Source organism: Acinetobacter gandensis (assembly GCF_001678755.1).
Classification (GTDB): Bacteria; Pseudomonadota; Gammaproteobacteria; order Pseudomonadales; family Moraxellaceae; genus Acinetobacter; species Acinetobacter gandensis.
The window spans coordinates 1-115,343 of the sequence record NZ_LZDS01000027.1 but is presented as its reverse complement, the minus strand read 5'-3'; the positions used below and the strand labels follow the sequence as shown (position 1 = coordinate 115,343).

The following is a 115,343-nucleotide window of genomic DNA, read 5'->3' as shown; positions in this document are numbered from 1 at the left end:
AGTCGCAGGCGTGATCACGATTTTAGGATGAATCACTTTATTTGTTAAATCGGCACTGTGTTTTAAGTGATCCGCTTTTTCACTTTCTAGTTCTGGGCTTAATACTTTTTCGATGACATCATCGGCATCTGTTACAGCGGTATTTGAGATGATGACAGGAATTTCAGTTGTATCATCATGAACGACTTCGGCTGTAACTGTAGATGTATCTTCCGGTGGTTCTTCATCATCTTCATCACCAGCAAACTCAAGTCCAAATGGATCATTGAGCAACCAGTCTAATTCAGCTTTTTTTTTAGGGGCTTCAGCTACAGTAGATGGGGCTTGCTTGAGTGCTTCTAAAGTTTTGTCGGCACCAAGATTGGCCAATTGATCGGCCATTTCATTGCCAGGATGTCCCGCATGACCTTTGATCCAGTTCCACTCAATATCACGACCCTGACATGTAGCATCAAGGAGTTTCCAAAGGTCAGGATTTTTAACATCTTTCCAATTTTTCTTTTTCCAACCATGAATCCATTCAGTGATGCCTTGTTTCACATAGTTGGAGTCAGTCCAAATAATTAACTTATCATCGGCTGAACAATGCTTAATGCCTTCTATGGCAGCAGTCAGTTCCATGCGGTTATTGGTGGTATTTTCTTCACCACCACAGATTTTCTCTTCGCCGGATTCACGGATGATATAAGCTCCCCAGCCACCCAAACCAGGGTTGCCGCGACATGCACCATCAACATAAAGCGTGATTGTTTGAGACATAAATCAAATCCGGACAAAAATTATCAATCTGAGTTGTATATTGTATATCGCAAATGCGGCTGATAAAGCCATATCGCGCGTTTTTTTTAATTTCTTGTAACATTTATACTGAAATAGCGTTAAATTAACGCCTTGTGTCTGAAGCCTGCTTCACTACAATGGCATATCTAAAAAATAAATTTTATACGAGTTGTCTGGATTTTTTTATGTATAAATCAACTGCGACTGAATGGCAGCCTACTTTACCTCAACTATTTAAATTTACAGTGTTAGGTTCGGCACTTGCAGCACTGGGTCTCACGGGCTGTGCATCGTCGCAAACAACAACTCAAAAAGCGGGCTCGAAGCAGGCGGGTTCTAATTTTCTTGATGCCAACAGTTTAGACTCGCTAGAAGATTTACTGTCTGCAACAGATATGCGTGCAGTAGAAGGCGATCGTTTATTGGTTCTAAAACATGGTGATGTTTGGAAGCGTATGACGGTTGGTTTTAAGATGGATTTAAACCATTGGGATAGCCGTATTGAAGCGCAACGAGGTTGGTTTATTTCGCGTCAACCTTATATCGATCGTTTAAGTGCACGTGCATCGCGTTATTTATATCACACCGTAAAAGAAGCAGAGCGTCGTGGTTTGCCGACAGAATTGGCTTTGCTCCCTGTGATTGAAAGTTCTTATGATCCAGCAGCAACCAGTAGTGCAGCAGCAGCAGGTTTATGGCAGTTCATCCCTAGTACAGGTCGTATCTACGGTTTAAAACAAACTTCTTTATATGACGGTCGTCGTGATGTAGTTGAATCAACACGTGCTGCTTATGAGTTTTTGGGTGCATTACATAACCAATTTGGTTCTTGGGAATTGGCATTGGCTTCTTATAACGCAGGGCCTGGTCGGATTCAACAAGCCATTAACCGCAACCGCGCAGCAGGCCTACCAACCGATTATTGGTCGTTAAAATTACCGCAAGAAACCATGAATTATGTGCCACGTTTCTTAGCTGTTGCGCAAATAATTAAAAACCCGGGTGCATATGGTGTAAGTTTACCGCCAATTGCAAACCGTCCGCATTTCCGTGAAGTTGCAGTTGGTCCTGCCAATCTAAATGAAATTGCATCAATTACAGGTTTGAGTCGTGCTGAATTGTATTCATTAAACCCCGGTCATCGCGGTGATGTGATTGATAGCAGCAGTCCAATGCGTATTTTGATTCCAGCAGATGTGAGTCCTTCTGTTGATGTGCGTTTGAAAAAATTACAGGCAGGTGGATCTTCAGGTTATTGGGCAAGTAATTCAAACTTACCGAAAAATAATGTTGAAATTACGCCTTCACGTGTGACTCCGCCTGAGTTAAATACCAAAACGATTCAACCTACGAAAGTCACGCCGCCACCTTTAAAAAATCAGCCATCAGTTGCAGCTGTCGTAACACCACCAGCTAAAACAGTTACTACACCTGCGACAACGACAGTTACATCTACAGCAAGTCAAGTAAAAGTGAAAACGCCTGTGGGTTCTTCTGCATTGGCTGCTTTCGCTTCAAATACGGATATTCCTAGTGCGCCGCGTATTCCTGTTGCAGTTTCACCAAGTACACAAGTGAAACCTGTTTCTGTCGAGCCGCCATTATCTGCTAATGAACGTGAACAAATCATGGCAGCGATTAAGGCGGATGGTGAAAATAAAACAGTTGATGAAGTCTTAAAACCGGTTGCAACCAAAGCAGAACAAGAAGAAGTTGTAGAAGAAATTAAAGCCCTTGCACCTAAAGGTACTGAAATTGTCGATCCATACGATGGCAAGATTAAGCTGACTGCAATTCAGACCAGCCAGTCTGTTGCAGAGCAGCAAGGTAAAGAGTTAACAAAAGGCTTTTCTTATCCGAAAAGTGTCGCTGAAAATACCAGCTTAGATTCTGAAGAGGCTAAACGTAACCAAGGCAAAAATGTGATCCGTACGGATTCAGAAATCGTGGTGGTACCACCGAAAGGTAAACGTAGTACTTATACGGTTTTGTCGGGTGATACGTTGGCATTGATTGCGATGAAAAATGGTGTCAACTGGCGTGATATTGCACAGTGGAACCAAATTTCCCCAGATTCAACTTTATATGTAGGGACAACAATTTATTTGTACGATGCTAAGCCGATTGTACAAAATAATGAAGAATCGAAAGCGAAAACAACGCCAGATCAATATGTGGTTAAAGCCAATGACAGTCTAACCGCAGTTGCGAGCCAGTTTGGATTAACAACTAAGCAACTTGCTGACTACAATGGTTTAACTACAACAAGTGGTCTATTTGTCGGTCAAAAACTTTCATTGAAAGAAACGGCTGCATCCAAAGCAAAACTTGAGGCTGATAAAAAAGCGATAGCGAGCCAGACGGCTGAAAAAGTGCAAAAAATTCAGACCAAGTCTTATGTGGTAAAACGTGGTGAATATCTAAAAGTCATTGCAGACCGTTATGCACTGTCAAATCAGGAGTTAGCCGACTTAACACCGGGTCTAACTTCAAATAGTAGCTTGATGGCGGGTCAAAAAATCAATGTGCCTGTAAATACTGTTGAGACTGATAAAAAAGTTGAAAAGTTAGACAGTAAAGTCGTTAGCCGTATTGAAAATGTCAAAGTTGATCCTGCTTATAAAGTTGAAACTTATAAAGTTCAACGCGGTGACACGCTTTACAGTATTGCATCACAATCAAAAATTAGTCTGTCTGAATTAGCAAATCTGAATAATCTAAATAGCAATAGTGGATTGCAAGTTGGACAAAGTTTGAAAGTGCCAGCAGGAAATTCAGTACCTGATACCTATGTTGTTCAGTCAGGTGATACCCTAACAGGTATTGCAAGCCGTTATAATTTGGGCATGGATTATGTTGCTAATATCAATGGTATTGAACGCAGTTCTGGGCTTCGCGTTGGACAAAAGTTAAAACTCACCGGTGATGAGTCAACAAAAGTTGAATCTAAAAATGAGTCTAAGGCTGTGAGTCGTGTATCAAATGAAATGAGCGACACACATGTAGTTAAATCCGGTGAAAGCTTAGGTCAAATCGCGAATAAATATAAACTTCAATTAAGTTATTTGGTAGCCTTGAATGGACTCAGTACCAATAGTGCTATACGAGTTGGTCAAAAACTTAAAATTGATGGTGAGATCCCATCTGACCTTAGCAATAAAACTTTAGACACTAAAAAGTCAGCAGTTAAAACTTCGACAAATTCAGTTAAATCGAATAATACGGAAAGCTACAGTGTGAAATCTGGTGAATCCCTAAATTCGATTGCGAATCGTGTAGGCGTTAGCGTTTCTGATTTGGCGGAATTGAATAATTTGAGCCCTCGCGCAGGTTTACGAGTTGGGCAGAGCATACAAGTTCCTAAAACAATTTTGGAATATCGTATTAAACGTGGTGATACTTTAATTGGTTTAGCCAGTCGTTACGGTATGGAGAGCTCGGCTTTAGCTGAAATGAATGACCTGAAACCATCGGCTCAACTAAGAATTGGTGATGTAATTAAGGTGCCGAACTGAGTCGTACTAAACAGGAGTTAAGTTGAATGTCATATGCTTCAACTTCAATCTGGTTAGCAGTATCTAGTTTAACTTTAGTAACACAAGGGGCGTGGGCTGCATTGCAGACCACGCCTTTTCTTGCGATACATAGTCAGCCTAAATATAGCCAACTATCAGCAATGCCTTATGCCAATGTTTATGCTGCAAAAGGAGGTTATTTAACTACATCAGTTATAGGTGGTTTTGATAATTTAAATAGCATGAATGGCAAAGGAAGCTCAGTCGAAGGTGTGAATTATTTATTTGATACCCTGATGAGTTCATCTTTAGATGAACCCGGCGTGTTATATCCATTAATTGCTGAAAAAATTACTTTTGACCCTGAGCATACTAACTTTGCAGTTTTTCATCTTAATCCTAAGGCACGTTTTAGTGATGGCTCGGAACTGACTGCTGAAGATGTGAAATTTAGTTTTGACACTTATCAAACGAAATCTAATCCTGGACTACAAATGTATCTAGCAGATTTGGATAAAACTGAAGTGTTGTCAAAATATCAGGTCAAAATGACATTTAAATCAGGCAATAATTCTGATATGCCACTGATATTGGCACAGATGCCAATTTATTCAAAAATGGATTGGGCAAAAAAGGATTTTACTCAAATAACCATGCAACCTATTTTGGGTTCTGGCCCTTATTTGATTCATCAGATTAATTCTGGACGCAGTATTAGTTATAAACGAAACTTGAAGTATTGGGCAAAAGAGCTTCCGGTGAATAGAGGCCGATATAATTTTGATATTCTCAAGTTTACTTATTATCGAAGCGCAGATATTGCTTTTGAAGGATTTAAAGCTGGGCAATCAAGTTTATATGAAGAAAAAATAGCACGAAAATGGGTAAGTGATTACCAATTTCCAGCCGTTAAAGCGGGTTTGGTGGTACAAAAACGTATCGCACATGAGCGACCAATACCCACAAAAAGCATGGTATTTAATACGCGCCGAATGCCATTTCAGGATATTCGCTTTCGTCAAGCATTAACCTATGCCTACGATTTTGAGTGGCAAAATAAAGCCTTGTTTTATGGACAATATCAGCGCTTACAGAGTTATTTTTCAAATAGCGTATTGGAAGCCAAAGGTTTGCCAACGACTGCAGAAATGGAAGTTTTAAAACCATTATTAAATGAAATGAGTCCTTTAGAGCGTAAAGGCGTATTGGCCAATTGGAAATATCCTGTGTCAGATGCGAGTGGTTTTAATCGTAGCAATCTACTGACTGCACGTCAGCTATTATTAAACTCAGGTTATCGGTATCACAATGGTGTGCTTGTTGATCAAAATTTACGACCAGTACATTTTGAGTTTTTAATTCACCAAAGTGAAATGCAAAGGATAATCTTACCCTATATTCGAAATTTGAAACGATTGGGAATTACGGTCACTATCCGTAAAGTAGATGATGCGCAATATACAGAAAGATTACGTCACTCTGATTTCGATATGATTATTGATGAAATGCCACAATCCTTGATTCCATCTAGTGAACAAGCACAATTTTGGGGGAGTGAAGCCGCTGATCAGGTTGGAAATTATAATTATGCAGGCATTAAAAGTGCTGTGATTGATAACGTGATTCAACAAGTGATTGATGCGCCGAATCGTGATCAACTTATTGTTCGTACTCGGGTACTAGATCGGCTTTTACGGGCAGGTTATTACCAAATTCCAACTTATGGAAAAGGGGAAAATTGGTTTGCCTATTGGAACATGTATCAACAACCAAATATAAAACCAAAGTTATCCACGGGTATTGATTACTGGTGGAGCAATGCAGTTGAAGCAAAAAAAGTTACGCAATATTTGCGTCAACAATAACGACAACTGAATTACAAGGAAAGTCATCTTAAACATGGGCACATATATATTAAAGCGTTTGCTCCTGATTATTCCGACGTTGTTTTTCATTTTATTGATTAACTTTGTGGTAATTCAGATTGCTCCGGGTGGGCCAGTTGAGCAAGCAATTCAGCAAGCCGAAGCTTTTCAGGGTATTGGGACAACGAGCGGTGGCGAAACAGCAACGTCTAGCATCAAATATCAAGGTGCCAAAGGCTTAAGTGAAGAAATGGTCGCAAAAATTGAAGCGCAATATGGTTTTGATAAACCGCTGTTGGAGCGTTTTTGGTTAATGTTGAAAGGTTATTTAACCCTCGATTTTGGTACCAGTTATTTTAAAGATAAGGCGGTGACACAATTGCTTTGGGAAAAATTGCCGGTGTCCTTGTCTTTGGGGTTGTGGAGTACATTGCTGATTTATTTGGTTTCCATACCATTAGGGATTAAAAAAGCTCGTCAACATGGCATGTTGTTTGATAAAAGCACCTCTATTTTATTGGCGATTGGTTATGCCATTCCGGCGTTTGCTTTTGCGATTTTGCTCATTGTATTTTTTGCCGGTGGTTCTTATTTTCAATGGTTCCCGTTACAAGGCTTAGTTTCTGAAAACTTTGCCGAACTGAGTGTGTTGGGCAAAATTGTGGATTATTTTTGGCATATGGCGTTGCCTTTATTTGCCATGGTGATTGGTAGTTTTGCGAGTTTAACCTATCTGACCAAATATTCTTTTATGGACGAATTGAATAAACAATATGTCTTGGCGGCGCGATCTAAAGGCTTAACCGAATCAAGAGTGTTGTATGGGCATGTATTTCGCAATGCCATGTTGATTGTGATTGCTGGCTTACCTGAAGCGCTGATTGGCATTTTCTTTGTTGGTAACCTGTTTATTGAGATTATTTTTAACTTAGATGGTTTGGGTTTATTGGGCTTTGAAGCAATTGTACAACGTGATTATCCTGTTATTTTTGGCACATTATTCATCTTTACGTTAATGGGGCTGATCCTGCGTTTAATCAGTGATGTGATGTATCAAATTATTGATCCGCGTATTAACTTTGATTCACAGGGGGCAAAATAATGTCTCCAATTATGCAAGCACGTTTACAACGATTTAAAGAAAATAAACTTGGGTTTGGCTGCTTTATTGTTTTTGCCCTGATTTTTGTTTTGTCCTTGGCAGCAGAATTGATTGCTAATGATAAGCCTTTGTTAGTCAAGTACGATCAATCCCTCTATATGCCGGTTCTCAAGACCTATCCAGAAACCACGTTTGGTGGAGTGTTTGAAACCGAAGCAGATTATAAAGATCCAGTCGTTCAACAGCTGATTAACGATAAAGGTTGGGCGGTCTGGCCGCTGATTAAATTTTCCTACCAAACCCCAAATTTAGAATTGGCAGTACCTGTGCCATCTGCACCGACTGCACAAAACTGGTTGGGTACGGATGACCAAGGACGCGATGTGTTGGCGCGTATTCTTTATGGTTTACGGGTGTCTTTATTATTTGGTTTTGCGTTGACGATTGCCTCTGCGATATTGGGCATCATGGTCGGTGCTGTGCAAGGCTATTACGGCGGTTGGGTGGATCTGATTGGACAGCGCATATTGGAAGTCTGGGGCGGTTTGCCGATGTTGTTCATGGTGATGATTTTGGTCAGCATGTTTACTCCAAGCGTATATTGGCTTTTTGTGATTATGCTGCTTTTTGGCTGGCCAACCTTGGTGGGATTGGTGCGTGCGGAATTTTTGCGTGCGCGAAATTTTGATTATGTCCGTGCAGCCCGCAGTTTGGGGGTGACCGATCGCACTATCATGTTCAGGCATATTTTACCAAATGCTGTGAGTTCCAGTTTGTCGCAATTCCCCTTCATGTTAACTGCAAATATTACTGCACTGACTGCTTTGGATTTCTTGGGATATGGCTTACCGCCAGATGCGGCATCTTTAGGTGAATTATTACTTCAAGGTAAAAATAACTTGAGCGCGCCTTGGCTAGCTTTATCGGGTTTCTTTACTTTAACCATCGTGCTGTCTTTATTGATTTATGTTGGGGAGGCGACTCGAGATGCATTCGATCCAAGACGCCAATAATAAGAATGATGCATATCAAGAAGTACTCTGTGTTGAGCATTTAAACATTGCACATCAGCAGCAGGTTTTGGTGCAAGATCTGAACTTTCGTTTGCATGCCGGTGAAACGCTAGCGATTGTCGGGGAAAGTGGTTCCGGGAAATCCATCAGCAGCCTCGCTATTTTAGGCTTGCTGCCGCGCAATTTACGTATTCAAGGCAATGTGCAATTTGAGGGGCAGGCATTGCTTGGTTTGAGTAGTGCACAGCATCGCAAGATTCGGGGGCAAAAGATTGCTATGATTTTTCAGGAGCCGATGACCGCGCTGAATCCCTTGCATCGAGTGGAAAAAATCATTGGTGAAACTTTGCTGTTGCAAGGGTGGTCTAAAGCCAAAACGCGACAACGAGTCATCGAATTATTAACAGATGTCGGTATTCCTGAACCTGAAGAAAAATTGCGTCGATATCCACACGAACTTTCAGGTGGGCAGCGTCAACGGGTGATGATTGCGATGGCATTGGCACTTGATCCTGAGATATTAATTGCTGATGAACCGACCACCGCTTTGGATGTGACTTTGCAGGCGCAAATTTTAAACCTGCTTAAATCCTTACAGCAGCAGCGCAACATGGCGATAATTCTGATTAGCCACGATCTAAACTTAGTCAAACGCTATGCCGATCAGGTGATTGTCATGAATCAAGGCATTGTCGAAGAACAGGGTTCAGTACAGGATATTTTTCAGCAACCGAAACAAGCGTATACGCGTAGTTTATTGGACCATGATTTTGGTGAAGTGATTCAGACGCATTCAGAACAGACCGTTTTACAGTTGAAACAAGTTGGGGTGAAATTCCCGATTAAACAGGGCTTGCTCAATCGAATAAAAAATTATGTGGTTGCTGTTGAACCTTTAGATTTGAGTGTGGCTGAAGGGGAATCCATTGGTATTGTCGGGGAGAGTGGTTCGGGTAAAAGCGCTTTAGCCCTTGCCATTGCCCGTTTAATTGAAAGTGATGGTGATATCTTCCTTCAAGGCCAATCCATAAATCATTTGTCTGAAAAACAATTGCGACCTTTACGGAGTAAATTTCAAATTGTCTTCCAAGATCCATTTAGTAGTCTGAATCCACGTTTAAATGTTGAACAAACCATTGGTGAGGGTCTGGCGTTAAAGCAGTTATCGGCAGTTGAAATTGGTCAATGTATTGATGAAGCTTTAGAAAAAGTGGAGCTGCCAATTTCATTTAAACAGCGTTATCCGCATGAACTTTCAGGTGGGCAACGGCAACGTATTGCCTTAGCGCGCGCATTGGTGCTACGACCTAAGCTGCTGATTTTAGATGAACCGACTTCGGCGTTGGATCGAACTACACAGCGTTCGATTGTTAAACTGCTGCGACGTTTACAGCAAGAATTTAACATCAGCTATTTATTTATCAGTCATGATTTGCAAGTGGTCAGAGCGCTCTGCCAAAAAGTCTTGGTCTTACGTCATGCTCAAGTGCTGGAGTTTCAAAATACTACAGATCTGTTTGCGCATCCGCAAACCGATTACACACGTAAGTTAATTGAAGCCAGCCAATACTAAAATCAAACTTATGGATATTTTGACAAGTGTCATTGTCAAAATATCCTTGACCTTTAGAAAATAATAATTAGAGTAAATATTCAGGACTTATTATTTCATTTTGGACATTGCCATGAGCCATTTAGCTGAAAGCTTTAAAATTCGTAATACCACATTTAAAAATCGCATCATCAAAGGTGCAATGAGTGAAGCATTGGCCAATACCGCAGGCCAACCCAATCACTTACATTTTGGGTTATATGAAGCTTGGGCGAAGGGTGGTTTAGGCTGTGCCATTACGGGTAATGTCATGGTGGATTTTCGTGCTAAAAATGAGCCTGGGGTTGTTGTCGCTGAAACTGAGCGAGATTTAGCACAGTTAACACAGTGGGCTGAGCTAGGCAAGAAGCACGGCATGGTGCAATTGGTTCAACTGTCGCATCCAGGTCGTCAATGTCCGAAAGGATTAAATCGAGAAACTGTAGCACCATCAGCGGTACCATTTAGTCCGATGCTAGCAACCACTTTTGGTACACCACGTGAATTACGTGAGGATGAAATTTTCGATATTATCCAACGTTTTGCAACAGCAGCAAAGCTATGTGAAAAGGCCGGATTTGAAGGTGTTCAACTCCATGGTGCACATGGTTATTTGATTAGTCAGTTCCTCTCACCTTTAACCAATAAGCGTCAAGACCAATGGGGCGGTTCGAATGAAAACCGAATGCGTTTTTTGCTTGAAGTTTATAAAGCTGTGCGCACAGCAACTTCAGGCGATTTTATTATCTCAGTTAAATTAAATTCTGCTGACTTTCAGCGTGGTGGTATTTCAGAACAAGATGTGATTGATGTCTTTAAGGCTGTTGATGCTGCTGGTATTGATATGATTGAGGTATCGGGGGGGACTTATGAAGCTCCTGCCATGGCCGGTGCGAAAGAAGATAAGCGTAAAGCCAGTACCATTGCACGTGAAGCTTATTTCCTCGACTTCGCTGCTAATATTCGTCAAGAAGTGAAGTGTGCCTTGATGGTGACGGGTGGCTTTAGAACGGTTACAGGCATGAATGCAGCATTAGACAGTGGCGCATGTGACTTTGTCGGGATTGCACGCCCATTTGCAGTGGAGGTAGACTTAGCTGATCGTCTATTGGCGGGGCAGGATGTCCGCTATGGCGTAGACAAAATTAAAACGGGCATTCCTATGATTGATAAAATGGCCATCATGGAAATTATTTGGTATGCGGCTCAGTTTAAATCGATTGGTGAAGGTAAACAGCCAAATCCTAAACTATCTCCGCTTAAAGTATTCTTTAAATATCTTAAAGGTAATTTAACAGCGGTCATTAAAGGGCAGGTAAATTCACGTAAGTCAGCTTAGCTGGTTTAATCATTTTAAGATTTGCCTACAGATGTTAATTTAGGAATGATCACAACTTGAGTTGGGGTGATCATTCCATTTTAAGCCATGATGATAAAAACAGAATGCCAATCAGATTTTTTCTATTATTTGTCCTTTCCACGTTTAGTTCGCTTTTATTTGCACATCCTCAGTTTCAAACTGGGGATATTATTTTTCATATTTCTAAATCGCAGCAAAGTTTAGTCATTCAGCAAGCGACTCATTCACCCTATAGTCATATGGGGATGATTGTGAATAAAGATGGAAAAACTTGGGCCTTGGAGGCGATACAACCTGTGCAATATACACCACTAAATAAATGGATTGCGCGTGGTGTAAAAGGGCATTATGTGGTGAAAAGAATGAAATCTTCTTTAAACACTCAGCAAAAACAAAAGTTAGTGAAGAATGCTGAGCAGTATCTGGGGCGACCGTATGATATTTATTTTGAATGGTCAAACCGAGCCATCTATTGTTCTGAAATTATTTGGAAAGCGTATGATGATGCTTTGGGAATACAACTTGCACCGCTACAACATTTAAAACAATTTGATTTAAAACAAGCTTCAGTACAAAAACTGATGCAGCAGCGTTATGGACAACAAGTTCCATTGAATGAAACAGTGATTGCGCCCAAAGCCATTTATGAGTCGAAATATTTACAGCAAGTTTTTAGCAATTAAAGCCATAAAAAAGCCCAAGTCTTAAATGCTTGGGCTTTTTTATCAGATGTTGCCATCTTAAATATGGCGTCCCTACGGGGATTCGAACCCCGGTTACCGCCGTGAAAGGGCGATGTCCTAGGCCTCTAGACGATAGGGACAGTACAGAAAATAAATTTTAAACCGTTACTTTAAGTTTGAAGTAATGGCGTCCCTACGGGGATTCGAACCCCGGTTACCGCCGTGAAAGGGCGATGTCCTAGGCCTCTAGACGATAGGGACTTAAAAAATCTACTTCTGAAAATTGGCGTCCCTACGGGGATTCGAACCCCGGTTACCGCCGTGAAAGGGCGATGTCCTAGGCCTCTAGACGATAGGGACGTTTCAGAGGTGGGCGTATATTAGGTTGAAAATCAGGGGGTGTCAAACGCTTTTCCACAAATAATTTAGCTTTTCCGTGTTGAGTGCATAAATTTAAAACAATTTGATAAATTTGTTTGAAAAATACAGATTTTATGCTGAATTTTTAATCGTATCTAAGAGTGCTTGGATCACTTCAGGATGTTGTAAATAATTTTGAATATCATGTGGATGATGAATATCTGTCCGAATTTGATGGTTGATAATTGCGGGTTTAAAATCAAAAGTTGGTTTTATGAGTGGGAAGCTGCTGAGAAAATCATCATGTGAATAAAAATTTATCCAATCGCCTAAAATTGCATCAGGATGTTGAAGCGGCTGTGGAAAATACGTTTGGATCACGCGAAAAGCTAAAGGTGAGCCTAAACTTATAAAACGTTGAATTTTAAGTTCAGGATGAAGCAGTAAAAAATGATATGCAATGACCGAACCTAGGGAATGAGCCACAATCACTGATGTTTTATGATTGTGTAATTGCTCATGGATACGTGTATGCACCGCATGAATAAAATGTGGGTTGGATAAATATAAATATGTTTCAACTAAAAATTTGTGCAGTAAGCTCGCATGAAGTTTGGGAAAGTAATTCAGCACAAATGAAAAATCATGCAGTACTAAGTCTTTGCTTTGGGCTGAGAAAGTTTTTAAGGTCGGGCTAAATTTTAAAGCATCAAAGATTTTTGAGTAGAAAATGCTCTTTTTAATATTTTCATTATTGTTAATTATCTTGGTTTGTTTTAGTGGGTGCGTAGGATGGAAAAAGGGCAAATGAGACCAGACCTGAGGCATAAGCGTACTTGCATTTAATGTGTTTTCTAAATGATAGCGCGTGAGTAAGTCTCCATAAAAAGGCATGTGAGCATTTTTTTGAAGTATGGAAATGCTGCCTGCTGATGCGCTTGAATTAAACCTTGTTCTAAAATGTCTAGCCAATGTTGTTGTAACGATGCGGCTGTCTGCTGTTGCTGATTCATGCCATGGATAAAGATAACATTCATAGTGCACCTCATGGGATGCTTAATGTATTGATGTTTCCCTTGCAGTATAGTGATAAAAAAAGAGCAACCGAAGTTGCTCTTTGTAAAACTCAAATCAAATTAAGATTTGTTGTGGTAGAAAGTATAGTAACTGGCATAACACACAGCAATAAATGCCAAACAACCAAAGAAGCTAATACGCATACTTGGATCAAATACCATACTGATACAGGTAATGAAACAGAACACGAAGCCAAGGATTGGAACAATTGGGAAGAGTGGTGCGGCAAAGCCTAGATCTTTGGCAGTTTTGCCTTCCTTATACCATTGGCGACGGAAGTTAAACTGACTTAAGCAAATACTCATCCAAACCACAACCATGGTAAATGCAGCAATTCCTAAAAGATTAGTGAAAATCGTTTCAGGGGCAAATTGCTCAGACAATAATCCTGGTAAGCCACCAATCATTGTTACAATCACTGCAACATACGGAATACCACGTGCATTTACACGAGAGAACACGGCTGGTAATTGCTTCTTATAAGACAAAGACCACATCATGCGTGATGCTGCAAATAGTCCTGAGTTCGCAGCAGATAAAAGCGCAGTAATAATGACAAAGCGGATTACATCTTCAGCATAAGGAATACCGATATGTTGGAATACCGCAACAAATGGTGAGCTACTGACGCCATCACCACCAAGACCTGCTTCTTGATGTGGTAATAAGCAAGTAACGACCACAATGGTACCCACAAAGAAAATCAACAAGCGGAAAATTGCTGTGTTAATCGCTTTCGGTACATTTTTAGCAGGGTCTTTGGTTTCACCGGCAGCAACACCAATGAGTTCAGTACCTGAGAAAGCAAAGTTAACAATTAACATGGTCGTGAAAATTGGGAACAAGCCTTCAGGGAACCAACCTTGTGCGGTAAGATTACTAAAGAGCGGTGCTGTTTCTTGACCTTGATAGCCAATAAAACCAAAGATAGCCATTAAGCCGAGCACGATAAAAGCAACTACGGTGATTACTTTAATCAAAGCTAACCAGAATTCAGATTCAGCAAACCATTTGGTTGAAATCATATTTAAGCTAAATACAAAAGCACCAAAGATTAAAGTCCACATCCACATGGAACTGTCTGGGAACCATTCCTGCATGAGCAGTGCTGCAGCAGTAAATTCAGTTCCTAGGGTAACTGACCATGTCAGCCAATATAACCAAGTGATGGTATAACCTGTGCCTGGACCAATATAGCGTTTAGCATAAGCGCCAAATGAGCCAGATTCAGGCATATGCACAGCGAGCTCACCTAAGCAAAGCATCACCATGTAGGCGATTACACCGCCTAAAAAATACGAAAGAATGGCACCTACAGGCCCCGTTTGTGCAATGACTTCACCCGAACCTAAAAATAGACCAGTACCGATTGCGCCGCCAAGCGAAATCATTACCAGATGTCGAGTACTCATAGCGCGTTTTAACGGCGCAGAATTGCCCTGATGCGAAGCATCATTCGGAGAATGAGATGACTGCATAGAGTAAAAGGAAAAATCAAGAAATGAAGCGAGTAATTGTAGTGAACAATGTTACTGTTCTGCAATCAATTAATATAATTTATAGATAAATAAACTGATTGTTTGTCAGAGCTGACAGAAGAATTGGCGTCCCTACGGGGATTCGAACCCCGGTTACCGCCGTGAAAGGGCGATGTCCTAGGCCTCTAGACGATAGGGACGTTTTGAGGTGCTTGTATGTTATGGATAAATAGAGACTGAGTCAAAGGAAATTTTGAAAAATACGATTTATTCGTTTGTTATTCATACACATAAACTGAATTTTTAATCCTTAAAAGGTCTAAGTTAGATGTATCAATAAATAATTTTAGCTTTCTCATAAAATGAGAAATATGCAGCGATCATGTAGTGAATTAAAAAAATAGTACAAACAGAGGATTTGCCATTTAAAAAGTGAACCTGAGATTGGTCAGATTCACTGAATAAAAGCTTAGATAAGATTAATTTTTATTATGGTATAACCAGTAATAACCTGCATAGCATGCTGCCATGAACAGCAAGCAGCCGATGAAACCAGAGAGCATTTCAGGGTCTGCCGCCATACTTAAGCCAGTTGCAGTACAACAAACAAAACCTAAAATAGGTACCAATGGGAACCAAGGTGTACGGAATTTAAGTTCAGATACACGATGACCTTGTTTGAGCCATTGGCGACGGAAGTTGAACTGACTCCAACAAATACTCATCCAAACGATGACCATGGTGAATGCCGCGACACCCATTAAGTTTTTAAAGATCACATCTGCGCCAAATTGCTCTGAAAGCAAGCCTGGTAGGCCACCGATCATGGTAACTAATACAGCAACGTAAGGCACACCCGATTTGCTCAATTTACCAAATACGCGTGGCAATTGTTTTTGCGCAGACAGTGCCCACATCATGCGTGAAGCAGCATAAAGGCCTGAGTTCGCAGTAGAAAGTAAGGCTGTAATAATGACGAATCGAATAAAGTCTTCCGCGTATGGAATCCCCATCAGGTTGAAAACTGATACAAAAGGACTGCTACTTAAACCACCATGACCACCTACATTTAAGCCAGCATCGGTGTAGGTTAATAACGAGCTGATCACAATGATTGTGCCGACAAAGAAAATGATGAGACGCCAAACGGCTGCATGAATGGCTTTCGGTACATTCTTTTCAGGATTTTCAGTTTCGCCAGCAGCAATACCGATCATTTCTGTACCATTAAAGGCAAAGTTCACAATCAGCAAAGTTGCAAACAGGGGAAATAAACCATTTGGGAGCCAACCGTGTTCAGTTAAATTATGGAACATCGGTGCAGATTCATAACCTTGGAAAGGTACAAAACCGAAGATGCAAGCAAAACCAAGAATAATGAATAGCAGCACAGTTGCGACTTTCACCATCGACAACCAAAACTCTGATTCAGCAAAAGTACGTGTAGAGCTTAAATTTGAGAACAATACCCCTGAAGCAAAGATTAGTGTCCATAACCAAATTGAAGTTTGTGGAAACCACTCCTGCATAAGAATCGCGGCTGCGGTGAATTCTGTTCCAAGCGTCGCAGACCAGCCAAGCCAATACATCCACGAGACCATATAACCTGTACCTGGGCCAATATAGTTCGTTGCAAATGCACCAAAGGAGCCTGAAACAGGTAAATGTACAGCCAATTCACCTAAACAGAGCATAACCATATAGGCAATTAAGCCGCCAATAATATAGGCAAGGACTGCACCGAGTGGGCCGGCTTGTGAAATTACTTCACCTGAACCCATGAATAAGCCAGTACCAATGGCACCGCCAAGAGAAAGCATAACGAGGTGACGAGTCGTCATCGCTCTTTTTAGCGATGGACTATGTCCCTCTGCAGATGAAGACTGCGAAGGTTCTGGGGGAGATTGCATAGTGAAAATAAGTGTTTAGAAAGATGTATTTTATGATTGATTGGAATGAAATATGAGATAAATCGTATTTTTCTTATAATGTGAGAATATTAATCTAAAATCTTGATATTTAAAGCCGATCACTACTTAGTGATCGGGTGTCTGAAACTGTGATTCAGAAGCGGCTTTCGGTTCAGCATGTTCCGTAGCTGGAGCAGGGGTATTATCACTACTTAGTGATCGGGTGTCTGAAACTGTGATTCAGAAGCGGCTTTCGGTTCAGCATGTTCCGTAGCTGGAGCAGGGGTATTATCACGACTGACAATATAAATATACAGTGCAGATGGAAATAAAATGGCTAAAACCAAGAGCAACTTTTTAAGCATGAGGTTAACTAACATTGAAAAACGTATTGCTTCATTATAAACAAAACGAGTCAGACTGAAAGTAATTAAAGTTTTAGGTTTTCCTGTTCAAGTTTTGAAAGTATGAGTTGGTAAATATCAGGATACTGTTATTTAAATTTATATAGAGCTTATTTCATAAATAAAAATAGCACCTTAGAGCTCTTTGATTACTTTAGAATTTGAACGTTACATCAGCAATGAATTGTCGCCCAATTTCAGTCATAACTCGAGGCGTACTTGAAGTACTTGTTGCTCCAGTTACATAGGTATTAATGCGATTCGTTACATTATTAATAGTGAGACCAAAAATTGCTTTTAAATCTTTACCTAAATTTATGTCATAAGTTGTTCGCATATCCCAAGTAAACTTAGGTTTAATTTCAGAAGCAATATAAGAGTCGATTTTTGAACCGTTATAGTCAATCTTTCCATTTGAAATCATGTCGTCATAACTATCTTTGTAACTAAAATAGTTTGATAGTTTTATTGGGGCTGAATCAAAAGCAATGTCCCAGTTAATGCGAGCAGTCCAAGGTTGATTAAAATTTTGCGCAGGACGGTCGGCCCATTGAATTATTTTACCATCATAAGAAATTAAGCGGTCTTGTTCGGCATCTTTATATTCAGATGTATAGTCAATATAGCTACGGAATATTTCACTATAGTCAAAACCTAATGCAAATAAATGCTGCGTACCTGCAATATTGAATGGCTCTCGGTTTTTTAGTGTCAAAGAATAGATGTCTGCTTCACCATGTCCATCATTGGCATATTCGTAAGAAAAATTGAACCCATCTTGAGGAATGTCTGTACGGTTGCGGGATATTTCATCTTGATACTTACGATTAACCCATTTTAGATCTAAATCCCAATTTTTAATCTGGCTATTAATCCCAAAAACTGTTTCATCACTAAATGGTGTCTTAAGTTCTGAGCGGCGTGTAGAAGTTGAAGAACTAGACATAGATTCAACCCAATCAGTTTCAGGGTTTGGACGTGTTGCCTTATACAATAACTCTCCCATTGCATCATTAAGTTCTGTACCTAAAGTTTGCTGTCCATAGTATCGGTTCCATCCAGCTAAAATGTGCAGTCTGTCATCTTGAAAAGGTTTGTAAGACATTGAACTACGCGGGGCAATGTTAAAATTAGAGCTTAAAGAATCATAGTCTGCCCGAATACCGAAACGTGTTGAAAAGTGATCTGACCACTGAATATTGTCTTCAATAAATGCATTGAAACGGTCTTGTTGCGCCGAAAATTGACCAGCTTTATAAATTGATGCTAATGCAAAATATTGTCCTGTCCAACCTTGTATAGTTGTATTGGTGTCACATAATAAGTCATCTGGTAGGCAAGTATAATTACCTAAATTTTTAAGATTTGTTGAATTACTATTAGTGATTAATACATCTGAAGCACGCCTCCAATCAACTTCTGCATGGCTGTAACCAACGCCAGCGAGGATATTGTGTTGTGTTTGTCCTATTTTAAATAAATCGAAAGCAGCTTGGGCATCATAACTTAAGGCCGTCTGATTTTGCTCTAATTGTCCTAGCATAGTCCCCTCTGAAACAGTTTTTGAGTCTGTCCAATCTTTACTGCCTTCGGCAAAATGCCAGATCAAGCCGTAATTTTTATCCGATTGGCGGTTACTATCAGAGTTCTGGAAATTGAGTTTATGAGTGAGTGTTGCTGGGCCAAACCGGTGTTCGAGTTCAGAAAATAAGGTTACGGTCTCGGTTTCAAGTGTACTTTCTGAATTTCGGCGACTATCTGCATAATTGAGACTATCTAAGATCCCATAATCGAAGCCAAATTTAGCTTTAGTTGTTTCTGAAGGTGAGTAGAACAAAGTTGTTCCAAGATTAATGTTTTTTCGTTCCTGATCAATTTTTTTAGGGCTATCGAAACCACTTAAAACAGGTATAACTGAGGTTCTTTTTGATGCATAACTATTAAAGCCCCATTGTTCTGAAAGCTTTCCGTAGATATTTGTGCTTAGGCCTTGTTTTGTATATTCTTTTTGATTGGCTTCACTCGGTTCTTCAAATAAATCTTGTTCTTTTTGGCTAATAATATTATATCTAGCCCAATCACTTTCAGTATAGTCATATGTAATCGAACCATGAATTTTACCAATTTCAGTGTTAGGTGCACATGTTTTTGCATTAATTACACCACCTGTAAACTGACCATAAGCAGCAGAAACATTGCTATCTAAGACTTCAAGCGAACATAGTAGATCTGTGTTGACAGCCATAGCTTGTGAGCCAGTACCAAAGCTGTGCATTGTATTGGATTCAGAATCTGTCGGATTAATCAATAAGTTATTAGAAACACCATTGACTATAAAATTGTTTTGAAAGGTCTGTGCACCATTAATTGAAATTTCTGCTGGTTTAAGTTCTGCTTGAGATCCAGAAGCATTTTGGCTTTGGCTAAACTGTACATTCGGATTAACTTTTAAAAAGTCAGTGATGTTTTTAGAGCTATTCGGCGTTTTTTCTAAATCTTCTTTGCTATAAACAGTTTTACCAACTTCTTGTTTGGCTTTAACTTCAACCTCAATAGGTGTCATCGACACCGTATTGGTTTTGATTTCTTCGGTGATCTGGCTTTCATTTGCATACGTTTGAGATGCTAAAGCAGTCAAAATTGCGATATTAAGGGGAGAATAGGCAAAGCGCATGGCTGTCAACAATTATGCAGATAAAAACGATAGCGATTATCATTAACTTTACAAGAATAATCAATAGAAATGAGAATTATTTGCAATAAATGTTTTTTTAATACACAGAAATTCAATCAATGAGAATTAAGATAGAAATAGAGGTAATTTAAGAATATTCATTCGTTATGAATATTAGAAAAAAGAAAGAGCTTGATAAGAAGTATTGGCGTCCCTACGGGGATTCGAACCCCGGTTACCGCCGTGAAAGGGCGATGTCCTAGGCCTCTAGACGATAGGGACGTTTAGAAGATGGCGGTATCTTATTGATCCGCCACCAGAGTGTCAAGTAGGTGAGGGCCGAGTTTGTTCAAAATATAGCAGAACAGTTCAGCAGTCTTTTGAGTGTCGTACAAGGCAGAGTGAGCCTCTTTACCATCAAACTCAATTCCAGCTTGAATACACGATTTAGCAAGTACAGTTTGACCAAACATCACCGCACTTAAAGTTACGGTATCAAATACGGAAAAACTGTGAAAAGGGTTTTGATTTTTTGTACCGGTACGGGCAATTGCTGCTTGTACAAAACCTAAGTCAAAATGCGCGTTATGACCGACTAATACCGCATGTGTGCAGTTTTGTTGACGACGTACTTCATTTACAGATTTAAAAATACGCTTTAACGCAGATTTCTCATCCTCTGCCATCGCCATACGCATTGGGTTAAATGGATCAACACCAATAAAATCTAAAGATCTACGGTCAAGATTCGCACCTTCAAACGGATTAATATGCGCATGGTGAGCTTCACCTGGCACAAATTTCCCTTCTGCATCATACACAATTGGAATGGCTGCAATTTCCAGTAAGGCATCGGTCTGTGAGTTAAAACCTGCTGTCTCGACATCGACAACAACAGGTAAAAAACCACGGAAACGTTGACCAACTACTGGTCGAGTTTCATCTGTCACACTTTTCTCCATTGAATGGTCTTACCCGCATATAACGGAATAATTTTTTCGCCATCCAAATAGTCTAAACTTTCAGGGATCACTTGATCTTCTTTTACCAAGGTAATGGTATTGGTATTACGAGGGAGTCCGTAGAAGTCTGCGCCAAAGTGACTTGCAAAACCTTCTAAGCGGTCGATTTTACCGACTTGATCAAATGCTTGAGCGTAGAGCTCAATTGCTGTAGGTGCACTATAACATCCTGCACAGCCACATGCATTTTCTTTAGCATCTTTTGAGTGCGGCGCGCTATCTGTACCTAAGAAAAACTTAGGATTTGCACTGGTTGCTACTTCAAGTAAGGTTTGCTGATGTGTTTGACGCTTTAAAATTGGTAAGCAGTAGAAATGCGGCTTGATGCCACCGACTAACATATCATTACGGTTAAACAATAAATGTTGCGGGGTAATAGTGGCAGCAACGTTACGGTCTTGTTCTAGAACAAAATGCGCAGCTTCACTTGTGGTGATGTGTTCAAGCACCAATTTTAATTTTGGAAATTGTTTAAGCAGTGGAGATAACACTTCATCTAAGAAGCGTTTTTCACGGTCAAAAATATCCACATGATTATGTGTCACTTCACCATGAAGAAGCAGAGGAACTTGATGTTCTTCTAGTTGCTCAATCACAGCATAGACCTTACTGATGTCGCTGACACCACTGTCTGAGTTTGTGGTTGCACCCGCAGGGTAAAGTTTAATGGCATTGACGTGTGCAGATTCTTTAATTTTTTTCACTTCACTTGGAGATGTATTGTCAGTGAAATACAACACCATGCGTGGGTCAAAGTGTACGCCTTCAGGTACATGAGCCATGATACGTTCACGATAGGCATTCGCTTCTTCCACTGTTTTAACCGGTGGAACAGTATTTGGCATGCAGATCGCACGAGAGAATTGTTTTGCTAAATCGGGAACTGTGCGCTCAAGTGCTAAACCATCACGTAAATGTGCATGCCAATCATCTGGCTGAAGAAGAGTAATCGTATTCACAGCGATCCCGGAACTTTGAAATAATACAAATGATAATGCATATAATGTGAAAATGGTAACGAGAATTCAGGACAAATGGTATTGTGGGTATAAATAAATTTTGAAAACTGTGGTATTTTTAAATCACTAAAAGAATTAGATAAATGCTTGGAAATGGAATACAAGTATAACCTTGCAAAGTTGCAATACGATAAGGAAAAAATAGAAGAACTGATTACACGGCAAACGCGTCGTGTCGGTGAAATTTTTCCGAAAAAACTCGAGCAACAATTTTGGTCGCTCAATTTACAACGCGCCCGTCATAACATCAGCCAATACTTTTGGATGGGTGTACTAACTTATTTTGTTCTCACTGTCCTGATTATTCCTGGGGATTACTGGATTATTCAAAAAGAACATTTTAGCCATGACTTTATTAAATGTTTATTGGGTTTGGTTAATGGCGCACTGTGCTTGCTGACGCTTTATGCCTTCTCGCGTTATAACATTCTCAAAGCTTATTTTGCCCATGCCAGTATGTTCATTGTATTTTGGGCTGTGCTATCGATGACATGGTTGACCATGACTGTATACACCGAAGCCTTAAAGCATCAAGCGATGATGATCATCTGCATGATTTATATTTTGGGATATATTTTGACAGGGGTTAAACCTATACACATGCTAATGGTTGGCATGTTGGCAGCAGTGATTACAATGCTGATGCTGTTTTCAATGTATGTACAATTTGATGCAATGGTTATGGGTCGTGTATTGATGGGTAGCTGTGTGATGGGCTTTGCTGTTAGTAAAATGCTCTGCGCACGTGAACGCATGATTTATTTAAATATGTTACGTGCAGATATCAGTGAGAAAATACATCGTATCCATACCACTGAGCTATTGCATCTTAGTCAGCATGACGAACTAACTAAAATATCCAATCGCCGCACATTAGATGAAATGCTTGATACTTTTTATGAGCAATCTAAACAAAACAATACAGCACTTGCTGTGCTGTTCATCGATGTTGACCACTTTAAAAATTATAATGATTTCTATGGGCATCAGAAGGGTGATGAGGTCATTTCAACGATTGCCAAAACGATTAAAAATGCCATTCGACATATGGATTTTGTCGCACGTTATGGTGGTGAAGAGTTTGTGGTTTTACTGCCTGAAACCGATGCGCATGGTGCTTATGCGGTAGCGTCAAATATTTATAAAGCAATCGATCGTTTAGAAATTCCACATGCCAAATCACAGGTTTCAAATCACGTCACTATTAGTTTGGGTATTACGGTATATCGTGCTGAAAATATGACGAAGGATGAACTGTTAAATATTGCCGATCAGGCGTTGTATCGTGCGAAACAATTAGGCCGGAATCAAATTTATTACCAATCGATACGTGCAATCAATGTCGCTTAAAGGTAGGTTTAAGTGATGCTTTTATAAAGCTTGGATATAAAAAACCGCGCAAATTGCGCGGTTTTTTTTGACTCAACAAATCTTATTTGTTTTTGTCTTTTAATTGAGGCACTGCAGAACCTGTACCCACTGCAAGCAAGCCAGCACCAGTGTAGATGCCAAGTTTTGCACGTGTATCAGTGATGTCAAGGTTACGCATAGTCAATTGGCCAATACGGTCAGCAGGACTAAACATAGAATCACCTTTCTCCATGGTTAAACGCTCAGCTTCATAAGTGAGGTTAGGAGATTCAGTGTTCATGATGGTGTAGTCATTACCGCGACGAAGTTCAATAGTAACTGTACCTGTAATCGCTTTAGCAACCCAACGCTGTGCAGTTTCACGAAGCATTAAAGATTGAGAATCGAACCAACGACCTTGGTAAAGAAGACGACCTAAACGAAGACCGTTAATGCGGTATTGTTCGATGGTGTCTTCGTTGTGAATACCAGTCACAAGACGCTCGTAAGCGATGTGAAGAAGAGCCATACCCGGAGCTTCGTAGATACCACGAGATTTTGCTTCAATGATACGGTTTTCGATTTGGTCAGACATACCTAGACCATGACGACCACCGATACGGTTGGCTTCAAGAATGAACTCAACTGGGTTTTCGATGCGTTTGCCATTTAATGCAACAGGGAAGCCTTCTTCGAAAGTTACAGAAACTTCTTCAGCTTTTACTTCTACGTCATCTTTCCAGAACGCAACGCCCATGATTGGGTCTACGATTTTGATACCCGCATTCAGGTATTCAAGATCTTTTGCTTCGTGAGTCGCACCTAACATGTTTGAATCAGTTGAGTATGCTTTCTCTTTTGACATTTTGTAGTCAAAACCGTTGTCGATTAGGAACTGTGACATTTCTGCACGGCCACCTAATTCGTCAATAAAGGTTTGGTCTAACCACGGTTTGTAAATTTTTAGCGATGGGTTAGTCAATAGACCATAGCGGTAGAAACGTTCAATGTCGTTACCTTTATAAGTCGAACCGTCACCCCAGATGTTTACGTCATCTTCTTTCATTGCTGTTACAAGCATTGTACCTGTAACTGCACGACCAAGAGGAGTCGTGTTGAAGTAAGGCATACCACCAGTTGAAATGTGGAAAGCGCCACATTGAATAGCCGCAATACCTTCTAATGCAAGTTGTAAACGACAATCAACTAAGCGAGCTTTAACTGCGCCATACGCTTCCGCTTTTTTTGGAATCGCATCGTAGTCGTCTTCATCAGGTTGACCTAAGTTTGCTGTGTAAGCATAAGGTTCTGCACCTTTTTGTTTCATCCACAAAAGCGCAGCTGAAGTATCTAGACCACCAGAGAAGGCAATACCAACTTTTTTGCCAACTGGGACATTCTGCAAGATAGTTGCATTATCAGTCATTGTTAATCCTAACGATATAAATATAGGCACCGAGAATGGGTGGCCTGAAAGAATACATATATGTGCGCGATTGTAGCACTTTTCTGCACGGTTTTTCTAAAAAATCATGAGATACAAGCGATGAGGTGGAAAAAAATGATCGTTGAAATCTATTGGTGAATACTTCATCCAGTTTTTGCGGGCGGAAAATGCGTTTTCTGAATGGAATAGGATGCAAATATAAATAAATCTATTTGATTTAAATAAATGGTCATACCAATATTGAGTTGATTTGGTTTTTATCCTTTTCGTTGAAATGAGACTGAAGTCAAACAAAGCTTGGTTATTAGACTAAAGTATATTTTATAAAGTTTATTCATAAATAATAAATATAAAACATATATTTAAAAAAGGATTGTTAAAAATTTAAACTGGAAAATAATGTTTTTGCATTGAATATTGGTCATACCAAAAATAAGAAAAGCTTGAATGGTTGAGTTGAAATAATTAAAAATTGCGGAGTATTTCAGCAATAGTATGAGTTTTTATGTCTTTAATATTTATATTGGTAATACCAATATGAAAAGACCACATGCTGATATTGCTCAATAATTAAATCTTAGTAAGCATTTCAAGGAGATGACAATGCTTCAATGGCAGCAAATATATGACCCAATGGGGAATATATGGATATCAAGTTTAATTGCGCTCATTCCGATTATCTTTTTTTTCTTGGCGCTTGCTGTATTTCGTTTAAAAGGCAGTGTGGCAGGTACGATCACCGTTGTACTGGCACTTTTGGTGTCTTTATTTGCCTATGACATGCCTGCGCTCATGGCATTGGCTTCGATGGTCTACGGTTTCTTCTACGGTTTATGGCCGATTGCATGGATCATTATTGGTGCGGTGTTCCTGTATAAAATTTCTGTCAAAACAGGGCAGTTTGACATTATCCGTTCTTCGATTCTTTCCATTACTGAAGATCAACGATTACAGATGCTGTTAGTTGGCTTTGCTTTCGGTACTTTCCTAGAAGGTGCGGCGGGCTTTGGTGCCCCTGTGGCGATTACTGCAGCACTATTGGTAGGTTTAGGCTTTAAGCCTTTATATGCGGCAGGTCTTTGTCTGATCGTAAATACAGCGCCAGTAGCTTTCGGTGCGATGGGTATTCCAATTATCGTTGCTGGACAAGTGTCTGGTGTTGATACGATGGAAATCAGTCAGATGGTTGGTCGACAGCTGCCATTTATGGTGCCGATTGTACTGTTTTGGATTATGGCGATTATGGATGGCTGGCGCGGTGTGAAGGAAACTTGGCCTGCGGTTGTAGTTGGGGCGAGTAGCTTTGCGATTGCACAGTACCTAACCTCGAACTTTGTCGGTCCTGAATTACCAGATATTACCGCGGCGATTGCCTCTTTAGTGTCATTAACGATTTTATTTAAATATTGGCAGCCTAAACATATTTTCCGCTTTGCAGATCAAGATGCGACGATGAGTGAAGATGTTGCTGCACAAAAACAGCAAAAATATAGCTTGGGTCAAATTGCAAAAGCGTGGTCGCCATTTGCGATCTTAACGGTGATGGTCACGATCTGGAGTATTAAACCGTTTAAAGATTTATTTACTAAAGACGGTGCCTTACATGATTTAGTTATTTCGATCAAAGTGCCATTTTTACATCAATTGGTTCAAAAGATGCCGCCAGTCGTACCTGAAATGAAGGACTACGATGCTATCTATAAATTTGATTGGTTTTCGGCAACAGGTACAGCAATTGTTATCGCTGCGATCATTACCATTATTTTCTTAAAAATGAAGCCGAAAGACGCGATTGTGACCTTTGGTGAAACCATTAATGAATTAAAAATTCCAATTTATTCAATTGGGATGGTCTTGGCTTTTGCATTTATCGCCAATTATTCAGGGATGTCAGCAACATTGGCATTAGCACTTGCACATACAGGTCAAGCCTTTACCTTCTTCTCACCATTTTTAGGATGGCTTGGTGTCTTCCTTACGGGTTCAGATACGTCAGCCAATGCGCTATTTGCTGCATTACAGGCAACCACTGCACAGCAAATCGGTGTACCAGAAGTATTACTCGTTGCTGCCAATACCAGTGGTGGTGTGACAGGAAAAATGATTTCACCCCAGTCCATTGCAATTGCATGTGCGGCAGTTGGCTTGGTAGGTAAAGAGTCTGATTTATTCCGTTTTACCGTAAAACACAGTATAACGTTCACAATCATGATGGGGATTTTAATCACCCTACAAGCTTATGTGTTCCCTTGGATGATTCCATAACACGCATTGTGTAACAACGTTAAGGAAAGCAGATGAAAGTCTCTGATAAAACTGTTCAAAGTCTTCGCGTATTGATTGAAGAAAGCAATATGCAAGTTGGAGATCGTCTGCCTGCAGAACGGAAACTGTGTGAACAACTTGGCGTCTCACGCACTTCTTTACGCGAAGCGATTTCTCAATTGACCAGCATGGGCGTGTTGGTCAGTAAAGTCGGTGCGGGGACTTTTTTAAAGCAATTACCAGCGACTTGGTCGAGTTATCAAATTGTGCAGCCCATCAGCAGTTTGATTAGTGAAGACCCTGCCTACCGGTTTGATGTGCAAGAGGCGCGCATTATTTTGGAAGGTGGTACTGCATGGTATGCGGCACAACGTGCTACAGCAGAGGACTTGGCACATATCCGACATTATTATGATCAGATCAATCATTTTCAGGCTTTAGGCAATGACGATGAAGCAGCGCGTGCAGATGCCAAATTTCATTTGGCGATTGCTGAAGCATCACATAATTTAGTGTTGATTCAGATGATGCGTGGTCTATTTGATCTGTTGCAATTTAATGTCGTTTTAGGTCGTCGAAAAGTTTATAGCGAAGCACACCGATTTGATCAATTGCATGATCAGCATTTTCAAGTCATGAATGCAATTGAACGTCGTGATCCTGAAGCTGCACGTAGAGCAGTCTGTGGACACATTGAGTTTGTAGTACAACAGGTGCGTATGATTGATGAAGAAGAAGCTCGTCGTCAGCGTGCCAGTCGATTAAACAGGATATAAGCATGATTATTTCTTCTGCCAATGACTACCGTGAAGCGGCACGACGTCGTTTACCGCCATTTTTATTCCATTACATCGATGGTGGTGCGTATGCAGAATATACCCTGAAGCGTAATGTAGAAGATCTATCAAAAATTGCTTTGCGCCAGCGTGTACTGAACGACATGTCACAGTTAAGTTTAGAGACCAAACTGTTTGATGAGACTTTGTCGATGCCAGTTGCATTATCGCCTGTGGGTTTAACAGGCATGTATGCACGTCGCGGTGAAGTTCAGGCTGCGGTCGCTGCAGATAAAAAGGGGATTCCGTTTACGCTTTCTACCGTTTCAGTATGTCCAATTGAGGAAGTGGCGCCTGCGATTCAGCGTCCAATGTGGTTCCAGCTCTATGTGCTGCGTGACCGTGGTTTCATGAAAAATGCTTTGGAACGTGCTAAAGCGGCAGGCTGTTCAACCTTGGTATTTACTGTGGATATGCCTGTACCGGGTGCGCGTTACCGTGATGCTCACTCGGGTATGAGTGGCCCAAATGCAGCAATGCGCCGTTATATGCAGTCATGTTTCCACCCACATTGGGCGTGGAATGTCGGCATGATGGGACGTCCGCATGACTTGGGCAATATTTCCAAATACTTAGGTAAGCCTACAGGTCTAGAAGATTATATTGGTTGGTTAGGTTCTAACTTCGATCCGTCTATTTCGTGGAAAGACCTTGAGTGGATTCGTGAGTTTTGGGATGGGCCAATGGTCATTAAAGGAATTCTGGACCCTGAAGACGCCAAAGATGCAGTGCGTTTCGGTGCAGATGGGATTGTGGTTTCAAACCATGGTGGTCGTCAGTTGGATGGTGTTTTATCTTCTGCACGTGCGCTTCCACCAATTGCAGATGCAGTCAAGGGTGATATTAAAATCCTTGCAGATTCGGGTATTCGTAATGGTCTAGATGTTGTACGTATGCTGGCGTTGGGTGCGGACACGTGTATGCTCGGTCGTGCTTTTGTTTACGCATTAGGTGCTGCGGGTGGAGCGGGCGTTTCAAATCTTTTAGAACTGATTGATAAAGAAATGCGTGTGGCAATGACTTTAACAGGTGCAAAAACCATTGCTGATATTACTTCAGATTGTTTGGTACGTTTAGAGCGAGAGTTGGCTTAGCCGTTAACTTTTAAATGTCAAATTCGAGTTGTTTCTTAACTTTGATACGCGTAAATGTCATCTGCAATTGTTCGAGGCAGGCTTACATATTTAAAGTGATGTTTCTGCGAAGATAATATTTATCAGAAAGTATTTGACGAGTTTTGCGGATGACAATGGTTTTGCCTACTTTTCCCAAAAGGAAAGTAGGTCGAACCGAAGGTTAATTCCTAAATATAAACAAAACTGAAATTACTCCGCCGTTATGAATCCTTTAAAGCCTGAACTGTATAAGCATTCATCCATAGGATAACCAATATGCAACCCCATTCAGATTCACAGCAAACCATTCAAAAACTCATCGAGATTGTTGGTAAACAACACGTTTTAACTGACGATAAAGACACACGTTTATACCGCCAAGGTCGTCGTTACGGTGCAGGGAAAGTACTGGCTGTTGTTGCACCAGGGTCATTACTGGAACAGTGGCAAGTACTACAAGCGGCTGTTGATGCAGATTGTATTGTGATTATGCAAGCAGCCAATACAGGTTTGACCGGTGGTTCAACGCCTTTTGGCGATGACTATGACCGTCCTGTGGTTCTGATCAGCACGCGTCGTTTGATTGGCATTCAGGTCATTAATGACGGTCAACAAGTGATTTGTCTACCTGGTGCAACACTAGATCGACTTGAAAAAGAATTGGTGCCATTTAATCGGGAGCCACACTCGGTGATTGGTTCATCGTGTATTGGAGCTTCAGTTTTAGGTGGCGTCTGTAATAACTCAGGCGGTGCTTTGGTGCGCCGTGGTCCTGCTTATACTGAGCTGGCATTGTATGCTCGTGTCAATGATGATGGTCAGTTAGAGTTGGTGAATCATTTAGGGGTAAATCTCGGAGAAACACCTGAAGAAATTCTAAGCAAGCTTGAAACGAAAAATTATCAAATCGGCGACATTATTAATAACTCAGGCTGCTGCGCATCGGACCATCGTTATGGACATGATGTTAAACAAGTTGATGAAAATACGCCTGCACGTTTTAATGCCGATCCGTCTCGTTTATATGAAGCATCGGGTTCGGCAGGTAAAGTGTGTGTTTTTGCCGTACGTTTGGATACCTTTGAAAAAATTCCAAGTCAGGTATTTTACGTCGGTACAAATTCACATGATGATTTGACTGAAATCCGCCGTTTTTTACTAAAAGATTTGCCGCGATTGCCGATTGCAGGGGAATATATCCACCGCGTGGCTTATGATATTGGGGCAGAGTACGGTAAAGACACCTTCATGTTCATTGAAAAACTCGGCACAGCCAAAGTACCTGCTGCATTTGCAATGAAAGATAAGGTCGATGCGTACTTAGAAAAATTTGGTATGAAAGGACTGTCAGATAAAGTTTTACAGTTGGTGACCAAATTCATGCCCAATCATTTACCGAAACGGATGAATGCCTTCCGTGATCTGTATGAACACCATTTGGTTATTCGGATTGAAAATCAAGATGTCGAGCAAGTTGAAAGCTTTTTAAAACGGTACTTCCAAGATAAAGCCTCAGGTGATTTTTTCCACTGTAGCGAGGAAGAAGGACGTAAAGCATTTTTACATCGTTTTGCCGTTGCAGGTGCAGCAATTCGTTATCGGGATACGCACCGTTCAGAAGTTGAAGATATTGTAGCTCTGGATATCGCATTGCGTCGTAATGATCGCGAGTGGGTGGAAACCTTACCCAAAGAGATGGATGATCTGATTGTTCATAAACTCTATTATGGTCACTTTTTATGTCATGTGTTTCATCAGGACTATATTGTGAAAAAGGGCGTGGATCCTTTGGCGATGGAACACCAAATGTGGCATTTACTGGATGCGCGTGGGGCGGAATACCCAGCTGAGCATAATGTCGGACATTTATATGTGGCGAAGCCTGCATTAAAAAATCATTATCAAAAGCTGGATCCAACCAATAGCTTTAATGTCGGGATTGGACAAACCAGTAAGCTGAAACATTGGAAATAATGCTTTTAAAAACGACACGCCGTGATGTGATATATCACGGCTTTTTTATGAGTGAATAATTTATGCGTTACACGGTATTGACCATAAAAGCGAAGAATATTTTCTAAATTGTCATCCCAAAATATAAAAAAACCGCTAAAGTGTTATGCAACAAGTTGCAAAGCCAAAATAAGGATTCAGCATGACAACGACTAGCTATGCAAATATTTTAAAACCGCTGCATTTAGGTTTTACCACCATTAAAAACCGTGTGGTCATGGGTTCCATGCATAGTGGTTTAGAAGATCGTTTTTATAATTATCCAAAACTTGCTGCATATTTTGGCGAGCGCGCAAAAGGTGGTGTTGGCCTCATCATTACAGGCGGTATTTCGCCGAACCGTCAAGGCTGGTTGTTACCAGCCGGGGGAACAATGAATACCTTAGGCGATGTGGCGCCACATCGTTTAGTTACACACGCCGTGCATAAGCATGGTGCTAAAATTTTAATGCAAATTCTGCATGCGGGTCGTTATGGCTATCAACCATTTGTGGTGTCATCGAGTCCGATTAAATCACCGATTTCACCTTTTAAACCACGTCAGCTGAGTGATAAACAAATTTTATCGACCATAGATGACTATGTGAAATCCGCAAGCCTTGCACACAAAGCTGGCTATGATGGCGTAGAAATCATGGGTTCTGAAGGCTATTTGCTGAATCAATTCCTAAGTCGCCATGTGAACCAACGTACAGACCGTTGGGGGGGTGACATTGAAAATCGTATGCGCCTCGCAGTGGAAATTGTTAAAAAGATTCGTGCTGAAGTGGGTGAAAAATTTATTATTTGCTTCCGTTTGTCCTTATTAGATTTGGTGCATGACGGCAACACGATGGCAGAAGTCATTGCTGTTGCGAAAGCATTAGAACAAGCGGGTGTTACATTATTGAATACAGGGATTGGTTGGCATGAAGCGCGAATTCCCACCATTGTGACTTCTGTACCACGTGCCGCATTTGTCGATTACACAGCAGAAGTGAAAAAGCATGTATCAATACCAGTCATTGCATCCAATCGTATTAATATGCCAAATACCGCTGAAGAAATTTTAGCAAGTGGTAAAGCTGATATGGTGCAAATGGCACGTCCTTTATTGGCAGATGCTTTTTGGGTAAATAAAACGGCAACTAACCGTGTCGATGAAATTAATACCTGCATTGCATGTAACCAAGCATGTTTAGACCATACTTTTAAAAATCAACGCGTGAGTTGCTTGGTGAACCCACGTGCGGCACATGAAACTGAGCTGGTTTATTTAAAGGCCAAAAAACCAAAACGAATTGCTGTTGTGGGTGGTGGTGTGGCAGGTATGTCAGCTGCCACTGTTGCTGCGAGTCGTGGGCATGATGTCACTTTATTTGAAGCCAATGATGAGGTTGGTGGTCAATTTAACTTGGCAAAAGTTGTACCTGGTAAAGAGGAATTTCATGAAACCATTCGCTACTTTAAAGTTCAAATTGAAAAAACTGGTGTTGAACTGCGTTTAAATACGCGCGTTAACCGCGAACAACTTGAACGTGAAGGTTTTGAAGAGGTGATCATTGCTACAGGTGTTGTACCACGTCATTTGAAGATTGCTGGCAGTGATGCGCCAAATGTACTGTCTTATGCTGAGGTGCTAAAAGGTGCAGCAGTAGGTGATAAAGTTGCAGTGATTGGTGCTGGGGGGATTGGTTTTGATGTCTCTGAATTTTTATTAAAGCCACCACATCAGCCGCAGCCTCAACCATTGGTAGATTGGCAGCGTGAATGGGGCATTGACCCAAATCCGAACTATATCACCGAAGGTGGAATGCAAGCATCAGAAATTGAAATGCCTGTGCGTGAAATTTACCTGTTACAACGTAAAACGACACCGTTAGGTGCTGGTTTAGGAAAAACCTCTGGTTGGGTGCATCGTGCACAATTAAAGAAAAATGGTGTACGGATGTTACGTGGTGTGCAATACAAAGCCATTACTGTAGAAGGTTTGTGGGTAGAAACAGCGGGGCATGATCAATTACTTCGAGTAGATACAATTGTCGTTTGCGCGGGTCAGGAATCAGTTAAGCATTTGATGCCAGAACCAGGTGAGAAAACGCTCGCAAATTACCATATTATTGGCGGCGCTAAACTGGCAGCAGAACTTGATGCTAAACGTGCAATCCGTGAAGGGGCTGAACTAGCGGCAAAACTTTAATGCAGTGGTGAAACAATATTCATTTGAAAGGTTTAGTTGTATTTTTTACTTGTCAGATGGATAAAACCTCCGTATTATGGCGCACATGGAAGCGTGGCAGAGCGGTTTAATGCACCGGTCTTGAAAACCGACGAGGGCGCGAGTCCTCCGTGAGTTCGAATCTCACCGCTTCCGCCAAACAATACTGTCCAACATTGCTTAACGCAATATAAGCGATTGATTATATTGGTTAAAGTTGGAATATAACGATACGACGCACGTTGACACTTGACGTAAATCGACAGTTATAAAGTAGTAAGAAATGTAGTAAGTTAAAGCTTACTACATTTTTTTTTGCGTGGTTTTTATAATGGCACGTACTCAAAATAAGCTCACAGCATTACAAATTAAAAAACTTAAGGCTGATCCGCAAAAGAGTATAAAAATAGGGGATGGCGGAAATCTATACTTTCGTGTTGATTCGAATGGGAGTCGGTATTGGATATTTAATTACACTCGCCCATATACGAGCAAGCGTAATGAAATGTCACTTGGTACGTACCCTGAGATGTCTTTGGAAGAAGCTCGTAAAGTTCGAGATGAATACAAAGTGCTTATTCAAAGGGGGATCGATCCTGCTGCACAACGTTTACAACATAAACATCAACGTAAGCATGAGTTAGATCATACTTTCCAAGTGATCGCAGGAAAGTGGCTTGAGAAAAGAGCGATAGAAAAGAAAGAAGATAGTGAAACGATTCGTCGTTTAAATCATGATGTCCTACCATACATAGCAAACTTAACCTTTGATCAATTAACTTTGGAGGTGCTAGAAGATCGAGTATTTCAGCCTATTCTCGAGAGGAAAGCATACGCTGTTGCAAAAAGGTTAAAGTCAGACTTAAATCAAATCTTTAAATTTGCTCGAAAAAGAAAACTCATAACTTACAACCCGATTGAAGATATTGAATTACCTACACCACCGAAAAAAAACCATCCAGCCGTAACTGAGGCGAAAGACTTAAGTGCATTAGTCAAAGCGATATGGATTTACCCTGAGCAGTTCCCTAGAAGCATGATTACGACGCAAGTGGCACTCAAGATCTCTTTGTTGATCTTTCAACGCCCTGGAGAGATTAGAAGCCTTAAGAAAGCATATTATTATAAAGATGAACGATGCTTAAAATTTGTAAGCAGTAAAACTAAGCAAGATCATATCGTACCACTGTCAATACAAGCTATTGAATTGCTTGAATCCATCATTGACTTATATCCCGATAGTGAATACTTCTTTATTGGACGGGATGGAAAGAACTATATTTCTGAAAATACCATGAATAAAGCACTTGAAAGATTAGGCTTTGCAGGAAAGCATACAGCCCATGGATCTAGAGCATCAGCAAGAACAATCCTTGATGAAGTCTTAAAGAAGCGTATCGATTATATTGAGCATCAACTGGCACATCGAGTTAAAGATCCAAATGGACTTGCTTATAACCGAGCAAAATATTTAGAAGAGCGAAGAGATATGATGCAGGATTGGGCGGATCACTTATATGAGCTTATGGGTAAACCGAGACTCAGACCTAAATATAATTTATATATATTTAAGCCTGTCTAGTGACAGGCTTTAAGAGAAATAAAATAGTCGCTATGCAGCTCTATTTTTACTTGCTAACCATTCATTGATTTGATTCTCAGACCATGTTGGCATACTTGCAGTAATATAAGTGGGGGCAGGGAAATCCCCACGCTTTACAAGCTTCCAAAGCATGGACTCTGAAATGTTCAGTAATCCAGTGGTTGCATCACGATGGGAGAGTGTTCGTGTTCGACCAGAACGGTCTACATAGACCTTACCAGTACGTGCTGGATAGTTTACGAGATCTTTTACTCGATAAAGTTTTGCAATAGACATTGTCTGTCTACTCCTTATTTTTATAGTTAAGCAAGATTGCTTAATGAGAAGCTTAGCAAAAGAAAAAAATAGACAAGTCTAAAAGTGTAAAATTGATGAAAAAATAGATAAAAATTTATATAAAGGTTTCTACTAGAATTAATATGTAAATTTTTTTAATTTCTTCATATAGGATTTTTTTAACAAAAGAAGATGGTAATACTCCCACAATTTTTTTATTGAAAGTTAAAATTAAACTCTGATTTTATTGAAAATTATTGTAAAATATGGATATTAATGAAAATCTTTAAGTTTAAAAATGAATAAAATTAGAATTGTATTTACTGCTACTATGAGTGCAGGCAAAACTACATGTATTAATGCGCTTTTAGGCACTGAATTATTACATTCAGCGAATGAAGCAACTACTGCTACGATAACAGAGATACAAGCTAGTGATGTAGAGTTGATTAGAGCTTTTGATAGCAATAAAGCAATAGTGAAAGAAGTAGATGCGTTAACTGCTGATACTTTAAAAGTATTAAATCAAAGCCAACAGGTACAGGAAATCTTAGTTAAAGGGAAATTTAATTTCTCTGAGAATTTGGTGCTTATTGATACTCCTGGTCCAAACAATAGTCGAGATGAAAGTCACAAAAACTTAGCGTATGAATTCATTGAGGAAGAAAATTTTGATTACTTGGTGTATGTGATAAACGCTACCCAACCATTCATTAATGATGATGTCAGTTTTTTAAAATTCATAAAACGAACTATAGATTCGGATAAAATAATTTTCTTGGTTAATAAAATTGATGATTTTGATTTAGATAAAGAATCTATTGAGAGTTTCATAAATAACTTAAAAAATTATTTGAATGATCTCGGTTTTGTAAAGCCGATAATTTTTAGTATAAGTGCTTATAGGGCATTGCTAATTAATAAATTTATTAGACAAGAGAAACTTTCTAAAAAAGAAAAAAGAGAATTATTTAGTTTTTTAGAAAATGAACATGAAATTATTAACCTTGCTTATACTCCTTTTTCACCTGAACAAATTGCACATATTAAAGCACAGAAACGATTTGAATGCCTCGGTGATGAATTTGAGGATTATGAGTATTTGAATCATATATACTGTAATACAGGTTTTCCATACTTTGAATTTTCTATTAAAAACCAAATATTTTTATTAAATAAGTAGGGGCGGTTAAGTGAATTATATTGAAATTAAACATAATCCATTTTCAATTGAAACACAGTTTTTTGTGAATGGTCAGGAAGTTTTAGGAAATAATATTTTATCTCATCTCAAACAACGTAGATTACAGTTGTGGGTAGATCAGCTTCCTAAGCTTCTATATGATTTTTTTAATCAAGATAGCAATATAGAAATCAGTTTTATAGGATTAGAATCGGATTATATTGATCTTAAAGAAGAAATTGAAAAAGCAAATTTAGAGCATAGAACTAATTTTAAATTAACTCCTTACTTTCCTGTAGAAAGTGTCGATATTCGACTTGAAAAAATAAAAGGAATGATTGAATTCGCAAAGAAAAATCCAAAATTTTTTAGTTATTTACAGAATAATTCGAAAGTTTCAGATGCTTTGAATGAAGCATTTAATAATGATTTTGATGCTTATGTAGTTGCTACAATGTCATCAGGGAAGTCAACATTCATTAATGCAATGTTAGGCACAGATTTATTACCTGCTCGTAATGAGGCGACTACAGCAACTATTGCAAAAATTTATGATACAAAATCAGATACTTACTATGGTAATCGTTATAATTCTGATGGTGAGATTCTAGAAGAAAATATAATTTTAAATAGTGAGGTTTTGAATTCTTGGAATGATCAAAAAGATACACATACAATCAATATTACTGGTCCAATTTATGGAATGAAAAAAAGAGACAATGTAAGACTAGTACTTACTGACACACCTGGGCCAAATAACAGTCGTGATGAATCTCATGCTCGTTTGACAATGTCTTTCATTCAAGATTCGCAACGTAGTCCTTTAATTTTATATATTTTAAATGCCACACAATTAGGCATTAATGATGATAAAAACTTATTAGAGCTAGTTGCTAAGGAGATCAAGAAAGGTGGCAAGCAAGCTAAAGATCGTTTTATTTTTATCGTAAATAAATGCGATGAATTTGATCTAGAGAAAGAATCTTTGGAAAAAGCTTTAGATAATGTAAGAGCCTACTTAATAGAAAATGGTATTCAAGATCCTTTGGTATATCCTATTTCAGCATTTGCAACCCGACTGATGCGCAATGATGAACAACAGTTAACAAGACGTGAACGTAGCAAAAAGAATGATTATATTGATCAATTTTTGGAAGATGAATATAACTTTATTAAGTATATGCCTTTAACGTCAAAGGTTGCACATAAGGTTGAAAATTTAAAGCTCATTGATGATGATGAGTTAAATACCGCATTAAAAAATAGCGGCATACCAGCTGTAGAAATGATGATAGATGAATATATTGAAAAATATAATCTTCCACACCGACTAAATCGGGCAAAAGAAGCATTAGATACCGCAATAGGGTTAGCATTAAATGAAGAGCAAATGAATGCCGCATTAGAACAAGATGAGAAAGAGTTAGAGAATATTTTAGCATCCATTAAGCATCTAGAAGCTAAGCGGGCTAAAGGTTTTGAAACAGCCTCATATAAGGCAAAACTTAAAGAACGTAAAAATCATGTCCCTGAGACTATTCAGTCTAAGATCAAATCACTAAGACGTGGAATAGAAGACAAATGGAGTTCGATTACTAATACCATGCAAGGTGATGTGAGTATTGATCAAGCGAATGACAAATTAGAAAAGTTAGAAGATGATTTGAAATTTAAATTTAATGAAGTCATTAATGAGTTGGATAATGCATATTTGGCTATGCAAAAAAATATTCATAAGGAATTAAATACAGAATATCAAAAGTATATTTCAGATATTTTTGAAGATGTGAAAGACTTGAAAATTCCTGTGTTGAGTGGATTAGAAAGTAAATTTAAAAATTTCGATATCGCAGTGACTAAAACTACGCGAAATGAAATCAAATCTCGCACTGTTGTAGTGGGGCAAAGAGAGGTTAAAACTTCAAAATGGTATAACCCATTTTCTTGGGGTAACAAGAAAATTGTAGATGTTACTGAGGAAAGAGAGTTCATTTCCTTAAAAACTGCTTGGGATAAACGTGGAGCAGAAATAAGAACGCAATTTAATAATCTTATTCAACAGGGTACAACGCATATCACTGAAGGTGGAAATAAAATTATTGATATGTATACAGAATTTTTGACTCAAGAGTTTGACAAAAAATTTGAGCAAATCATAAAAGAGATCAAAGGGAAAATTCAGGATAAAGATTTACGTATAAAAGCTATCGATCAGGCAAAATCTGAATTAGTTTGGATTGAGAAAATGCGTCAAGATTTAGATGATATTTTAAAGATTTAAGGAGAAATACCTAGTGTTTAAGTTAAAAGAAGAGATCATTGAAACTCTTGAAAATTGTAATCAAAAAACAGAAATAAAAAAATTAATTGAGATTGATTCGGATTTCGCTGAATTGGATCTTGATTATGGCGAATTAATTTCTACACATACTTTATATAATGAAAATGATTTTTATGGATCATTAGATCTATTAAAGAGAAATTTTAGTAAGGAGAGGCTTGATAGTGTAATTGGCATAAAACTTTGGTTAATTGATCATGAAATTCAAGGTTTTGTAGATGTTGTCCAAAATGAAACTATTGATATTGAAGAAAATTTCATTAACACTAACGCTAATTTAGAGGAAAGTGTAGATCAATTGAATCTTAAACAGAAAGAAAATAAATTTTCAAATAATTTATTTGATCATGCTTTTTCATCAAAAGATCTAGATAAGATTAAAGCTATTCTTTTAAATCTAATTATTGATCGAGAAGTTAGCACTTTAAAGTTGACAGAATATGGAAAAGTTCTTCATGAGAAAATTCCCGAAATATTTGAAGTTTATAAGGAAGATATTTTTAATGAAAAAATGAAGATCGATCAGGATAAATGGGATTCACAATATTTACAGGATCAGCATTTATCTTTACAGACAAATTTTTCCTTAGATCGTTATAACCACGTACTTGAAGTTAGAAAATTTCTAGGTATAAATAATGATGGCTTTTTGAATAATCCAAATCCAAATCCAAATGTGGAATCAGATAATGTGACTGATGATAAGAATCCTAATAGAGATGATTCTGGTAAAAGTATTATTGAAGAACTTCTTGATAAAATTGTTGATGGTTTGAATAAATTAAAAGATGTTGGTTGTAATTTAATTGAAAAAATTAAAGCTAAGTTTAAGTAATTTAAATAATAGGGGGGAGGATATGAATAATCAATTTAACCAAAAATTGGTAAGAGAGGAAAGAACAGAAAATTTAGAAAGATCATTATATTCAGCTGAATATATGATCAAGAAAAGTTATCTAACTGACTTACCAAACATGTCTATTCTCCCTACTTTTAATATTGAGCAGATTAATTTTAGTGCAGAAGTTCGTTTATTTAGATTAGAGCGTTTAGTACAAAATAATAAGCAATCAGTATTAGAAAGTTTAGTTGCTATTTACACTGCGCTTGGTAAAGCAGGTCATAGTATTTTCTTTATTTTTGAGAGTAATGGTGATACTACCCAAATTTATATTGGTGTAAAAAGTAAATCGGGAGATTTTGAAGGGCAGAATGCTGGTGAGTTGCTAAAGTCAACATTTGATGGGCAATTCTCCGGTAGTAAATTAACAGGAGTATTAAATACTGAATTAAAGGAAATTTTTCAAACTACCGTAAATCATGAAAAAAATGATTGTAGTGGTGTTACGGCTGTGACTTTGATTCCATCATTATCAGTAGATAATCGAGAAAACTTTATCCAAGGTATGGAGCGATTTATTGATGCTGCTGAAGGAAAGATCTATCAAGCAATTTTTTTAGCAGAAGCGGTCGAGGAAGCTGTTTTACATACTATTCGCCGAGGTTACGAACAAATATATACTCAAATATCACCTTATTCGAAGAATACATTTAGTTATTCAACACAAGAGTCAGAAAATATTGCTCATGTACTTGGTTCAAGCGTAACAGAGACTCTAGGTAAAAGCATTGCTTTAACTGAAACTAAAGGAACTAGTATTTCAAATGGGGTAAATGAAAGTTCACAACAAGGTTCATCTTCTTCCCGAAATAAAGGGGGAGCTGTAGCTAGTGCTGGGGCTGGTATTGGTATGGGAGTTGGTACAGCTATAGCTGGCCCTGCTGGAGTGCTTATAGGTGGGGCAGTGGGTGGAGTAGTTGGAGGCCTTGCAGGAAGTCTATTAGGATCTGACAGTGAAAGTTCATCTCAAACAAAAGGAACTAGCTATACAGAGTCTGAGAATCTTTCAGAAGGAAAAACTAGTACAAATACAAGTTCAACAGCTAATACATCAACGAAAAGTACAAGCAAGGGTACGACATACGGCACAAATCGACAGAGTACTATAGAATTTCAAAATAAATCTGTACAACAAATTCTCAATAAAATCGACCAAAATTTAGCAAGACTCGATGATGTCGAATCTTATGGCGGGTGGAATTTCGCTGCTTACTTTATAGGTGAAACACCTACCGTTTCTCATACTTTAGGTAGTATTTATTATGGTTTAATGAAAGGTGATGATTCGAATTCGGAAGCATCTACTATAACTACTTGGACTAGTGAGGATAAATCATTAATCTTAAAATACTTAAAAAATTTACAACATCCACAATTAAAAGTATCCACGCAATTAAATGTACAAATACCATTTTTAAGCCCGACGAGTTTATTGTCTACCAAGGAAATAGCGTTAACATTAAACCTACCTCATCACTCTACATCTAGTGTAAGTGTTGTTGAAACAGTACCTTTTGGACGATCAATTCAGTATCTAAGTGATATTAAAGCGTTTAATGAAAATGCGATTGATTTAGGAGTATTGCGTCATTTGTGGAAAGATTCTAATCAACCTGTGTTCTTAGAAAATAAGCAATTAACGCAACATACATTGGTATGTGGATCAACAGGATCAGGTAAAAGTAATACTTTATATACAATTTTAAAAAACTTACGCCAGCGGCAGATTCCTTTTTTAGTGATTGAACCTGTAAAAGGAGAATATAAACATGTGTTTGGTAATTATTCAGATGTTTCTGTCTATGGGACTAATCCGAAACATACTGATTTATTGAAATTAAATCCATTTAGTTTTCCAGAGGATATTCATGTCTTAGAACATGTAGATTATTTAGTTGAAATTTTTAATGTATGTTGGCCAATGTATGCCGCGATGCCAATTGTTTTGAAAAAAGCAATTTTATTGGCTTATCAACGGGTAGGTTGGAATTTAGATTTATCAGAGAATATACATAGACAGCAAATCTTTCCGACCTTCACTGATGTGTCATTGACACTGAAAGAGATTATTGAAGATTCTGCTTATTCTGAAGAAGTAAAAGGTAATTATATTGGTTCGCTAGAAACTCGTATTATGTCTTTGACGGATGGATTAAGTGCACAATTATTCACATCAAATGAGATAGATAATTCCATTTTATTTGATCAGAATGTCATCGTTGACTTAAGTCGTGTAGCTTCAGCAGAAACAAAATCGCTTATCATGGGTATATTAGTGATGAAGTTGAATGAATATCGTACGAGCCAAAATTTAGAAATGAATTCAGATTTAAGGCACATTACGATATTAGAAGAAGCCCATCACTTGTTAAAGCGTACAAGTATTGGCCAATCTACAGAATCCAATAGTTTAGTTGGAAAGTCAGTTGAAATGCTCAGTGATTCTATTGCTGAAATGCGAACTTACGGTCAGGGTTTTATCTTAGTTGACCAATCACCGAATGCATTAGATATTTCTGCAATTAAGAATACAAATACTAAAATTATTTTGAGGCTTCCTGAAGAGCAAGATCGCCAAGTGGTAGGAAGTTCTATTTCTCTAAAAGATGAACAATTAGCTGAGATTTCTAAATTACCTCAAGGCGTTGCCATTGTTCATCAAAGTCATTGGTTAGAACCAATATTATGTAAAATTAATTATTTTAACTCGGATCATTCTAAATTTTATTTTGAAAGGTCATTTGAAAATATTTTAACTAAAAAGCAAATTGAACAAGAGATATTGCTCTTTTTATTATTTATCGGTGAACGCTTGCCTTCAGATTACCGACAACCTAATCTAGATTTCCTTCTAGAAAATCTAGTCATTATTTCAGATACGGTAATGAGAATTGAGCTTGGACAGCTTTTACAAGGATGTAAAGATGCTAATTTACAATTGAGTATTAAGAACTTTGCTAAAATTAGTGAATATATTGTAAGAATATTAAATTTAGAGAATAAACTAGAAACATTATTAAAAATATCAGTGGATATAAAAGATTTTGACGAAAAATTAAATGAATTGATCTTTAATGAAGATTTTATTATTAAAAATCAAATCAAGCAGGCCTGTTTGAAATATCTAACTTGTATTGATAGTGGTTATTTAAAAGCTTATCAGACATGGGTAGAACATGTAAATAAACAAAATGTTTCTTGATAAAAGAGAAAATTATGGAATTAATTTCAGTATTGGCTTCTACTCTAGAGAAAATAAGTGAAAGTAGTGCATTGGAGAACACCTGGTATAAAGATTCAGCTATGGACCAGAAAGTTTTCTATGATATAGGACAGTTAGATCGACCATCTTATCTACAAAATAAGATGCATCTGACTGAATTATCGGATGAAGGCAAAGAGAATCTAAGAAATGAAGGATACGGTGAGAAAACATTAGAAGCTATTCGCTCTGAAGAGGAGGCGGATATTTATAATGAGGCTGGGCTAGAATCAAAAGAAATTAATGGTAGGGAATGCTTAGTTCGCTCTGATATAGATTATGAGCAAATTGATGATCGTGGCAGAACAAACCTAGAACGTATGGAAAAGGGATTGTCACCTTTAGATAAAGATGGTCAACCCTTTGAGTTGCATCATATTGGTCAAAAAATGGATGCTCCTTTAGCTGAATTGACTAAGAAAGAACATATTGCAGATGGTAATTACAACATATTACACGAATCAAAAGAGTCTGAAATTAGTCGTCCCGATTTTAATAAGGAGCGTGCAGATCATTGGAAAGCACGTGCAGCAGAAATAAAACAGGAAAGAGCAATCACATGAATATTTTAAAAGATTTTATTAAGTCAAATGCTATTGATGTTATTTCAGTTAGTGAAGAGCAAATTCTTCAAGCACAGCAGATTTTAAAACTTGATTTTGACACAGATTATTTATCTTATTTACAAATTTGTGGGCAATTAGAATTTGAATATTTGGAATTTTATGGATTAGGAGTTAATCCGAATTCACACTTGAATGTCATTAAAATCTATAGTCTATTAAAGGAAAATGATACTTATCCGAAAAAAGCATTGCCTCTTCTAGACCTTGGTGATGGTCACTATTCTATATATGACATAGAAACAGGATCTGTTTTGGAATGGACAAAAGATGGATTAGTGGGTCAATTAAGTCAAGATTTGGAACAGTATTTATTAAATACTTTAAATCAAGTGAAAGCATGAAAAAATTGGTAACTGTCATAAAAGATGTGAGTTAGTACAATTTAAATGATCTAAATATTCAAACTGAATTGATTGTCCCTTATAGACAGTAGTAAAAGTAGCATTATCCTTAAGCAAGCCTACCTGTAGCTACAAAAATCTATCCAAGGGATAGATTTTTGGTACGCAACAGGGCTTGTCAGGGGCGACCCCCTGAACCCCAAACATCATAGTTAAAATAAGTAGGGGCTTAAAATCTGTTTAGTGAATGTTTAACTTTTTAAAAAAGAAAGTGTTTATACCAACTTTAAAAAAAAGATTTATCGTTTCATTAATTTATTGAATAATTCAATAGAGTATTCTTTAATATCTAAATCATTACTTAATTTAGAAGAATCAATATTATCATCAATCCATTTTTTTAAATTATTTTCAAAAGCATATGGATTACTAAAAGATTTTAATTTTCTATTTATAGTATTAATTTCTTCCTGTAAGCCATAGTCGCTATAAAAAAAATCTAATAATAGAGTGTGTATTTCTTCATAGATTTCATCTTTTAGAATTTTAATCTCTTTTGATTTTTCTAGACTTTTATGGAAGTCTCTCAAATTCAACCTAGTATCCTTCAAAATGTCTCTAGGAGTCATATTAAGGGGTAAGTTTTCAACTTGAGGCTTATTGTAATTTTCATGTGTTTTCATGGTATTTATCCTTGAATGGATGATTTTATCTAAAAGATAGCTTTACTCATGTTTAGGACTATGAAAGAATTACTAGGTAAACGCCAATTTACAATAATTCCTACATATACGTTTAGATTTCTATCGTGTTGTTAGGAGAAAAAAGAGTTTTTTAAAAACTCTTTTTTTTATTTCGAAAAATTTCATTTCATAAAAAATCTTTCTTAATAAAAATATAGGCGCCTTCATATTATCTTGACAAATTTCTAGTGTTACATCGTGTAAAAATTTAACAAGGATCCGGATACATAAAGTATACAAAACAAGAAAATAAGGCAGTTTTCATTACAAATAATTACATTTGTTTTTTTACAACTTTAGTTGTTAGGTATTACAAGTTTTTTATTGGATTAAAAATTTTCTGTATATATAGAGGCTCAGATTCGCTAAATTAAATTTTCCTGCTATTTTTCCATTAATTCCACTTTTACGGTTCTAAAAAAAATTAATTTGCTAAAGTTTCTTTCAGTACTCAGTAATCTTGTTTGTAGCCATTCTTTAAAAAAGTAATGAGGTCTGTAGCTACAACCTAAATTAAGACATTACTGACACCATAATAAAAATAACAACAGGTGCAAGAATGAAACAAGGCAATCGAAATATTGTCAAAAGACTGAGATTTTTAGATCTACAGGCGGAGCAGCTTGAACAGTTGCTCGAGTGGAAAGGCATCAATTTTACTGACCTAGTCCATATGCTCATTGCACATGAATATGCAATGAGTCAGCCCTATGTCCCACGTGAAATTGAATCTCAAAACAGCGTTGTCCGTGCAAAGAATGTAGCTACAAAAGTCAGTCGTGTAGCCCCATCCTATTGCAAACTTGATCCAGCATTTCTGAGAGAGCTAGGTCGGATCGGGAATAATATTAATCAAATCGCTAAATCCCTGAATATCCTTTGTCTCAGCCAACAAAAACAGAAGATGGATTTTTCATATATCCAATGCTTGGCTGTCTTAGAAAATATTCAACAGCAACTCCGTCAGCATCTCGATCCTTTACCCATCCTCACACGTTCTGAATATCAGGTTGAACGTCGTAAAGAACAGGCTTTACGTTATGTGACAACCCAAAGGGAAGAGGCATGATTATTAAGTTTCTACCCCATGGCAAAGGTGATCCATTTCGTGCTGCTGCCTATGTGATGGATGATAAGGATCATTTGAATTTACCACGTACAGGTGTAGAAGTACTTCGTGGTGATCCGATGACCTTTGCCTCCATTGCACAAAGCTCACCGCATAAGTATCGCTATACCTCAGTGGTGATTGCATGGGCAGCAGAAGATGAAGTGGGTCTTGATGAAATTAACGAAGTACTCGATGCTTTTGAACAACATGCCTTTGCTGGTTTAAAGCCCCATCAGTATCACATGACGGCTGTGATGCATGAAGAGGAGAATCGATCGAGGCATATTCATGTCTTGATTCCGCGTCTTGAGCTCACCACTGAGAAATCTCTCAATATTGCACCGCCTGGACATCGGCATTACTTCGATCCACTCCGAGATTACTTCAATCATAAATATGAATGGGCAAGACCTGATGATCCTGCAAGGGCGAGAAGCTTACAACTCCAAGACCATGCATTGAAGCAGAATGCGGCTGCATTAAGAGCCAATCTGATTGAACAGCCCAAGGCAACACGGATTGAACTGATTAATCAATTTGTTGAACACCGTATGTTGCAAGGCATGGTGTATGACCGTCCTACCGTTCTACAAGCACTGTCAGAAATCGGCACGATTACTCGAATAGGACAAAACTATATTTCACTTCGTACCGAGGCAGGTACAGACAGATTAAAGGCTGCATATTATGACGAACAGTTTTACCTCTCAGATTACCTTGAAAATCAAAGAAGAACAGAAGCTCTTGGATCAACATCAATTGAAGATTCAAGAAAGCTTGCAGAACGGAATCGAGCATTGCGAGAAGCTGAGCAACGTATTCAAGAAGTACGAGCAAAACGCCAGCAGTACAATGAACGAACATATCGAGACCCTGAGCCAGTATCAGCATCAATTAGTCATGATCAACGAAGCACATGCCCAGTTGAGCCAACAATTGAAGAAGCTACAACGATACAAGACCAATCTCGAGGGGGAGACCGAACAGCAAAACAATCAGATGAACGAAATTCTCTTACAGATGCAAAGTCATCAACAATCACATTTGGAGATCTTAGAGGCGATAGAGAAAATCAAAAAATTGGTTTTGAATTCCTCGATGTCGAGCGACACACGATTCAAAGAGATCAGCCAACAACTCAGGATGAAACCCGATCTGAATACTATAGAAGAGATTCAGCAGGGCATCGCCAAAACACCTATCTTTATTTTAGTGCTATTGCTGATACTGACCTTCAGCAACAGTCTCATTTTAATCTACACCAATATAAGAGGTATCTAAATGCCCGAGTTCCATACCGAGTTACAACACCTAACTCAACAGCAATTTCAGTTGTTACAACAAGAAAATCAAGCTTTGAGCAGTTACTTGCAAGTGATGAAGGACGAGATCAAAGACGTAACCAATACAATCGAATTGCAGCAAACCTACCAAGACAAATTGCAACAATTGATCGAACAATTGAACAGCGAGTTACAGCACAAGGATCAGCAGATCCAACAGTATCAGAATTATTTATCCAGCAACATCGACGTGCCAGATCAAACAAACTTATCCAATATCTTGGTTCCGTTATTCAAAGAGTCTCTGGTTATCTATCTCCAATCAGAACAGTTTCAAATGCAGTGTCAGAGTTATATCGAGGCAAGACTCAGCAGTTACTCGAGCTGTTTAGAGACACTACATTCGATCAATTGGGCAAGTTTGCAATATCCCGAGAAAAGCATCGAAAAAGAGTTAGACAGTGTGCTGAACGAAGTCATGAATATGAGCAACGATTTAAGCAAGCTCATCAATTTATATCAACAGCGTTAAATTGGTCGATACAACGTATTTTTCCGAAAGATAATTTAAGCCACTTTATAAATAACATCGTGCAACAGCATCCTGATCAGGACTTCACTATGATGAGGGTCTATGCTGAAAGGGTGGATAATCAAATCACAGATCATATCCGTTTCTTAATGGATGAAAACAAAAAGGGGAATCGATATCCAACAGAGGAAAAACTAAAATTCACTCGAGAGTTTAGGTTATGTACGGAAAAACTCATTCAAAATATCCATCTATTTAAAACAGATGATCCAAATATCTTGGGTTTTTTAAACACAATGGATCATTATATGCAGATGATTGATCTCAATCATCCTCGACCACACTTGAAAGAAGAAAATTCACCTTTGATCAATGCGAATGATGCTTCAAGGCTTGATATCAAAGACTGTGTGAATGAACTTCGGTCTTACTTAGAACCTTATGGTCGCAAGAGATCTGCTGAAGAAAATGAGCGTAAACAAGACGTGCAAATCGTGCCTAAAACACCAGAACCCAAGAAAAATAACTTACGAGATTTAGAATTCTAAAAGAGGGAATGTTTTGACGCTAGGTCAAAACATTCCTTACCTATTAATACATTAATTTTTGAAAGTCGTCTGTTTAGGGCGTAGTTTTGTACGTTTCGACCACATTTCAGGATACTGAGCAGCTAGATGTGTATGTCCAGTTGCGTGGGAAGAACGACCATCATTCTGTTGAATACGATCTTCTAAGCGATCAATGAGAATATAAAGATCTGTAAGACGTTGCAGATCCTCGGTAGGGATTTTTTTAGCAACATTTTGGATAAGCTGTTTGACGATGAGCTTTGCTGAAATTTGATTTTGCATAATGATGCACTCCTAGATCGGGATATACACCACCACAACTAATTTCCACATAGATGAGGTGGCAACAGACAGGGGTGGAAATACTGAATCTAGGATCAGCCAACACGAAGTTGCCCTGTCATGCTGCCATAAAGACTGCATAAAACAGTAAGCAAAAAAATAGCCGCAAGTGCGACATTTCATGCACCTAGATCGTATCAGGTTTCCACGCCTGAACACAGATTTTGCTGTGTAATAAATAAGCTATCAGTGGTTAAAAAATGAGTCAACAGGCTTTTACGTCAGGTCAGGTGAGAAGAGTCGGAGAAAAAGTCATTCTTTATGTTTAATTTTTAAATAATTCAATATCTTATAATACATATTTATTTTATCTTTGCTCTTAAACACGATTAATAAGCCGATAAACGGTAGAAGTTATGTCCTAAAATTCAGGATAAATGTAACAAAAATTATGTAGTAAGGATTGTAGTAAGAAAAAACTATAATTTAGGATATATAATATAAAACATATAGATAGTGGTTTAGTTTGACGGACACCGCTTCCGCCAAATTTGAAAAGCCCTGACAATGTCAGGGCTTTTTTTATGTCTGAAATTATTTTTTAAGCTACACTATCCATTAATTGCTTCGCTCAATTATCTTTAATAATTGTTTGATTCATAATCTTTATTTTAGAATTAGACTGAAAAAAAATGATCTTTTTTTATCTACTTAGATGACGTATCGTCTCCAACAACTATTCTTAAATTATTGCTTTTTAATCCGTCAAAAGTAAAAGCATCAATAAAATAATTAATCTAAAAAATAGATTGTAAAAATTAAAATTAACAGTTTTACCGATTTAATTCTGATCTGTATATTTCTTCAACATAAAGAGCTTTTAGAGCAGCAAATTCGCTGCAATCTCCCGAAATGAGGAATGTGATCATGATGAAATTAGTTGTGGCTGTAATGACTGTTGGTTTATTAAGTGCATGTGCAACTTTTGATCCTGTACATTATGAAAAACAGCGTCAAATTGAAAATGCACAGCACTTACGTACTATGGGGTAATTTCAACATTTAACGGCTTAAAATAATCTGTTTGATGTGTATATATACGAAGATATAAAAAAGCCCTCAATATTGAGGGCTTTTTTATTGAAATAACACTTATTTGACTTCAGGTAAGTCAAACCAAATCACTTGCGCATCATCTAAAGCTTCAATTTTGCTAGCTTCTAGAAAGGCGATTGCGCCACCAGCTTCAACGGTATGTTGAGCAATTTTCACTGAGCCTGAAATGACATGCACATAGTTAATGTGTTGTGTTGCTTCAATGTCTAAAGATTGACCTTTAGAAATGACTGCTGTTTTCACTTCAGCTTGTTGGCGAATATGCATCGGTGCATTGTCATTCGGTCCAACAATTAAATGCCATTGATCTGGTTGATCACGTGGATCGCATTTAATTTGCTGATATGTCGGCTCTGCATCACGTTCGTTTGGAATGATCCAAATTTGCAATAAATGAACATCTTCATCACCTTGGTTCATTTCACTGTGACGAACACCAGTTCCCGCGCTCATCAGCTGCCATTCACCAGCAGAAATCCCACCATGATTACCCATACTGTCTTTATGGGTAATTGTACCTTTTAGCACGCAGGTTAAGATTTCCATATTGTCGTGCGGATGTTGACCAAAACCTTCATGCGCAGCAATTAAATCATCATTGATTACACGAAGAGCACTGATGCCCATATATTTAGGGTCATACCAGTTACCGAATGAGAAGCTGTGTTTAGATTCAAGCCAACCCATTTTTACGTGGCCGCGATTTTCGCTTGGATGTAAAAAAGCATTCATGGCATTTATCCTTATCTTAATTATTTAACATGAACACATTTTAGGATTTAGCCCAAAGTAGATATATAGCTTTTTAGCGACAATTCATCCTATATTTGCAACGATAAAGGGTGAATATGCCAGATTGTAGATATAAAAAAGCCTGCATGAAGCAGGCTTTTTTGAACAAACTTAATTATTCAAGGAACTTAACAGTTACGCCAGATTTTACTTTTTTACCTAAATCATTTGCGTCCCAGTTAGTCAAACGGATACAACCGTGAGACGCAGTTTTAGAAATTGCAGAAGGGTTAGGTGTACCGTGAATACCGAATGATTTTTTGCTTAAGCCAATCCAAATATTACCCACTGGGCCGTTAGGGCCTGGTGGTAAAGACAATGGTTTTTTATTGTTGCCTTGAACAAAGTTAGAAGGTGAGTAGCTGTACCAAGGGTTTGGTGCTACACCTGTAACTTTGTATGTCCCTGTAGGCGATGGAGTATCTGAACTACCAATCGTTGCAGGGAATGAGCCGATCATTTGGTTACGGCTGTTGAATAAATAAAGCTGTTTCGCACCTTTATGCGCAACGATTAAGTGAATATCTTCTGGAACTTCGTTACGAATGTTCGCTACAAGAATTTTTTCACCCGCTTTTTTAAATGTTGCTTTTGGATTTAATTTCTTTAAGAAATCTTCATCCATATGGAATTTTTCACCCAACATTTCAGTTACACGTGTGTAGTACAAGCCTTTCATTTTTGCTTGTAATGCATAATCGTGAGGAATGGAAGCTGCATATGGGCCTTTTAAGTCTGCCTCTGTCAGCGTGTATTCGATGAAAGCAGGCTTAGAACCTTGTTTAGCAATTAATGCATCCCAAGTTTCTTGAGTTAAAGTACCCGTTGGTTTTAATGCATTCATTTGTTGGAATGATGCAATTGCTTTTAATGTGTTTTTACCACTTGTACCGTCAATTGCACCCGGTGAAGCATGTGCATTGTTTAACATGACATGTGCACGTGCATAAACAGGGAATTGACCTTTACCAATATTGTCATACCACTGTGCATTGTTGAGATCATTTAAACCCCAAGCGGCTTTGGCAGCAGGTGTACTTGTTGTAGCTGGCGTAGATGTTACAGGTGCAGCACCGATATCAGCTTTCACATCTTCAGATTGTTGTAGGCTATCTAACGTTTGAGAAGCCTGATTCAAATCTTCTTGTTCTTGAGCGCTGATTTGATTTGCAGCTGAAGAAGCTTCAGTCGCGAGTGGATCAATTGGATCCTGCACGGCAACATTGCTTACTTTTTTTGGCGTTAATGGTTGTTCAGCAGTAGATGCGGCAATAGCTGTACCAGCAAATATGCAACTTAGGCTCAAAGCGAGCATTGTGCGAACGAACATGTAATTCAACCTTAAGAATTATTCATTTACTGTGTATAAAAAATCTAGCTAAGTATTACAGAAAAAAAGTGGAGATGCAGTATTTGTTTTGTGTAAATATCATTTTTGGCACTAAAGGTGATCGGTTTTTAAATGCATGAGAAGTTATTAAATTTACGACCTTTTTGTTATGATGATTGCAATGTCAAATATAGTTGGGAAAGTGAATGACGACCTTAAAGAATGATCGTTTCTTGCGTGCCTTATTACGTGAACCGGTAGATGCAACTCCGGTGTGGATGATGCGTCAGGCAGGCCGTTATTTACCTGAGTATCGCGAAACACGTAGCCAAGCTGGTGATTTCCTATCTCTTTGTAAAAATACAGAATTAGCTTGTGAAGTGACTTTACAGCCTTTGCGTCGTTATGATTTAGACGCAGCAATTTTGTTTTCAGATATTTTAACCGTGCCTGATGCACTTGGTTTGGGATTATATTTTGAAGCGGGTGAAGGCCCTAAATTCCATAAAACCGTTCGCACCGAGCAAGATGTTGCTAACTTACCAAAATTCAATGCTAAGTCTGATTTAGACTATGTGATGAATGCAGTATCTACGATTCGTTCTGCATTGGGTGGTCAAGTTCCACTGATTGGTTTCTCGGGTAGTCCTTGGACATTGGCAACTTATATGGTTGAAGGTGGTTCAAGTAAAGACTTCCGTTTCACCAAACAAATGATGTATGCACAGCCTGAAGTTTTACATGCATTATTAGATCGATTAGCGGATGCAGTCATTGAATATCTAAATGCGCAAATTGATGCTGGTGCACAAGCTGTTCAAATTTTTGATAGTTGGGGTGGGGCATTAGCACACCGTGAATACATTGAATTTTCACTGAACTATATGCAAAAGATTGTTGCAGGTTTACAACGTGAAAAAGATGGTCGTAAAGTCCCTGTGATTTTATTCACCAAAGGTGGTGGTCAATGGCTTGAGCCAATGGTCGCAACAGGTGCAGATGCATTTGGTCTCGATTGGACAACACCACTGCATGTGGCACGTCAAACAGTGAATGGTCGTGCAGCCTTGCAAGGTAATTTAGATCCTGCAACGCTTTATGGTTCACCTGATGCGATTGCTAAAGCGACACGTGCCATGTTGGATGATGCTTATGCCAATGGTGAAAAAACTGGTTATGTTGCAAACCTAGGTCATGGTATTACCCAATGGGTAGATCCTGCAAATCCGAAAGCGTTCGTTGATACTGTCCACGAATACAGTGCGAAGTACCTTTAAGTAACAGTCCACACGCTTAGGAATTAGGGTTTAGGATTCAACCGTGATCAGCATTTTAAAATCATGTTTTGAGTTCTCATATAAGGCAGCTTCGGCTGCCTTATTTGGGATATTACTACTCATAGCATTTGCGTTGACAGCCTCAATGGGTAGTCAAGAATATTTTGGCTTTTTCCGCTACGATTATTTATTGTTTTATGCGCTGCTTATTCAGGCGTGTTTGCTTTATCTCAAATTGGAATCTTGGGCTGAAGCAAAAGTAATTGCGCTGTTTCATATTCTGGCTATGGGCATGGAAATTTTTCTAACCCATCCCCAAATTGCTTCATGGCAATATCCACAGCCAGCAGTGTTTAAAATTTTAACTGTGCCTTTGTTTGCTGGATTTATGTATTCAGCTGTGGGAAGTTTTTTCGCACGTTCTTTGCGTTTATATCAGGTTTCATTTATTGCCTTACCACGATTTAGCAATATGTTGGCTTTGGCAGTGTTGTCATATTTGAATTTTATGACCAAATTTTTTGTGCCAGATATTCGTTTACTCCTTTTTGTTTGGAGTGGTGTGATTTTTTGGAAGACTAAGTTACGTTTTCAATTACAACATCATCAAATACAACTTCCGATGTTACCGGTTTTATTGTTATTGGCATTTATTATTTGGATTGCAGAAAACATCAGTACTTTTTATAAAATTTGGCTCTACCCAAGTCAGGTTGACGCATGGCACATTGTGGGCTGGGGCAAATTAGGTTCTTGGTATTTATTGCTACTTTTAAGCCTGGTTTTGGTGCTAAAAATCCTTGGAAATCGTGATGAAAAAGGTGTTTGGAAGTTAAAAAAATAGTTAAATCAGGGTCTTATTGTTAATATGATGTTTTAGATAAAAAGTTTTGCGTTATCTGAAATATCACGCTAATCTAAACTCGTGTAATAAAAATTACACATGTTTTAATAATTAAAAACAATGGAATATAATTCCCTGGAGAAGTGCTATGTTAAAAAAATTAGCTTTAGCTGCCGTTGTAGCGGCAGGTTCTACAGCAGCATTTGCTGACCGTGACGTAGGTTGTGGTGTTGGTTCTCAAGTATGGGCTGGTCAATCAGGTAAAATTCCTAAAATTTTAGCTGCAACGACAAACGGCATTTTTACTAACCAGCTACTAGGTATTACTTTTGGTACCTTAGGTTGTAGCGGTACAGGTACAGTGACTGCTCAAGCAGTAACATTTACCAATGAAAACGCTGAATCACTAGCGCGTGATATGGCGGTTGGCCAAGGTGAGAGCCTAAACGTTCTAGCTGAACTTCTAAATATTCAATCTACCGATAAAGCACGTTTCTTTGCTGTATCTAAAGCAAATTTTGCTGAAATTTACTCAGCAGAAAACCAGTCTTCTCTACAAGTGCTTGCATCATTACAAAGTGTAATGGCGAAAGACGATGTACTTAAAGCATACGTTTAATTGATGCTTATAAAACCCTGTCTTATGGCAGGGTTTTTTATTACCCAAAATATATAAAAATGGATTTGAATATAACTGAATGAAATCAATTGCTTTATTTTGTACCTTTATTATTCCGAGCATGATTTATGCACAGCAGATCGATAATTTAAATCCTGCTGAGATACAGCATTATCTTCAAATTGCTCAATTTAAAAAATTGTCAGAGCACATCAGTTGGCAAAGACTGCTATATACCGATAATAAAGGACAAAGTGAAGTTACCTATTCAGGCTATTTTCTTGCTGAAAATGGCCGTAATGATGCTCATGCTGAATTAAATGCGGATATTCAAGCTTTGTTTCAAAGTGCAGAACCGAATCAATCGATTCGTTGTAAATTTCCTGCACGAAGCCAGTGGTTAATGCAGCAACTGAATATTTCAAATGATCAATTGCCACCAGTGACATGCCCTGAATTTGATGAATGGTTCGGTAAAATTAGGCCTTATAAAGCCACTTTAATCTATGCTACGGACTTTATGGGTAATCCAACCTCAATGTTTGGTCATACATTATTGCGCCTTGATCCCAAAGATCAAAAAGAATTAAATTTGGTTTCTTACGCAATTAACTATGCGGCTACTGTTGCTGGAGAAGATAACTGGTCATATGCATGGAAAGGATTAACGGGCCAGTATCCTGGTGAATATTCACTCATGCCTTATTATCGAAAAGTAAAAGAATATGGTGATTTTGAAAGTCGTGATTTGTGGGAGTATGAACTGGCTCTAACGGAGCAAGAAACCAGTTTCTTGGTAAAACATATATGGGAAATGCAGCAGGTGAGTTTTCCATATTATTTTGCTAGTGATAATTGTGCTTATCGACTTTTGGGTTTAATTGATTTGGTTCGACCAAGTTCAAATTTAAAAGAACAATTCAAGGTTGCCTCAATCCCAGTCGAAACGATTAAAGAAGTTGATAAACAAGGTTTAATTAAAGCTGCAATTTACCGTCCAGCCTTAGAAACGCAATTATTATCTCAGGCACAGCAACATGGTTATCACTTAGCGCGAGAAGCACAGCGACTCTCACTCGTTGAACCAGCTAAGATGCAAAATGTAATTGGTACTTATAGTAAGCAACAACAAGCTAAAATTTTAGAAATGGCTTATGACCATTTATATTTACAATTGATTGGTCGTAAAGTTGATGCAGAATTTGCGCAACCAAGACTTCGTCAAATATTGGCATTACGTAGTCAATCAGATATTGAAAAACAACGGATTGAGCCTGCTATTCCGAGCCTAGATCCAGTAAAAGGTCATCACGCGCGTACTTTCGATGTAGCGCTTGGTGAAGTACAAGGTGAACAGTTCCTTGAGTTGAGTCATCGTGAGGCCTATCACGACTTGATTGATCCGCAAGGTGGTTTTCGTATAGGGACACAACTGATGTTTTGGAACGGTTCTATTGAGTACCGTGAAGACATGTTAAAGCTCAGTCGTTTTGATTTTCTGTCAGTTAATTCATATAACCCGATTACACCGTTTAAAACGCCATTGAGTTGGGGTTTTAATTTGGGTTGGCAGCAAGCTTCCGTTGATCAAGGTCAATTCAGTGAAACTGAGCAACATGGAGTGGCTGAGCTAAAAGCACAGTCAGGCTACAGTTGGGCAGATCAGGCAAGGACTCATTTATGCTATGTGCAAACCCAAACGCAATTTCAAGTTGGCAAAGCACTGGATAAAGGTTGGCGTGCTGGTATTGGTCCAACATTGGGTTGTCAAAATATCTGGTCAGAGCGAGTCAATACCTTGCTACAAGCAGAATTACCTTATTGGGAAGATTTGCATCAGTGGAATTTAAAAATTAATGCTCAAGTTCAATACCTGCTTAATCAGCAAAATGCGTTAAGGCTGGGTTATGAATATCAACAACAAGACACGAAGGATTGGGACAAATTTAAATTGAGTTATACCTTCTTCTATTAATTTTTAAGATAGATAAAACTTGATGATTCATTTAAATATGTTTTTTTATGTAAGTAAAGCACGGTATCATCTCTAGCTTTTATGCCGCTGTGGTCTATCTCCCATGAATCAAGAATGTATTACAGGTCTGTGTCAGACTTGGAAGAATATTTGTGAGCAATATACTGCTAAAGAACATCAAGCGGCTTTCAAATTTATTGAAGAACATGTTGAATATTTGGTAACGGTTTTTTATCAACAAATGGTGAAAGAGCCTGAATCTGCCGAATTTTTTAAAGACGATATTATTCAAAAAAGACTAATAGATACACTTCGTAAATGGTTGCTTGAAACCTTTCAGGTTGCAATGAATACCCACTATGAACAGTCTGTAAAACGCCAGCAAAAAGTCGGTGTTGTACATGCACGTGTGGGTATTCCATCATGGTTAATCATGCGAGGAGTGCGTGAAATTGAACGTAATGTTTTTGAAATATTAGAGCAGAAATCAGAACAACAAAATCTGCATATGTGTAGCTACATTGTGCAGATCATGGGCTTCAGTACTGAAATTATGTGTCGTTCTTATGAAGCGAACACAGAAAAAAGTCAGGAAATAAAGCACAACTATCGCTTATTTTCAGCGATGCAAGATGTTGCTGTACATAAAGATAAACAACGTGGTTCATTACTCGATTGGGAAAATGAACTGATGTTTAAAATATTCTCTGGAAGCTTAGGTTTTTATCACCCGTTGTTCTCAAAATCTGAATTTGGCTTATGGTTTATTCATAAAGCATCTTATGCATTTTCAGGGTCTGAACAAGTGCAGTTGATTATTGATCGAATTTATCAAGTGGATGAGCTAACGCAGCAAGCCATGCAAATGATGGACAGGGATCAGCTACAACAGGTGATCCAAAATATACGTGAATTAAACCGTGAAATTCAGCATTTGGTTGATCAATTGTTCCAAGTGGCAGAGTACATTGAGTCAGGCAATGATTCATTGACGCAACTTCTCAATCGGCGTTATTTAAATACCATCGTCTCTCGTGAAATTAGTTTTGCACGTCAAAACCATACACCTTTGTCATTGTTGGCTTTTGATGCAGATTATTTTAAAAGTATTAATGATAAATTTGGCCATGCAGCAGGGGATATGGCACTGAAATTTATTGCCGAAGCATTACAGCGATTTAGTCAAGGCAGTGATTATGCTTTCCGTATTGGGGGGGAAGAATTTTTATTATTGTTGGTGGATACTGAAATTGATCGTGCAATGAGTATTGCAGAAAATGTAAGACGCTATATTGAACAGGGTTTAATTCGCACGGCTCAAGGACAACAATTTAATTTTACAGTGAGTGTGGGCTGTGTGCTGTACGATGGTCATCCAGATTATCAACGTTTTCTTGATGCTGCAGACCATGCCTTATATGCGGCGAAAAACAATGGTCGAAACTGTATTTACGTTGCTAAAACTGATCCGCAAGCAACATGCTCTGCATCTTAAATGGATACTCACTTAATTTTGCTTTGTATAAAATCTAAAAATTTTGCTTTTTGCTCTATATACATGGGATGAATTTTAGCTTCATCCCATTTTTGTTTAAATACTCGTGCAGTAGCAGCTTTTACGGGATCCTCTTTTTGTCTTGGAAGTTCTTCGCGTCCATGTGCACCACTTAAACCCTTTTTATCATCAGGGACTGGACCCTCATATTTTTTACCACCTTTATGGTTAGCATAGCGACGTGCACGTGTAAAACCCATCTGTAAAAATTTACGTGCCATATCTGCACCGACAAAATCTTCAGCGCCCAAATACTCTTCAAAGAGCTGCCAAATTTTGGTACTGCTTTCGATGGCTTTTTCTTCATTAGCAAATCGCCAATAGGGCAAAATTTCAGATTTATAAGGCTCTACGAGTAATACACCTTGTTCACCACGTCCAATTCTATAAAGTTCAGGGTGTTCGCGAAAATTTATTTTTTTAAAATCTAGACTATAATCAAAACTATTGGAATGAACGCGAGATACACGCTTAGGTGTGGGGATGGATTTCTTATTCATATTCACTCCATTACAACCTTACTCTATTTCAACCTTAAGCTAAAAAAGTAGCCCCATTTGGGGGCTACTTTTTATTTTGTCTTTTTGCTGGTAGATTTGGCTTTGGTTGTCTTGGGTTTTTCTCCCTTAGACTTGCTTGCCTTAGCATCCGTTTTCTTTTCTGTTGAAGATTTTTTGGTTGTTTTCTTCTCAGCTTTTGGCTTTTCCTCTTTAACCTTAGTGCTTGTCTTTGATGTGGTGGCTTTTTTAGGGGCCTCTTTTTTGTTGGCTTTAGATTTCGGCGAACTTTTAGTTGACGCAGATTTTTTAGCTTTTACTTTTTCATCTTTAGTTGCAGCTTCTTTTTTAGAAGTGCTGTCCTTAGATTTTTTTCAGCAGTTTTCTTTGTTACTTTGTTTGAATCTTTACTCGATGCTTTAGCTGATTTTTTTGCTTTATCCTCATTTTTTTTTACAGTTTTTGCCGTAGTTTTCGCTGTCTTTTTCTCATCTTTTTCAGTTGTCTTTTTTGCGGCTACCATAGTGATCACCTTTAGTTAGTAAAAAAGAAAGTAGCAATGAATCTAAAGGATTCATCTTGCTTTCAATGTACAGATTAATCTTAAATAGGGGGGGGAAAATCATGTTATGAAATGTTTAATTTACGAACAGAAATACATTAAGTAATTGATATTAATTTTATGCGGTAGTTTTGAGTTACAAGTCTTACAGCAAGGTTACAAACAACATTTTTAAAAGATATTTTTGAAAAAAAAATATCTTGGGCGATCAAACTTCAACGACTACAAAGTATTTTTTTACAGTTTCTACTACTTCGAAAGTGCCGATAAAACCGGGTGGAATTACGCCTGCATTTCCAGCTTTCACTTCTATATATGTGCCTTCTTGGTCGTGTATACGAACTACGCCTTCAATAACTTGAAAGAATTCTTGTTTGTTGTTGGCAAAATGAATATTCCATGCCCCGACTTCACATTGCCATATACCACAGTCCATATTGGTATGAGCATATAAGCTTTGGGTTTCTCGTTTAGGATTACCATGTATCAAACGATCAGGCCGAGGGTAGTCGATGCTTGAGTCAGCTTGGGTTAAACCTTGACCTGCTAAATATAATTGCGTCATTGTTTGTCCTAAATTGAGTCATCTAAGTATAAAAAATTACAGCATATTTAATCACACACAAAAAAGCCTCAATAGATTGAGGCCTTTTTATATCGCAGAATTAATAGCTTTCTGGAACTGCACTTAAAAATTCACGACGTTCTTCTTTATTGGTTTTAAAGTCACCGACAAAAGAAACAGTACGTGTCGTAGACTCTTGTTTACCAACACCGCGCATCATCATACACATGTGAGCTGAATCAATCACAACCGCAACACCGCGCGCACCAGTGACTTCAGACACCGCTTCAGCAATCTGCTGAGTGAGGTTTTCCTGAATTTGTAAGCGACGTGCAAACATTTCCGTGATGCGTGCAAATTTAGACAAGCCTAAAACATTACCTTCTGGAAGATAAGCAATATGGACACGACCATAGAATGGGAGAAGATGGTGCTCACATAAAGAATAGAATTCGATATTTTTAACTAAGACCATTTCACGGTTATCGGATGGGAAAACCGCATTGTTAGTCACTTCTTCAAGCGTTTGTGTATAGCCTGAAGTTAGATACGAAAAAGCTTTAGCAGCACGCATAGGCGTATCTTTAAGACCTGGGCGATTTAGATCCTCACCAACGGCAGTTAGGATATTTGCGTAGGATTGCTGCATAGACATAAGACGTGTTCACTTACACTGAGAGATTGAACAAGGTCGGCATTGTAGCAGAAAACTATTACAATGCCTTCTTTTGGGGTAAATTCCGATTACTGTTTGAACTGTGGGTTCTTTTCTGCACGTTTGAGCAGAACTAGAACAGCTCCTGTGCCACCTTGTTTTTCAGGTGCACTGACAAAAGCTAAAACATCACGGTGTTGACGAAGCCAACTATTCACATAGGTTTTTAGAATTGCTTCAGGGCCTTTACCATGCACAATTTTAATCACATTTTGATTTTCTTCTTTGGCCATTTGAATAATTTGCAGCACGGCAGAACGGGCTTCTTCCACTGTACAACCATGTAGGTCGACCGCTTCAAACCAACGTAGATTACCAGCTTTCAAATCTTCAAAAACTTTGTGCTGCAAAGTTGCAATGCGATAGCTTAAAGCCGCTTGGCTCGCCACAGGGTTGAGCATTGCTTGGGTATCTGACAACAAAGCATCATCAGTTTCCATTGGACCTATAGCCGCAGCTCGTTTAGCCAACGTTTGCGCATCGGGTTTCTTACGGCCAACTTTATCTATTTTTGCAATATTGCCTGCATCCATTTTTTGGACACCTTGCATTTGCTTTTGAAATAATGCTAAGTCATCTTCCTGCTCTTGCTCAACAGTTTTGGCTTTTGGCTCAACATGCTTCGCTAGGGCAGTAGAATGTGGATTCGTGATTTGCTTTTTAAAGGCTTTCAATAAATTGAATTGATCTTTAGAGAGCGAAGAATCGTGTTTGCTCATATTTAAACAATAAAAAAAACGGCAAAAATGTAGATAAATTATAGCTTGAAATAGCCATAATTTGAACTGAAATGGATTCAATGCATTTTATAAATAGCGAATAAATAAAATTGAATTTGTATAAGTGAACAGTTGGTTATTAGATCTGTTAAAAAATGTGGGTTAATTAGTCTCGATACGGTGTATGGCAGTCTCTAAATCGTAAAAATGTTGAATTTGTTCGTCAGCGATAAAGCAATTTTGTTGGTTATTTGAATTGAAAAAGATCGTGCGCATTCCTACATTTTTTGTACCGGCAATATCTGCAATTGGATTGTCTCCAATAAAAATACAATCTGATGGATTACAATCAAACTGTGTGCAGACGTAGAGAAAAATTTCAGGTTGAGGCTTTCTCATCTGTAGAGCTTCAGATACAAAAATCCCAGAAAAATATTCACTTAGTCCTAAAGCGTAAAAATTATGCTCTTGAAAGGGTGTTCGACCATTGGATATCAATCCTAATTTATATCCATTTTGGTATAAGTGTTTAATAGTGATTTCTGCATGCTCGAAAGCAACAGAAAATTTATTAAAATCACTAATATAAATGGTGAGTAGTTCATTTACAGTATATTTTGTAAAGTTGAATTCAATACTTAATTGATGATAAACCTGATCTTTCCAAACTCGTCCGTGATCATCAAGTTCAATAAATCGCTGTATAAATTTTTGTTTAGAACTCTGTGGAATCAGTTGCAAGAAATTAATCTGCCAATTCAAAATCTATATAGTGATTCATCGCGATTTAAAATGGTTTGGTCTAAATCAAAAAGTAGAATTTTTTTCATGCCATGGTTTATAACGAATAGTAAACGAGCATCAAGTATTTATGATTTTGACTTTTGATATTGTAATTAGATGTTGATGAATATTTTGAATTTAGGCTGAATAAAAGTTCAGGGAGAAACATCACCCTGAACTTAATCGAAGATTAAACAGTCTTTGGTGTACCAAACAACCCTTTAAATGCCTGATCAGGGCGAGGTTGTTTCATAAAGCTTTCACCTACCAAGAAGGCATGAATGTCATGTTCCTGCATCATTGCGACATCAGTAGGTGTTGCAATACCGCTTTCTGTTACAAGTAGGCGAGAAGGCTCAAGTAACTTTTTCAAACGTAAAGATGTATTTAAATCCACATCAAATGTTTTTAAATTACGGTTATTCACACCCAACAAGCAACGATCTGAAAGTTTTAAAGCACGTTCCAGCTCATCTTCATCATGCACTTCAACCAATACATCTAAGTTATGCTCAAAAGCTGTTTTAGACATTTCTTCCAATTGCTGATCTGACAAACAAGCCACAATTAAAAGAATACAGTCAGCATGTAATGCACGTGCTTCAATCACACCATAAGGGTCAATCAAAAAGTCTTTGCGCAGGGCTGGCAAGTCACAGTGCGAACGTGCGATCTGAATGTTTTCATCAGCACCTTGGAAAAAATCGACATCAGTTAATACAGATAAACATGCCGCACCTGCGTCTTGATATTGCTGTGCAATTTCAGCAGGGTTGAAGTTTTCACGAATAATGCCTTTAGACGGAGATGCCTTTTTAATCTCAGCAATGACACCAGGACGTTTTGAACGGAGGCTTTCAGCAAAGCCACGTAGAGGTGTTGCTGCTTGAGCAAGTTCTTCAACATCTTTATAACTGCGTTGCTTAAGACGGGCAGCAAATTCTTCTTGTTTACGGTCTACAATTTTACCCAAAATTGTATTTGCGATATCTACCATGATCTGTGTCCTAATCTTAAGCTTCGTATTCTTTTAAAGTTTTAGTAAATTCAGACAAAATGCCCATTTTTTCTAAGGCTTGACCGCCATAGATAATGTCATGTGCTAATGCAACACCTTGTTTATAGCTTTTGGTTAAACCTGAAACATAAATGCCTGCGCCTGCATTCAGCGCAATCATATTTGCCGCTTTTTCACCGAGTGCTGATTTTTTCTTGCCTAGAGCATCTTTAATTAGTGTCAAACTTTCTGCTGAGCTATCGACAGACAAACCGGTTAAAGTTTGCGATTCAATATCAACATTTTCAGGTTGAATTTCCCATTCTGTGATTTCACCATCTTTAAGTTCAGCCACATAAGTTGCTGAGGCAAGGCTAATTTCGTCTAAACCATCACGCGAATGAACCACCATGACATGTTCAGCACCGAGTTGTTTCAACACTTCAGCCATAGGGCGACATAACTCATTTGAAAACACACCAATGACAAAGCGTTTTACTCCAGCCGGATTCGTAAGCGGGCCAAGTAAGTTGAAAATGCTACGGAAACCGAGTTCCTTACGTGGGCCAGCAGCATATTTCATTGCTTTATGATGATTTGGCGCAAACAAGAAACCGACCCCCATTTCACGGATGCAGCGTTCTGTTTGTTCCATGCTTAGGTCGAGATTAATGCCGGCTTGTTCAAGCAGATCAGAGGAACCTGATTTTGAAGACACGCCACGGCCACCATGTTTAGCAATGGTTGCACCCGCAGCAGCAACGACAAAACTTGACGCAGTTGAAACGTTAAATAAGTTTTGGCCATCGCCACCTGTACCGACAATATCCACCAAATGTGGCAGATCACTGACATCAATTTTAATCGCAAACTCACGCATCACACGTGCAGCGGCCGTAATTTCGTCAATACTTTCGCCTTTTAAACGTAAGCCCATCATTAATGCGCCAATTTGTGCAGGGCTTGCTTCACCTTGCATAATCGTGCGCATCACCTCTTCCATTTGTGGTTGAGTAAGCTCAATATTTTTAGTGATGTTATTTAAAGCTTGTTGAATATTCATAATTGTTTCGCACCGAATTACGCGTAAATTTCTAAGAAGTTTTTAAAGATTTGATGACCATGCTGACTCAAAATGGATTCAGGGTGAAACTGCACGCCTTCAACAGGCAATGTCTTATGTTTTACACCCATGATTTCTTCTATAGAGCCGTCATCTTCATTGGTCCAGCAAGTGACTTCTAAGCATTCTGGCAGAGTTGCTTGATCTATCACTAAAGAATGATAGCGTGTTGCTGCGAATGGAGAAGGGAGGTTGCTGAAAATACCTTTATCGCTGTGATACATGTCTGATAAACGACCATGCATCACTTTTTTAGCGCGAATAATCTCACCACCAAATGCTTGCCCAATGGCTTGATGTCCAAGACAAACACCAAGTAAAGGAATTTTGCCAGCGAAATGCTGAATTGCAGGAATAGAAATGCCTGCCTCAGAAGGTGAGCAAGGGCCAGGGCCAATGACTAAATACTTCGGTTGCCATCGTTCGATATCTTCCAATGTCACGGCATCATTACGTACTACTTTTACTTCCTGATTTAACTCGCCAAAATATTGAACGATGTTGTAGGTAAAAGAGTCATAGTTGTCGATCATCAAAAGCATGAGCGTTTTAACCTTTGAAATTTATGCACTTAACTGTGCTTTAGTAAGTCCGAATAGCTTCTAAATTTTTTACATCAACCTAAATGATGCTGTTATTTAGGCATGCTAAATAGCTAAAAATTTAGAAGTTCTGCAATCATAGCAAAAAATATACATTTTCTGCTGAACAATTTCTCAGAGCTGCTTTGAACATTGTGTTTGTGTCTTATTGTGAATGCAAAGGATAGGAAAATTAGCTGGCTGAATTAAAGTGAAAATAGAGTACAAGTGTGAATTTTAAACATATAGAAATAAAATATAAAAAATAAAGTAAGTAACTAACTAAAAGAATGTCTAATACTTATGATAAAAGATGTGTTGTTTTGAAGCAAAATCACCAAAATGGAGCATATTTTTTAACTGAACTTAATGAATGAAGATGCGATAAATAGGGCTATTGGGGGTTTTAAATAAGCATTTATTCCATATATTTTTGCTCAATTAGGATCTTTTATAGTCGCTTAAATTGATTAATTACATGTGATAAATCTATTAAGTAACTAGTTTATATAAGAATTAGCATTTATTGAGAATAAGTATCAAAAAATAAAGTGTTTTACTTTACAAATTTGTATTTTCACTCAAAACAAACAAGCATCAAAATGGTGCGCACCATTTTGATACATCGGCATATTCTTTTTAAACAAATGCGATGAAGAGTGGTTGAATATGGTGCATTTACTGTTACACACAGTATAATAGCCTCAAAGTGAGGGGTGTAAATCTTCTATTCTGATAAGGAATTCAATATTTTAACTTTGCTTTTTAAAGTTGGTACGGTAATTGCTTAATAACTACCAACTACTAACACGCACTTGAGTGTGCACAAAAAAATCATCGGAGCAAAATGAGCATGGCGAACAAGGTCCTTCAACTCATCCAAGAAAGTGGCGCAAAATGGGTCGATTTTCGTTTCACGGACACTAAGGGTAAAGAGCAGCACGTAACTTACCCAGCAGATACAATTGACGAAGATACGTTTGAAGACGGCAAAATGTTTGACGGTTCGTCAATCGCTGGTTGGAAAGGTATCGAAGCGTCTGACATGATCCTTCGCCCAGATGCTGAAACTTGCTTCCTTGATCCGTTCTTTGCTGAACCGACTGTAGTGGTAACGTGTGACGTAATCGAACCATCTACTGGCCAAGGTTATGAACGTGACCCTCGCTCGATCGCTCGCCGTGCAGAAGAGTATCTAAAATCAACTGGTATCGGTGATACTGCATTCTTCGGTCCAGAACCAGAGTTCTTCGTATTTGACGAAGTGAAATGGGACATCGACATGTCTGGCGCTCGCCACACATTGATCGCTGAAGAAGCTGCTTGGTCTACAGGTAAAGATTACGAAGCTGGTAACTCAGGTCACCGTCCACGTGTTAAAGGCGGTTACTTCCCAGTACCACCTGTTGATTCTTCACAAGATATGCGTGCAGAAATGTGTGCAAAAATTGAAGACATCATGGGCCCAGGCCGTGTAGAAGTACATCACCACGAAGTTGCATCTTGCCAGCTTGAAATTGGTGTTAGCTTCAATACGATGGTTCGTAAAGCGGATGAAGTTCAACAGTTTAAATATGCTGTTTGGAACGTTGCGCACCAATATGCTAAAACTGCGACTTTCATGCCTAAACCAATGGTTGGTGATAACGGTTCTGGTATGCACGTTCATATGTCTATCTCTAAAGATGGCAAGAACTTGTTCGCTGGTGATGAATATGCAGGCCTTTCAGAAATGGCATTGTACTTCATCGGTGGTGTGATCAAACATGCTCGTTCATTGAACGCGATCACTAACCCATCGACTAACTCGTACAAGCGTTTAGTACCACACTTTGAAGCGCCGATTATGCTTGCTTACTCAGCACGTAACCGTTCAGCTTCTATCCGTATCCCTTACGTTTCTAGCCCTAAAGGCAAACGTATTGAAGCACGTTTCCCAGATCCAATGATGAACCCGTACTTAGGTTTCGCTGCATTGTTGATGGCTGGTCTTGACGGTATCCAAAACAAAATTCACCCAGGTGAAGCTGCTGATAAGAACTTGTACGATCTTCCTCCTGAAGAAGAAGCAAAAATCCCTACAGTGGCGCATAGCCTAGACATGGCGCTTGAAGCTCTTGCAGCTGATCATGACTACCTACTTAAAGGTGGTGTGTTCACTAAAGAAATGCTTGAAGCGTATATCGAGCTTAAAACAGAAGAAGTACGTCGTCTTAACACGACTACTCACCCAGTTGAATTCGACATGTATTACAGCTTGTAATTCAACTCTGAATTTCACTGTAAAAAAACCCGCCTTGTGCGGGTTTTTTTGTATTATCAATATATTGTTTTTCTAAAAAGTAGCGATGTATGGCACAACGTAAAAAGCACACTGGTTTTTTCCCGTGGATTGATCCGCAAGACCATACTAAAGGCTTTAAATTAAACTTCTCTGAAGTGACCTACATTGAAGTAGGGCGCACGCTAGAAGGGTATAAGCAAGCGGAATTTGTAGCATTGAAAAATCCAGAACTTGCTCTCGATTTCAATTATCCAAAATGCTTTTATATCAGTGCTGAGGGATTGGTTTTGATAAAAACGCCTCAAGGTAAATATGAAGTGATTGCCAAGACGGATAATGCCTAAAGCAGAACTTGAAGACCTAATCTAATTGGTATTGTTTTAAATTTTCGATTTCATAAGGCGCATCTTCAGCAGGGTAGCGTAATTCCTTTCCTTGAGTTTTAGCAAGCGACCAAATTACACTTTCACCAGCTGGGATGTTAAGACTTTGCAATGAATAAATTGGCTCACCAAATGCTTGTTCAGTAGGGATAAATGTCCAACCATGCTGTTTAAATGCCGTGACAACATCCGATAAAAAGGCTGCATTAATTTGATTTACGTGTAGCAGTAAGACATGTTTTGGTGAGCGTTGTAGGGTTTGGACTGCGAGCTGATCATAATATTCTGCACGGTTTAATAAATGCCAAATATAAGCTTGTTTTAAGCGCAGTAATTTTTCTGTGTCGGCTAGTGTGGCATATTGCAAATATTTACGATTATAAAACCAATCGCTAGCATCAATGCTGACACCGCCCAATGCGTATTGGTTGTTTTTAAGCCATTGATATACTGCGTCACGTTTTTCGACGGTTTCGCCTTCTTTTAAGAAAGGATAGCGATAAATACGTTTGTATCGAGGTAGTGTATTAAGTATAAGGTCAGCATCCTGAATGCTTTGAATATACGCTTGCGTGGTGGTATCAGGTTTATTTAGGTTTTGATGTAATGCGCTATGATTACCAATCAGATGTCCCGCTTTCCCCCAATTCGCAACCAGTTGTTTGCCTTGATAGTCACCAAATTTAACGAGGCTTGGAAATACAATTGATTTAATTTGATGTTCTGCAAGTTGATCTAAAATCTGTTGATTAATTTGGACTGCTTTAGAGTTTTGCTGTGGATTAACTCCATCATCAAAACTAAGTGCGAGCTCTTTGGCTTGGGTCATTGTGCATAAGGTAAATAAGCTCACTAGACTGAGTAAATTTTTTAGAGATTGTTTAAGTGTTGTCTGATTCTTTGTCATTATTAAAATATTTGTGTTGTCATGAATAAGGTTGATGATTTTAGTTTAGGATTTTTGAATTTAACTAAGTGGTTCTCTTACATTAACATAAATGGCTGTAAATCTGCCCGTCAAAAGGCAAGGGCCTGTGTATAATCAACTTGATGCATAAATGCATTGATAATGTTGGTTTTATAAAGGCGAGGGTTATGCAGACCGCAGCGAAACTTCAATTACAACAACAGATACCAGAAGCTTTAAAACTTTGGCTCTATGCTTCGGGGTCTTTGACACAGCAATTGACAGATTTAGCAGGTGGAACATTTCAAGTTGAGCCTTTAAAAGAACATTATCAGCGTTTAAATCGACGTGATGCGCAGTGGATGAAAATGCCTATTCAGCATACCTCATGGGTTCGTGAAAGTTATCTTTATGGCAATCAAAAACAGCCTTGGGTAAAAGCAAAATCCATATTTCCTATTTTAAGTTTAAATCAGCGCGCGCGAATTTTTAAACATATTGGTACGAAGCCGATTGGCTGGTTTTTATTTCAGCGTACAAATCCTGCATGTGAGCGACGAGTACTGTGGCTTGACGATGGTTGGACACGTCAGAGCTGTTATACTTGGCATGGCTGTAAATTCATTGTTCAAGAGACATTTTTACCTGCGTTTGAACAATACATTCAGCAGCCTAAATAAGATTGGATAAGGACAGGCATGGCAACGGTACAGCAAATTACTTGGCGTGAACGCTTAGAAGCATATTATTATTTGTGTCGTTTTGATAAGCCAATTGGCACAGAGTTGGTTTTTTGGCCCACCATGTGGGCACTTTGGATTGCCAATCAAGGAATGCCATCTCTCGCGATTCTAATACCAATGATTATCGGTACAATTTGTATGCGGGCAGCAGGTTGTGCAATTAACGATTTTGCAGATCGTAAAGTTGATGGCGCAGTTGAACGAACCAAAACTCGTCCTCTAGCGACAGGCGTAATTAGCGCTAAAGAAGCTATTTATGTTTTCCTTATTTTAGTACTTGCAAGTGCATGCACGTTATTTTTCTTGCCGATTGAAACCTTCTATTGGTCGTTTGGTGCCTTGTTTTTAGCGTTTATCTATCCGTTTATGAAGCGCTATACGCATTTACCACAAGTATTTTTGGGGGCTGCATTTTCATGGTCAATCCCTATGGCCTATACCGCAGTAGGGCAAACACCAGACTTAACGTGTTGGTTGCTCTACTTTGGTAATTTGGCCTGGACGGTGGCATATGACACTCAATATGCGATCACAGATCGTGAATATGATCTAAAAATTGGAGTGAAATCGACTGCTATATTATTTGGTCGTTTTGATATTGAAATCATTTCATTACTTCAAGTTGTCAGTCTGTTATTAATTGGCTCTGCCTTATATATTGAAAACTTATTTTTCCCATTCGGTTTAATTGCATTGCTTGCTGTAGCTGTTGACTTTATTTACCAATGGACACAAACCAAAGATAGAGTTCCAATGCGCTGCTTTAAAACCTTTTTACATAACCGTTGGGTGGGTGTAATGATTTTTGTGGGAATCGTGGCTGCACAGAATTTATAGTGTTGTTAATCCGATAATTATAAATTGAAACAAAGCGCTCTATCCGAGCGCTTTTTTTTATGCTTAATTGGATTGTATCTCGGTCGAGATTAATGGAATAAGAATAAAGGAATTAAATCATGCAAAAAAAATCTTAAGAAAAGTTTATTAGCGGTTTTATGTTCATCTGTCTTATTGCTATCAGCCTGTGGCGGAAATGATGATCATTCCGAGTTTAGTTTTAATCAATATTACCTTTCAGATAAGGCTTATCAGCAAGATACAATAGACTATGTTAGCCAAGTTCGTGTTATGAGCTATAACATGCAAAATGTGTTAAATAAACGTGCTAAAGCGACTGCGATGGTATTTTATCCAAGTACTCCAATGCCAGCAGATGGATGGCGGGTAGTAGTTTGGGAGCATGGCACAGTTGGAAGTGGAGATAGTTGTGCGCCAAGCTTAAATGCATTGAACCCACGTTTTAAAGCCATGGCAGAGAGTTTGTTAAAAGAAGGTTATGTAGTATTGGCTCCTGACTATGAAGGATTGGGCACGCAGGGGATTCATCCTTATCTAAACTTAGAAAGTGCTGCAAAGTCTGCTCAATATGCAGTGAAAGCATTACAGCAACATTTAGGTAATAAGATGCAAGGAGATTGGATGTCTGTAGGCCAGTCTCAGGGTGGACATGCATCTTTAGGTACAGCTGAGTTTGAAAATGGAAACAGCCGTTATAAAGGTGCTGTTGCAGGTGCTCCTGCATCAAGTTTGGGCTACATTATTTCGGAAATTGCACCTACAGCGATTGCAAGGTTAGCCGCTGCTGAAAATATTCAAGGTAGTGGTGTTGCTAAAGGTACAGCAGCAAAAGTTTATTCTGAACTTCTTGCTTATGCAGCTTATGTGGCGGTCGGCATTAAGGCTTATGAACCACGTTTTGACTACAATTCGATTTTTGAGCAGCGCTCACAACCATGGGTTGCCAAAGCTGAAGGAACTACAGGTGAAAATGGTCTATGTCTTGATCCATTAATGAAAGAATTTGAAAATGACATTAATAATTATGTTGCAAATAATGCAGGTAAAACAGCTGCTGACTATCCAGGTCTAACAGAAGATTTCTTAAGCAATTCGACGATTGCTAAGTTTTTAACCGTGAATCAGCCAGCAACACGTTATATTGATAAACCTGTTTTAATTATTCAAGGCGAGTTGGATACTGCTGTGCCGTATCAGGTAACACAAGCACTGGCGGATAATTTAAAAACTAATTTGAAGACGGATGTAACTTTTGAATTGGTGCCGGGAGCAACTCATACACAGGCAATTGTACAACGTAATGCTATGTTGGTCGCATTTATTAAAGAACATATGCCAGCATCAAAATAGCAATGAATATCGACGCTCGAATAAGCGAAAATGACAAAATAAAAGCCTGAGCAACTGCTTGGGCTTTTCTTTATGAATTTTGTAGAGCGTAATAACTGGTGCAAGACTTGAGAGAATTTCAATCTTTGCTATATTGTGTGCGAAATTTAAGTTGATCGAATTGAATACTATGTCTGAAGTGAAGCCAAAACCTAACACTAAAAAGATGATAATCCTGATGGCATTGGGGTTGCTCATTCCAATATTTTTGGTCAGCATGGCTTTTCTAGCGGTAAATAGTGATGCAAAAAATCAGGAAAAATATAAGCAACAACAAGCTGAAATGATTGAGAGAATCAAAGCGCGTGAAGCTGAAGATGCGGCCTTGGCAGCCGAAGCTGATCAAGCAGTGTCAGAAGTATTGGCATCTCAAGCGGCTGATGCTCAATAATTTCAATGTAAATTAATGAATACACCAAAATAAAAAAACCAGTAATGTTTTACTGGTTTCTTTATTTATAGCTTGAGGGTACTTTATTTGATGTCTTGTCTTAGTGTATGGGCACTTGGAATACTGGTATAGCGCAGGACTCGATAACCGGCTTCCTCAAGCATTTCATCGCGGTCAGCATCTTCTTTTTCTTTACCAATATGGCTGGGATCATCGAGTTCAATAATGACAAGTACATTATAGGTTTTATCTAAAATGACAAAGTCGGTTACTTTGCGGTTAAAGCGGTTGCGAATTTTATAATTTTGATTGGTAATGAGGGCACTAAAAGCCACTTGTGCTAACACATAATATTCAGGAAATGCTTCATTTAAGCGATGAAACATTTTACTTTCAAATGGTGTGATGACACGCTTGGCAAAGAATTTTTGCTTGCGTAAAAATAATTTGGGAAATATTAAGCAGCCGAGGGCAAGAGTTGCCATGCAGCCAATCACGAAAAAAATAAACTGACTTAAATCTAACACGCAATGTTACTTCACATAAGAAAAAAGCCCACGTCATAATGCGTGGGCTTTTTAGTATTTGGCTCTCCAACCTGGGCTCGAACCAGGGACCTGCGGATTAACAGTCCGTCGCTCTACCGACTGAGCTATTGGAGAATCTGCACGCATTCTATGAGCCAAATGCAGTCAGGTCAAGCAACAATTGTAAAAAATGCCACTTTTAATGTTGACTGCGCTAAAAATAAACATGTTTCAAAGAATTGTATATTCAGTAACAGATTTAGAGAGCAATTCAGGTAATTCATTGAGGTGAGTTTTAAATCAAGCAGGATGGAATCATCAGATTGGCCGTTTCTAATAGGGAAGGGTTAGGTAATTTTTAAAGTAAATACTGGAAGTTGGAACAAAAAAAAGCCCACGTCATAATGCGTGGGCTTTTTAGTATTTGGCTCTCCAACCTGGGCTCGAACCAGGGACCTGCGGATTAACAGTCCGTCGCTCTACCGACTGAGCTATTGGAGAATCTGAGACGCATTTTAGAGAGCAATTGTAGAAGGGTCAAGGATGTTTCTAGAAATAATTGAAAAAGTTAAATTAAATGGCTTAAAAATAGGCTGAATATTGAAAATGTGCTGTGTAATCTAGTCTGGTTGACTTTTATTTGAGGAATTTAAACTCTTTTTATTAAACTTAAATATAGTGAATGACCTATATAAATAGCGAAAGTGAAAGCAATAAAAAACCCACTTCATAATGAGTGGGTTTTTAGAATCTGGCTCTTCCACCTGGGCTCGAACCAGGGACCTGCGGATTAACAGTCCGTCGCTCTACCGACTGAGCTATGGAAGAATAGATGGCTCTCCAACCTGGGCTCGAACCAGGGACCTGCGGATTAACAGTCCGTCGCTCTACCGACTGAGCTATTGGAGAATCTGATGCGCATTCTAGGGATGAATATAAATGTGGTCAAGCATATTTATAAGAAAATTACGTTAAATGTTTCAATATTAGTCAAACTCTAAATATTTGTTTATATATTGATTATTCTTTGATTTTGAGCGCTGAATTATTCGGCAGAATCAAAAGAACATATTTTTTCGGATGTGATCATTAAGTAAGAAATGACTGAGGCAAGCGTATAAAAATTAAAAACAGTATTTTGTTTGTTTTCTGCATGCATAAAAAATCACCCAGAAAGGGTGATTTTTCAGACTTTCAAATAAGTTTTAAAACTTATTTTTCAACGCCAGCAGCTTGACCTGCATATTTAGCGTTAGCATAGTCCCAGTTCACTAGGCTTTCTAAGAAAGTAGAGATGTATTTAGGACGAGCGTTACGGAAGTCGATGTAGTAAGCGTGTTCCCAAACATCGATAGTCAACACAGCAACTTTACCGTGAGCAAGTGGAGTGTCGGCGTTAGAAGTTTTAAGGATAGAAAGGTTACCGTTTACTTCGTCAGCAACTAACCAAGCCCAACCTGAACCGAATTGAGTTGTTGCAGCTGCAGCAAATTCTTCAGCGAATTTTTCATAAGAACCGAAAGCTTCGTCGATTTTAGCAGCTAAAGCACCAGTTGCTTTACCGCCGCCGTTTTTAGCCATACAGTTCCAGTAGAAAGTGTGGTTCCAAACTTGAGCCGCGTTGTTGAATACGCCCGCTTTAGAAGCATCGCCAGCAACAGCAGTGATGATTTCTTCTAAAGTTTTACCTTCAAGGTCAGTGCCTTTAATTAGGTTGTTCAGGTTAACCACATAAGTGTTGTGGTGTTTGTCATGATGGTATTCTAAAGTTTCTTTGCTGATGTGCGGAGCAAGATCTTCGTAACCGTAAGGTAACGCTGGTAAAGTAATCGTTGTCATGTTTTCAATTCCTTGCATTTTGCTGGGTTTTGACATTAAGTGCCGTTATTGTAATAGATTCTTGCATTAAAATGCGCATTGCTTATAAATAACAATACAGAATAAAGCCTGAAAATATACGTATAAGGGCAGAGTCAAAGACCAAGACGATTTAAATTAAATCGGGTTGTTTAATTCGAAATAACTATACTCAATATTGAACTGTTCTGAAATAGCTTTTGCGAGTCGTTGCACGCCATATCTTTCTGTTGCGTGGTGTCCACATGCATAATAATGCACATTTAATTCTTCAGCTTCGTAAAAAGTACGCTCACTCACTTCACCTGAGATATAGGCATCGCAGTCAAGAGCAGCTGCTTTAGCAATATAGTCTTGAGCGCCACCGGTACAGAAGCCCACTTTTTGAATCGTATTTTTCTGTGCAGGTAAATGGAGCGCATCAAAGCCTAAACGTTCTGACACATACGCTTTAAATGCTTCAGGTGTCATAGCATTTTTTAAATAGCCAATATTACCAATTGGATTACGCTCAGTTGGATCTAGTGCTTCAATTTTTTCAAGTTCAAGTATATCTGCAATTGCTGCATTATTACCGAGTGTCGGATGGCTATCTAATGGCAAATGATAACCCACTAACGAAATATCATTTTGGATGAGGCTTTTAATCCGTCTACCACGCATGCCTGTAATTGGATACGCTTCGCCTTTCCAAAAATAGCCATGGTGGACCAATAATAGATCTGCACCAGCGGAAATGGCAGCTTCAATAGCACTTTGTGAGGCTGTTACAGCGCATAAAATTTTTTTCACTTCATGGCGACCTTCAATTTGTAAGCCATTGGGTGCATAATCTTTAAATTCATGTGCTTTTAAAGTGGTATCACACCACTGAATAATTTCACTTAACTGAGCCATATTTTTCTCAAAATCTAAAATACAATAGGTCAAAATTAAACATTATTTAAATTGTAACTAAAGAATCACAAATCTCTGTGTTTATTTTTAAGTTTGTCGAAAATATTACATTACAATACTGTATAAATTATTTAGTCATCAATGAATTATAAAACTTTTAGAGGATAAAGAAGTGCGCCGGACCTTTACATGGTTACCTTGGGTGTTATTGATACTGGTGATAATTGGTTTTTTGACTTGGCAACAGATTCAAAAGCCTAAAGCACCTGTCGCACCAGATGGGGTAAAAATGCCTGCTGAAAAGGTTGAACCCTTAATCAATACTACGCGTACAGGTGGAGTTGTGTCATATAGTGCGGCAGTAAAAGTTGCAGCACCAGCAGTGGTTAATATTTTTACGACGCAAAAAGTAAAACAGCTTGATCATCCATTGTTAAATGATCCTGTCTATCGCGAATTTTTTGGCAATCAAATCCCTGATCAAAGTAATCAAAATGAAAATAGTCTTGGTTCAGGTGTCATTGTACGCCCTGATGGTTATATCTTGACTAATAATCATGTGATTGCACAGGCAGAACAGATTGTTGTTGCGTTACATGATGGTCGTAGAGCAGAAGCTAGAGTCGTTGGGACAGACCCAGATACTGATTTGGCTGTGATTAAAATTGAGATGGATCAATTACCTGTCTTGCCATTTAAGCTTAGTGGTAATGAAGTGGGTGATGTAGTACTAGCTATTGGTAATCCATTTGGTGTAGGTCAGACGGTTACACAAGGGATTATTTCAGCAACAGGTCGTTCTGATTTGGGTATTAATACCTATGAGGACTTCATCCAAACTGATGCCGCGATTAACCCTGGTAATTCAGGTGGCGCATTGATTGATGTTGCGGGGAATTTAATTGGTGTAAATACCGCAATTTTCTCACAATCAGGTGGTTCACTTGGAATTGGTTTCGCCATTCCAGCCAAAGTGTGTCAGCAAGTACTTAACTCTATTCTCAAAGATGGACGTGTGGTACGTGGTTGGTTGGGAATTAGTTTGCTGCCAATCCAGCAAGAAAATATTTTAGATCCGCGTGTAAATGGTGTAGTTGTTGCTGATGTAATTCGTGATGGGCCTGCGGCTAAAGCTGGTTTAAAACGTGGCGATAAAATCATAAAAGTGAATAATGAGTTGATTACATCAACATCGCATTTGATTAACTACGTCGCTCAGCAAGCACCATTAAGCACAATGCAAATTGACCTTGAACGTGATGGGAAAGCAATGACATTGCCTGTGCAGGTTGGCGAGAGAAAGTTACAAAATCAAAATAGTGATTCGCAATATATTCCATTGCCTCGATAAAGAAAAAATCCCTCACCATGAGGGATTTTTTTTGGTCATAAAATAATTGGTCCGGAATTCAATTTACAAAAAATGCAATGTATTGTCTTGATGAATTGGCTTACTTTAAGTTTAACAAGAATGACATAAGCGTATAAGAAGATGAGTTTTTTACCTGCAGAACATGCCAAAGTACTCTCGAGCCAAGCCAATTTGGATATTTCTTTATACAAGGCGAGATTAGCTTTGTTGATTGAAGATAATGCTAAGCAAGGCAATACAGCAGTATTTACGGTGTTACCAAAGCATCTACCTTTAGAAGAAATCCGGAGTTTATCAGCAGAATTAACTGAATTGGGTTATCAAGTTCGCTTTGAAGTGAACGAGTTTTTTTATAATTTTAATGTGTATTGGCCTTAAGGGATTACAGGTTATCAACCAGTTATATATTTAAAGCATATATTTTAACGGCATATTTTTTGCTGAATGGCATAAATAATTTAGTACATTCAAGATACATGATGTCCTATCAGCTTTATTCATGCCAGTCTGACTCTCAAGCGGCATATGTGGTGCTTTCATCGGGTATAGGTGGGCATGGAGCATTTTGGCAACCGCAAATTACGGTTCTACAATAGTACTTTCATGTGCTGACTGAATAAAAATGGGTTAAAAAGGAATAAAAAACCGCATAAACTGCGGTTTTTTATTTGAAATACTCAGTGAACATTTATTCAATTTTCTGATAGTCATTAATAACTTCAAGTGCGGCGCGAAATGCTTCTTGAGTAGCTGGTGCACCACAGTAGGGGAGACTATGCAACAAAACTTCCTGAATTTCTTCTACACTTGCACCGTTATTCAATGCGCCTCGGACATGGCCTTTCAGTTCAGTTGGACTCTTTTGCGCTACGAGAAAAGCAATTGTAATTAAAGAACGGTATTTGCGTGGTAAAACCCCTTCACGTTGCCATGTTGAACCCCATGCATGTTCATTGATCCAATCTTGTAGTGGCTGTGTGAATGGTACCGTATTGTCTTGTGCACGTTTTACAAAGTGTTCGCCCATGACTTCGGTGCGAACTTTTAAACCATTTTCATAGTCTTGTTGTGACATTTTTAAAGACCCTCAAAGTGTTGTTTTATAATCAAGCCTAAGGGTACGCCTGCTTGATAGATATACTATTGGTCAAAGGTCTAAATGGTGTCCTGTTCAATTGCATTTAAATAAAGATGAAGCGCTGCCTGAGCAGCGCTTTTCAAGATGAATTTAATTGCGACAAAAATGAAGACTTTAATAAATTAAAACCTTAAAAATGCTTCAGGTTCTTGTTTGTTGTCCTGATCGTTTGGATTAGTTTCACTATGCATTTCTTGGTCTTGCTCAGATTGATTTTGCTTTAAGTGTGGATTATGTAAAGGCAAGACTTGATCAAGCTTCATATCGAACACATCCGTTAGCATGCTGTCAAAACGTTTGGCGTTATAGCAAGTCAATTGTTCTGCTTCCTGTGTATTGATAAAACCTTGTAGTAGGGCATCTTGAATATGTTCTTCAAAACTCAAGCCAGAAAACGTTCCTTTGGATTCGGCTTTTTTAAAACGATCCCATAATGGCTCAATCTCAAGTAGCATCAAGAATGTGGATTCCATACGACCTGTTACATCATCAGGCAGAGTTGAGTAATACACATGCTTTTTCAGTTCCTGACGGAAAGCGTTGTCCTCCATCATACTGTCTGCAACTTGTCTTTTAAGTTTGTCTTTAGGCGCATCTAATGGACGTCCAAATGGGAAGCATATAACTTTGATCACACCTGCTGCCATACGCATCGGGAAGTTGGCAAATAAGCCATAAAAAGCTTCTTGTGCATTAAATAACGCTTTTTCTACGGCTAAACGTGCATGTAATTCTTCTGCAGACGTTTTTTTACTGTGTTCAAAGTATTTTAAAATGGCGGTCGCAATAAACAGATGGGCGTGAATATCAGCAAGGCGGCCAGAAAGCATTTCTTTACGTTTAATATCACCGGCCAAAAGTCCTAAGCACATGTCTGCAGTTAAGGCAAAATTTGCACTTAAACGGTTGATGATTTTGTAATAGGGCAAGCTAAATTCCGTTGCACTTTTCGGAGCATCGCTAGAGCCTCCAGTAAACCCATAGGCAAATGAGCGAGCGGTTCGGTTAAAGGTATAGCCCAAATGTTTAAACAGCATGTCATTAAAGGTTTTTAGCGCTGTGTCTTTATCTTCGGATTGTAGGAGTTGTAGTTCTTCAAATAAATACGGATGACAACGCATCGAACCTTGTCCAAATATCATTAAAGATCGACTTAGAATATTGGCACCTTCAACAGTAATCGATACTGGAATGGCTTGATAGTTCAGTGCTAAGAAATTACGTGGCCCCATTTGAATTGCACGACCACCCACAACATCCATCCCGTGATTGACCACTTTACGCATGGTTTCTGTGGCGTAATATTTTGCCATCGCCGTCATAACCGCAGGTTTACCACCTTGATTTAGTCCACACGTGACCAAATAGCGGAATGCTTCAAGCATATAAGCATCACTAGCAATATCACTGGTGGCTTCTTGAACGCCTTCGAACTTACCGACAGAAATTTTAAACTGCTGACGCACGCGAGAAAATGCACCGACATTTAAATACGCCATCTCACCTGCGGCTGTAGATAAGGCGGGAAGTGAAATACCACGGCCCACAGCAAGGCATTCCATCAGCATACGCCAGCCTTTGCCGGCATTTTTTACACCACCGATAATCCAGTCCAATGGAATAAAGACATTTTCGCCATCGACAGTACCATTCATAAAAGGGGAGCCTGGATTATGTCGTGCGCCAACTTTTACACCCGTGTGTGATGCAGGTAAAAGTGCACAAGTAATACCGTATTCTTTTTTGTTGGTATCACCAAGTAAACCATCTGGATCGTACATTTTAAAAGCCAGACCAACCACAGTGGCAATGGGGGCGAGAGTGATCCAACGTTTAGAGAAATTCATGTTGAGGCCAAGCACTTGCTGTCCCTCAAAGTGTCCGTAACACACCACACCGGTATCTGGAATAGCGCCCGCATCAGAGCCTGCTTCAGGACTAGTTAGGCCAAAGCAGGGGATTTCTTCACCTCTAGCAAGACCGGGTAGGTAGCGGTCTTTCTGTGCGTCCGTTCCGTAGTGTAATAATAATTCACCAGGACCGAGTGAGTTAGGCACCATACAGCTCACGGCTGTTGTCAGTGAGCGTGAGGCAATTTTACTCATAATGCGACTTTGCGCGAAGGAGCTAAATTCACGACCACCATACTCTTTGGGAATAATTAAGCCCAAGAAGCCATTAGATTTGATGAATTGCCAAACATGTTCTGGTAGCTCTTTATGTTGATGGTAAATTTCCCATTCATTTAACATGCTACATAGCTGTTCAACTTCATTATCTAAGAACGCTTGCTCTTCATTTGAGAGTTTTGGATAAGGGTAGTTATTAAAGGTTTCCCAATTGGGTGCACCCATAAATAACTCTTTTTCCCACCAACTTGTACCAGAGTCGAGTGCTTCACGTTCGGTACTACTCATGCTCGGCATGGCATTAGCGAGTACTTTATAGGTGGGTTTAGAAATGAATGCCATACGTAAAGGCTCAATCAGCACAACAAGACTGATGAGGATGAGCGGAAGACCGAGCAGTAATGACCACGGGCTGAGTAAGGCAATTAAAACTGATATAACAATGAGTGAAATTGCACCTGTAGTACGAGACAGGCTAAAAAAGAAAACAGCCCAAAGGCTCAAAATCAGAATGAATAGACTGATGATGAAATACATCGCTTACCCTCCAGTTGTCTGTATATACGTAACTTGGATGAGCATTAAATAATTCTATATCAATGCAGTTTCCGCATGCTGTAATACAGTTTCAAAGGCTGGGCTATGTATAGGGAACTGGGTGAAAATTTATAGCAAGTTGGTGACACAGCACCCAACACAGCTTCATCCTTATATGTATTTTTTGTTCAATGTTTTTAAAGTGAAGTACAAGGTTTTTAATGTTCTAAACCTCATGATAAAAATGAACAATCGGCATAGTATTGATAATTCAATATATTTAAAAATAGAGTGAAATTTAATCAATGTAAATTGTGGACTGTGGGATAAATGTAAGGCGAGTGTAATTTTGCAATAAACACAGCAATGAAATGAGCATAAAAAAATCCCTCAAAGGTGAGGGATTTTTTTTATGCTTTAAACGAATTAAGCTTCAATCGTTTGAACAGCAATTTTTTTAGCAGGATCTGTTTTACGACGTACCGCCGGTACAGGTTCACCGTAGTATTGACGGTCTGCAAAGTAACTTGAACGTACCATTGGTGCAGCCCAAATATTACGGAAACCAAGTTTTTGACCATGAGCGGTATAGCGGTCAAACTCTTCAGGCGTTACGAAACGATCGATCGGTGCATGTTCTTTAGAAGGCTGTAAATATTGACCAATAGTCACATAATCCACGCCATGTGCATGTAAATCATCAAGGAGCGCAATAACTTCTTCTTCAGTTTCACCGATACCAACCATCAAACCACACTTGGTTGGAACATCTGGGCAGTATTCTTTAAACATTTTTAATAAATTTAAAGAATGTTGGTAATCTGAACCCGGACGCATTGCTTTATACAAACGCGGCACAGTCTCAATATTGTGGTTAAACACGTCAGGAGGGCATTCCGTCATAATACGTAATGCAACATCCATACGACCACGGAAGTCAGGAACTAAGATTTCCAATAAGGTTTTTGGACTTAAATCGCGTGCTTCTTTAATACAGTCTACGAAGTGCTGTGCACCGCCATCAATCAGGTCATCACGGTCTACAGAGGTGATCACTGCATATTTAAGACCTAAATTGGCAATGGTTTCTGCCATATGACGTGGTTCATCAGGATCAAGTGCATTTGGGCGACCATGTGCAACATCGCAGAATGGGCAGCGACGTGTACAGATGTCACCCATAATCATAAAGGTTGCAGTACCGCCACCAAAGCATTCTGGTAAGTTCGGGCAAGCCGCTTCTTCACACACGGTATGTAATTTTTGTGCGCGTAAAGTTGTTTTGATGCGTTGAACTTCATCAGGAGCTGCCATTTTGACCCGAATCCAGTCAGGTTTGCGAGGCGTTTCAACCGTTGGAATGACCTTCACGGGTATGCGAGCGACTTTTTCTGCGCCACGAAGTTTAACACCCTGTTCAGGTTTACGGTTCTCAGACATATTCAACTTTTCCACTGTTTTTGACGAGGAGATATTCAAAAAAATAGCTGAGTTATTATAGCGGACTTATGCCTAAATAGGGGGAAAACGATATTCATATAATAAATGTTGTTATCACATAATATATGTGAGCTAAATATCCAAAAAAGTTAGGATATACGTCATAATAGAGCCTAGATTAAAGATATATTTGCTTAAGGAGCGTTGAATGCCACGTAAGAAAGAGGTCGTTAGTGGAACATTCGTGAAATACGATGCGGTTGTTCTCGGTTCTGGCCCTGCTGGTGAAGGCGCTGCAATGAAACTTGCTAAATCTGGTAAGCGAGTTGCCATTGTAGATATGCGTGAACAGCTTGGTGGTAACTGTACCCATGTTGGTACTATCCCAAGTAAGGCGCTGCGTCAGACAGTTTCAAGCATTTTACGTTACCAACGTGATCCTATGTTCCAAAAAGTCGGTGACTGGAAACAGTTTACGATGAAGCAGGTTTTACGTAATGCTCATAAAGTGATTCAACAACAAGTTGAAACTCACTCGCGTTTTTACGATCGTAATAAGATTGATATCTATCATGGTCGTGCGTATGTTCAAGATCAAAATACGGTGCTTATTTTTAGCCCAGAAGGCGTTACAGAAACTTTAGTTTTCCAACAATTAGTGATTGCGACAGGTTCTCGTCCTTACCGTCCTGCTGCGCTTGATTTCAATCACCCACGTGTATTTGATTCAGACAAAATTTTGGATCTGGATTATTCAATCCAAAAAATTATTATTTATGGTGCAGGTGTAATTGGTTGTGAATACGCATCAATTTTCATTGGTCTAGACCATAAAGTAGATCTGATTAATACCCAACACAAATTATTAAGCTACTTGGATGACGAAATTTCTGATGCCTTGTCATATCGCTTACGTGAACAGGGTGTGTTGATTCGTCATAATGAGCAAATTGATCATTTGGAAACTCATGATGATCACGTAGTTCTACACTTGCAAAGTGGTAAGAAAATTAAAGCCGATGCCATTTTATGGTGTAACGGCCGTTCTGGTAATACAGATGGTTTAGGGCTTGAAAATGTTGGCATTAAGCCAAATAGCCGTGGTCAACTAACAGTAAACGATCAGTATCAAACAGAAGTAGAAAATATCTACGCTGCGGGTGACGTTATTGGTTGGCCATCACTTGCTTCTGCTGCCTATGACCAAGGTCGTTGTGCAGGTTCAAATATGAGCGGTGAAGAAGGTATCGCACCAGTTACCGATATCCCAACGGGTATTTATACGATTCCTGAAATTTCTTCGATTGGTAAAACTGAGCAACAGTTAACTGAAGAAAAAATTCCGTATGAAGTGGGGCAAGCATCTTTCCGTCATTTGGCACGTGCACAAATTACTGGTGACACCGTGGGTGAGCTTAAAATCTTATTCCATCGTGATACTTTAGAAATTTTAGGCGTACATTGTTTCGGTAATAATGCTTCAGAAATTATCCATATTGGCCAAGCTGTAATGAACAGTCCAAAAAATACCATTAAGTATTTTGTGGAAACGACATTCAACTATCCAACGATGGCTGAAGCGTATCGCGTTGCAACCTTAAATGGTATGAACCGTTTGTTCTAAAATTTTTTGCTAATTAGCATCGAACCCGTAAGTTTAGGCTTGCGGGTTTTTTTGTTGCATCTACTTATAAAAAATCAAGTCCGACATAGCCAGTCAATAAACATTGATGCTTCGTCAGACAAATTCTTTCTGGGGTCGATAATTGCATAATATTGAAAAAGGGGCTCTGCTGTAATGTCGAACAGCTGAACCAGCGTACCCTGATTAATTTGTTTCATGACCAGAGACTCTCTTGCTAATGCCACGCCCCAGCTGTTTTGGGCTGCATGATAAAGTAATGATAAATCTTCAAAACGATGTCCTTGAGTCGGCTCTTTCCAATCCAGATGGGCTTGAATAAACCAAGACGACCAAGGTTCCAGATAACTTCTAAGAAAATCACAGTTTTCTAAATCTCTAGGCTGGCGAATATTTTTGCTTTTGACATAGTAAGGAGAAGCGACTGGAAAGATAGTATCTCTGCTGATCTGGCGGCTTTGCATGCCTGGGTATACACCACTACCATATCGGATATCGAAATCAACTTTGCTAATTTCATAGTCCAATTGTGATTTTGCGATTTCAATTGCAATCTCAATATTCGGATATTGATCTAGAAAATCTTTTAATCGAGGCAGCAAATAAATATTCGCAAAGGTAGGAGGTGAAGAAATGGTAATGGTTTTTTTATATAGGTTATGCGAATTAATTTTATTTAAATTATCTAAAGAAACTAGAGCTTCCTTAACTGCCAAGTAATAGGAAGCACCTGCAGCATTTAAATTCAGCTTGCGTGTGGTGCGTTCAAATAAAATGGTATTGAGGAGTTTTTCCAGAGTTTGAATTCTATGTGAAATAGTGCTTCGAGTAACATTCAGCTCATCGGCAGCTTTGGAAAAAGAGGAATGCCTGACTACAGCTTCAAAAGCATAAATAAGATGCAGAGGAGGGATTCTTGCAGACATGGATTGTCCAATCTGATTCAACAATGTGTGTAGTAAATATCACAGATTGTCAAAAATAAAAAGACTATGATGAAAATCAATCAGGCATTTGATGTTTGATCACGCCAGCGAAAGGCATGGAATTTATGTCAAACAGTCAGCATTTAGAAAGGAAGCACGCAATGACGAATCTATCTCATATTCTTCAATTACATCCTAATGATAATATTGCAATTGCAAAAACCCATTTAGCCCCACAGACCATAGTTTCCGAACAAATGGTTACTCTGGAAGAAATTCCCGCTGCCCATAAAGTTGCGCTGGAAAATATTTTTCAGGGTGATGCCATTTTGCGTTATGGACAGATTATTGGCTTTGCTACCCGCGACATTAAAGCGGGCGAACATGTGCATGTACACAATCTGGCCATGGCCGATTTTGACCGTGATTATGCCTTTGGAGAAAATGTAATTCCGGTGACCGCTGCACCGCAGTCGCGTACTTTTTTAGGCATAAAACGTGCGGATGGCCGTGTGGCGACACGAAATTATGTTGGCGTGATCAGTACTGTGAATTGTTCAGCTACGGTGGTTAAAAAAGTCGCTCAATATTTTGACCGTCCTGAAATGATGGACAAATATCCAAATGTGGATGGCGTAGTGGCACTGTCGCATAGTTTTGGTTGCTGTATTGACCATCATGGAGAGGGACTCAAACAATTACGTCGTACCATTGCAGGTTATATGGAACATCCTAATTTTGCTGCCGTCGTTATCGTCGGGCTGGGATGTGAAGCTAACCAGTTGAAACCGCTGCTCCAATCTAAAAACCCTGAATATGCCAGCAAAATTAAACCATTGGTGATGCAGGATGAAGGCGGTACACAAAAAACGATTGATAAGGCTATTGCACTGGTAGAAGAAATTTTGCCTGAAGCCAACCAGATTGCTCGCGAGCCATTGCCATTGTCGCATTTATGTGTGGCTTTACAGTGTGGTGGTTCTGACGGCTATTCAGGTATTACCGCAAACCCTGCCTTGGGTGTAGCAGTAGATCATTTAGTCGCTCAGGGTGGTACCGCAATTTTGTCTGAAACACCCGAGATTTACGGAGCAGAACATTTGCTGACTCGTCGCGCAGTCAATACTGAAGTTGGACATAAACTTGTAGATTTGATTCATTCCTGGGAAGCTTATGCCGACCGTGAAAAGGGCAGTATTGATAACAATCCGACGCCCGGTAATAAGGCAGGTGGATTAACCACGATTCTGGAGAAATCTTTAGGTGCTGTAGCCAAAAGTGGTTCAACGCCATTAAAAGGCGTATACCGTTATGCAGAAACGATTGATACTCACGGTCTGGTGTTTATGGATGCACCGGGTTATGACCCGATGGGTGCTACTGGTCAGATTGCAGGGGGTGCAAATCTGGTGGCGTTTACTACAGGACGTGGTTCATGTTTCGGGGCTAAACCCTCACCTTCGATCAAGATCGCGACCAATACTGCCATGTATGACCGAATGCTAGACGATATGGATATTAACTGTGGAAATATCATGGAAGGCACTTCCAGCGTAGCGGAAAAAGGGCTGGAAATATTCGAAATGCTTATTCGTGTGGCTTCGGGTGAAAAAAGTAAGAGTGAAGCACTGGGGATTGGCGGTGAAGAATTTGTACCATGGATGATTGGTGCGCAGATGTAAAACGAAAAATGATCAATAAGAATTATGGTTTTGATCTGCACCACAGTCATATTTATCTATCTGTTTAAAAGCAAATACAGATAATGAAGACTGTCTGAAATATATTCGGATGATTATTTCTGGATGAAAGCCATAACTCTTCAGAATGGAAATTTGAGGGAGTTTTAAGAAATGGAAATAAAAAAATTTATAGATAAAGTTCCAGGTGGAATGATGTTGATTCCACTTTTATTAGGCGCAACAATTCATACCTTTGCTCCAGATACCGCAGAGTATTTCGGCTCATTTACCAAGGGTATTATTACAGGTGCAGTACCAATTTTAGGCGTTTGGACCTTTTGTCTCGGAGCGTCTATCAATGTCCGTGCAACCGGTACCGTGGTTAGGAAAGCAGGTGCAGTGATTGGTGCAAAATTATTGGTCGCATGGATGCTGGCACTCATTTTAGGTTTCCTGATGCAACCCAATGAAATGTTGAGCATGCCTCTATTTGCTGGCTTTTCAATTCTTGCCATTGTTGTTGCATTTGATATGACCAATGCCGGTCTTTATTCCTCACTGACTTCTCAATACGGAACAAAAGAAGAGGCCGCTGCGGGAGCACTCATCGGAATTGAATCTGGACCTTTGTTTACCATGTTAATTCTGGGTTCAGCCGGGGTAGCTTCTTTTCATCCTGCTGCGCTGGTCGGCGTCGTATTACCATTTTTGTTCGGTTTTCTCTTAGGAAACTTGGATGAAAAAATGAGGGATTTTTTTGCTCCAGCGGCTAAAGTCATGATTCCTTTTTTTGGCTTTGCCTTAGGGAACAGTATTAATTTTAGTCTAATTCTGGAAACAGGATTGCCAGGCATTATTCTTGGCGTAGCTGTGGTAATGGTTTCAGCTCTTTTCCTGATTCCTGCAGATATATTTTTGGCTAAAGGTAATGGAACTGCGGGAATAGCGGCCTCAAGTACTGCAGGTTCTGCAGCAGCTACCCCTATGCTGATTGCTCAGGTGGCTCCACAATTTGAAGCGGTAGCCCCCGCAGCAACAATATTAATTGCAACCTGCGTCGTCATTTCAGCCATTATGGTTCCTATATTAACCTCTATATGGGCGAAAAAGTTTGCTCATAAAGTTGATCATTTTAGAGCTAAAAAAGTGCTTCAGGTCGACTGTCCAGAAATTACCGAAACCTAACTTTTTATTATTTGTTAATACTATGCTTTAAAAAATGTTCTAAACAATTAATTTGATTTCAGCTTCTTGTGTAGATAAAAATTGATAGTGCTATAGATATTAAAATGGTATGCAAAATTAGTTCATAAACTTTAATCCCTAAAAAAATTATTACCTGTAAGTGAAGGCTTACGGGTTTTTTATTTTTCAATGCATATTTTTTAGATAAAATTTCTAGATGTCCGTGTTGATGTAATATTTTTAATCCAGTTAAATATTCAGATGCAATTGCTAATTTCCCTTATTTTTTAAAACAGAGATGAATAAGTACAAATAATAAAGTTATCTTCTCATACGCATACTTCTAATAAAGAAAAATTAAAGAGAAAATAATTTAAAAAGGTTCGCTTCGCAAAGATAGAAATTCTGATTAAGTAAATTAAGGCATCATGGCGAGTTATTTTTGTTTTACATGATGCCCAAAAAAGTTGTTGTTATTATCTGACTTTTGCGCTGTATAACGGTTTTTAAAATGGACGTCCTCCTGCAAGACTAATGCGTTTCAGTAAACGGCGCTGTTCAGCCGGGAAAGGGCGGCGTGAATGTAGCGTCACTTGATTGTCCCAAAATACGACGTCGCCTTGTTGCCATTGATGTTCATAACGGAATTCTGGTTTCAATAGATGTTCACGTAATGAAGCAATTAACTCACTTCCTGCCTGATCATCATAATTGACCAACTCAACTTCTGAGCGCTCATTTAACCACAAACCTTTACGACCACTTTCAGGATGGGTGCGTACAAGCGGGTGTGGATACGCGTGACCTACAATAGGTTGATCTTTAAAACGATACAGTGGGGTTGATCCATAACCATTGGTACCTTTGTTACTTTTGGCGCGGACAAACGGATTGTAAGTAATTAATTGTAATTGATCTAAATGCTGCTTGGTTGCGTCGTCCAATGCTTCATAGGCACGAATAGTGTTAAACCAAGAAGTTTGACCGCCATCTTGAGGGAGCTCAATGGCATAGAGTAGAGATCCAAACGAAGGTAGTGGTGTCCATTGATGGTCTGCATGCGCTGCCAATTCGCCATGTCCCGTGTAGTCACCCTTACCGACAGCATTGGAAACCGGAACCACATCGGGCGGTGTACCTGTTTCATCTTGTGACGCTAATACAGGAATGTCTGCACCTGGGCGGAAGATAGAGCCAAAGTAACTCGCAAAGGCTAAATACTGTAGATCATCTAAAGTTTGTTGTTTAAATATTAGAATTAAGTGCTCAGCTAAAGCTTGTTTTAAACGATAAATGGTTTCACCAGATTGCGCTTTACGTGCATCTAAACCATACACAACTGCCCCCAAAGCTTGGTCATGCTGTGGTTCAATACGAATTTCAGAACCATCTTGAAATTGTTCTGCTTGATGCCAGCGAGGAGCATCGTGAATGGCTTGTGAAAGTTGTGTAAGTGCCGTCATTTCAAAAGTTCTCAATTTGTTATCTGTTGAGCACTAATCTAGGAAATAAAAAAGCAGATGAAAAATCAAAAAATATTCTAAGTTTATGAATAAATAGATTATTTATACTAAGATGCTGAAAATGCAGCTTTTATTTAATACTGTGATTTTTAGCGAAAAAACTGCTGTAGTTCTGTTGAAAAAACAGCAGTAGTATTAACTTTATCAAGTGATCAGGGCTGGTTTAGTGTGCACAAAAGGCTTGATTAAAATATTCAAATAATTCAGGCGTGTGTGACCATAACGCGAAAGCCAGTGCAAAAAGCAGAATGAGAGCCGCTACAATAACTGTTCGAAGCCAAATCATAGAATCAGTCATTTATGACATTCTCCTCATTTACAAAGAAATGTACCAATACACCAAATATGCTTAATGCAATGGAAAACATCCAAACCGCATTATAGTTACCGGTCATATCGTGGTTCACACCACCCAGCCAGCCTCCAAAGAATGACCCAACTTGATGGGTGAAAAATACAATACCACTGAGCATTGATAAATATTTAACACCAAACATATTGGCTACAATGCCATTGGTTAAAGGTACAGTAGAGAGCCATAATAAGCCCATAATGATACCAAAGGCATAGATTGTCCATGTGCTAAGTGGTAGCAATAAGAAGGCAATAATGGCAATGCCACGGAGTCCGTATAAACCCATCAATAGTTTAGGTTTAGAGTACTTTCCACCAAGCCAGCCAGCTGTATAGGTACCGACAATATTAAACAAACCGACTAAGGCTAAAAAGATAGTGCCAGTTGTTGCATTAAAACCATGGTCAATTAAATAGCCGGGCAAGTGAATACCTATAAATACTACCTGAAAACCGCAGACCAAAAAGCCTAAGGCCAAAAACCAAAATGGTTTATGCTCCCAAGCCAATTTTAATATTTGTTTAAAGCTGAGTGACGTCTCGTTCGTACTGCTAGTCGGTGACACATACATTGGTGCTTTAAGCATCCATGCTAAAGGAATAATTAAAGCAATTAAAATGGCACTGACCACTAATGCAGATGACCAACCGAATTTTTGAAGTAACAGAAGTGTAGAGGGCAGCATAATAAATTGCCCGAATGAACCTGCCGCACTTGCAATCCCCATGGCTAAACTACGTTTCTCAGGATGCGCTGCTCGACCCACTGCTGAAAGTAAAATAGGGAAAGAGGTTGCTGATAGAGCTAAACCTAAAATTAAACCTGCACTTAAGTTGAGTAATAAGCCTGTAGAACTGACCGCCATGAGCAACAGTCCAATGGTGTAGAGTGCACCACCCGCAGCCACCACAATTTTACTGCCATATTTATCTGCCAAAGCACCTGTGATTGGTTGAACCGCACCCCAAATGAGGTTTTGCATGGCAATTGCTAGACTGAAAACATTATGTCCCCAACCAAACTCATCACTCATCGGGACAAGGTATAAACCAAAAGCATGACGTACGCCTAAAGACAATGCCAAAATAATGGCACTACCTATGAGCATATATATGAGTGGTTTAGAAAAGTGAGTATCAGACATAACTCAGTCTACATTTTTAAATTTGTACTCATGGTATTCGATTCATCGTTTACTTACGATTAAAATTAATTCACCAAACAATAAAATAAATTTATAAATTACCGATAAAACAATTGAGATATCGAAGGTTTGGCAAAGCTTTGTGAAAGATGAATATAAATATGAACAATAAAAAAGACGACCGAAGTCGCCTTATGAGTATTTCATTGTAATTAGAAACGCATACCAATGCCGGCATAGGCAAGAATAGGATTCACTTCAATATCAGCCTTAGATTTGATGAGTTCTCCATGTGTCGCATCTGTGACTGTAATTGTTGTTTCATTTTGGAGATGTGCATAGCTGACAGAGCCAACAGCAAACCATTTATCATTAAAGTCATAAGTGAAACCAACAGTGGCAACTGGTGCAAATGCATCTGTCGCTTCTAAATCTACTTTTGGATTCGCTTTACTTGGTTTACCTTCAAGAGATGCGCCGGCATTTCCTTCTTTAATGTTGGCAATCATGTGACCTGCTGCGATTAAGTCTTTTTCAATTTGTGGATTCATTTCCAGTTCATTGAAATATGCATACATCACACCCAAACCAACATAGGGACGGAATTTATTCACGCCAGTTTTACCAAAGTGATATTGGATCTCTGCTGCCGGTGTCCATGCACGAGCTGAAGCTGCTGCACCATGCGCGCCAAGATCAGTAATAAAAATATCGTTTTGAAGATCAATATTTAAAAATTCTAAGGGTAAGTTACCAATTTGTGGTGTGGCCACAGCAGAGAAAGGTGCATAAATTTTGCCTTTACCCTGTAAGTCTACTTTAGGGGGAATACCGGCTTTCATTTCAAAGGAAACGTTATCGGTAAAGAAGTAATTGGTCATGATACCCAAGGTCGTGACATCATCTGCTTCCAGACCTGTACCTGGGTTATTCCATTCCTCCAGCCCCTGAATCTGTGAGCTACCACTGAGTCCGCTTCCCAACTGACCGCCGGTAAAAAAGCCTAAACCTTTTAAAACGGTGGCAAGCGCAGTCTGGTTGACCTCCGGATTAAGGTTGTTTAAGACAGTATCGACCTGAATATCACCATTCTTGGAAACTTCACCATTTTTAACTGCAGTATTGACTTGGAAGGGTTGGGCTTTACCTTGCGGCATAACATGTAGAGCACCTACAGAAACTGAAAAACGCTTAAAGCCATCGCCATCTTTTAAACTAAAATATGGTGAGTCGGCATGACTGAGGATAGGAAGGGCAGCCATAGACGCAGCAATGCACAATACACTTTTTTTCATTTTAAAGGACTCCATGTCCGTAAATTGATAATAATTTTTCTAAGAGCCCATTATTCAAAATTTATACTTGTGGAAATGTTATAGATATCAATAGATCAAGTAAGCTTCCTGTAACAAAGTAAGAAAAATGTTTTATCCTTTAACTTTAGTGAAGTGTTTGTGTAACAAATAAGCAGTTTTGATCTATTTTATTTATGGCTATCTATTTGTTAAATATGATTTTAATTGACTTTTTTGACAGGGTGCTTAGCTATTTAGGTCAATACAATTAATGTACTTTTCAAGAAAAATTTATGGGCTTATAAAGATTGTTCTCTAAAAAGACTTTTAAAGCTGATGTTCGTTGGTTGATAGTTGGATGAACATTTTGTTCAAACAAATTATTTTGATGAATTACATTGCTTAGCCTCATCAATTGCGGTTTTCACTTGTAAGGCTTTTTAAAAATGTAGTGCGATTAGCCGCGATGCTATTTTTTTTGTACAATAGCGGCAGATTTGATTGAGTTATTCCAATGAGTACGCAAAACCCTCCCAAGAAGAAGGCTATTGTTAATTTGCCTTTTCCAGTGAAAAAAGTTGAAGAAAATTCTTCTGATGAAGTATTTGAAGACATGCGCCCAAAACCACAGCGTTATGCTGACCGTACATGGATGCCGCCACGCGGAACGCGTCGCTCAATGGGTAAACGTTAAACTTAAAAAAGCCAGTCTAGTGACTGGCTTTTTTATAAGTGTATTTATGTAGGTGATATAAAAATTATTTACGTGCTTTATTGGCAGGACGTGGTGGTTGAATTTCACGTTTTGCCGTCCAAACATCAGCAAAATCTTGTTCATTGATATTGTAGAGCTCTAGTAGCGCAAGAATGACGCCACCAAAAATCATTGGGCCCTCAGAGTTAGATTGAAACTCAAAAATTTTGCCATTGAGTGCATGCAGAATATCTTCAATTTCAAAAATACGATCTCGGCCATTACTGTCGGTTGGGTACATTTGAGTATTTAATAGAATTTTAGCCAAACTCTTTTCGTTTTCACTGAGTGCAAGGACCTCAACCAATTGATCCGTTGCAGGTGCAAAAATGACAGAGTCACGATAAATTGTGTGTAGCAGCTTTGATGTTAATTTTGGTAGAGGCTTTTCAACAAAAGGACGGAAAGAGATAGGGAAGATGACATTGTGTGAAATGCCTTTAAACATTGGGGCAATTTCTTCAACTTTATAGCCCGCGATGCCGCAGCCTATAGAGGTGATGAAGTATTTCATTTTAGGATGATTTTTTGTATATATTTTAAAATCATCAACATAATGTTGAATTTGTGAAAGTGGCATTTGTTGTAAATGCTCATTCATGGTCGGTATCGCAAAACTTTGCCCAGCCCAACCACGCCCAACACCTTTCATAGCACCAAAATGTTCAAGGGCTGTACGTGCAGCACCGCCAGCATGTTCGCCAGCCATGTTGCTACCAAAAACAAAAATGGTGTCTTCAGCTAAATCTTTAACAATGCTTTCATCATGATAGTGGTAAGTCATACAGTTTTATCTTCATCATCCTTTTATTCATGTTGCAGCTGAAAGGCTGATTGGTCAAGTATCAAAATAGGCTTAAACAGGTATGGTTCAGTTAATTTTCATCTGATATCTGGGTTGAAAACTTTTTATGAATCATAAGTTTCATCTAACTATAAATTGTCCGTCTGTGAAATTAAGCCTTGAACATAATGTGAAGAGCAAAAAGTGAAATTGTATTCATGTTGTTTGCATAAATTTAACGTTGTTTTGCATAACTTTGCCCTCATAATAAAGCTTGAGTTGAATTGTCTAAGAAGAGTGTGATGCAGGAACAGCCTTTTGAATTGGTTACCCAATATCAGCCCGCAGGGGATCAGCCTCAAGCCATTGAAAAATTGGTGCATGGGGTGGAAAAGGGCATGCATGATCAGTTGTTATTGGGTGTAACAGGTTCGGGTAAAACCTATACCATGGCTAATGTTATTGCACGTACCCAGCGCCCGACTATTGTCATGGCGCATAACAAAACTTTGGCTGCACAGTTGTATGGTGAGTTTAAGGCATTCTTCCCACACAATGCAGTTGAATACTTCGTTAGCTATTATGACTACTATCAGCCCGAAGCGTATGTGCCATCTTCAGATACATTCATTGAAAAAGATTCTTCGATTAACGACCATATTGACCAAATGCGACTGTCAGCGACGCGTGCTTTATTGGAAAGACGTGATGCAATTATTGTTGCTTCGGTTTCTGCAATTTATGGTTTGGGCGATCCGAATGCCTATATGAGCATGCTCTTACACATTGTTGAGGGTGATCGTATTAACCGTGATGATATCATTCGTCGCTTAGTCGAAATGCAATATACCCGTAACGAGTTAGAATTCTTGCGTGGTACTTATCGTATCCGTGGTGAAATTATTGATATTTTCCCTGCGGAATCAGATCAAAATGCCATTCGTATTGAACTGTTTGATGATGAAGTTGATTCCATTCGATGGTTTGATCCACTGACAGGAAAATTGGTTCGAAAAGTGCCACGGGTAACGATCTATCCAAAAAGCCACTATGTCACACCAAAAGATAATTTAACGCGAGCAATTGGGACGATTCGTGAAGAATTAACTGAACGACTTGGCTTTTTCCGCGCCAATGATAAGTTACTTGAAGCACAACGAATTGAACAGCGGACCCGTTATGACCTCGAAATGATGCAGCAACTTGGATATACCAACGGTATTGAAAACTATTCACGTCATTTATCTGGTCGTCCATCGGGTGAAGCGCCGCCAACCTTATTTGATTATGTTCCAGATGACGCTTTATTAATTATTGATGAATCACATGTGACTGTTCCACAAATTGGCGCGATGTATAAAGGGGACCGTTCACGTAAAGAAAATTTAGTGAATTATGGTTTCCGTTTACCAAGTGCATTGGACAATCGCCCGATGAAATTTGAGGAATGGGAGAGAATTGTTCCATCGACTATTTATGTCAGTGCTACACCTGCGCATTATGAGATGGAAAAGTCAGAGCAAGTGGTTGAACAAGTGGTACGTCCAACCGGCTTGGTAGACCCTGAAATTGAAATTCGTCCAGTACTGACCCAAGTCGATGATGTATTGTCCGAGATTAATAATCGTAAAGAACTCAATGAACGTGTTCTCGTGACCACACTGACCAAACGTATGGCAGAAGACCTAACCTCATATTTAAAAGAATATGGCGTGAAAGTCGCTTATTTACACTCAGATATTGATACGGTTGAACGAACCAAAATTATTCATGAGTTACGTTCTGGTGTGTATGACGCGATTGTAGGTATTAACTTATTGCGTGAAGGTCTAGATATGCCCGAAGTTTCTTTGGTCGCAATTTTAGATGCCGACAAAGAAGGCTTTCTGCGCTCAGAGCGTTCACTGATTCAGACCATTGGTCGAGCAGCACGTAACTTAAATGGTAAAGCGATTTTATATGCAGACCGTATGACCGATTCGATGCAAAAAGCCATTGATGAAACGGATCGCCGTCGTAATTTACAAATTGCATTTAACTTAGAGCATGGTATTACCCCACGTAGTGCGGTTCGTCAAAATGTCAAAGATATTGATACTGGTGAAGTGCTGCAAGATGACGAAATTGACGAAAAAATTTCACAACAAGCGAAAGCTTTGAGTGCAGATGAGCGTCATTTAATGTCAGATCCGAAACTTTTAGCGAAACATATGAACAAGCTTGAAAAAGAAATGTTAAAAGCTTCGAAGGAGTTGCAATTTGAACAGGCAGCAAGGCTACGTGATGAAATCCTTCGCTTGAAAGCGCAAATGATTCAATAGTCTTGTTAGACAATAATACTATTTTGAGCTGTATTGAACTACATAACTTAGACAAAAATATGAGTTAATTCGCATATTTATTGTTTAAAGTAAATTTATATCGAAAGACATTTGATCGTAAGTTTGCATCTAAAATGAGGAAAGCTTGATGACTACAAATATTCCGAAAGCGGGTTTTAAATTGGCTAAAATTGCAGTGGGTGCAGCAGTATTAATTGGTTTAGGTGCAGCGACTATGGCATATGCACAGACCAAACCATTACAGACAGTCGAAAAAGTAGAACTCGATCGTTATTTAGGTATGTGGTATGAAGTCGCTCGTAAGCCTCTGGTATTTCAAAAAAGCTGTGACCGTGATGTGACTGCGGTTTATACCTTAAATGAAAATGGCAATATTAATGTCAATAACAGTTGTTTTGCCAAAGACGGTACCAAGAAGCAGTCCATTGGTGAAGCTTTTGTTCAAAATGCACCCTTTAATACCAAGTTAAAAGTGAGCTTTCTACCAGAATCAATTCGCTGGTTACCTATTGGACGTGGTGATTATTGGGTATTAAAAGCCGATGAAGATTACCAAACTGTTCTTGTGGGAGAGCCACGTCGTAAATATATGTGGGTCCTTTCACGTTCTGCTCATCCTGTTCAAGCAGTCGTTCAAGACTACTTAAATTATGCCAAATCTGTAGGCTATGATTTATCCGATGTGATTCATACGAAACAGACAGCAAAATAGTCAAAATATTTGAACAATTGCTAAAAAACCATGCCTGTGCATGGTTTTTTATTTGCTAGAATACATGCTAAAGCGCTTGAAGTTTCAAGCGAAATCCAAATGATTGATCCCCGTATTCTAGAGGTAATAGATGTATAAAGGCGTTGCTTTGTCTGTGTTGGCATCTGTTACTTTTGGTGTTTTGTATTTCTATACGCTTTTTTTAAAGCCTATGGATAGTGAGCAAACCTTCGCGTGGCGAATGTTAGCAACCTTGCCATTTCTAACACTTTTTATGTGGTGGATGGGGGACTTAAAAAAAGTCAGTGAGATTTTTTGGCGAACCATCAAACAGCCAATTTTTTTACTGTGGTTATTGATGAGCTCATTTTTATGCACCACGCAGCTTTGGTTGTTTTTGTGGGGGCCGATTAATGGACGGGGCTTAGAAGTATCACTTGGCTATTTCTTATTGCCTTTGGTCATGGTTTTAGTCGGATGTGTTCTTTACAAAGAAAAATTATCGGCCTGGCAAATGGCAGCTGTGGTTTTAGCGGTATTGGGTGTGGGGCATGAAATTTGGCGTATAGGCAGCATTGCATGGGAAACCGTCTATGTGGCTGTGGCATATCCTATTTATTTCTTCTTAAGACGCACGTTTAAAACGGATCACCTTGGCGGTTTTTGGTGGGATCTCTGCCTTATTTTGCCTGTCGCATTTTACTTAGGCTTCATTCATAGCAATACCTTTGAATTAATGGCTGTTTTTCCACACCTGATTTTGGCCGTTATTGGACTAGGGTTTTTAAGCGCATTAGGCCTAGGAAGTTATATGCTTGCGAGCCGTTACTTGCCTTTTGTTATCTTTGGTTTATTGAGCTATTTAGAGCCAGTTTTGTTGGCATTTGCATCGATTGCCTTAGGTGAACGCGTAGAAGCCGAAGAATGGTTAACCTATATCCCTATTTGGGGGGCGGTACTGTTATTGGTGATTGAAGGTGCTCTACATTTAATCAAGCAAAAGCGAAAGGAACAGGCGTTAGCGAATAATGTGGAAAAGCTCAAAAAACGTATGGACTAAGATCAATGATATATACATTTGATAGTGTAAATCTTTCTCTAAAAAAATCTTATATTTTCAATAAAAATATAAAAAACTCTATCTCAATACTAATTTAAGTTGAAAAAATGAATCGTAGTTTTTAGTGAATTTGTCGTTTAAATGCTAATCTAAGGTACTAATAAGAACCGTATTATTTGGTGATATATTCAAGATGAATGATGTTGAATAACCTGCAATATCTTATTAATATTTGTTTTATATAAAAATAAACCTAAATAGCCGACATTTTGTCATTAGACCAAGGATAGGACATGCAATTCGTTGGTATTCCATATTCATTACGCATTCAGCTTTTACAACTCGAACCACATTTGGATGAGCACTGGCAAACCGTATTAACCCAAATTTTTGCTCAACTGGATCTTGATCAGTGTCAGCAAGTGGCACAAAACGATTTGGCTCGAAAAGGCATTGTATGGAACGCGCAAAATCATAAATTTACTTTAAGCAATCCAATGAACTTGGGTATGTTACTCAAACTGCTAAATGATGAAAACATGCGCTCTATTGCACAGCATCTGGGTGAACAACTTAATTTACTGATGCAACAAACAGATAGCGTAAGTATTGCAAAGCAATTAGAAGCAGATCTGGAATTAATTCAGTCTATTGATGTTGAAGATGATTTTGAGCATCAACTTGAAAAAATATTATTGCATCGAACTTATATTTTTAATGCAGCACAAATTATTCGGAGTTTGGCATTAACTCCTCCTGAAGATATACGTCAATTAAGTGCTCATCAAGTGAAGCGCTTTATTGTTGAAGTTTACTTAAAGCAGCAACTTTTAGCAGATGGATTTCAAACATCTTTAAAAGCACAGGACATCGCACATCCAATTTTTAAATATTTTTTAGCGCGAGAGCAGCAAAGTCGACATTTTTATGTCCTTCAAACGCCGAGTGATTATTTTATTGTTGCGCCGTGTGCTCAGACGGAGCTTACATTTTCAGCACGACGTTTTTTAGAAACAGAACAATCCGAATTTTCAGATTTTCCTTTATTAAATGGCTTGGCTTTAGATATTCGAAGTTCGGTTGAAAACGAGTTTATTGAACATTTTAAAAATCAGGTCATGCTTTTAGCCGGTGCACAAGCACATGTACCCATCGATATTCAAAGTTTGATGGATCAATTTCAACAGATTAGTGATGATAAATTACTTCCGATATTGCAGCTTGATTCAACCAAAAACATTGCTTTAGCAATCGAGCGATTTGAAGAAATATTCACATTAAAAATTTTAAGCCCACTCCATCGATTATTGAAATATGAAGTTGATGACTCAAATCATTTTGACTTTATTTATTTTAGAACGATGCAAATACTTGCGCCACTCTTGATGAGCATTGAGATGTTGCGCATACAGCCTGAATTGGTCAATGATAATGAATTCGCCAAATTTGCAGATAAAATGCAGGGCTTCAAGCAATTACTTGAAAAAAGGCGCGCATTTATCTTTGCTCCGCATAATGAAGATAGTTGGGAAGATCATCATGAAATGAGTCTGTACCTGCTAACTCAGTTGAAAACTATGCTTACAGCACAACTTGCAGAACATGAACAAATTAAAGTGACACAGGAAGATTTCAGTCCACACTCTGGGACACATGTCACGTTGTCTCGTCGACGAACCCAAATGGGGGAATATGAGTCAAACGACTTGGAACGAGCAAAAGCAGAACAACAGTTAAAACGCAAAATTTTTATGCATGCTGTGCAGATGATTCGTGATCATGCGCAGCAGTGCATCGCACTTAATTTTGAAAATTTAAGACATGAATCATCTACTCGATCCATTCATCATATGCGTCACTACGCTTGTTGTGCGGGTGACAATGGATTAAGTGCTCTACCACATATAATTCAACTGCCAAATAGTTACTTCGAATTTGATATTGAACAATTTAGAGAGTCAGTCGATGTAGACAATAAAAATGAATCTATAAAATGACGTGCTTTGGATCAAAATAACCATTTTAAAGTTCGGACTATGGCTTGAATTTATTCGATTGTGGCAGGCAGTTGTTTATAAAATATAGACGTATTGTCTGATAAAGCTACATTTAGAAATTTGTGACAAAAAACATCAAAAAACCAGTTTTTAAACTTTCAGTCATAAAATCATGAAAATAATTACAACTATTTTAAAAATTTATAGTGAATATATAAGAAAATAGCCGAGCAGAGCAGTGCTTTTGGATTCATTAATTTAACGAATTCCATTACAATTATGGGGTTTTGAAATTTAGCCTAGATTTACAATTAATTAGAGGACGTATCTGTGAGCAAAGACACTATCGTTGCCCTACATGCAGAGCACCAAGGTCGCTGGAAAAACCGTGAAGAACTTGCGGAACGTATGATTGCCCTAGTGGGTCAGTTATATCGTGAAAAAAACATCGTAGCAACAGTGTACGGTCGCTCTTTAATTAACCGTTCTGTTATCCAAATTCTAAAAGCACACCGTCGTACTCGCGTATTAGACGTTGAACTTTCTGTTGTAAACACTTTCCCAATTCTTGAAGCTTTATCTAAAGTTGAAAACATTGGTACTGCTGAAATTGATCTTGGTAAACTTGCAGAAGCTTACAAAGCACAAGGCGGCGACATCGATGCATTTGTTGCAGATGCTGTTAAATCATTACAAGGTAGCGCTGCTGCTGTAGAACACAAAGACGTTGTTCTTTACGGTTTCGGTCGTATCGGTCGTATCCTTGCACGTTTAATGATTGGTCAATCAGGTTTAGGCCGTGGTCTTAACCTTAAAGCTATCGTTGTACGTAAATCTTCTGATGGCGATTTAGAAAAACGTGCGTCTTTGTTACGCCGTGACTCTATTCATGGTCCATTCGCAGGTACGATTTCTGTAGATGAAGAAAACGAAGCAATCATTGCAAACGGTAACTTCATTAAAGTAATTTACGCTTCTAACCCATCTGAAGTTGATTACACTGCTTACGGTATTAACAATGCACTTGTGATTGATAACACTGGTAAATGGCGTGATTCAGAAGGTCTTGCTCAACACCTTAAATGCCCAGGCGCTGCACGTGTAATTCTTACTGCACCTGGTAAAGGTGATATGAAGAACGTTGTTTACGGCGTAAACCAAGCAGATATCCTTGATGAAGATACAATCATCTCTGCTGCAAGCTGTACAACAAACGCGATCACTCCAACACTTAAAGTGTTAAACGATAAATACACAGTGATCAATGGTCACGTTGAAACAGTTCACTCGTTCACAAACGACCAAAACTTAATCGACAACTACCATAAAGCGGATCGTCGTGGTCGTGCTGCGACTCTAAACATGGTAATTACTGAAACTGGTGCTGCTAAAGCGGTTGCTAAAGCACTTCCAGCGCTTCAAGGTAAATTGACAGGTAACTCTGTACGTGTACCTACACCAAACGTGTCACTTGCTATTTTGAACCTAACATTGGGTCAAGACGTTGATCGTGAAGAAGTGAATGAATATATTCGTCAAATTTCGATCAACTCTAACCTTCAAGGTCAAATTGGTTATACAAACTCGACTGAAGTTGTGTCATCTGACTTTATCGGTTCACGCACTGCAGGTGTATTTGATGCGCAAGCAACAATCACTTCAGGCAACCGTTTAACTGCTTATGTTTGGTACGATAACGAAGTAGGTTATAGCTGCCAAGTATTGCGTATTGCTGAACAAATGGGCGGCGTAAGCTATCCAAAAGTTCCTGCTGAAACTAATGCTTAATTAGTTCACGCTGTAAAAAAGGGCCTCATTTGAGGCTCTTTTTTTATGCAATATTTTAAAGAAGTCGGATTTAATTGATCAAAATTGACAGGGTATTCTGTGATTTATGCCACTGCAAAAAAAGTCATTGTCACTTAAAATCAAAAGCCATTAATACTTTATGTGTAGTAAGTTAATGAAATTAATAAAAAAATAACTACAAAAAATTGCAAACCCAATCGTATTATTCAGTAAAGATAGAGCTGTAAAACAATAAAAGTAAAAAGGACTTTAGTTTGCAAGTGAAACACATGCTCAGTGGATTGGCATTTATAGTGTTTGCTGCACTCATCGGCTTGTTCATCGCGATATGGGTGTTTAAACATTTTAATATTTACATTCCGCTCGAAAACCAAAACGTCAATATTGATCTACAAGAACCTTTACAAGCTGAAGTGAAGATTCATGACGCCTTAGATGTTGATGTGACTGGGCGGGTAAATGCCGAAATACCAATTCATGAAAATTTGAATATTCCGTTGACGCAAACTCTGACACCACGTGTCTATTTTGATAATCAAGTCCCGATTAAAACCACAATTCCTGTACGCGAGACGTTAAAAGTCAATCAAAATTTGCCAGTAGACACCCAAGTAAAAGTCAAAGTTATGGGACAAAACATCACTTTGCCATTGAAAGGTGATATTCCGATTCAGTTAGATATTCCAGTCAACATAGATGTTCCACTTGAGCAAAAAGTACATTTAAAATTCGATGCACCGGTCAAAACTGTACTTAAGGAAAATCTACACATTCCTTTAAATGCTAATTTAAAAACCAATATCCCAATTGAAGGGAAGTTAAATGTCCCGATTAAGACAGCGCTTAAGGCAACCGTTGATGTAAAAAACACGCTGCCAGTAAAAATTCAAAAAGGCGAATTGGTCATTCCGTTGAAAACCATGCGTTTAAACCGTGAACAAAAAGCTGCTGCGCAGTCTAAGCAGGAATAGCCTATGTGGATATTTCAATCGACAAAGCGTTTGCTGTTGAGTTTTTTTGCTGTGGTTGTATTGGTCGCCGTTTCATTTTGGCTATATTTAAATATACATGCATCTATGCAAGTGCAGGCCGATAACGCGGATATTCAACTCTCTCATTCGTTACCGACTAAAATTTCGGTAGGGAATTATTTACAAACACAATCGATTGGTACTTTGGATACCAAAATCGCTTTAGATCGTAAGCTGCAGCTTCCGCTAAAAGGTAAATATTTAGCGGATTTACAATTTAGTGTAGATGTTCCTATTTCGGTGAATATTGATTATCTGACCAATATTCAAATTAATCAGACAATGCCATTAGAGGCGACCACAGATTTAGTTATTAAAAATAAACTTGTGCCGAAGTTTCCGCTAAAAATGGATATACCAATAAAACTGGATGTCCCATTTCACTTAAAACGAACTTATAACATTCCGATTCGAATTAATTTTAATGGGCCTGTTTTTTTTGAGTTTAATGAAAGCGTAAATTTACATGTGGTACATCAGTTTGCTCCACAGCTTAATCTAAATGACCCAATGACTATGCGTAAAATCGCGAGCTTTAACGCTACGATGTATAACTCGGAACGAAATACCAAAGCCAATTTAAAAATGGCTATGGATTTACCTTTAAAGAATCTGCATCCATAAAAATCATTTGTTCAATTCAAAAAAGCCCGATCATGGAATCGGGCTTTTTATTTCAATATGACAATTTTATTTGTTCAAAGCCTTTTTTACAGCAGCTTGAAGGGATGTAGATGGATGTCCCAATAATTGCTCTAAATCTTGGCGATCACTGTACATAGCACCCTTCACAGTATGAACATCGGCATCAACAATCACGTCAACCAGGCCTGCTGGCAGACCGGCTTGTAACAGGCCTTGGCGATAGTCTTCAGGTGCTAAGTTTTGATACTGTACTGTATTGCCTGATTCAGATTGAATTGCTTCAGCAAGATCTGCCAAAGTGAAACTACTTGAGCTAGCCAATTCATAAGTCTTTTGCTCATGACCTATGCTATTTAAAACTTTTGCAGCAGCTTCTGCATAGTCAGCGCGGGTCGCGGCACTAATGCGTCCATTTTGTGCAGCACCATAGAGCACACCCGTTTCGGCAACATGTGCAACGGCAGCAAGATAGTTTTCGACATACCAGTTGTTACGTAAGAAGGTATAGTTTAGACCACTGGCTTTAATAAGACTTTCAGTTTCACGATGTTCTTCTGATAAACCTAGTGGTGAAGTATCTGCACGTAAAAGGCTTGTATAAGCAATATATGGTACGTTTGCTGCTACAGCAGCATCAATGACAGCTTTATGCTGTGGCGTACGGCGGCCAATTTCATTAGCAGAAATCAAAAGTAACTTGTCTATGCCTTGTAAGGCAGGAACTAAAGTTTCTGGCGCATCATAATTAAAATGACGCACTTCAATACCTTGTTGCTTGAATGATACAGCTTTAGCTTCATCACGTACTAGCGTAACAATATTTTGTGCAGCAGTCTCTTTAAGTAAAAATTGAATAACGAGTTGACCGAGTTGTCCTGTAGCACCTGTAATTGCGATTTTCATTTTCAAACCCTCTGTTTGATGAATAATTGAACTTGATGGTTGAATCTTAATCTGTTAACTTACTAAATGTAAGTACGTACCAAAAAGTAAGTTAGTGACTTGAAGGAAAGAATTAATGAATACCTATGCTACAAGTAAATTGCTTGGTCAAGTTTTATCCACGGAGTGTCCTTCACGTGAAATTCTTGAACATCTGACCAATAAATGGTCTGTATTAGTACTGCGTTGTTTAACTGAAGGGGTGCATCGTTTTAGCGAGTTAAAACAGCGCATTGAAGGCGTGAGCGAGAAGATGTTGGCGCAAACCTTAAAAATGTTAGAGCAGGATGGTTTCATCTTACGTACAGTTTATCCGGTCGTTCCACCCAAAGTGGAATATCAATTGACACTTATGGGTTCGCAAGCAGCTGAAAAATTAATGCATCTCATTGCTTGGGTTGAAAGAACATTACCTGAAATTATTGAAGCCAAAGAAAATGCACGCAAATAACATTTCGTTATTTGAATAAATCCTTCTTTATTTAATCTGCACTGTGTTATTCATAAAACCTACATTTTCAAAAAAGGTGTGGATGTTGCTAAAAATTTGCACCAGCAAGAAGATGAATGAAATTTATAGTATTGCTGAATAATATTGTTCGAGAAATTCTTTAAAATATGGCAGAATAAGCGGTTTTAAAGTTTTTAGAGGATTGGCAAACATGCGCTTTGTTGATGAAGCAGTCATTACCGTAGAGGCTGGCGACGGTGGCAATGGCGTAGCCAGTTTTCGCCGTGAAAAATTCGTACCATTTGGTGGTCCAGATGGTGGTGATGGTGGGCGTGGCGGTAATGTATTTGTACAAGCCGACAACGACACAAGTACCCTTGTAGATTATCGTTATACACGTAAATTCCGTGCAGAACGTGCTAAAAATGGCCGCGGTGCGAACTGCTCAGGCCGTGGCGGTGAAGATACCGTATTGCTCGTTCCAGTGGGCACAACAATTGTAGATACAGAATCTGGCGATATCATCGGCGACTTAGTGGCTGACGGTCAGCGTGTGTTAGTGGCAGCAGGCGGTGAAGGTGGTTTGGGTAATACTCACTTCAAATCTTCAACCAACCGTTCTCCACGTAAATGTACACACGGCACAAAAGGTGAATACCGTGAAATTCGTCTTGAATTAAAAGTACTGGCAGACGTGGGGCTGTTAGGCATGCCAAATGCAGGTAAATCAACATTTATCCGTGCAGTTTCAGCAGCAAAACCAAAAGTTGCAGATTATCCATTTACCACAATGGTGCCAAACCTAGGCGTGGTTGATGCAGACAGTCACCGTTCATTTGTTATGGCTGATATCCCAGGTCTAATTGAAGGTGCAGCAGAAGGTGCAGGCCTCGGTATTCGCTTCCTGAAACATTTGGCGCGTACACGTATTTTATTGCACATCGTCGATGTTCAACCGATTGATGGTTCAGACCCTGCTTATAATGCTAAAGCGATTTTGGAAGAGTTGAAAAAATTCTCCCCAACACTTTCAAAATTACCAATTGTTTTAGTGCTTAACAAAGTTGACCAATTGGCTGCTGAAACGCGTGATGAATGGTGTGATCACATTCTTGAAGAGTTAGAGTGGAACGGTCCAGTATTCAAAACTTCAGGTTTAACGTTTGAAGGTACAAAAGACGTTGTTTATTACCTGATGGATCAAATTGAAGAACAGCGTGAACGTGAAGTTGAAGATCCTGAGTATGCTGCAGAAATGAAAGCATTCCGTGATCAACTTGAAGCTGAAACACGTGAACAAACCATTGCAGCTAAAGAAGCATATCGCGAATTGCGTCGTCAACAGCGTCTTTCTGGTCAAGGTGAATTTGACGATGAAGATGATGATGGTGAAGATGAAGCAGAATCGTACTACGTACGTTAATTGTTGATTTTAGAGTCAAAGTAAAAAAGTCTGAGGACAAGATGATAGAAGTGGTAGATGGGCAGCGTCAGCTTAAGGGTTGTAAAAGAATCGTTGTTAAAATCGGATCATCTTTACTCACAGCAAACGGAAAAGGTTTAGATCTGGATGCAATCTCGCATTGGGCGGGACAAATTGCAGAACTACACAATGCAGGACATGAGATCATTCTTGTGTCTTCTGGTGCTGTGGCTGAAGGTATGGTTCGAATGAATCTGGACAGCCGACCCACAGATCTACCCAGTCTTCAGGCTTGCGCAGCCATTGGACAAATGGGTTTAATACATACTTGGTCAAGCGTTTTAGAACAACGTTCTATTCGTACAGCTCAAGTTTTATTAACCCATGACGATTTGGCTGACCGTCGTCGTTATTTGAACTCTTGTGATGCGTTGCAACACTTGATCGACTGGCGTGTCATTCCAGTCATCAATGAGAATGACACTGTTTCGACAGATGAAATTCGCTTTGGTGATAACGATACTTTGGCAGCTATGGTGGCGGGTCAGGTACATGCAGACTTATTGGTGATTTTAACTGACCAAGAAGGCATGTTTGACTCAGACCCACGCTCAAATCCAGATGCCAAACTGTTTCATACGGTGCGTGCAATGGATGAAACTTTATTTGATATGGCTGGCGGCGGCGGTAAATTTGGCCGTGGTGGCATGTTAACCAAAGTTCGTGCAGCACGTTTGGCTGCTAAGTCAGGTTGTCCAACCGTGATTGCGAGCGGTGATAGTGATAATGTGCTGTCACGTGTAATGGCAGGTGAATTACTCGGTACATTATTTATTACCGATAATGACCGTGTGACTGCACATCAGCAATGGTTAGCTGCACATTTACAAACAGCTGGACGTTTGGTGATTGATGATGGTGCTGTAAAGGCAATACGTGATAATCACCGTAGTTTATTGCCTGTTGGTGTGAAAGATGTCGAAGGGCATTTTGAACGTGGTGATGTAGTGGAATGTGTTGATATTGCAGGACATCGTGTAGCTGTTGGCCGTGTAAACTTCAGTTCACGTTCGGCAGAAATCGTTAAAGGCTTGGCCTCAGATAAAGTTCATCAAGTTTTAGGGGAAGCCCGATCACTTGAAATGATCCATCGCAATCATATGTCGATTTACTAATACTATAATTGTTTTCATACATAAAAAAATCCCGCTTTCGAGCGGGATTTTTTTTATTTATAAATTTCTCTGATTAACACGTTTAGAGAGTTCTTCAGCGCTTTCTACACGTTCCGAATAGCGGTCTGTGAGGTAAGCGGATTGACCGCGAGTCATCAGCGTATATTTATAGAGTTCTTCCATTACATCTACAATGCGGCTGTAGTAAGAAGACGGCTTCATTCGGTCTTGTTCGTCAAACTCAGTAAAAGCTTTCGCGACTGAAGATTGATTTGGAATTGTAATCATCCGCATCCATCGACCCAAAATTCGCATTTGATTGACGGCGTTGAAGGACTGCGAACCACCGCAAACTTGCATAAGTGCCAGTGTTTTGCCTTGCGTGGCACGAATAGCGCCAGCCGCAAGTGGTATCCAATCAATTTGTGCTTTCAAAATGGAGCTCATGGCACCATGACGTTCTGGTGAACACCATACCATGCCTTCTGACCACGCTAATAATTCATGTAATTCTTGAACTTTAGGGTGAGTAATCTCAGCATCTTCAGGTAAAGGAAGGCCTTTAGGGTGAAAAATCCGTACATCAGCACCAAAATATTCTAAGATTCGACCCGCTTCCATTACAGCTAAGCGGCTAAACGAACGCTCACGGTTAGACCCATAGAGCAATAATATACGTGGTGGATGCGCCAGTTCTTGTGCTTGAATCTGCGTAAATTGAGGTGTCTTCAATAAGTCGATATTAATATTTGGTAATTCCATATTAAGACTCCGAATACAGTTTTCGTTTAAGCCAAAGCGATACACTTACTAATGCAATCAGGACTGGAACTTCAACCAATGGGCCAATAATCGTGGTAAATGCAATCGGAGATGCAATGCCAAAGGTCGCGATGGCAACAGCGAGGGCAAGTTCAAAATTATTACCTGCTGCGGTAAAGGATATGGCAGTGGTTTTGGCGTAATTATTGCCCATCCATTTGCTCATCAAAAAGCTAATGAAAAACATCACCACAAAGTAGATCGTGAGGGGAATGGTAATACGCAGTACATCCATCGGAAGGCTCACGACATCTGCACCTTTGAGGCTAAACATCACGACAATGGTAAATAGTAGGGCGATCAGGCTTAAAGGGTTAATTTTTGCTATAAATTTTTCTTGATACCAGGTATTTCCTTTTTGTTTAACGAGGAAATATCGTGTAAGAAAGCCGAGCAAAAATGGGATGCCGAGATAAATCAGAACAGCTTGTGTAATGGTCCAAAAACTCACCTGTATAACTTGTGCTTCAACACCAAAAAATGGTGGAAGATAGCTTAAGAAAAACCAAGCATAGCTACTGAAAAAGAGGATTTGGAAAATGCTATTAAATGCAACCAAGGCCGCAACATATTGATTGTCACCACATGCCAGATCATTCCACACCAGTACCATCGCAATACACCGAGCTAAACCAATTAAGATCAAGCCGGTCATGTATTCTGGATAATGCTGTAAAAATACGATTGCCAAAATAAACATTAAACAAGGCGCAATGACCCAATTTTGTAGTAATGACAAAGTTAATGTACGGTTATCTTTAAAAACTTCAGGTAGTGTTTGGTAATCCACTTTGGCTAAAGGTGGATACATCATCAGAATTAAACCAATCGCAATGGCGATATTGACATTGCCTACAGTAAGTTGATTTAAGCCTGTAGAAGCACTTGGAAAATAGATACCAATTCCAATGCCTAGCCCCATTGCGATAAAAATCCATAGCGTTAGATTGCGGTCTAGAAATGACAGTTTTGCAGCAGTCATTATTGAATCTCTGAAATTTTTTGGATTTCTTTGTTAAGCTCTTCACGACTTAATTGCTTAAAATCGAGTGCAAATAAAGCATCTAAACGGCGGTTAATATGTGCCACGGTATCAAGAAAAGCTGCAAGTTTGATGTCATCTGCAAGCTCTAAATGGGAAGGATCTTCTAAGCCCCAGTGGGCTTTGATGGCAGAGCCAAAGTAAATTGGGCAAGCTTCTTGCGCAGCAGATCCACAAACAGTAATCACCACATCAGGTTCGAATTGCTCACATTCCGCAATCGTTTTACTGTATAAACCTTCGGTGGGTAAATTTAAGTTATTGAGGGTTTTGAGTGTGAGCGGATGTACGTGTCCACTAGGTTTGCTTCCTGCGCTATAAGCATGAAAACCTTCTGGTGCTCGGACATTAAATAAGACTTCGGACAAAATGCTGCGGCAACTATTGCCCGTACATAAAAATAGAAAATTCATAGTGATTCACACAATGTGGTAGTGCCTTTCGGAGAGTTTAAATCGAGATCTTTAAATCGTTCTTGGTGACGCATGACATCAAGTATTTGTGTACACCAAGTAGGCAGTGCAGGATGAATCGAGTAATACACCCATTGGCCTTTACGTTGATCACTCAAAACACCAGATGAGCGTAGTAGCGCTAGATGGCGTGAAATTTTGGGTTGGCTTAATTGAAGTGATTCGGTGAGTTCACATACGCATAGTTCACCTTTACACGCCAAAAGCATGATGATGTTCAAACGAGTCTCATCTGAAAGTAATTTGAAAAAATCAGTCTGTTCCATGTCTATCTATACATATGGATTAGCATATATATTTACATGTGAATATATAGATGTCCATATGTATAAAGGTTTTATCTAAATCTAAATTTAAAAGTTTAATGATGATTATGTGATTTACGATATTCTAAAAAACTGATTTATAAATCTCGTATTTTAGAAACATCCTCAAAGATGAGGATGTTTATTTTCAAGTGTAAGTGCTTTATTCAATCCATCCCCGTCGAATTAATAGTTTCATTAGAAAAGTATGCATATTCAATATGTAATACATAATCTTATGTTGGTGTTTCCACCAAATAGGCAAGCCTGCCAAATTTATGAAGAGAGCAATAAAAAAAGCACCGAACATATCAATAGGAAAATGTACGCCCACATACACGCGAGACCATGCTACAAGCAATGCCACCCAAATCAGTATACGACCCAAATCGCGTTTTAATGAAAAATAGTATGAGAACGCAATACCACTAAAAATACTCATGTGATTACTGGGAAAAGAGCCTGTAGGATCATGTTGTATTAAAGTTTGACCTACATCAATTACAAAGGGGCGAGGTGTGTGCAATATTGCGGATAAAATCTCACTTATACACAGTGTCACTGCGGTAAAGAGCGCAGCTTTTATAATTGCTGTTTTTGTTTCAATCTTTCCAAACAACCATGCGAAAGCAAAGATAATTAAAAATATGTAAATCAGATCATGTGCGATAAATTGAGCGAAAGTCATCATTAGTGTTGATGCATGCTCGGGCACATTTAATAAATAGTAAAGGTCAAGATTGAGTTGTTCGATAGACATGTTGCTTAAGGGGGAATAAGACAGTTGGCTAATGTAATCCTCTCGTGGCTAAAGATATAGCAAGGACTTGTAAAAATTAACGAAATAAATAAGCGCTTTGTTGAAAAGCAAAAAAGCCATCAAAAGCGACTGCTTATTTGATGGCTTTTTGATGCTAGGGCATGAACACTCAATTATTTAAACTGTATGGTGCCGTTGGCATTTACAGTGATTTTAGACTCGCCACCCGCCATTTCCTGTTCTGGAATTGCATCAGCTGCTGCAGCTTTCATCATGGCCATACGTGGTACAGGCTGACCACCATAATTGCTGGTATTTAAATTGATATTCACCAAGTTATAGCCTGACTTATTCCACGCTTGTGACAATGTTTGCGCGCGTTGTTGGAAGTTTTTAGAGGCTTCAACCATGAGTTCATTTTCTACTTTTTTTCGCTGTGCATCTGACACGCTAAAGCTGATGGACTGAGTTTGGAAATTTTGCTGTAACTCACTGACTAACTGGCTAGCAGCTTTAAAGTCAGTACTTTCTAAACGAACTTCAGCACGACCACGCCATTCTTTAAGTTTACGGCTGTCATTGTCATAGATAGGATAAGTAGTTTGTGAACCTGTTTCAATTTTTACCGATGGGTATTTTCGAGCAGTATTAACGGCCTGACTCATCAGCTGATTAATTTGTGCAGCGAGCTCAGCGGGCTGTTTGTTTGACTTTTCTATATACAGCACGGCATGCATTTCATCATTTGAAACTTGGCGCGTTGCATCGGCTTGTATATTCACAATGTTGTAATTCAATGCTTCTGCAGCCTGTGTAAGCGCAGGGAGGCTCAAACAAGAGGCTAATAAGGCAGACGATAAGATAATTTTACGCATTGTTATACCTGTTCTTCTTTAAAAATTGCTAATTTAGCGAATTTACCCATCTTAAGATGTGAATGTGATGGTTTAAAGGAATATATGTGGTTGGATTGTAATTATTTGAACATTTTTTAAAAAAATCCTAATTTTAGTAAGTTATTTTAAATCAGATGGTTAAATTAGTATTTTATGAACGGTTACAATTAATCCGTATAAGATCTAATAAAACATAAAGCAAAGAGGTTTTCTTTGTTTTGTCACACTGTAAGATGAATATTCATTCGAAATGCACTTGAATTGCAATTATTTGTACTGTTCTTGGCATTTTTGATGCTTATACCTATTTATTTTTCAAAAAAATTAGGTATTATCCGCCGTCTAGTTAGCCATTACATAAAGAGCTCTTAAAACTGACTAGAAAATCATAAAGCACCGAGTCAAAAGACCGAAAGTCCCCCGACTTATTTCTTTCAACCCATATCAGAGATGGTAATTCGATATGAGCGTTTCTTCAGTAAATTCTGCCACTAAGTCTACTAACGAATACTATTTAACTCGCCAAAGTCAAATGGAATCCAATGTTCGTAGCTATCCACGTAAACTTCCACTTGCGATAGCAAAAGCCTTAGGGTGCTGGGTTACCGATGTTGAAGGTACAGAGTACCTCGATTGTTTAGCTGGGGCAGGGACATTGGCATTAGGCCATAATCACCCTGCGGTCATTCAAAGTATCCAAGACACACTTGCAAGCGGTTTACCGTTGCATACTTTGGATTTAACAACGCCTTTAAAAGATGCTTTTACTGAAGCTTTACTTGAGCAACTCCCTGGGGGTAAAGCTGAATATTGTCTACAGTTTTGTGGCCCATCTGGTGCAGATGGTACAGAAGCAGCAATTAAATTAGCCAAAACCTATACAGGTCGTAGTTCTGTGATTAGCTTTTCCGGTGGCTATCACGGTATGACGCACGGTTCCTTAGCAATGACAGGTAACTTGTCTGCGAAGAATGCTGTGAATGGCTTGATGCCAGGTGTTCAATTTATGCCGTATCCGCATGAATACCGTTGCCCATTAGGCATTGGTGGTGAAGCGGGTGTTGATGCATTAACGTATTATTTCGAAAACTTCATTGAAGACGTAGAAAGCGGTGTAACTAAGCCAGCAGCTGTCATTTTGGAAGCGATCCAAGGTGAAGGCGGTGTGGTAACTGCACCTGTGAAGTGGTTGAAAAAAATCCGTGAAGTGACTGAAAAGCACAATATCGTGTTAATTCTTGACGAAGTTCAAGCGGGCTTTGCACGTTCAGGTAAAATGTTTGCCTTTGAACATGCGGGTATCGAACCTGATGTTGTTGTCATGTCTAAAGCGGTGGGTGGTAGCTTACCACTTGCAGTACTTGGTATTAAACGTAAATTTGATGCTTGGCAGCCTGCAGGTCATACGGGTACTTTCCGTGGTAACCAATTGGCTATGGGTACGGGTCTTGCAACGATCAAAACCATTAAAGAACAAAATCTTGCTAAAAACGCGCAGGAGCGTGGTGATTTCTTACAAGCTGAAATTAAAAAATTAGCGCAAGAATTCCCATGTATCGGTAACGTACGTGGCCGTGGTTTGATGATTGGTGTTGAAATCGTTGATGAACGTAAATCAGCGGATCACATGGGTTCATTACCAGGTGATGGTCAATTGGCAGCAGCAATCCAAGCAGCATGTTTCGATAACAAATTATTGTTAGAGAAAGGTGGTCGTAACGGTACAGTAATTCGTTTACTTTGCCCATTGATCATCAACCAAGCTGAATGTGAAGAAGTGATTGTTCGCTTCAAGAAAGCTCTTGCTGAAGCACTAGTTGCAACTCGAGGCGCGTAAGACATGGTAGATTTTGCAGAACATCGTAAAGCGTTATTCTGCAATGATGCACAATCCATTGCTGACTATCAGTCGGCAATGGATTCAGCTGTAAAAGCTGTATCTGCATGGTTGCAAAATGACAAAATGTACACAGGCGGTAGCATTAAAGAGCTTCGCTCTGCTATTGCATTTAATCCTTCTAAAGAAGGTTTAGGTGTACAAAAGTCTCTTGATCGCATGGTTGAGCTTTTCTTAAATAAAAGCTTAAAGGTGCATCATCCGCATTCTCTAGCGCATTTACACTGCCCAACGATGGTGACAAGTCAAATCGCGGAAGTGCTGATTAACGCAACAAACCAATCAATGGACTCATGGGATCAAAGCCCTGCAGGTTCATTGATGGAAGTTCAGCTTATTGACTGGCTTCGCCAAAAAGTTGGCTATGGTGCAGGTCAAGCAGGTGTATTCACCTCTGGCGGTACGCAGTCTAACTTAATGGGTGTTTTGCTTGCACGTGATGCATGTATTGCTAAAAACTGGAAAGACGAAAACGGTAACCCGTGGTCTGTTCAGCGTGATGGCGTACCTGCGGAAGCAATGCGTAACGTAAAAGTGATCTGTTCTGAAAATGCACACTTCTCTGTGCAAAAGAACATGGCCATGATGGGTATGGGTTTCCAATCTGTGGTGACTGTTCCTGTAGATGCAAATGCACGCATGGACATGGACGCACTTGAGAAAACCATGGCGCACCTTCAAGCGGAAGGTAAAATTGTGGCATGTGTGGTTGCAACTGCGGGTACAACCGATGCAGGCGCAATTGATCCATTGAAAGAAGTACGTGAAATCACTAATAAATATGGCGCGTGGATGCATATCGACGCTGCATGGGGTGGTGCACTGATTCTTTCAAATGACTATCGTTCAATGTTGGATGGTATTGAGCTATCTGACTCTGTAACGCTTGATTTCCATAAGCATTACTTCCAAACGATTTCATGTGGTGCATTCCTTCTTAAAGATGAAGCGAACTATCGTTTCATGCATTATGAAGCTGAGTACTTAAACTCTGCTTATGATGAAGAGCATGGTGTACCAAACCTTGTGTCTAAATCGCTACAAACAACTCGTCGTTTCGATGCGTTGAAATTGTGGATGACGGTTGAAGCATTGGGTGAAGAACTTTACGGTTCGATGATCGATCACGGTGTGGGGTTAACACGTGATGTTGCAGCATATATTGATGCAACTGATGGTCTAGAAATGTTGGTTGATCCACAATTCGCCTCAGTATTGTTCCGTGTAATTCCTGAAGGTTACCCAACAGAATTACTCGACACATTGAACCAAAACGTGGCTGACGAATTGTTTGCACGTGGTGAAGCGAATATTGGTGTGACTAAAGTTGGTCAAGTTCAATCATTGAAGATGACGACTTTAAGCCCAGTTGCGACTTTAGACAACGTGAAGAACTTACTTGCACTTGTGCTAGCTGAGGCTGATCGTATCAAAGGTCCAATCGCTGACGGTACTTATACACCTGCAATTGACTAATCGGTTGCTTGTGTAAAAAAAGGCGCTCAATTGAGCGCCTTTTTTATGCTTTTGAATAGCTTAGATTTATAAATAAAGTGCAACTTAATTGATGTTATAGCCGAAATTCTTCTTTAATGCATACTTTTTGTTGCGTAGGCGTATTGTTACTTTGACGGATCAAAGTAAGCAAAATCCTTGTGAGGCTAAAAGTGCATCCATGTCACCTTTGCCCCACGGCGACATCCAAGTCGCTAATCACGTTAGTCATTTAAGCTTACAAATTTAGGAATAAGATAATAAAGGTTTAAAAAGAAAATAAGGTTTGTAAAGTACTTTCCCCGCTATCTTTTAGGATAGGGTTAGGATGATGTAAAACAATTAATTACTAATCTTATGCAGCAAACAGTGGACTAAATCCTTTCTTTCGTAATAGTTTCCGATACATACTCGAACTGCGATCAGCTGGGAAATGTGCTTCTATACTCAAATCTAATGGCAAATATTCAGGCTTTTGTGATTCGGATACTAAGCGATCTTCTTCAAATATTTTTAAGTTAAAGTCGTAAGCATCTTCTACAGGCAGATCCTTGTCATAATTTCGACAAATAGGTGCAAATAGACGGGTAGAGCGGGCGGTCATTGGTGATGCCGCATTCATAATCACTTGTTTGGTATCGTTGGGAAAATGAATAGTCAGTGTTGCAGTAAAAGGCAGATGTATTTCGAAATGACGTAGCCATTGAAAACCTTCTTGACCTCTTTGATCTAAACCAATGGGGTAACGTCCAACACTACTCCAATAGTCCGCATTAAAACCTGTTACTGTCTCAATGGTTTTATAGTCGGGTACTTCAACATTTTCAGGATCGCCAAAGGTATCAGGGTGTACCCATGCAAAATGTGCAACATCAATGAAGCCTTCGAGTTGTCGACCTGCAAAACATTGAAAATCTATAGTAGGACAAACCAATTGTTGATATTCGGTATTCTCCCAATTCGGCATGACAGGAATACTTGGTTCATCATCTGTACTTGCGGTGAGACAGCACCAAATTAAACCATAGCGTTCTACAGCAGCATAAGTTTTAAGGTTAAACCTTGGGGAAATTTTATGTTCAGGATGGGCAGGAATGCGGTTGCAGTGACCTTTTTCACCAAAGCGCAGTCCATGATAACGACACACAACACCTTGACCATCATTCTTTCCTAAACTGAGAGGCACGCCACGATGCGGACAGGCATCTTTGGCAACAATGATTTCATCTCCCATTTTATAAATCACCAAAGGCATGTCTAAGAGCATTGTGCCATAAGGCTGTTCAGTAATATCTCGTGCAAGTGCAATCGGGTACCAATATTCAGCCAATAGATGCCAATCATATTCTTCAAATGTCATATGGACGGGTAAATCAGGATTAAAAGTAGAAATGGCTTTACTATTCATTTTTTGATCTGCATGGCGACTTAAATTTCAATATAGGTGAAGCTGCTGTTCAGATATATTTCAATTAATGCAATGCGCTGTACTTAAAAACTGGGTGGTGTTCTAAAAAGTATGCTGGCATCAGACATAGCCATAATTGACATAGAAGAATACCAAATCAAACACCTTAAAGTGGTTATCAAACTTCTTTGAGAAGCAGCAGGTCTTTCGAACGGCTCGTCGCAATCGGTGCCTAAGGCGACAGTTATTACCTTCTATGCCTACCGTATGCTGCTTGCCGATTTGTTTCTTGTCAGGCTTGAATGCGGTTATAAAGCTATCCCAGTTATCCATGCTAA

General features: G+C 38.9%; 94 protein-coding genes, 10 tRNA genes and 2 pseudogenes (1 of these 106 running past the window's edge). 54 read left to right on the top strand and 52 right to left on the bottom strand.

The window, feature by feature from the left end; translation table 11 throughout:
* On the bottom strand, window positions 1-759 hold the 5' portion of the coding sequence (gene dnaQ / locus A9J31_RS11810; protein ID WP_067766044.1) for a DNA polymerase III subunit epsilon. Its footprint begins 705 nt before the window's first position; 759 of the gene's 1,464 nt are visible here — the first part of the coding sequence; its start codon is at window positions 757-759; its stop codon lies beyond the left edge, outside the window.
* A 206-nt stretch (window positions 760-965) separates the two neighbouring features.
* Between dnaQ and A9J31_RS11805 the strand changes: the two genes are divergently transcribed.
* From A9J31_RS11805 to A9J31_RS11775, 7 genes are all read left to right on the top strand, one after another.
* Window positions 966-4,295, top strand: coding sequence for a lytic transglycosylase (locus A9J31_RS11805; RefSeq protein ID WP_067766041.1), 3,330 nt, complete (start codon window positions 966-968; stop codon window positions 4,293-4,295).
* Window positions 4,296-4,321: 26 nt separating this feature from the next.
* Window positions 4,322-6,160 (top strand): extracellular solute-binding protein, encoded by a 1,839-nt coding sequence (locus A9J31_RS11800; protein WP_067766038.1) that lies wholly within the window; start codon window positions 4,322-4,324, stop codon window positions 6,158-6,160.
* Window positions 6,161-6,194: 34 nt separating this feature from the next.
* Window positions 6,195-7,262 carry a microcin C ABC transporter permease YejB gene (locus tag A9J31_RS11795; protein ID WP_067766035.1) on the top strand — a complete coding sequence of 356 codons (1,068 nt, stop codon included), beginning with the start codon at window positions 6,195-6,197 and terminating at the stop codon, window positions 7,260-7,262.
* A complete protein-coding gene (locus A9J31_RS11790; RefSeq protein ID WP_067766032.1) occupies window positions 7,262-8,275 on the top strand; it encodes an ABC transporter permease in 1,014 nt (337 codons plus the stop codon). Before A9J31_RS11795 ends, A9J31_RS11790 begins: the two co-directional genes overlap by 1 nt.
* Complete coding sequence (locus A9J31_RS11785; protein ID WP_067766030.1) at window positions 8,250-9,848, top strand: ABC transporter ATP-binding protein; 1,599 nt, start codon at window positions 8,250-8,252, stop codon at window positions 9,846-9,848. The genes A9J31_RS11790 and A9J31_RS11785 overlap by 26 nt, the downstream gene beginning before the upstream one ends.
* Window positions 9,849-9,960: 112 nt before the next feature.
* Entirely contained in the window at window positions 9,961-11,205 is a 1,245-nt protein-coding gene (locus tag A9J31_RS11780; protein WP_067766027.1) for an NADH:flavin oxidoreductase/NADH oxidase family protein, read from the top strand.
* 104 nt (window positions 11,206-11,309) lie between these two features.
* Entirely contained in the window at window positions 11,310-11,909 is a 600-nt protein-coding gene (locus tag A9J31_RS11775) for a YiiX family permuted papain-like enzyme (RefSeq protein ID WP_067766312.1), read from the top strand.
* 64 nt (window positions 11,910-11,973) lie between these two features.
* On the opposite strand, the gene A9J31_RS11770 is transcribed toward A9J31_RS11775, so the two are convergent.
* From A9J31_RS11770 to pyrC, 12 genes and pseudogenes are all read right to left on the bottom strand, one after another.
* Window positions 11,974-12,049 (bottom strand) — tRNA-Glu (locus tag A9J31_RS11770).
* 45 nt (window positions 12,050-12,094) lie between these two features.
* Window positions 12,095-12,170: transfer RNA gene (locus tag A9J31_RS11765), tRNA-Glu, on the bottom strand.
* A 23-nt stretch (window positions 12,171-12,193) separates the two neighbouring features.
* Window positions 12,194-12,269 (bottom strand) — tRNA-Glu (locus tag A9J31_RS11760).
* Window positions 12,270-12,401: 132 nt separating this feature from the next.
* Window positions 12,402-13,306 (bottom strand): annotated as a pseudogene (locus tag A9J31_RS11755) (alpha/beta fold hydrolase).
* Window positions 13,307-13,405: 99 nt separating this feature from the next.
* Window positions 13,406-14,824, bottom strand: a complete 1,419-nt coding sequence (locus A9J31_RS11745) for an amino acid permease (protein WP_067766018.1) — start codon at window positions 14,822-14,824, stop codon at window positions 13,406-13,408.
* 124 nt (window positions 14,825-14,948) lie between these two features.
* A tRNA-Glu gene (locus tag A9J31_RS11740) sits at window positions 14,949-15,024 on the bottom strand.
* A 279-nt stretch (window positions 15,025-15,303) separates the two neighbouring features.
* Window positions 15,304-16,734 carry an amino acid permease gene (locus tag A9J31_RS11735; protein ID WP_067766014.1) on the bottom strand — a complete coding sequence of 477 codons (1,431 nt, stop codon included), beginning with the start codon at window positions 16,732-16,734 and terminating at the stop codon, window positions 15,304-15,306.
* Between the two features lie 212 nt (window positions 16,735-16,946).
* Window positions 16,947-17,099, bottom strand: a complete 153-nt coding sequence (locus A9J31_RS15720; protein WP_167348723.1) for a hypothetical protein — start codon at window positions 17,097-17,099, stop codon at window positions 16,947-16,949.
* A gap of 193 nt (window positions 17,100-17,292) precedes the next feature.
* Entirely contained in the window at window positions 17,293-19,812 is a 2,520-nt protein-coding gene (locus A9J31_RS11730; RefSeq protein WP_067766011.1) for a TonB-dependent receptor plug domain-containing protein, read from the bottom strand.
* 206 nt (window positions 19,813-20,018) lie between these two features.
* Window positions 20,019-20,094 (bottom strand) — tRNA-Glu (locus A9J31_RS11725).
* 20 nt (window positions 20,095-20,114) lie between these two features.
* Window positions 20,115-20,774 (bottom strand): ribonuclease T, encoded by a 660-nt coding sequence (gene rnt, locus A9J31_RS11720; protein WP_067766008.1) that lies wholly within the window; start codon window positions 20,772-20,774, stop codon window positions 20,115-20,117.
* A complete protein-coding gene (pyrC, locus tag A9J31_RS11715) occupies window positions 20,759-21,793 on the bottom strand; it encodes a dihydroorotase (RefSeq protein WP_067766005.1) in 1,035 nt (344 codons plus the stop codon). Before pyrC ends, rnt begins: the two co-directional genes overlap by 16 nt.
* 153 nt (window positions 21,794-21,946) lie before the next feature.
* Between pyrC and A9J31_RS11710 the strand changes: the two genes are divergently transcribed.
* Window positions 21,947-23,203, top strand: coding sequence for a GGDEF domain-containing protein (locus A9J31_RS11710; RefSeq protein ID WP_067766002.1), 1,257 nt, complete (start codon window positions 21,947-21,949; stop codon window positions 23,201-23,203).
* Between the two features lie 82 nt (window positions 23,204-23,285).
* On the opposite strand, the gene argG is transcribed toward A9J31_RS11710, so the two are convergent.
* Window positions 23,286-24,629, bottom strand: a complete 1,344-nt coding sequence (gene argG, locus A9J31_RS11705) for an argininosuccinate synthase (protein WP_067765999.1) — start codon at window positions 24,627-24,629, stop codon at window positions 23,286-23,288.
* A 618-nt stretch (window positions 24,630-25,247) separates the two neighbouring features.
* Between argG and lldP the strand changes: the two genes are divergently transcribed.
* The 7 genes from lldP to A9J31_RS11670 all read left to right on the top strand — a co-directional run bounded on the left by lldP (window position 25,248) and on the right by A9J31_RS11670 (window position 34,658).
* Window positions 25,248-26,915, top strand: coding sequence for an L-lactate permease (gene lldP / locus A9J31_RS11700; protein WP_171256696.1), 1,668 nt, complete (start codon window positions 25,248-25,250; stop codon window positions 26,913-26,915).
* 32 nt (window positions 26,916-26,947) lie between these two features.
* Complete coding sequence (gene lldR / locus A9J31_RS11695) at window positions 26,948-27,691, top strand: transcriptional regulator LldR (RefSeq protein ID WP_067765996.1); 744 nt, start codon at window positions 26,948-26,950, stop codon at window positions 27,689-27,691.
* A gap of 2 nt (window positions 27,692-27,693) precedes the next feature.
* Entirely contained in the window at window positions 27,694-28,845 is a 1,152-nt protein-coding gene (gene lldD, locus A9J31_RS11690; protein WP_067765993.1) for an FMN-dependent L-lactate dehydrogenase LldD, read from the top strand.
* Between the two features lie 297 nt (window positions 28,846-29,142).
* Window positions 29,143-30,840 carry a D-lactate dehydrogenase gene (dld, locus tag A9J31_RS11685; RefSeq protein ID WP_067765990.1) on the top strand — a complete coding sequence of 566 codons (1,698 nt, stop codon included), beginning with the start codon at window positions 29,143-29,145 and terminating at the stop codon, window positions 30,838-30,840.
* A 181-nt stretch (window positions 30,841-31,021) separates the two neighbouring features.
* Complete coding sequence (locus tag A9J31_RS11680; RefSeq protein ID WP_067765987.1) at window positions 31,022-33,058, top strand: NADPH-dependent 2,4-dienoyl-CoA reductase; 2,037 nt, start codon at window positions 31,022-31,024, stop codon at window positions 33,056-33,058.
* 87 nt (window positions 33,059-33,145) lie between these two features.
* Window positions 33,146-33,235 (top strand) — tRNA-Ser (locus A9J31_RS11675).
* A gap of 169 nt (window positions 33,236-33,404) precedes the next feature.
* On the top strand, window positions 33,405-34,658 hold the full coding sequence (locus A9J31_RS11670) for a tyrosine-type recombinase/integrase (protein WP_425394350.1): 1,254 nt from the start codon (window positions 33,405-33,407) through the stop codon (window positions 34,656-34,658).
* A 30-nt stretch (window positions 34,659-34,688) separates the two neighbouring features.
* Here the strand turns inward: A9J31_RS11670 and A9J31_RS11665 are convergent, their stop codons facing one another.
* Window positions 34,689-34,955 (bottom strand): helix-turn-helix transcriptional regulator, encoded by a 267-nt coding sequence (locus A9J31_RS11665; RefSeq protein WP_067765981.1) that lies wholly within the window; start codon window positions 34,953-34,955, stop codon window positions 34,689-34,691.
* A gap of 298 nt (window positions 34,956-35,253) precedes the next feature.
* Between A9J31_RS11665 and A9J31_RS11660 the strand changes: the two genes are divergently transcribed.
* Genes A9J31_RS11660 through A9J31_RS11635 form a run of 6 tightly spaced genes read left to right on the top strand, consistent with a single transcriptional unit; the run spans window position 35,254 to window position 43,609 of the window.
* Window positions 35,254-36,138, top strand: coding sequence for a dynamin family protein (locus tag A9J31_RS11660; RefSeq protein ID WP_067765978.1), 885 nt, complete (start codon window positions 35,254-35,256; stop codon window positions 36,136-36,138).
* A gap of 10 nt (window positions 36,139-36,148) precedes the next feature.
* On the top strand, window positions 36,149-38,419 hold the full coding sequence (locus tag A9J31_RS11655; protein ID WP_067765975.1) for a dynamin family protein: 2,271 nt from the start codon (window positions 36,149-36,151) through the stop codon (window positions 38,417-38,419).
* A gap of 13 nt (window positions 38,420-38,432) precedes the next feature.
* Window positions 38,433-39,314, top strand: coding sequence for a hypothetical protein (locus A9J31_RS11650; protein ID WP_067765972.1), 882 nt, complete (start codon window positions 38,433-38,435; stop codon window positions 39,312-39,314).
* Between the two features lie 22 nt (window positions 39,315-39,336).
* Entirely contained in the window at window positions 39,337-42,582 is a 3,246-nt protein-coding gene (locus A9J31_RS15920) for an ATP-binding protein (protein ID WP_067765969.1), read from the top strand.
* Window positions 42,583-42,596: 14 nt separating this feature from the next.
* Entirely contained in the window at window positions 42,597-43,205 is a 609-nt protein-coding gene (locus tag A9J31_RS11640) for an HNH/ENDO VII family nuclease (RefSeq protein ID WP_067765966.1), read from the top strand.
* A complete protein-coding gene (locus A9J31_RS11635; RefSeq protein ID WP_067765963.1) occupies window positions 43,202-43,609 on the top strand; it encodes an SMI1/KNR4 family protein in 408 nt (135 codons plus the stop codon). Before A9J31_RS11640 ends, A9J31_RS11635 begins: the two co-directional genes overlap by 4 nt.
* A 299-nt stretch (window positions 43,610-43,908) precedes the next feature.
* On the opposite strand, the gene A9J31_RS11630 is transcribed toward A9J31_RS11635, so the two are convergent.
* Entirely contained in the window at window positions 43,909-44,292 is a 384-nt protein-coding gene (locus A9J31_RS11630) for a hypothetical protein (RefSeq protein WP_067765960.1), read from the bottom strand.
* Window positions 44,293-44,911: 619 nt separating this feature from the next.
* Here A9J31_RS11630 and mobC point away from each other — a divergent pair.
* Together mobC and A9J31_RS11620 are read left to right on the top strand one after the other, a co-directional pair.
* Window positions 44,912-45,421 (top strand): plasmid mobilization relaxosome protein MobC, encoded by a 510-nt coding sequence (gene mobC / locus A9J31_RS11625; protein WP_067765957.1) that lies wholly within the window; start codon window positions 44,912-44,914, stop codon window positions 45,419-45,421.
* Window positions 45,418-47,826 carry a hypothetical protein gene (locus tag A9J31_RS11620; protein WP_067765954.1) on the top strand — a complete coding sequence of 803 codons (2,409 nt, stop codon included), beginning with the start codon at window positions 45,418-45,420 and terminating at the stop codon, window positions 47,824-47,826. The genes mobC and A9J31_RS11620 overlap by 4 nt, the downstream gene beginning before the upstream one ends.
* Before the next feature lie 51 nt (window positions 47,827-47,877).
* On the opposite strand, the gene A9J31_RS11615 is transcribed toward A9J31_RS11620, so the two are convergent.
* Complete coding sequence (locus tag A9J31_RS11615; RefSeq protein ID WP_067765951.1) at window positions 47,878-48,129, bottom strand: hypothetical protein; 252 nt, start codon at window positions 48,127-48,129, stop codon at window positions 47,878-47,880.
* 927 nt (window positions 48,130-49,056) lie between these two features.
* On the opposite strand from A9J31_RS11615, the gene A9J31_RS15915 reads away from it, so the two are divergent.
* Window positions 49,057-49,182 carry a hypothetical protein gene (locus A9J31_RS15915; RefSeq protein ID WP_257222836.1) on the top strand — a complete coding sequence of 42 codons (126 nt, stop codon included), beginning with the start codon at window positions 49,057-49,059 and terminating at the stop codon, window positions 49,180-49,182.
* 99 nt (window positions 49,183-49,281) lie between these two features.
* Here the strand turns inward: A9J31_RS15915 and A9J31_RS11610 are convergent, their stop codons facing one another.
* Window positions 49,282-49,977, bottom strand: a complete 696-nt coding sequence (locus tag A9J31_RS11610; RefSeq protein WP_067765948.1) for a pirin family protein — start codon at window positions 49,975-49,977, stop codon at window positions 49,282-49,284.
* Window positions 49,978-50,152: 175 nt separating this feature from the next.
* A complete protein-coding gene (locus A9J31_RS11605; RefSeq protein ID WP_067765944.1) occupies window positions 50,153-51,367 on the bottom strand; it encodes a L,D-transpeptidase family protein in 1,215 nt (404 codons plus the stop codon).
* Window positions 51,368-51,573: 206 nt separating this feature from the next.
* On the opposite strand from A9J31_RS11605, the gene hemE reads away from it, so the two are divergent.
* From hemE to A9J31_RS11580, 5 genes are all read left to right on the top strand, one after another.
* Window positions 51,574-52,644: a uroporphyrinogen decarboxylase gene (hemE, locus tag A9J31_RS11600; RefSeq protein ID WP_067765941.1), complete on the top strand. Its 1,071-nt coding sequence runs from the start codon at window positions 51,574-51,576 to the stop codon at window positions 52,642-52,644.
* A gap of 46 nt (window positions 52,645-52,690) precedes the next feature.
* Complete coding sequence (locus tag A9J31_RS11595) at window positions 52,691-53,488, top strand: DUF817 family protein (protein WP_245668232.1); 798 nt, start codon at window positions 52,691-52,693, stop codon at window positions 53,486-53,488.
* A 148-nt stretch (window positions 53,489-53,636) separates the two neighbouring features.
* Window positions 53,637-54,107 carry a DUF3015 family protein gene (locus A9J31_RS11590; RefSeq protein WP_067765935.1) on the top strand — a complete coding sequence of 157 codons (471 nt, stop codon included), beginning with the start codon at window positions 53,637-53,639 and terminating at the stop codon, window positions 54,105-54,107.
* Window positions 54,108-54,186: 79 nt separating this feature from the next.
* A complete protein-coding gene (locus tag A9J31_RS11585; RefSeq protein ID WP_067765932.1) occupies window positions 54,187-56,082 on the top strand; it encodes an Lnb N-terminal periplasmic domain-containing protein in 1,896 nt (631 codons plus the stop codon).
* Window positions 56,083-56,185: 103 nt separating this feature from the next.
* Window positions 56,186-57,577, top strand: a complete 1,392-nt coding sequence (locus A9J31_RS11580) for a diguanylate cyclase (protein WP_067765929.1) — start codon at window positions 56,186-56,188, stop codon at window positions 57,575-57,577.
* An 8-nt stretch (window positions 57,578-57,585) separates the two neighbouring features.
* On the opposite strand, the gene A9J31_RS11575 is transcribed toward A9J31_RS11580, so the two are convergent.
* On the bottom strand, window positions 57,586-58,137 hold the full coding sequence (locus A9J31_RS11575; protein ID WP_067765926.1) for a DUF4385 domain-containing protein: 552 nt from the start codon (window positions 58,135-58,137) through the stop codon (window positions 57,586-57,588).
* Between the two features lie 57 nt (window positions 58,138-58,194).
* Between A9J31_RS11575 and A9J31_RS15615 the strand changes: the two genes are divergently transcribed.
* Entirely contained in the window at window positions 58,195-58,557 is a 363-nt protein-coding gene (locus A9J31_RS15615) for a hypothetical protein (protein WP_155857607.1), read from the top strand.
* 347 nt (window positions 58,558-58,904) lie between these two features.
* Here the strand turns inward: A9J31_RS15615 and A9J31_RS11565 are convergent, their stop codons facing one another.
* The 7 genes and pseudogenes from A9J31_RS11565 to A9J31_RS11535 form a co-directional block, all read right to left on the bottom strand.
* A complete protein-coding gene (locus A9J31_RS11565) occupies window positions 58,905-59,261 on the bottom strand; it encodes a cupin domain-containing protein (RefSeq protein WP_067765919.1) in 357 nt (118 codons plus the stop codon).
* A gap of 100 nt (window positions 59,262-59,361) precedes the next feature.
* Window positions 59,362-59,910, bottom strand: coding sequence for a GTP cyclohydrolase I FolE (gene folE, locus A9J31_RS11560; protein WP_171256699.1), 549 nt, complete (start codon window positions 59,908-59,910; stop codon window positions 59,362-59,364).
* Window positions 59,911-60,005: 95 nt separating this feature from the next.
* Window positions 60,006-60,695: a Smr/MutS family protein gene (locus A9J31_RS11555; RefSeq protein WP_067765913.1), complete on the bottom strand. Its 690-nt coding sequence runs from the start codon at window positions 60,693-60,695 to the stop codon at window positions 60,006-60,008.
* A 162-nt stretch (window positions 60,696-60,857) separates the two neighbouring features.
* Window positions 60,858-61,525: pseudogene (locus A9J31_RS11550) on the bottom strand (HAD family hydrolase).
* Between the two features lie 143 nt (window positions 61,526-61,668).
* On the bottom strand, window positions 61,669-62,475 hold the full coding sequence (gene trpC / locus A9J31_RS11545; RefSeq protein WP_067765910.1) for an indole-3-glycerol phosphate synthase TrpC: 807 nt from the start codon (window positions 62,473-62,475) through the stop codon (window positions 61,669-61,671).
* 16 nt (window positions 62,476-62,491) lie between these two features.
* On the bottom strand, window positions 62,492-63,538 hold the full coding sequence (gene trpD / locus A9J31_RS11540; RefSeq protein WP_067765907.1) for an anthranilate phosphoribosyltransferase: 1,047 nt from the start codon (window positions 63,536-63,538) through the stop codon (window positions 62,492-62,494).
* Window positions 63,539-63,555: 17 nt separating this feature from the next.
* On the bottom strand, window positions 63,556-64,140 hold the full coding sequence (locus A9J31_RS11535; RefSeq protein WP_067765905.1) for an anthranilate synthase component II: 585 nt from the start codon (window positions 64,138-64,140) through the stop codon (window positions 63,556-63,558).
* An 886-nt stretch (window positions 64,141-65,026) separates the two neighbouring features.
* Between A9J31_RS11535 and glnA the strand changes: the two genes are divergently transcribed.
* Together glnA and A9J31_RS11525 are read left to right on the top strand one after the other, a co-directional pair.
* Complete coding sequence (gene glnA, locus A9J31_RS11530; protein ID WP_171256695.1) at window positions 65,027-66,442, top strand: type I glutamate--ammonia ligase; 1,416 nt, start codon at window positions 65,027-65,029, stop codon at window positions 66,440-66,442.
* Between the two features lie 89 nt (window positions 66,443-66,531).
* Window positions 66,532-66,807 carry a hypothetical protein gene (locus A9J31_RS11525; protein ID WP_067765900.1) on the top strand — a complete coding sequence of 92 codons (276 nt, stop codon included), beginning with the start codon at window positions 66,532-66,534 and terminating at the stop codon, window positions 66,805-66,807.
* A 16-nt stretch (window positions 66,808-66,823) separates the two neighbouring features.
* On the opposite strand, the gene A9J31_RS11520 is transcribed toward A9J31_RS11525, so the two are convergent.
* Entirely contained in the window at window positions 66,824-67,753 is a 930-nt protein-coding gene (locus A9J31_RS11520; protein WP_067765897.1) for a polysaccharide deacetylase family protein, read from the bottom strand.
* Between the two features lie 188 nt (window positions 67,754-67,941).
* Here A9J31_RS11520 and A9J31_RS11515 point away from each other — a divergent pair, with 188 nt between their 5' ends.
* The 4 genes from A9J31_RS11515 to A9J31_RS11500 all read left to right on the top strand — a co-directional run bounded on the left by A9J31_RS11515 (window position 67,942) and on the right by A9J31_RS11500 (window position 71,134).
* A complete protein-coding gene (locus tag A9J31_RS11515; protein WP_067765894.1) occupies window positions 67,942-68,433 on the top strand; it encodes a chorismate--pyruvate lyase family protein in 492 nt (163 codons plus the stop codon).
* An 18-nt stretch (window positions 68,434-68,451) separates the two neighbouring features.
* Window positions 68,452-69,333 (top strand): 4-hydroxybenzoate octaprenyltransferase, encoded by an 882-nt coding sequence (gene ubiA / locus A9J31_RS11510; protein ID WP_067765891.1) that lies wholly within the window; start codon window positions 68,452-68,454, stop codon window positions 69,331-69,333.
* Between the two features lie 303 nt (window positions 69,334-69,636).
* Complete coding sequence (locus A9J31_RS11505; protein WP_245668230.1) at window positions 69,637-70,704, top strand: alpha/beta hydrolase family protein; 1,068 nt, start codon at window positions 69,637-69,639, stop codon at window positions 70,702-70,704.
* Window positions 70,705-70,873: 169 nt separating this feature from the next.
* Complete coding sequence (locus A9J31_RS11500) at window positions 70,874-71,134, top strand: hypothetical protein (protein WP_067765885.1); 261 nt, start codon at window positions 70,874-70,876, stop codon at window positions 71,132-71,134.
* 83 nt (window positions 71,135-71,217) lie between these two features.
* On the opposite strand, the gene A9J31_RS11495 is transcribed toward A9J31_RS11500, so the two are convergent.
* From A9J31_RS11495 to A9J31_RS11465, 7 genes are all read right to left on the bottom strand, one after another.
* Window positions 71,218-71,619 carry a DUF2726 domain-containing protein gene (locus A9J31_RS11495; RefSeq protein WP_180058260.1) on the bottom strand — a complete coding sequence of 134 codons (402 nt, stop codon included), beginning with the start codon at window positions 71,617-71,619 and terminating at the stop codon, window positions 71,218-71,220.
* A gap of 101 nt (window positions 71,620-71,720) precedes the next feature.
* Window positions 71,721-71,796: transfer RNA gene (locus tag A9J31_RS11490), tRNA-Asn, on the bottom strand.
* A 290-nt stretch (window positions 71,797-72,086) separates the two neighbouring features.
* Window positions 72,087-72,162 (bottom strand) — tRNA-Asn (locus A9J31_RS11485).
* Window positions 72,163-72,413: 251 nt separating this feature from the next.
* A tRNA-Asn gene (locus A9J31_RS11480) sits at window positions 72,414-72,489 on the bottom strand.
* A 5-nt stretch (window positions 72,490-72,494) separates the two neighbouring features.
* Window positions 72,495-72,570 (bottom strand) — tRNA-Asn (locus A9J31_RS11475).
* A gap of 303 nt (window positions 72,571-72,873) precedes the next feature.
* On the bottom strand, window positions 72,874-73,500 hold the full coding sequence (locus A9J31_RS11470) for a superoxide dismutase (RefSeq protein WP_067766299.1): 627 nt from the start codon (window positions 73,498-73,500) through the stop codon (window positions 72,874-72,876).
* Window positions 73,501-73,656: 156 nt separating this feature from the next.
* Complete coding sequence (locus A9J31_RS11465) at window positions 73,657-74,415, bottom strand: Nif3-like dinuclear metal center hexameric protein (protein ID WP_067765878.1); 759 nt, start codon at window positions 74,413-74,415, stop codon at window positions 73,657-73,659.
* A 172-nt stretch (window positions 74,416-74,587) separates the two neighbouring features.
* Between A9J31_RS11465 and A9J31_RS11460 the strand changes: the two genes are divergently transcribed.
* Together A9J31_RS11460 and A9J31_RS11455 are read left to right on the top strand one after the other, a co-directional pair.
* The gene (locus A9J31_RS11460) at window positions 74,588-75,766 is read left to right on the top strand and encodes a S1C family serine protease (protein WP_067765875.1); all 1,179 of its coding nucleotides are present in this window, start codon (window positions 74,588-74,590) and stop codon (window positions 75,764-75,766) included.
* Between the two features lie 141 nt (window positions 75,767-75,907).
* Entirely contained in the window at window positions 75,908-76,165 is a 258-nt protein-coding gene (locus A9J31_RS11455) for a hypothetical protein (protein ID WP_067765872.1), read from the top strand.
* Between the two features lie 310 nt (window positions 76,166-76,475).
* On the opposite strand, the gene A9J31_RS11450 is transcribed toward A9J31_RS11455, so the two are convergent.
* The 3 genes from A9J31_RS11450 to lipA all read right to left on the bottom strand — a co-directional run bounded on the left by A9J31_RS11450 (window position 76,476) and on the right by lipA (window position 81,031).
* A complete protein-coding gene (locus A9J31_RS11450; protein WP_067765869.1) occupies window positions 76,476-76,862 on the bottom strand; it encodes a carboxymuconolactone decarboxylase family protein in 387 nt (128 codons plus the stop codon).
* A 185-nt stretch (window positions 76,863-77,047) separates the two neighbouring features.
* Window positions 77,048-79,591: an acyl-CoA dehydrogenase gene (locus A9J31_RS11445; RefSeq protein WP_067765866.1), complete on the bottom strand. Its 2,544-nt coding sequence runs from the start codon at window positions 79,589-79,591 to the stop codon at window positions 77,048-77,050.
* 426 nt (window positions 79,592-80,017) lie between these two features.
* Window positions 80,018-81,031 (bottom strand): lipoyl synthase, encoded by a 1,014-nt coding sequence (gene lipA / locus A9J31_RS11440; protein WP_067765864.1) that lies wholly within the window; start codon window positions 81,029-81,031, stop codon window positions 80,018-80,020.
* 208 nt (window positions 81,032-81,239) lie between these two features.
* On the opposite strand from lipA, the gene sthA reads away from it, so the two are divergent.
* On the top strand, window positions 81,240-82,655 hold the full coding sequence (gene sthA, locus A9J31_RS11435) for a Si-specific NAD(P)(+) transhydrogenase (protein ID WP_067765861.1): 1,416 nt from the start codon (window positions 81,240-81,242) through the stop codon (window positions 82,653-82,655).
* Between the two features lie 74 nt (window positions 82,656-82,729).
* On the opposite strand, the gene A9J31_RS11430 is transcribed toward sthA, so the two are convergent.
* Window positions 82,730-83,599 carry a LysR substrate-binding domain-containing protein gene (locus A9J31_RS11430; protein ID WP_067765858.1) on the bottom strand — a complete coding sequence of 290 codons (870 nt, stop codon included), beginning with the start codon at window positions 83,597-83,599 and terminating at the stop codon, window positions 82,730-82,732.
* A gap of 161 nt (window positions 83,600-83,760) precedes the next feature.
* Between A9J31_RS11430 and A9J31_RS11425 the strand changes: the two genes are divergently transcribed.
* Entirely contained in the window at window positions 83,761-85,281 is a 1,521-nt protein-coding gene (locus A9J31_RS11425) for a UxaA family hydrolase (RefSeq protein WP_067765855.1), read from the top strand.
* 171 nt (window positions 85,282-85,452) lie between these two features.
* Complete coding sequence (locus tag A9J31_RS11420; RefSeq protein WP_067765852.1) at window positions 85,453-86,466, top strand: 2-keto-3-deoxygluconate permease; 1,014 nt, start codon at window positions 85,453-85,455, stop codon at window positions 86,464-86,466.
* Window positions 86,467-86,972: 506 nt separating this feature from the next.
* On the opposite strand, the gene A9J31_RS11415 is transcribed toward A9J31_RS11420, so the two are convergent.
* From A9J31_RS11415 to A9J31_RS11405, 3 genes are all read right to left on the bottom strand, one after another.
* Window positions 86,973-87,929, bottom strand: a complete 957-nt coding sequence (locus tag A9J31_RS11415; RefSeq protein ID WP_067765849.1) for a TauD/TfdA dioxygenase family protein — start codon at window positions 87,927-87,929, stop codon at window positions 86,973-86,975.
* A gap of 350 nt (window positions 87,930-88,279) precedes the next feature.
* Window positions 88,280-89,488, bottom strand: a complete 1,209-nt coding sequence (locus A9J31_RS11410; RefSeq protein ID WP_067765846.1) for an MFS transporter — start codon at window positions 89,486-89,488, stop codon at window positions 88,280-88,282.
* Between the two features lie 212 nt (window positions 89,489-89,700).
* On the bottom strand, window positions 89,701-90,783 hold the full coding sequence (locus A9J31_RS11405) for an OmpW/AlkL family protein (RefSeq protein WP_067765843.1): 1,083 nt from the start codon (window positions 90,781-90,783) through the stop codon (window positions 89,701-89,703).
* Window positions 90,784-91,297: 514 nt separating this feature from the next.
* Here A9J31_RS11405 and A9J31_RS11400 point away from each other — a divergent pair.
* Window positions 91,298-91,477 carry a hypothetical protein gene (locus A9J31_RS11400; RefSeq protein WP_067765840.1) on the top strand — a complete coding sequence of 60 codons (180 nt, stop codon included), beginning with the start codon at window positions 91,298-91,300 and terminating at the stop codon, window positions 91,475-91,477.
* Between the two features lie 64 nt (window positions 91,478-91,541).
* Here the strand turns inward: A9J31_RS11400 and A9J31_RS11395 are convergent, their stop codons facing one another.
* Window positions 91,542-92,321 (bottom strand): A1S_2505 family phage non-structural protein, encoded by a 780-nt coding sequence (locus A9J31_RS11395; RefSeq protein WP_067765837.1) that lies wholly within the window; start codon window positions 92,319-92,321, stop codon window positions 91,542-91,544.
* 299 nt (window positions 92,322-92,620) lie between these two features.
* Between A9J31_RS11395 and uvrB the strand changes: the two genes are divergently transcribed.
* From uvrB to A9J31_RS11360, 7 genes are all read left to right on the top strand, one after another.
* Window positions 92,621-94,642 (top strand): excinuclease ABC subunit UvrB, encoded by a 2,022-nt coding sequence (gene uvrB, locus A9J31_RS11390; RefSeq protein WP_150923035.1) that lies wholly within the window; start codon window positions 92,621-92,623, stop codon window positions 94,640-94,642.
* A 148-nt stretch (window positions 94,643-94,790) separates the two neighbouring features.
* Complete coding sequence (locus A9J31_RS11385) at window positions 94,791-95,375, top strand: lipocalin family protein (protein ID WP_067765831.1); 585 nt, start codon at window positions 94,791-94,793, stop codon at window positions 95,373-95,375.
* Between the two features lie 130 nt (window positions 95,376-95,505).
* Window positions 95,506-96,435: an EamA family transporter RarD gene (gene rarD, locus A9J31_RS11380; protein ID WP_067765827.1), complete on the top strand. Its 930-nt coding sequence runs from the start codon at window positions 95,506-95,508 to the stop codon at window positions 96,433-96,435.
* 293 nt (window positions 96,436-96,728) lie between these two features.
* Complete coding sequence (locus A9J31_RS11375) at window positions 96,729-98,432, top strand: hypothetical protein (protein ID WP_067765824.1); 1,704 nt, start codon at window positions 96,729-96,731, stop codon at window positions 98,430-98,432.
* A 330-nt stretch (window positions 98,433-98,762) separates the two neighbouring features.
* Window positions 98,763-100,220, top strand: coding sequence for a glyceraldehyde-3-phosphate dehydrogenase (locus A9J31_RS11370; RefSeq protein WP_067765822.1), 1,458 nt, complete (start codon window positions 98,763-98,765; stop codon window positions 100,218-100,220).
* Between the two features lie 275 nt (window positions 100,221-100,495).
* Window positions 100,496-101,212, top strand: a complete 717-nt coding sequence (locus A9J31_RS11365) for an MFS transporter (protein WP_067765819.1) — start codon at window positions 100,496-100,498, stop codon at window positions 101,210-101,212.
* A 3-nt stretch (window positions 101,213-101,215) separates the two neighbouring features.
* Complete coding sequence (locus A9J31_RS11360; protein ID WP_067765816.1) at window positions 101,216-101,896, top strand: hypothetical protein; 681 nt, start codon at window positions 101,216-101,218, stop codon at window positions 101,894-101,896.
* A gap of 66 nt (window positions 101,897-101,962) precedes the next feature.
* Here A9J31_RS11360 and A9J31_RS11355 read toward each other — a convergent pair whose 3' ends face one another.
* Window positions 101,963-102,820 (bottom strand): SDR family oxidoreductase, encoded by an 858-nt coding sequence (locus tag A9J31_RS11355; RefSeq protein ID WP_067765813.1) that lies wholly within the window; start codon window positions 102,818-102,820, stop codon window positions 101,963-101,965.
* Window positions 102,821-102,935: 115 nt separating this feature from the next.
* Here A9J31_RS11355 and A9J31_RS11350 point away from each other — a divergent pair, with 115 nt between their 5' ends.
* The 3 genes from A9J31_RS11350 to proB all read left to right on the top strand — a co-directional run bounded on the left by A9J31_RS11350 (window position 102,936) and on the right by proB (window position 105,908).
* Complete coding sequence (locus A9J31_RS11350; RefSeq protein WP_067765810.1) at window positions 102,936-103,310, top strand: winged helix-turn-helix transcriptional regulator; 375 nt, start codon at window positions 102,936-102,938, stop codon at window positions 103,308-103,310.
* A gap of 211 nt (window positions 103,311-103,521) precedes the next feature.
* Window positions 103,522-104,733 carry an Obg family GTPase CgtA gene (cgtA, locus tag A9J31_RS11345; protein WP_067765807.1) on the top strand — a complete coding sequence of 404 codons (1,212 nt, stop codon included), beginning with the start codon at window positions 103,522-103,524 and terminating at the stop codon, window positions 104,731-104,733.
* Between the two features lie 41 nt (window positions 104,734-104,774).
* Window positions 104,775-105,908 (top strand): glutamate 5-kinase, encoded by a 1,134-nt coding sequence (gene proB, locus A9J31_RS11340; protein WP_067765804.1) that lies wholly within the window; start codon window positions 104,775-104,777, stop codon window positions 105,906-105,908.
* A gap of 57 nt (window positions 105,909-105,965) precedes the next feature.
* Here proB and arsH read toward each other — a convergent pair whose 3' ends face one another.
* From arsH to A9J31_RS11310, 6 genes are all read right to left on the bottom strand, one after another.
* Window positions 105,966-106,670 (bottom strand): arsenical resistance protein ArsH, encoded by a 705-nt coding sequence (gene arsH, locus A9J31_RS11335; protein WP_067765801.1) that lies wholly within the window; start codon window positions 106,668-106,670, stop codon window positions 105,966-105,968.
* A gap of 1 nt (window position 106,671) precedes the next feature.
* Window positions 106,672-107,712: an ACR3 family arsenite efflux transporter gene (gene arsB / locus A9J31_RS11330; RefSeq protein ID WP_067765798.1), complete on the bottom strand. Its 1,041-nt coding sequence runs from the start codon at window positions 107,710-107,712 to the stop codon at window positions 106,672-106,674.
* Window positions 107,712-108,185 carry an arsenate reductase ArsC gene (locus A9J31_RS11325; RefSeq protein ID WP_067765794.1) on the bottom strand — a complete coding sequence of 158 codons (474 nt, stop codon included), beginning with the start codon at window positions 108,183-108,185 and terminating at the stop codon, window positions 107,712-107,714. Before A9J31_RS11325 ends, arsB begins: the two co-directional genes overlap by 1 nt.
* The gene (locus A9J31_RS11320; RefSeq protein ID WP_067765791.1) at window positions 108,182-108,511 is read right to left on the bottom strand and encodes a metalloregulator ArsR/SmtB family transcription factor; all 330 of its coding nucleotides are present in this window, start codon (window positions 108,509-108,511) and stop codon (window positions 108,182-108,184) included. Before A9J31_RS11320 ends, A9J31_RS11325 begins: the two co-directional genes overlap by 4 nt.
* A 202-nt stretch (window positions 108,512-108,713) precedes the next feature.
* Window positions 108,714-109,310 (bottom strand): undecaprenyl-diphosphatase, encoded by a 597-nt coding sequence (locus A9J31_RS11315; RefSeq protein ID WP_067765788.1) that lies wholly within the window; start codon window positions 109,308-109,310, stop codon window positions 108,714-108,716.
* Between the two features lie 173 nt (window positions 109,311-109,483).
* Entirely contained in the window at window positions 109,484-110,185 is a 702-nt protein-coding gene (locus A9J31_RS11310; RefSeq protein ID WP_067765785.1) for an SIMPL domain-containing protein, read from the bottom strand.
* A 484-nt stretch (window positions 110,186-110,669) separates the two neighbouring features.
* Here A9J31_RS11310 and A9J31_RS11305 point away from each other — a divergent pair, with 484 nt between their 5' ends.
* Both A9J31_RS11305 and A9J31_RS11300 read left to right on the top strand, forming a co-directional pair.
* The gene (locus tag A9J31_RS11305) at window positions 110,670-112,043 is read left to right on the top strand and encodes a diaminobutyrate--2-oxoglutarate transaminase (protein WP_067765782.1); all 1,374 of its coding nucleotides are present in this window, start codon (window positions 110,670-110,672) and stop codon (window positions 112,041-112,043) included.
* 3 nt (window positions 112,044-112,046) lie between these two features.
* Complete coding sequence (locus A9J31_RS11300; protein WP_067765779.1) at window positions 112,047-113,579, top strand: pyridoxal phosphate-dependent decarboxylase family protein; 1,533 nt, start codon at window positions 112,047-112,049, stop codon at window positions 113,577-113,579.
* Between the two features lie 373 nt (window positions 113,580-113,952).
* On the opposite strand, the gene A9J31_RS11295 is transcribed toward A9J31_RS11300, so the two are convergent.
* Complete coding sequence (locus A9J31_RS11295) at window positions 113,953-115,005, bottom strand: Rieske 2Fe-2S domain-containing protein (protein WP_067765776.1); 1,053 nt, start codon at window positions 115,003-115,005, stop codon at window positions 113,953-113,955.
* Between the two features lie 120 nt (window positions 115,006-115,125).
* The coding region (locus A9J31_RS11290; protein WP_162270491.1) for an IS1 family transposase at window positions 115,126-115,343 on the bottom strand (218 nt) is incomplete at its 5' end.

Bases quoted from the DNA above. Each gene is read 5' to 3' on its own strand.
- A9J31_RS11295 (WP_067765776.1), bottom strand. From the start codon at position 115,005: ATGAATAGTAAAGCCATTTCTACTTTTAATCCTGATTTACCCGTCCAT.
- A9J31_RS15720 (WP_167348723.1), bottom strand. From the start codon at position 17,099: ATGCTTAAAAAGTTGCTCTTGGTTTTAGCCATTTTATTTCCATCTGCA.
- argG (WP_067765999.1), bottom strand. From the start codon at position 24,629: ATGACTGATAATGCAACTATCTTGCAGAATGTCCCAGTTGGCAAAAAA.
- dld (WP_067765990.1), top strand. From the start codon at position 29,143: ATGCAACCCCATTCAGATTCACAGCAAACCATTCAAAAACTCATCGAG.
- A9J31_RS11300 (WP_067765779.1), top strand. From the start codon at position 112,047: ATGGTAGATTTTGCAGAACATCGTAAAGCGTTATTCTGCAATGATGCA.
- A9J31_RS11660 (WP_067765978.1), top strand. From the start codon at position 35,254: ATGAATAAAATTAGAATTGTATTTACTGCTACTATGAGTGCAGGCAAA.
- A9J31_RS11785 (WP_067766030.1), top strand. From the start codon at position 8,250: ATGCATTCGATCCAAGACGCCAATAATAAGAATGATGCATATCAAGAA.
- A9J31_RS11360 (WP_067765816.1), top strand. From the start codon at position 101,216: ATGTGGATATTTCAATCGACAAAGCGTTTGCTGTTGAGTTTTTTTGCT.
- A9J31_RS11470 (WP_067766299.1), bottom strand. From the start codon at position 73,500: ATGACAACGATTACTTTACCAGCGTTACCTTACGGTTACGAAGATCTT.
- A9J31_RS11505 (WP_245668230.1), top strand. From the start codon at position 69,637: ATGCAAAATGTGTTAAATAAACGTGCTAAAGCGACTGCGATGGTATTT.
- trpD (WP_067765907.1), bottom strand. From the start codon at position 63,538: ATGAATATTCAACAAGCTTTAAATAACATCACTAAAAATATTGAGCTT.
- A9J31_RS11515 (WP_067765894.1), top strand. From the start codon at position 67,942: ATGCAGACCGCAGCGAAACTTCAATTACAACAACAGATACCAGAAGCT.
- A9J31_RS11425 (WP_067765855.1), top strand. From the start codon at position 83,761: ATGACGAATCTATCTCATATTCTTCAATTACATCCTAATGATAATATT.
- A9J31_RS11775 (WP_067766312.1), top strand. From the start codon at position 11,310: ATGCCAATCAGATTTTTTCTATTATTTGTCCTTTCCACGTTTAGTTCG.
- A9J31_RS11395 (WP_067765837.1), bottom strand. From the start codon at position 92,321: ATGACTTACCACTATCATGATGAAAGCATTGTTAAAGATTTAGCTGAA.
- A9J31_RS11615 (WP_067765951.1), bottom strand. From the start codon at position 48,129: ATGCAAAATCAAATTTCAGCAAAGCTCATCGTCAAACAGCTTATCCAA.
- folE (WP_171256699.1), bottom strand. From the start codon at position 59,910: ATGCAGCAATCCTACGCAAATATCCTAACTGCCGTTGGTGAGGATCTA.
- A9J31_RS11555 (WP_067765913.1), bottom strand. From the start codon at position 60,695: ATGAGCAAACACGATTCTTCGCTCTCTAAAGATCAATTCAATTTATTG.
- A9J31_RS11680 (WP_067765987.1), top strand. From the start codon at position 31,022: ATGACAACGACTAGCTATGCAAATATTTTAAAACCGCTGCATTTAGGT.
- A9J31_RS11320 (WP_067765791.1), bottom strand. From the start codon at position 108,511: ATGGAACAGACTGATTTTTTCAAATTACTTTCAGATGAGACTCGTTTG.
- A9J31_RS11790 (WP_067766032.1), top strand. From the start codon at position 7,262: ATGTCTCCAATTATGCAAGCACGTTTACAACGATTTAAAGAAAATAAA.
- rnt (WP_067766008.1), bottom strand. From the start codon at position 20,774: ATGGAGAAAAGTGTGACAGATGAAACTCGACCAGTAGTTGGTCAACGT.
- A9J31_RS11415 (WP_067765849.1), bottom strand. From the start codon at position 87,929: ATGACGGCACTTACACAACTTTCACAAGCCATTCACGATGCTCCTCGC.
- rarD (WP_067765827.1), top strand. From the start codon at position 95,506: ATGTATAAAGGCGTTGCTTTGTCTGTGTTGGCATCTGTTACTTTTGGT.
- trpC (WP_067765910.1), bottom strand. From the start codon at position 62,475: ATGGTAGATATCGCAAATACAATTTTGGGTAAAATTGTAGACCGTAAA.
- A9J31_RS11450 (WP_067765869.1), bottom strand. From the start codon at position 76,862: ATGTCACAACAAGACTATGAAAATGGTTTAAAAGTTCGCACCGAAGTC.
- A9J31_RS11400 (WP_067765840.1), top strand. From the start codon at position 91,298: ATGAGTACGCAAAACCCTCCCAAGAAGAAGGCTATTGTTAATTTGCCT.
- A9J31_RS11535 (WP_067765905.1), bottom strand. From the start codon at position 64,140: ATGCTTTTGATGATCGACAACTATGACTCTTTTACCTACAACATCGTT.
- A9J31_RS11455 (WP_067765872.1), top strand. From the start codon at position 75,908: ATGAGTTTTTTACCTGCAGAACATGCCAAAGTACTCTCGAGCCAAGCC.
- A9J31_RS11465 (WP_067765878.1), bottom strand. From the start codon at position 74,415: ATGGCTCAGTTAAGTGAAATTATTCAGTGGTGTGATACCACTTTAAAA.
- proB (WP_067765804.1), top strand. From the start codon at position 104,775: ATGATAGAAGTGGTAGATGGGCAGCGTCAGCTTAAGGGTTGTAAAAGA.
- A9J31_RS11410 (WP_067765846.1), bottom strand. From the start codon at position 89,488: ATGTCTGATACTCACTTTTCTAAACCACTCATATATATGCTCATAGGT.
- A9J31_RS11430 (WP_067765858.1), bottom strand. From the start codon at position 83,599: ATGTCTGCAAGAATCCCTCCTCTGCATCTTATTTATGCTTTTGAAGCT.
- A9J31_RS11735 (WP_067766014.1), bottom strand. From the start codon at position 16,734: ATGCAATCTCCCCCAGAACCTTCGCAGTCTTCATCTGCAGAGGGACAT.
- A9J31_RS11580 (WP_067765929.1), top strand. From the start codon at position 56,186: ATGAATCAAGAATGTATTACAGGTCTGTGTCAGACTTGGAAGAATATT.
- A9J31_RS11585 (WP_067765932.1), top strand. From the start codon at position 54,187: ATGAAATCAATTGCTTTATTTTGTACCTTTATTATTCCGAGCATGATT.
- ubiA (WP_067765891.1), top strand. From the start codon at position 68,452: ATGGCAACGGTACAGCAAATTACTTGGCGTGAACGCTTAGAAGCATAT.
- A9J31_RS11640 (WP_067765966.1), top strand. From the start codon at position 42,597: ATGGAATTAATTTCAGTATTGGCTTCTACTCTAGAGAAAATAAGTGAA.
- lipA (WP_067765864.1), bottom strand. From the start codon at position 81,031: ATGTCTGAGAACCGTAAACCTGAACAGGGTGTTAAACTTCGTGGCGCA.
- A9J31_RS11445 (WP_067765866.1), bottom strand. From the start codon at position 79,591: ATGTATTTCATCATCAGTCTATTCATTCTGATTTTGAGCCTTTGGGCT.
- A9J31_RS11500 (WP_067765885.1), top strand. From the start codon at position 70,874: ATGTCTGAAGTGAAGCCAAAACCTAACACTAAAAAGATGATAATCCTG.
- arsB (WP_067765798.1), bottom strand. From the start codon at position 107,712: ATGACTGCTGCAAAACTGTCATTTCTAGACCGCAATCTAACGCTATGG.
- mobC (WP_067765957.1), top strand. From the start codon at position 44,912: ATGAAACAAGGCAATCGAAATATTGTCAAAAGACTGAGATTTTTAGAT.
- A9J31_RS11495 (WP_180058260.1), bottom strand. From the start codon at position 71,619: ATGGCAACTCTTGCCCTCGGCTGCTTAATATTTCCCAAATTATTTTTA.
- A9J31_RS11795 (WP_067766035.1), top strand. From the start codon at position 6,195: ATGGGCACATATATATTAAAGCGTTTGCTCCTGATTATTCCGACGTTG.
- A9J31_RS11375 (WP_067765824.1), top strand. From the start codon at position 96,729: ATGCAATTCGTTGGTATTCCATATTCATTACGCATTCAGCTTTTACAA.
- A9J31_RS11565 (WP_067765919.1), bottom strand. From the start codon at position 59,261: ATGACGCAATTATATTTAGCAGGTCAAGGTTTAACCCAAGCTGACTCA.
- glnA (WP_171256695.1), top strand. From the start codon at position 65,027: ATGAGCATGGCGAACAAGGTCCTTCAACTCATCCAAGAAAGTGGCGCA.
- A9J31_RS11630 (WP_067765960.1), bottom strand. From the start codon at position 44,292: ATGAAAACACATGAAAATTACAATAAGCCTCAAGTTGAAAACTTACCC.
- A9J31_RS11385 (WP_067765831.1), top strand. From the start codon at position 94,791: ATGACTACAAATATTCCGAAAGCGGGTTTTAAATTGGCTAAAATTGCA.
- A9J31_RS11800 (WP_067766038.1), top strand. From the start codon at position 4,322: ATGTCATATGCTTCAACTTCAATCTGGTTAGCAGTATCTAGTTTAACT.
- cgtA (WP_067765807.1), top strand. From the start codon at position 103,522: ATGCGCTTTGTTGATGAAGCAGTCATTACCGTAGAGGCTGGCGACGGT.
- A9J31_RS11710 (WP_067766002.1), top strand. From the start codon at position 21,947: ATGGAATACAAGTATAACCTTGCAAAGTTGCAATACGATAAGGAAAAA.
- A9J31_RS11520 (WP_067765897.1), bottom strand. From the start codon at position 67,753: ATGACAAAGAATCAGACAACACTTAAACAATCTCTAAAAAATTTACTC.
- A9J31_RS11420 (WP_067765852.1), top strand. From the start codon at position 85,453: ATGGAAATAAAAAAATTTATAGATAAAGTTCCAGGTGGAATGATGTTG.
- lldD (WP_067765993.1), top strand. From the start codon at position 27,694: ATGATTATTTCTTCTGCCAATGACTACCGTGAAGCGGCACGACGTCGT.
- hemE (WP_067765941.1), top strand. From the start codon at position 51,574: ATGACGACCTTAAAGAATGATCGTTTCTTGCGTGCCTTATTACGTGAA.
- A9J31_RS11315 (WP_067765788.1), bottom strand. From the start codon at position 109,310: ATGTCTATCGAACAACTCAATCTTGACCTTTACTATTTATTAAATGTG.
- lldP (WP_171256696.1), top strand. From the start codon at position 25,248: ATGACAATGCTTCAATGGCAGCAAATATATGACCCAATGGGGAATATA.
- A9J31_RS11805 (WP_067766041.1), top strand. From the start codon at position 966: ATGTATAAATCAACTGCGACTGAATGGCAGCCTACTTTACCTCAACTA.
- A9J31_RS11405 (WP_067765843.1), bottom strand. From the start codon at position 90,783: ATGAAAAAAAGTGTATTGTGCATTGCTGCGTCTATGGCTGCCCTTCCT.
- A9J31_RS11620 (WP_067765954.1), top strand. From the start codon at position 45,418: ATGATTATTAAGTTTCTACCCCATGGCAAAGGTGATCCATTTCGTGCT.
- A9J31_RS11730 (WP_067766011.1), bottom strand. From the start codon at position 19,812: ATGCGCTTTGCCTATTCTCCCCTTAATATCGCAATTTTGACTGCTTTA.
- A9J31_RS11635 (WP_067765963.1), top strand. From the start codon at position 43,202: ATGAATATTTTAAAAGATTTTATTAAGTCAAATGCTATTGATGTTATT.
- A9J31_RS11610 (WP_067765948.1), bottom strand. From the start codon at position 49,977: ATGAATGCTTTTTTACATCCAAGCGAAAATCGCGGCCACGTAAAAATG.
- A9J31_RS11605 (WP_067765944.1), bottom strand. From the start codon at position 51,367: ATGTTCGTTCGCACAATGCTCGCTTTGAGCCTAAGTTGCATATTTGCT.
- A9J31_RS11325 (WP_067765794.1), bottom strand. From the start codon at position 108,185: ATGAATTTTCTATTTTTATGTACGGGCAATAGTTGCCGCAGCATTTTG.
- A9J31_RS11525 (WP_067765900.1), top strand. From the start codon at position 66,532: ATGGCACAACGTAAAAAGCACACTGGTTTTTTCCCGTGGATTGATCCG.
- A9J31_RS15920 (WP_067765969.1), top strand. From the start codon at position 39,337: ATGAATAATCAATTTAACCAAAAATTGGTAAGAGAGGAAAGAACAGAA.
- A9J31_RS11745 (WP_067766018.1), bottom strand. From the start codon at position 14,824: ATGCAGTCATCTCATTCTCCGAATGATGCTTCGCATCAGGGCAATTCT.
- A9J31_RS11575 (WP_067765926.1), bottom strand. From the start codon at position 58,137: ATGAATAAGAAATCCATCCCCACACCTAAGCGTGTATCTCGCGTTCAT.
- A9J31_RS11665 (WP_067765981.1), bottom strand. From the start codon at position 34,955: ATGTCTATTGCAAAACTTTATCGAGTAAAAGATCTCGTAAACTATCCA.
- lldR (WP_067765996.1), top strand. From the start codon at position 26,948: ATGAAAGTCTCTGATAAAACTGTTCAAAGTCTTCGCGTATTGATTGAA.
- A9J31_RS15915 (WP_257222836.1), top strand. From the start codon at position 49,057: ATGATGAAATTAGTTGTGGCTGTAATGACTGTTGGTTTATTAAGTGCA.
- A9J31_RS11310 (WP_067765785.1), bottom strand. From the start codon at position 110,185: ATGCGTAAAATTATCTTATCGTCTGCCTTATTAGCCTCTTGTTTGAGC.
- A9J31_RS11355 (WP_067765813.1), bottom strand. From the start codon at position 102,820: ATGAAAATCGCAATTACAGGTGCTACAGGACAACTCGGTCAACTCGTT.
- A9J31_RS11780 (WP_067766027.1), top strand. From the start codon at position 9,961: ATGAGCCATTTAGCTGAAAGCTTTAAAATTCGTAATACCACATTTAAA.
- A9J31_RS11305 (WP_067765782.1), top strand. From the start codon at position 110,670: ATGAGCGTTTCTTCAGTAAATTCTGCCACTAAGTCTACTAACGAATAC.
- sthA (WP_067765861.1), top strand. From the start codon at position 81,240: ATGCCACGTAAGAAAGAGGTCGTTAGTGGAACATTCGTGAAATACGAT.
- arsH (WP_067765801.1), bottom strand. From the start codon at position 106,670: ATGGAATTACCAAATATTAATATCGACTTATTGAAGACACCTCAATTT.
- A9J31_RS11350 (WP_067765810.1), top strand. From the start codon at position 102,936: ATGAATACCTATGCTACAAGTAAATTGCTTGGTCAAGTTTTATCCACG.
- A9J31_RS11590 (WP_067765935.1), top strand. From the start codon at position 53,637: ATGTTAAAAAAATTAGCTTTAGCTGCCGTTGTAGCGGCAGGTTCTACA.